Source organism: Allobosea sp. UNC402CLCol, assembly GCF_000745475.1.
Classification (GTDB): Bacteria; Pseudomonadota; Alphaproteobacteria; order Rhizobiales; family Beijerinckiaceae; genus Allobosea; species Allobosea spartocytisi.
In genome coordinates this window covers 1-112,584 of sequence record NZ_JQJJ01000010.1, presented here as the reverse complement: position 1 = coordinate 112,584, position 112,584 = coordinate 1, and the positions used below count along the sequence as shown (strand labels likewise).

General features: G+C 66.8%; 105 protein-coding genes, 1 tRNA gene and 2 pseudogenes (1 of these 108 only partly in view). 57 read left to right on the top strand and 51 right to left on the bottom strand.

Annotated elements, in window-relative coordinates; all coding sequences use genetic code 11:
- The 5 genes in view from GY40_RS12560 to GY40_RS12540 are tightly spaced (at most 55 nt apart) and all read left to right on the top strand, a layout consistent with a single transcriptional unit that may run on beyond the window.
- Window positions 1-531: the 3' portion of an alpha/beta hydrolase family protein gene (locus GY40_RS12560; protein ID WP_038364022.1), read on the top strand. Its footprint begins 345 nt before the window's first position; 531 of the gene's 876 nt are visible here — the last part of the coding sequence; its start codon lies beyond the left edge, outside the window; its stop codon occupies window positions 529-531.
- A gap of 55 nt (window positions 532-586) precedes the next feature.
- The gene (locus GY40_RS12555) at window positions 587-2,128 is read left to right on the top strand and encodes an ABC transporter substrate-binding protein (RefSeq protein ID WP_038364020.1); all 1,542 of its coding nucleotides are present in this window, start codon (window positions 587-589) and stop codon (window positions 2,126-2,128) included.
- Between the two features lie 35 nt (window positions 2,129-2,163).
- Window positions 2,164-3,108 (top strand): ABC transporter permease, encoded by a 945-nt coding sequence (locus GY40_RS12550; RefSeq protein WP_038362793.1) that lies wholly within the window; start codon window positions 2,164-2,166, stop codon window positions 3,106-3,108.
- 50 nt (window positions 3,109-3,158) lie between these two features.
- Window positions 3,159-3,977, top strand: a complete 819-nt coding sequence (locus GY40_RS12545) for an ABC transporter permease (RefSeq protein ID WP_038364018.1) — start codon at window positions 3,159-3,161, stop codon at window positions 3,975-3,977.
- Entirely contained in the window at window positions 3,974-5,695 is a 1,722-nt protein-coding gene (locus tag GY40_RS12540) for an ABC transporter ATP-binding protein (protein WP_081925355.1), read from the top strand. Before GY40_RS12545 ends, GY40_RS12540 begins: the two co-directional genes overlap by 4 nt.
- A 126-nt stretch (window positions 5,696-5,821) precedes the next feature.
- Here the strand turns inward: GY40_RS12540 and GY40_RS12535 are convergent, their stop codons facing one another.
- The 3 genes from GY40_RS12535 to GY40_RS12525 are packed head-to-tail and all read right to left on the bottom strand — an operon-like array spanning window position 5,822 to window position 8,834.
- Window positions 5,822-7,018 (bottom strand): extracellular solute-binding protein, encoded by a 1,197-nt coding sequence (locus GY40_RS12535; protein WP_038362791.1) that lies wholly within the window; start codon window positions 7,016-7,018, stop codon window positions 5,822-5,824.
- Window positions 7,019-7,049: 31 nt separating this feature from the next.
- Window positions 7,050-8,084 carry an N-acetylglucosamine-6-phosphate deacetylase gene (locus tag GY40_RS12530; protein ID WP_038362789.1) on the bottom strand — a complete coding sequence of 345 codons (1,035 nt, stop codon included), beginning with the start codon at window positions 8,082-8,084 and terminating at the stop codon, window positions 7,050-7,052.
- 3 nt (window positions 8,085-8,087) lie between these two features.
- Window positions 8,088-8,834 (bottom strand): glucosamine-6-phosphate deaminase, encoded by a 747-nt coding sequence (locus tag GY40_RS12525; RefSeq protein WP_038362788.1) that lies wholly within the window; start codon window positions 8,832-8,834, stop codon window positions 8,088-8,090.
- 132 nt (window positions 8,835-8,966) lie between these two features.
- On the opposite strand from GY40_RS12525, the gene GY40_RS12520 reads away from it, so the two are divergent.
- The 13 genes from GY40_RS12520 to GY40_RS12460 all read left to right on the top strand — a co-directional run bounded on the left by GY40_RS12520 (window position 8,967) and on the right by GY40_RS12460 (window position 21,818).
- Entirely contained in the window at window positions 8,967-10,151 is a 1,185-nt protein-coding gene (locus GY40_RS12520) for an ROK family protein (RefSeq protein WP_038362787.1), read from the top strand.
- Window positions 10,152-10,298: 147 nt separating this feature from the next.
- The gene (locus GY40_RS12515; protein WP_038362785.1) at window positions 10,299-11,480 is read left to right on the top strand and encodes an extracellular solute-binding protein; all 1,182 of its coding nucleotides are present in this window, start codon (window positions 10,299-10,301) and stop codon (window positions 11,478-11,480) included.
- A 12-nt stretch (window positions 11,481-11,492) separates the two neighbouring features.
- Entirely contained in the window at window positions 11,493-12,515 is a 1,023-nt protein-coding gene (locus GY40_RS12510) for a Gfo/Idh/MocA family protein (protein WP_038362783.1), read from the top strand.
- 9 nt (window positions 12,516-12,524) lie between these two features.
- The gene (locus GY40_RS12505; protein ID WP_038362781.1) at window positions 12,525-13,535 is read left to right on the top strand and encodes a Gfo/Idh/MocA family protein; all 1,011 of its coding nucleotides are present in this window, start codon (window positions 12,525-12,527) and stop codon (window positions 13,533-13,535) included.
- A gap of 50 nt (window positions 13,536-13,585) precedes the next feature.
- The gene (locus tag GY40_RS12500) at window positions 13,586-14,305 is read left to right on the top strand and encodes a GntR family transcriptional regulator (protein ID WP_038362779.1); all 720 of its coding nucleotides are present in this window, start codon (window positions 13,586-13,588) and stop codon (window positions 14,303-14,305) included.
- Window positions 14,302-15,831, top strand: a complete 1,530-nt coding sequence (locus GY40_RS12495; protein ID WP_051987911.1) for a xylulokinase — start codon at window positions 14,302-14,304, stop codon at window positions 15,829-15,831. Before GY40_RS12500 ends, GY40_RS12495 begins: the two co-directional genes overlap by 4 nt.
- A gap of 12 nt (window positions 15,832-15,843) precedes the next feature.
- Window positions 15,844-16,656, top strand: coding sequence for a BtpA/SgcQ family protein (locus GY40_RS12490; RefSeq protein ID WP_038362777.1), 813 nt, complete (start codon window positions 15,844-15,846; stop codon window positions 16,654-16,656).
- Window position 16,657: 1 nt separating this feature from the next.
- Window positions 16,658-17,452 (top strand): SDR family NAD(P)-dependent oxidoreductase, encoded by a 795-nt coding sequence (locus GY40_RS12485; RefSeq protein ID WP_051987909.1) that lies wholly within the window; start codon window positions 16,658-16,660, stop codon window positions 17,450-17,452.
- A gap of 5 nt (window positions 17,453-17,457) precedes the next feature.
- Complete coding sequence (locus tag GY40_RS12480; protein ID WP_197062743.1) at window positions 17,458-18,414, top strand: ABC transporter permease; 957 nt, start codon at window positions 17,458-17,460, stop codon at window positions 18,412-18,414.
- Window positions 18,415-18,457: 43 nt separating this feature from the next.
- Entirely contained in the window at window positions 18,458-19,402 is a 945-nt protein-coding gene (locus tag GY40_RS12475; RefSeq protein WP_038362776.1) for a sugar ABC transporter substrate-binding protein, read from the top strand.
- A gap of 184 nt (window positions 19,403-19,586) precedes the next feature.
- On the top strand, window positions 19,587-20,351 hold the full coding sequence (locus tag GY40_RS12470) for an ATP-binding cassette domain-containing protein (RefSeq protein ID WP_038362775.1): 765 nt from the start codon (window positions 19,587-19,589) through the stop codon (window positions 20,349-20,351).
- A 4-nt stretch (window positions 20,352-20,355) separates the two neighbouring features.
- Complete coding sequence (locus GY40_RS12465) at window positions 20,356-21,285, top strand: nucleoside hydrolase (protein WP_038362774.1); 930 nt, start codon at window positions 20,356-20,358, stop codon at window positions 21,283-21,285.
- 11 nt (window positions 21,286-21,296) lie between these two features.
- Complete coding sequence (locus GY40_RS12460; RefSeq protein WP_038362773.1) at window positions 21,297-21,818, top strand: hypothetical protein; 522 nt, start codon at window positions 21,297-21,299, stop codon at window positions 21,816-21,818.
- A 157-nt stretch (window positions 21,819-21,975) separates the two neighbouring features.
- Here the strand turns inward: GY40_RS12460 and GY40_RS12455 are convergent, their stop codons facing one another.
- Window positions 21,976-23,796: an ABC transporter ATP-binding protein gene (locus tag GY40_RS12455; protein WP_038362772.1), complete on the bottom strand. Its 1,821-nt coding sequence runs from the start codon at window positions 23,794-23,796 to the stop codon at window positions 21,976-21,978.
- Between the two features lie 126 nt (window positions 23,797-23,922).
- On the opposite strand from GY40_RS12455, the gene GY40_RS12450 reads away from it, so the two are divergent.
- On the top strand, window positions 23,923-25,059 hold the full coding sequence (locus tag GY40_RS12450) for a DSD1 family PLP-dependent enzyme (protein ID WP_038362771.1): 1,137 nt from the start codon (window positions 23,923-23,925) through the stop codon (window positions 25,057-25,059).
- 289 nt (window positions 25,060-25,348) lie between these two features.
- Here GY40_RS12450 and obgE read toward each other — a convergent pair whose 3' ends face one another.
- Both obgE and GY40_RS12440 read right to left on the bottom strand, forming a co-directional pair.
- A complete protein-coding gene (gene obgE, locus GY40_RS12445) occupies window positions 25,349-26,392 on the bottom strand; it encodes a GTPase ObgE (protein WP_038362769.1) in 1,044 nt (347 codons plus the stop codon).
- A gap of 44 nt (window positions 26,393-26,436) precedes the next feature.
- Complete coding sequence (locus tag GY40_RS12440; protein WP_051988146.1) at window positions 26,437-27,303, bottom strand: LysR family transcriptional regulator; 867 nt, start codon at window positions 27,301-27,303, stop codon at window positions 26,437-26,439.
- A gap of 175 nt (window positions 27,304-27,478) precedes the next feature.
- On the opposite strand from GY40_RS12440, the gene GY40_RS12435 reads away from it, so the two are divergent.
- Entirely contained in the window at window positions 27,479-28,384 is a 906-nt protein-coding gene (locus tag GY40_RS12435) for a DMT family transporter (RefSeq protein WP_197062742.1), read from the top strand.
- A gap of 9 nt (window positions 28,385-28,393) precedes the next feature.
- On the opposite strand, the gene GY40_RS12430 is transcribed toward GY40_RS12435, so the two are convergent.
- Window positions 28,394-28,954 carry a dihydrofolate reductase family protein gene (locus GY40_RS12430; protein ID WP_038362765.1) on the bottom strand — a complete coding sequence of 187 codons (561 nt, stop codon included), beginning with the start codon at window positions 28,952-28,954 and terminating at the stop codon, window positions 28,394-28,396.
- Between the two features lie 100 nt (window positions 28,955-29,054).
- Here GY40_RS12430 and GY40_RS12425 point away from each other — a divergent pair, with 100 nt between their 5' ends.
- The 3 genes from GY40_RS12425 (at window position 29,055) to GY40_RS12415 (ending at window position 31,440) form a co-directional block, all read left to right on the top strand.
- Window positions 29,055-29,558 (top strand): winged helix-turn-helix transcriptional regulator, encoded by a 504-nt coding sequence (locus GY40_RS12425; RefSeq protein ID WP_038362763.1) that lies wholly within the window; start codon window positions 29,055-29,057, stop codon window positions 29,556-29,558.
- Between the two features lie 77 nt (window positions 29,559-29,635).
- Window positions 29,636-30,772 (top strand): hypothetical protein, encoded by a 1,137-nt coding sequence (locus GY40_RS12420; RefSeq protein WP_156115936.1) that lies wholly within the window; start codon window positions 29,636-29,638, stop codon window positions 30,770-30,772.
- Complete coding sequence (locus GY40_RS12415; RefSeq protein WP_038362759.1) at window positions 30,769-31,440, top strand: hypothetical protein; 672 nt, start codon at window positions 30,769-30,771, stop codon at window positions 31,438-31,440. The genes GY40_RS12420 and GY40_RS12415 overlap by 4 nt, the downstream gene beginning before the upstream one ends.
- Window positions 31,441-31,449: 9 nt before the next feature.
- Here the strand turns inward: GY40_RS12415 and GY40_RS12410 are convergent, their stop codons facing one another.
- From GY40_RS12410 to GY40_RS12400, 3 genes are all read right to left on the bottom strand, one after another.
- Window positions 31,450-34,674, bottom strand: a complete 3,225-nt coding sequence (locus GY40_RS12410; protein WP_038362757.1) for an efflux RND transporter permease subunit — start codon at window positions 34,672-34,674, stop codon at window positions 31,450-31,452.
- A gap of 11 nt (window positions 34,675-34,685) precedes the next feature.
- Window positions 34,686-35,894, bottom strand: coding sequence for an efflux RND transporter periplasmic adaptor subunit (locus tag GY40_RS12405; RefSeq protein WP_038364006.1), 1,209 nt, complete (start codon window positions 35,892-35,894; stop codon window positions 34,686-34,688).
- A gap of 68 nt (window positions 35,895-35,962) precedes the next feature.
- A complete protein-coding gene (locus GY40_RS12400; protein ID WP_051987905.1) occupies window positions 35,963-36,601 on the bottom strand; it encodes a TetR/AcrR family transcriptional regulator in 639 nt (212 codons plus the stop codon).
- A 195-nt stretch (window positions 36,602-36,796) separates the two neighbouring features.
- Between GY40_RS12400 and GY40_RS12395 the strand changes: the two genes are divergently transcribed.
- Complete coding sequence (locus tag GY40_RS12395; protein ID WP_248311155.1) at window positions 36,797-37,657, top strand: glutamine amidotransferase; 861 nt, start codon at window positions 36,797-36,799, stop codon at window positions 37,655-37,657.
- A complete protein-coding gene (locus tag GY40_RS12390; RefSeq protein WP_038362755.1) occupies window positions 37,654-38,895 on the top strand; it encodes an NAD(P)/FAD-dependent oxidoreductase in 1,242 nt (413 codons plus the stop codon). Before GY40_RS12395 ends, GY40_RS12390 begins: the two co-directional genes overlap by 4 nt.
- A gap of 180 nt (window positions 38,896-39,075) precedes the next feature.
- Here GY40_RS12390 and GY40_RS12385 read toward each other — a convergent pair whose 3' ends face one another.
- The 6 genes from GY40_RS12385 to GY40_RS27965 form a co-directional block, all read right to left on the bottom strand.
- Window positions 39,076-39,873 carry a succinate dehydrogenase iron-sulfur subunit gene (locus GY40_RS12385; protein ID WP_038362753.1) on the bottom strand — a complete coding sequence of 266 codons (798 nt, stop codon included), beginning with the start codon at window positions 39,871-39,873 and terminating at the stop codon, window positions 39,076-39,078.
- A gap of 10 nt (window positions 39,874-39,883) precedes the next feature.
- Window positions 39,884-41,716 carry a succinate dehydrogenase flavoprotein subunit gene (gene sdhA, locus GY40_RS12380; protein WP_038362751.1) on the bottom strand — a complete coding sequence of 611 codons (1,833 nt, stop codon included), beginning with the start codon at window positions 41,714-41,716 and terminating at the stop codon, window positions 39,884-39,886.
- Between the two features lie 4 nt (window positions 41,717-41,720).
- Complete coding sequence (gene sdhD, locus GY40_RS12375) at window positions 41,721-42,113, bottom strand: succinate dehydrogenase, hydrophobic membrane anchor protein (RefSeq protein ID WP_038362749.1); 393 nt, start codon at window positions 42,111-42,113, stop codon at window positions 41,721-41,723.
- A gap of 11 nt (window positions 42,114-42,124) precedes the next feature.
- Complete coding sequence (gene sdhC, locus GY40_RS12370) at window positions 42,125-42,526, bottom strand: succinate dehydrogenase, cytochrome b556 subunit (RefSeq protein WP_038362747.1); 402 nt, start codon at window positions 42,524-42,526, stop codon at window positions 42,125-42,127.
- Window positions 42,527-42,677: 151 nt separating this feature from the next.
- On the bottom strand, window positions 42,678-43,724 hold the full coding sequence (locus tag GY40_RS12365) for a MaoC family dehydratase (RefSeq protein WP_038364000.1): 1,047 nt from the start codon (window positions 43,722-43,724) through the stop codon (window positions 42,678-42,680).
- A gap of 193 nt (window positions 43,725-43,917) precedes the next feature.
- Entirely contained in the window at window positions 43,918-44,871 is a 954-nt protein-coding gene (locus tag GY40_RS27965) for a threonine/serine dehydratase (RefSeq protein WP_038362745.1), read from the bottom strand.
- A 60-nt stretch (window positions 44,872-44,931) separates the two neighbouring features.
- Here GY40_RS27965 and GY40_RS28480 point away from each other — a divergent pair, with 60 nt between their 5' ends.
- Entirely contained in the window at window positions 44,932-45,054 is a 123-nt protein-coding gene (locus GY40_RS28480; protein ID WP_282568289.1) for a hypothetical protein, read from the top strand.
- On the opposite strand, the pseudogene GY40_RS27960 reads toward GY40_RS28480, so the two are convergent.
- Window positions 45,007-45,654 (bottom strand): annotated as a pseudogene (locus GY40_RS27960) (DUF429 domain-containing protein); the annotation flags it as partial. The gene GY40_RS28480 and the pseudogene GY40_RS27960 overlap by 48 nt on opposite strands.
- 91 nt (window positions 45,655-45,745) lie before the next feature.
- On the opposite strand from GY40_RS27960, the gene GY40_RS12355 reads away from it, so the two are divergent.
- Window positions 45,746-46,621 carry an HpcH/HpaI aldolase/citrate lyase family protein gene (locus GY40_RS12355; protein WP_038362744.1) on the top strand — a complete coding sequence of 292 codons (876 nt, stop codon included), beginning with the start codon at window positions 45,746-45,748 and terminating at the stop codon, window positions 46,619-46,621.
- A gap of 54 nt (window positions 46,622-46,675) precedes the next feature.
- Here GY40_RS12355 and ppa read toward each other — a convergent pair whose 3' ends face one another.
- Entirely contained in the window at window positions 46,676-47,212 is a 537-nt protein-coding gene (gene ppa / locus GY40_RS12350) for an inorganic diphosphatase (RefSeq protein ID WP_038362742.1), read from the bottom strand.
- 152 nt (window positions 47,213-47,364) lie between these two features.
- Between ppa and GY40_RS12345 the strand changes: the two genes are divergently transcribed.
- A complete protein-coding gene (locus tag GY40_RS12345) occupies window positions 47,365-48,087 on the top strand; it encodes a fused DSP-PTPase phosphatase/NAD kinase-like protein (RefSeq protein ID WP_038362740.1) in 723 nt (240 codons plus the stop codon).
- A gap of 90 nt (window positions 48,088-48,177) precedes the next feature.
- Here GY40_RS12345 and GY40_RS12340 read toward each other — a convergent pair whose 3' ends face one another.
- From GY40_RS12340 to GY40_RS12330, 3 genes are all read right to left on the bottom strand, one after another.
- Complete coding sequence (locus GY40_RS12340) at window positions 48,178-49,629, bottom strand: hypothetical protein (RefSeq protein ID WP_038362738.1); 1,452 nt, start codon at window positions 49,627-49,629, stop codon at window positions 48,178-48,180.
- Between the two features lie 141 nt (window positions 49,630-49,770).
- Window positions 49,771-50,292: a heme utilization cystosolic carrier protein HutX gene (gene hutX / locus GY40_RS12335; protein WP_038362736.1), complete on the bottom strand. Its 522-nt coding sequence runs from the start codon at window positions 50,290-50,292 to the stop codon at window positions 49,771-49,773.
- Between the two features lie 10 nt (window positions 50,293-50,302).
- Window positions 50,303-50,650 carry an antibiotic biosynthesis monooxygenase family protein gene (locus tag GY40_RS12330; RefSeq protein ID WP_038362734.1) on the bottom strand — a complete coding sequence of 116 codons (348 nt, stop codon included), beginning with the start codon at window positions 50,648-50,650 and terminating at the stop codon, window positions 50,303-50,305.
- A gap of 305 nt (window positions 50,651-50,955) precedes the next feature.
- On the opposite strand from GY40_RS12330, the gene GY40_RS12325 reads away from it, so the two are divergent.
- The 4 genes from GY40_RS12325 (at window position 50,956) to GY40_RS12310 (ending at window position 54,482) form a co-directional block, all read left to right on the top strand.
- Window positions 50,956-51,906 (top strand): heme/hemin ABC transporter substrate-binding protein, encoded by a 951-nt coding sequence (locus GY40_RS12325; protein WP_081925349.1) that lies wholly within the window; start codon window positions 50,956-50,958, stop codon window positions 51,904-51,906.
- Window positions 51,907-51,929: 23 nt separating this feature from the next.
- On the top strand, window positions 51,930-53,009 hold the full coding sequence (locus tag GY40_RS12320; protein WP_038363995.1) for a FecCD family ABC transporter permease: 1,080 nt from the start codon (window positions 51,930-51,932) through the stop codon (window positions 53,007-53,009).
- Window positions 53,002-53,826 carry a heme ABC transporter ATP-binding protein gene (locus GY40_RS12315; RefSeq protein WP_038362732.1) on the top strand — a complete coding sequence of 275 codons (825 nt, stop codon included), beginning with the start codon at window positions 53,002-53,004 and terminating at the stop codon, window positions 53,824-53,826. The genes GY40_RS12320 and GY40_RS12315 overlap by 8 nt, the downstream gene beginning before the upstream one ends.
- Before the next feature lie 131 nt (window positions 53,827-53,957).
- Complete coding sequence (locus GY40_RS12310) at window positions 53,958-54,482, top strand: L,D-transpeptidase (RefSeq protein WP_038362730.1); 525 nt, start codon at window positions 53,958-53,960, stop codon at window positions 54,480-54,482.
- A gap of 45 nt (window positions 54,483-54,527) precedes the next feature.
- On the opposite strand, the gene GY40_RS12305 is transcribed toward GY40_RS12310, so the two are convergent.
- Entirely contained in the window at window positions 54,528-55,475 is a 948-nt protein-coding gene (locus GY40_RS12305; RefSeq protein WP_038362728.1) for a 2-hydroxyacid dehydrogenase, read from the bottom strand.
- A 231-nt stretch (window positions 55,476-55,706) separates the two neighbouring features.
- Here GY40_RS12305 and GY40_RS12300 point away from each other — a divergent pair, with 231 nt between their 5' ends.
- On the top strand, window positions 55,707-56,024 hold the full coding sequence (locus GY40_RS12300; RefSeq protein ID WP_038362726.1) for a DUF2853 family protein: 318 nt from the start codon (window positions 55,707-55,709) through the stop codon (window positions 56,022-56,024).
- A 151-nt stretch (window positions 56,025-56,175) separates the two neighbouring features.
- Here GY40_RS12300 and GY40_RS12295 read toward each other — a convergent pair whose 3' ends face one another.
- Window positions 56,176-57,534, bottom strand: a complete 1,359-nt coding sequence (locus GY40_RS12295) for a class I SAM-dependent methyltransferase (RefSeq protein ID WP_051987903.1) — start codon at window positions 57,532-57,534, stop codon at window positions 56,176-56,178.
- A gap of 154 nt (window positions 57,535-57,688) precedes the next feature.
- Here GY40_RS12295 and GY40_RS12290 point away from each other — a divergent pair, with 154 nt between their 5' ends.
- Window positions 57,689-58,066, top strand: coding sequence for a hypothetical protein (locus GY40_RS12290; RefSeq protein WP_038362724.1), 378 nt, complete (start codon window positions 57,689-57,691; stop codon window positions 58,064-58,066).
- A 31-nt stretch (window positions 58,067-58,097) separates the two neighbouring features.
- On the opposite strand, the gene GY40_RS12285 is transcribed toward GY40_RS12290, so the two are convergent.
- Window positions 58,098-58,319 (bottom strand): DUF1674 domain-containing protein, encoded by a 222-nt coding sequence (locus tag GY40_RS12285; protein ID WP_051988142.1) that lies wholly within the window; start codon window positions 58,317-58,319, stop codon window positions 58,098-58,100.
- A gap of 183 nt (window positions 58,320-58,502) precedes the next feature.
- On the opposite strand from GY40_RS12285, the gene htpX reads away from it, so the two are divergent.
- The 7 genes from htpX to GY40_RS12250 all read left to right on the top strand — a co-directional run bounded on the left by htpX (window position 58,503) and on the right by GY40_RS12250 (window position 66,493).
- Window positions 58,503-59,432, top strand: a complete 930-nt coding sequence (gene htpX / locus GY40_RS12280; RefSeq protein WP_038362723.1) for a zinc metalloprotease HtpX — start codon at window positions 58,503-58,505, stop codon at window positions 59,430-59,432.
- 3 nt (window positions 59,433-59,435) lie between these two features.
- Window positions 59,436-60,800 (top strand): RsmB/NOP family class I SAM-dependent RNA methyltransferase, encoded by a 1,365-nt coding sequence (locus tag GY40_RS12275; protein ID WP_038362721.1) that lies wholly within the window; start codon window positions 59,436-59,438, stop codon window positions 60,798-60,800.
- Window positions 60,801-60,893: 93 nt separating this feature from the next.
- A complete protein-coding gene (locus GY40_RS12270) occupies window positions 60,894-62,642 on the top strand; it encodes a heparinase II/III family protein (RefSeq protein WP_081925347.1) in 1,749 nt (582 codons plus the stop codon).
- A gap of 108 nt (window positions 62,643-62,750) precedes the next feature.
- A complete protein-coding gene (gene purH, locus GY40_RS12265) occupies window positions 62,751-64,343 on the top strand; it encodes a bifunctional phosphoribosylaminoimidazolecarboxamide formyltransferase/IMP cyclohydrolase (protein ID WP_038362719.1) in 1,593 nt (530 codons plus the stop codon).
- 207 nt (window positions 64,344-64,550) lie between these two features.
- A complete protein-coding gene (locus GY40_RS12260; protein WP_038363986.1) occupies window positions 64,551-65,729 on the top strand; it encodes a low temperature requirement protein A in 1,179 nt (392 codons plus the stop codon).
- Window positions 65,730-65,732: 3 nt separating this feature from the next.
- Complete coding sequence (locus GY40_RS12255) at window positions 65,733-66,011, top strand: hypothetical protein (protein ID WP_038362717.1); 279 nt, start codon at window positions 65,733-65,735, stop codon at window positions 66,009-66,011.
- Complete coding sequence (locus GY40_RS12250; RefSeq protein ID WP_038362715.1) at window positions 66,008-66,493, top strand: YbaK/EbsC family protein; 486 nt, start codon at window positions 66,008-66,010, stop codon at window positions 66,491-66,493. The genes GY40_RS12255 and GY40_RS12250 overlap by 4 nt, the downstream gene beginning before the upstream one ends.
- A gap of 3 nt (window positions 66,494-66,496) precedes the next feature.
- On the opposite strand, the gene GY40_RS12245 is transcribed toward GY40_RS12250, so the two are convergent.
- Both GY40_RS12245 and GY40_RS12240 read right to left on the bottom strand, forming a co-directional pair.
- Window positions 66,497-67,300, bottom strand: coding sequence for a DUF72 domain-containing protein (locus GY40_RS12245; protein WP_038362713.1), 804 nt, complete (start codon window positions 67,298-67,300; stop codon window positions 66,497-66,499).
- A gap of 255 nt (window positions 67,301-67,555) precedes the next feature.
- A complete protein-coding gene (locus GY40_RS12240) occupies window positions 67,556-68,383 on the bottom strand; it encodes a helix-turn-helix domain-containing protein (protein WP_038362711.1) in 828 nt (275 codons plus the stop codon).
- A 121-nt stretch (window positions 68,384-68,504) separates the two neighbouring features.
- Between GY40_RS12240 and GY40_RS12235 the strand changes: the two genes are divergently transcribed.
- The gene (locus GY40_RS12235) at window positions 68,505-69,632 is read left to right on the top strand and encodes an aminotransferase class I/II-fold pyridoxal phosphate-dependent enzyme (RefSeq protein ID WP_038362709.1); all 1,128 of its coding nucleotides are present in this window, start codon (window positions 68,505-68,507) and stop codon (window positions 69,630-69,632) included.
- 20 nt (window positions 69,633-69,652) lie between these two features.
- Here the strand turns inward: GY40_RS12235 and GY40_RS12230 are convergent, their stop codons facing one another.
- The 17 genes from GY40_RS12230 to GY40_RS12150 form a co-directional block, all read right to left on the bottom strand.
- Window positions 69,653-70,447, bottom strand: a complete 795-nt coding sequence (locus GY40_RS12230) for an inositol monophosphatase family protein (RefSeq protein ID WP_038362707.1) — start codon at window positions 70,445-70,447, stop codon at window positions 69,653-69,655.
- Window positions 70,448-70,473: 26 nt separating this feature from the next.
- Complete coding sequence (locus GY40_RS12225) at window positions 70,474-71,157, bottom strand: ABC transporter permease (protein ID WP_038362705.1); 684 nt, start codon at window positions 71,155-71,157, stop codon at window positions 70,474-70,476.
- A complete protein-coding gene (locus tag GY40_RS12220) occupies window positions 71,154-71,852 on the bottom strand; it encodes an ABC transporter permease (protein WP_038362703.1) in 699 nt (232 codons plus the stop codon). Before GY40_RS12220 ends, GY40_RS12225 begins: the two co-directional genes overlap by 4 nt.
- 103 nt (window positions 71,853-71,955) lie before the next feature.
- Window positions 71,956-72,774: a transporter substrate-binding domain-containing protein gene (locus GY40_RS12215; protein WP_038362701.1), complete on the bottom strand. Its 819-nt coding sequence runs from the start codon at window positions 72,772-72,774 to the stop codon at window positions 71,956-71,958.
- Window positions 72,775-73,281: 507 nt separating this feature from the next.
- The gene (locus GY40_RS12210) at window positions 73,282-74,487 is read right to left on the bottom strand and encodes a pyridoxal phosphate-dependent aminotransferase (protein ID WP_038362699.1); all 1,206 of its coding nucleotides are present in this window, start codon (window positions 74,485-74,487) and stop codon (window positions 73,282-73,284) included.
- 21 nt (window positions 74,488-74,508) lie between these two features.
- Window positions 74,509-76,434 (bottom strand): methyl-accepting chemotaxis protein, encoded by a 1,926-nt coding sequence (locus GY40_RS12205; RefSeq protein ID WP_051987902.1) that lies wholly within the window; start codon window positions 76,432-76,434, stop codon window positions 74,509-74,511.
- A 68-nt stretch (window positions 76,435-76,502) separates the two neighbouring features.
- Window positions 76,503-77,204: a ribonuclease activity regulator RraA gene (locus GY40_RS12200; protein ID WP_038362697.1), complete on the bottom strand. Its 702-nt coding sequence runs from the start codon at window positions 77,202-77,204 to the stop codon at window positions 76,503-76,505.
- A 50-nt stretch (window positions 77,205-77,254) separates the two neighbouring features.
- Window positions 77,255-78,040 carry an SDR family oxidoreductase gene (locus tag GY40_RS12195; protein WP_038362695.1) on the bottom strand — a complete coding sequence of 262 codons (786 nt, stop codon included), beginning with the start codon at window positions 78,038-78,040 and terminating at the stop codon, window positions 77,255-77,257.
- 28 nt (window positions 78,041-78,068) lie between these two features.
- Entirely contained in the window at window positions 78,069-79,094 is a 1,026-nt protein-coding gene (locus GY40_RS12190) for a 5-oxoprolinase subunit C family protein (RefSeq protein ID WP_038362693.1), read from the bottom strand.
- A complete protein-coding gene (locus GY40_RS12185; protein ID WP_038362691.1) occupies window positions 79,091-79,822 on the bottom strand; it encodes a 5-oxoprolinase subunit B family protein in 732 nt (243 codons plus the stop codon). The genes GY40_RS12190 and GY40_RS12185 overlap by 4 nt, the downstream gene beginning before the upstream one ends.
- Window positions 79,819-80,577 (bottom strand): LamB/YcsF family protein, encoded by a 759-nt coding sequence (locus GY40_RS12180; protein ID WP_038362689.1) that lies wholly within the window; start codon window positions 80,575-80,577, stop codon window positions 79,819-79,821. Before GY40_RS12180 ends, GY40_RS12185 begins: the two co-directional genes overlap by 4 nt.
- A 67-nt stretch (window positions 80,578-80,644) precedes the next feature.
- Window positions 80,645-81,349: an ABC transporter ATP-binding protein gene (locus GY40_RS12175; protein ID WP_038363980.1), complete on the bottom strand. Its 705-nt coding sequence runs from the start codon at window positions 81,347-81,349 to the stop codon at window positions 80,645-80,647.
- On the bottom strand, window positions 81,342-82,076 hold the full coding sequence (locus GY40_RS12170) for an ABC transporter ATP-binding protein (RefSeq protein ID WP_038362687.1): 735 nt from the start codon (window positions 82,074-82,076) through the stop codon (window positions 81,342-81,344). The genes GY40_RS12175 and GY40_RS12170 overlap by 8 nt, the downstream gene beginning before the upstream one ends.
- On the bottom strand, window positions 82,073-83,086 hold the full coding sequence (locus GY40_RS12165; RefSeq protein WP_038362685.1) for a branched-chain amino acid ABC transporter permease: 1,014 nt from the start codon (window positions 83,084-83,086) through the stop codon (window positions 82,073-82,075). Before GY40_RS12165 ends, GY40_RS12170 begins: the two co-directional genes overlap by 4 nt.
- A 2-nt stretch (window positions 83,087-83,088) precedes the next feature.
- Window positions 83,089-83,967, bottom strand: a complete 879-nt coding sequence (locus tag GY40_RS12160; RefSeq protein WP_038362683.1) for a branched-chain amino acid ABC transporter permease — start codon at window positions 83,965-83,967, stop codon at window positions 83,089-83,091.
- 25 nt (window positions 83,968-83,992) lie between these two features.
- Window positions 83,993-85,249, bottom strand: coding sequence for an ABC transporter substrate-binding protein (locus GY40_RS12155; protein WP_038362681.1), 1,257 nt, complete (start codon window positions 85,247-85,249; stop codon window positions 83,993-83,995).
- A gap of 71 nt (window positions 85,250-85,320) precedes the next feature.
- Complete coding sequence (locus tag GY40_RS12150; RefSeq protein WP_248311186.1) at window positions 85,321-86,136, bottom strand: putative hydro-lyase; 816 nt, start codon at window positions 86,134-86,136, stop codon at window positions 85,321-85,323.
- A 276-nt stretch (window positions 86,137-86,412) separates the two neighbouring features.
- Between GY40_RS12150 and GY40_RS12145 the strand changes: the two genes are divergently transcribed.
- Window positions 86,413-87,294 carry a LysR family transcriptional regulator gene (locus GY40_RS12145; RefSeq protein ID WP_051987900.1) on the top strand — a complete coding sequence of 294 codons (882 nt, stop codon included), beginning with the start codon at window positions 86,413-86,415 and terminating at the stop codon, window positions 87,292-87,294.
- Window positions 87,295-87,321: 27 nt separating this feature from the next.
- On the opposite strand, the gene GY40_RS12140 is transcribed toward GY40_RS12145, so the two are convergent.
- From GY40_RS12140 to GY40_RS12130, 3 genes are all read right to left on the bottom strand, one after another.
- The gene (locus GY40_RS12140; protein ID WP_038362680.1) at window positions 87,322-88,224 is read right to left on the bottom strand and encodes a LysR family transcriptional regulator; all 903 of its coding nucleotides are present in this window, start codon (window positions 88,222-88,224) and stop codon (window positions 87,322-87,324) included.
- Between the two features lie 147 nt (window positions 88,225-88,371).
- The gene (locus tag GY40_RS12135) at window positions 88,372-89,439 is read right to left on the bottom strand and encodes a glutamate cyclase domain-containing protein (RefSeq protein WP_156115934.1); all 1,068 of its coding nucleotides are present in this window, start codon (window positions 89,437-89,439) and stop codon (window positions 88,372-88,374) included.
- 196 nt (window positions 89,440-89,635) lie between these two features.
- Window positions 89,636-90,649: a threonine ammonia-lyase gene (locus GY40_RS12130; protein ID WP_051987897.1), complete on the bottom strand. Its 1,014-nt coding sequence runs from the start codon at window positions 90,647-90,649 to the stop codon at window positions 89,636-89,638.
- A gap of 477 nt (window positions 90,650-91,126) precedes the next feature.
- Here GY40_RS12130 and GY40_RS12125 point away from each other — a divergent pair, with 477 nt between their 5' ends.
- Both GY40_RS12125 and GY40_RS12120 read left to right on the top strand, forming a co-directional pair.
- Window positions 91,127-92,500, top strand: a complete 1,374-nt coding sequence (locus GY40_RS12125) for an MmgE/PrpD family protein (protein ID WP_038362678.1) — start codon at window positions 91,127-91,129, stop codon at window positions 92,498-92,500.
- 177 nt (window positions 92,501-92,677) lie between these two features.
- Window positions 92,678-93,397, top strand: a complete 720-nt coding sequence (locus tag GY40_RS12120; RefSeq protein WP_197062741.1) for a GntR family transcriptional regulator — start codon at window positions 92,678-92,680, stop codon at window positions 93,395-93,397.
- A gap of 20 nt (window positions 93,398-93,417) precedes the next feature.
- Here the strand turns inward: GY40_RS12120 and GY40_RS12115 are convergent, their stop codons facing one another.
- Window positions 93,418-94,503 (bottom strand): 4-oxalomesaconate tautomerase, encoded by a 1,086-nt coding sequence (locus GY40_RS12115; RefSeq protein ID WP_081925345.1) that lies wholly within the window; start codon window positions 94,501-94,503, stop codon window positions 93,418-93,420.
- A gap of 107 nt (window positions 94,504-94,610) precedes the next feature.
- On the opposite strand from GY40_RS12115, the gene GY40_RS12110 reads away from it, so the two are divergent.
- The 5 genes from GY40_RS12110 (at window position 94,611) to GY40_RS12090 (ending at window position 100,389) form a co-directional block, all read left to right on the top strand.
- Window positions 94,611-95,528 (top strand): LysR family transcriptional regulator, encoded by a 918-nt coding sequence (locus tag GY40_RS12110; protein ID WP_038362676.1) that lies wholly within the window; start codon window positions 94,611-94,613, stop codon window positions 95,526-95,528.
- A gap of 115 nt (window positions 95,529-95,643) precedes the next feature.
- Window positions 95,644-96,630 carry a Bug family tripartite tricarboxylate transporter substrate binding protein gene (locus GY40_RS12105; protein WP_038362674.1) on the top strand — a complete coding sequence of 329 codons (987 nt, stop codon included), beginning with the start codon at window positions 95,644-95,646 and terminating at the stop codon, window positions 96,628-96,630.
- Window positions 96,631-97,033: 403 nt separating this feature from the next.
- Window positions 97,034-98,386: an MmgE/PrpD family protein gene (locus GY40_RS12100; protein ID WP_038362672.1), complete on the top strand. Its 1,353-nt coding sequence runs from the start codon at window positions 97,034-97,036 to the stop codon at window positions 98,384-98,386.
- Between the two features lie 36 nt (window positions 98,387-98,422).
- A complete protein-coding gene (locus GY40_RS12095; RefSeq protein WP_038362670.1) occupies window positions 98,423-99,778 on the top strand; it encodes an MmgE/PrpD family protein in 1,356 nt (451 codons plus the stop codon).
- Window positions 99,775-100,389: a glutathione S-transferase family protein gene (locus GY40_RS12090; RefSeq protein WP_197062740.1), complete on the top strand. Its 615-nt coding sequence runs from the start codon at window positions 99,775-99,777 to the stop codon at window positions 100,387-100,389. Before GY40_RS12095 ends, GY40_RS12090 begins: the two co-directional genes overlap by 4 nt.
- Before the next feature lie 33 nt (window positions 100,390-100,422).
- On the opposite strand, the gene GY40_RS12085 is transcribed toward GY40_RS12090, so the two are convergent.
- On the bottom strand, window positions 100,423-101,109 hold the full coding sequence (locus GY40_RS12085) for a GntR family transcriptional regulator (protein ID WP_038362668.1): 687 nt from the start codon (window positions 101,107-101,109) through the stop codon (window positions 100,423-100,425).
- A 229-nt stretch (window positions 101,110-101,338) separates the two neighbouring features.
- Here GY40_RS12085 and metC point away from each other — a divergent pair, with 229 nt between their 5' ends.
- The 5 genes from metC (at window position 101,339) to GY40_RS12060 (ending at window position 106,822) form a co-directional block, all read left to right on the top strand.
- Window positions 101,339-102,565: a cystathionine beta-lyase gene (gene metC, locus GY40_RS12080; RefSeq protein WP_081925344.1), complete on the top strand. Its 1,227-nt coding sequence runs from the start codon at window positions 101,339-101,341 to the stop codon at window positions 102,563-102,565.
- Window positions 102,566-102,664: 99 nt separating this feature from the next.
- On the top strand, window positions 102,665-103,696 hold the full coding sequence (locus tag GY40_RS12075; RefSeq protein WP_038362666.1) for an amino acid ABC transporter substrate-binding protein: 1,032 nt from the start codon (window positions 102,665-102,667) through the stop codon (window positions 103,694-103,696).
- A gap of 27 nt (window positions 103,697-103,723) precedes the next feature.
- Complete coding sequence (locus tag GY40_RS12070; protein WP_081925343.1) at window positions 103,724-104,956, top strand: amino acid ABC transporter permease; 1,233 nt, start codon at window positions 103,724-103,726, stop codon at window positions 104,954-104,956.
- Between the two features lies 1 nt (window position 104,957).
- Window positions 104,958-106,046, top strand: a complete 1,089-nt coding sequence (locus GY40_RS12065) for an amino acid ABC transporter permease (RefSeq protein WP_051987893.1) — start codon at window positions 104,958-104,960, stop codon at window positions 106,044-106,046.
- Complete coding sequence (locus tag GY40_RS12060) at window positions 106,043-106,822, top strand: amino acid ABC transporter ATP-binding protein (RefSeq protein WP_081925342.1); 780 nt, start codon at window positions 106,043-106,045, stop codon at window positions 106,820-106,822. The genes GY40_RS12065 and GY40_RS12060 overlap by 4 nt, the downstream gene beginning before the upstream one ends.
- Before the next feature lie 155 nt (window positions 106,823-106,977).
- On the opposite strand, the gene GY40_RS12055 is transcribed toward GY40_RS12060, so the two are convergent.
- A complete protein-coding gene (locus tag GY40_RS12055) occupies window positions 106,978-107,949 on the bottom strand; it encodes an alpha/beta hydrolase (RefSeq protein ID WP_133561071.1) in 972 nt (323 codons plus the stop codon).
- Window positions 107,950-108,569: 620 nt separating this feature from the next.
- Here GY40_RS12055 and GY40_RS12050 point away from each other — a divergent pair.
- Both GY40_RS12050 and GY40_RS12045 read left to right on the top strand, forming a co-directional pair.
- Window positions 108,570-109,883 (top strand): MFS transporter, encoded by a 1,314-nt coding sequence (locus GY40_RS12050; protein WP_038362664.1) that lies wholly within the window; start codon window positions 108,570-108,572, stop codon window positions 109,881-109,883.
- A gap of 6 nt (window positions 109,884-109,889) precedes the next feature.
- Window positions 109,890-111,122, top strand: coding sequence for an anion transporter (locus tag GY40_RS12045; RefSeq protein ID WP_051987890.1), 1,233 nt, complete (start codon window positions 109,890-109,892; stop codon window positions 111,120-111,122).
- A gap of 496 nt (window positions 111,123-111,618) precedes the next feature.
- Here GY40_RS12045 and GY40_RS27045 read toward each other — a convergent pair.
- Window positions 111,619-111,888 (bottom strand): annotated as a pseudogene (locus GY40_RS27045) (FCD domain-containing protein); the annotation flags it as partial.
- Window positions 111,889-112,358: 470 nt separating this feature from the next.
- Window positions 112,359-112,435, bottom strand: a tRNA-Met gene (locus GY40_RS12040).
- Window positions 112,436-112,584: the final 149 nt, after the last annotated feature.

Below are 112,584 nucleotides of genomic sequence, written 5' to 3'. Positions count from 1 at the left end.
CTGCTCGCCATCGTCGACGAGGTCTGCGAGCGCTATCGTCTCGCCTTCGAGCGCTTCGGCCTGTTCGGCTATTCCGGCGGCGGCCATTTCGCCCATCGCTTCCTGATGCTGCAGCCGCACAGGCTCTGGGGCGTCTCGATCGGCGCGCCCGGCTCGGTGACCCTGCTCGATCCGACGCGCGACTGGTGGGTCGGCACCCGCAACTTCGCCGAACTCTTCGGCCAGGAGCTCGACATCCCCGCCATGCGGAAGGTCGCGGTTCAGATGATCGTCGGCGCTGCCGATCTCGAGACCTGGGAGATCACCCACAAGCCCGGCGGCCGCAACTGGATGCCGGACGCCAACCATGCCGGCGCGACGCGGCCGGAGCGGCTGGCAAGCTTGCGCGACAACTTCGCCGAACACGGCATCGCCGCCCGCTTCGACCTCGTGCCGAACACGCCGCATGACGGCCAGAAGGTCGTGCCGACCGTCGAGGACTTCTTCGCCGGCGAGCTCAAGAAGCTCCGCAGCGCCCGCAAGGCCGCCTGACGGCTAAACCGATAAGCATGTCGATCACGACAGCAACGACAACAGGGGAATGACCATGAACCGTCTGTTCGCTTCCGCCTTTGCGCTCGCCCTGTCGGCGGGCGCGGTCAACGCGCAAACGCTCACCGCCGTGCTCAATGCCGACATCCGCTCGACCAATCCCGGCGTGAACCGGGACGGCAACACCGACGCCGTCGAGATGCACATGGTCGAGGGCCTCGTCGGCTATGCCGAGGACGGCTCGGTCGGCCCGCTGCTGGCGGAAAAGGTCGAGATCTCGCCCGACGGCAAGACCTATACCTTCCGCCTGCGCAAGGGCGTGAAGTTCCATAACGGCGCGACCATGACCTCGGCCGACGTGCTGTGGAGCTGGAACCGCTACATGGACCCGAAGACCGACTGGCGCTGCCTCTCCGATCTCGACGGGCGCAGCGGCCTCAAGGTCGTCTCCGCCACGGCCCCGGATGCCGATACCTTCGTCATGGAGATCGACAAGCCGAACGGGCTCTTCCTCGACACGCTCGCCCGCGCCGATTGCGGCGGCACGGCCGTGATCCACAAGGATTCCGTCAAGGCCGACGGGAGCTGGGACAAGCCGGTCGGCACCGGCCCCTTCATGCTCGGCGAATGGAAGCGCGGCCAGTCGGTCCAGCTCCTCGCCTTCGACCAGTACGTCTCGCCGAAGGGCGACAAGCGCGATGGCTATATCGGCTCCAAGCGCCCGCTGGTGAAGGAAGCGCGCTTCCTGGTCATCCCCGATGCGGCGACGGTGAAGGCCGGCCTGCTCGCAGGCTCGCTCGACATGGCGCTGATGCCGGAATCGGACGTGCCCGACCTGAAGAACGCCCCCAATGTCACGCTGGCGATCGCCCCCAACCCGGTCCGCCACAGCCTGATCATCCAGACGCGAGACCCGCTGATGAAGAACCAGGCCCTGCGCCAGGCGATCGCCGCCGCGATCGACTTCCCCGAGCTTGTCGCCAATGTCAGCAACGGCCTCGGCAAGCCCAACAACTCGCCGGTCTACATGACCTCGAAATACTATGGCGAGGCCGAGAAGCAGGGCTTCAAATACGATCCCGCCGCGGCCAAGGCCCTGCTCCAGAAGGCCGGCTACAAGGGCGAGAAGATCACCATCCTCGCCAACAAGCGCTCCTCGGTGCCGAGCTTCAACACCGCGGTCATCGCCCAGGCGATGATGCAGGCGGTCGGCATCAACGCCGAGATCGAGGTCCTTGAGTGGGCGACGCAGCTCGACCGCTACAACAAGGGCAACTACCAGATGCAGGCCTTCTCCTATTCGAGCCGCTTCGACCCCGCGCTCGGCTTCGAGCAGATCTCCGGCCCGAAGGACAAGCAGCCGCGCAAAGTCTGGGAGGATCCCGAAGCGCTCGCCCTGATCGACAAGTCGATGGTGGTGACCGATCCGGCCGAGCGCCAGAAGCTCTTCGACGAATTGCACAAGCGCTTCATCGAGCAGGTGCCGACGATCTTCACCCATAACGATCTCGACATCATCGCCCATTCCAAGCGCGTGACCGGCGTGACGCCCTGGGCGTCGCAGCTGCGGCTCTGGGAAGTCAGCGTCGCCAAGTAGGCGGCTTCCGGGATCGTCGAGCTTGGGAGGCTTGCATGTTTCGCTTTGCGCTGACGCGGATAGGGATGGCGTTGCCGACGCTGCTGATCGTGGCGGTGTCGGTCTTCGTCCTGATCCGGCTGATACCGGGTGATCCGGCGCAGTTGATGCTGGGCGATCTGGCGACGCCGGCGAGCCTCGCCGATCTGCGCGGCCGGCTCGGCCTCGACCAGAGCCTGCCGGTCCAGTTCGGCATCTGGTTCGGCCATGTCCTGCACGGCGATTTCGGCCAGTCGATCTCGTCGCAGCAGGCGGTGCTGCCGCTGATCCTGCAGCGTTTTGCGGTCAGCGCGCAGATCGTGCTCGTTGCCGTGCTGCTGGCGAGCCTGTTTGCCGTTCCAGCCGGCGTGATCGCCGCCTGGAAGCAGGATTCGTCCCTCGATATCGGCCTCGTCAGCGCCGCCACGCTGCTGCTCTCGATCCCGACCTTCTGGCTCGGCCTGCTGCTCTTGCTCTTCTTCGGCCTCAAGCTCGGCTGGCTGCCGGTCGTCGGCTATGTCTCGATCGCCGAGAACGCCAAGGCCGGCCTGCTCTACCTGATCATGCCGATCCTGACGCTGTTCCTGCACGAGATGGGCGTCATCCTGCGCATGGCACGCGCCTCGACGCTGGAGGTGCTCCGGCTCGACTACATCACCCATGCCCGCGCCAAGGGCCTCAGCGAGAGCGCCGTGCTCTGGCGCCACGCCTTCAAGAACGCCTTCGGCCCGACCTGGACGCTGATCGGCCTCGTGCTCGGCAACCTGCTCGGCGGCATTGCGGTCGTCGAGACCGTCTTCACCATCCCTGGATTGGGCCGCCTGCTCGTCGATGCGATCTTCGCGCGCGACTACCCGGTCATCCAGGGCTGCATGCTCTTCGTCGCCTTCACCTATGTGCTGGTGAACCTCGTCATCGACCTCTGCTACCCGGTCTTCGATCCAAGGGTGACTGCGCAATGAGCGGCGACGGCACAATGACCCGCAGCAGCACGATGAGCGGCGAGCGCCGCCTGAAGCTCCCCGCCCCCAATGCGCTCGTCGGCGGCACGCTGATCGCGATCCTGCTCGCCGCCGCCGGCACCGGCGCGCTCTGGACGCCCTACGACCCGCTCAAGCTCTCCTTCCGCGAGAAGCTCGTGGCGCCCAATGCGCTGCACTGGCTCGGCACCGACGAGTTCGGCCGCGACGTGCTCTCGCGCCTGATGGCGGGTGCTGCGACGAGCGTGTGGATCAGCATCCTGACCGTGACGCTCGCCGTCGTGATGGGCACCACGATCGGCCTGTTCTCCGGCTATATGCGCGGCTGGACCGACCGCGTCATCATGGCCTTCAACGACGCACTGCTCGCCTTCCCCGGCATCCTGCTGGCGCTCGGCCTGCTTGCCGTGCTCGGCGCCAACAAATACGGCATCATCGTCGCGCTGGGCATCGCCTATACGCCCTCGGTGGCGCGCGTCGTACGCGGCACGGTGCTCTCGCTGCGCGAGCGCGAATTCATCGCAGCCTCCCGCGTCATGGGCAATGGCGAGGGCTTCACCATGCTCCGCCACATCCTGCCGAACTGCATCGCGCCGCTGACCGTGCTGGCGACCTCGATGTTCGGCTATGTGCTGCTGGCCGAGAGCGCGCTCTCCTTCCTCGGTCTCGGCGTGCCGCCGCCGGCCCCGACCTGGGGCAACATGCTCGCCGGTTCTCGGCCCTATATCGACCAGGCCGCCTGGCTCGGCATCTTCCCGGGCCTGTGCATCTCGCTGACCCTGCTCGGCATCAACCTGCTCGGCGACGCGCTGCGCGACAAGCTCGACCCACGGATGAGGGGCTCGCGATGACCACCAAAGCGTTTTCAAGCGAAGTGGGCACCGGTTCGCGTGAAGAAAACGCGTCGAACAAGGCCGCTGCACCTCTTCTCGACGTTGCCCATCTCACGCTGAAGATCGGCGCCAGCGGCCGCAGCGTCGTCAACGACGTCTCCTTCCAGGTCTTCCCGGGCGAGATCGTCGGCATCGTCGGCGAATCCGGCTCGGGCAAGACGCTGGCCGCGCGGGCCGTGATGGGCTTCATCCCGCCGGCCGTGCGCCTGACCGGCGGCGCCATCCGCTTCGAGGGCCAGGATGTGATGGCCATGTCCGGCAAGGATCTGCGCGCCATGCGCGGCTCCCGCGTCGGCATGGTCTTCCAGGAGCCGATGACCTCGCTCAACCCCTCCATGCTGATCGGCCGCCAGCTCGACGAGGGGCTTGAGCTGCATCGCAAGCTCGATGCCTCCGGGCGCAAGGCGCTGATCCTCGACATGCTCCGGCGCGTCGGCCTGCGCGATCCGGAAGGGGCGCTCGACTCCTACCCGCACCAGTTCTCCGGCGGCATGCGCCAGCGCATCATGCTGGCCTCCGTGATGCTGCTGAAACCCGCTCTGCTCCTCGCCGACGAGCCGACCACCGCGCTCGACGCCGTGGTCCAGCGCGACGTGATGGAGCTGATGGTCGACCTGACCCAGGCCAACGACACCGCCGTGCTGCTGATCTCGCATGATCTCGGCATGGTCGCGCGCTATTGCAGCCGCATCGTCGTGATGTGCCAGGGCGACGTCGTCGAGCAGGGCTCGGCCGAGGACATCCTCGCCCGGCCGCAGCACCCCTATACCCGCAAGCTGCTGGCCGCGATGCCGCAGCGCCTGCCGGCCCGCTTCCTCCCGCAGGACCAGACCCCCATCGTCGCCGTGCGCGACCTTATCGTCGACTATCCCGGCCGCCAGGGCTTCTTCCGCAAGAGCGCGCCCAAGCGCGCCCTGCACGGCATCAGCATCGACGTGCAGCCGGGCGAGGTCGTCGCGGTGGTCGGCGGCTCCGGCTCGGGCAAGACGACGCTCGGCCAGTCGATCGCCGGGTTGGTCAAGCCCTCGGGCGGCGAGATCCTGTTCAACGGCAAGCCGATCGCGAAGAGCGACACCGCCTATTGGGACTACCGGCTCAACTGTCAGATGGTCTTCCAGGACCCCTATTCGTCGCTCGACCCGCGCATGACCATCGGCCAGCTCGTTGGCGAACCGCTACGGCTGGTCGAGGCGATGAGCGGCGCTCAGAAGAAGGCCCGCGTCGCCGAGGTGCTGGCCGAGGTCGGGCTGAAGGACGGCTTCGCCGATCGCTATCCGCACGAGCTTTCCGGCGGCCAGCGCCAGCGCGTCGCCATCGCCCGCGCCATCGTGCGGCGGCCGAGCTTCGTCATCGCCGACGAGCCGGTCTCGGCGCTCGACGTGACCGTGCGCGCGCAGGTGCTGGAACTCTTCGACGACCTGCAGAAGAAGCACGGCTTCTCCTGCCTGTTCATCAGCCACGATCTCGGCGTGGTCGAGCAGGTTGCCGACCGTGTCATCGTCATGCATGAGGGCCGCATCGTCGAGGAAGGTCCCCGCGACGACATCTTCGACAACCCGCAGCACGACTATACCAAGAAGCTGCTCTCGGCCGTGCCCGGCCTCGAAAGCACCGGCGACGGCGGCGTCAGGCTGTTCTGGCGATTGGGCGAGGGCGAGGCTCCCGCCTCGGCTTGAAAGCAGGCCGTCATGCTCGGGCTTGCCCCGAGCGTCTCGTGCCGGAGGAGGCTCCCCCACCTTCTTGTCCGGAGATTCTCGGGTCGGCGCTGACGCGACGCCCGAGAATGACGTGCAGGGAAGAACTCAGCCCTTGCGCTGCTTGGCGCCGACGAGCTCGTCCCATTTGCGGAAGGCGACGACCATCTTGTCGGGCTTCAGCGGCAGCTCGATCGGGTTCTTGGCGATGAGCTCGGCATATTCCGGCCGGCCGAATTCCGCGATGACCTCCTGGCTGCGCTTCGGCGCCAGCGAGAGCGGCACGTTCTTCACCGCCGGACCCGGATAGAGATAGCCCTCGTCATAGGAATAGGCCTGCATCTTCGGCTGCAGCACATGCGCCATGATGTCGAGCACCACGGCGAGGCGGTCGTTCGGCACCCCCTTCGGCACGCACATGAAGAAGGCGTCCGAGACCCAGTGGAAGCCCTTCAGCGTCTGGATCTTCGCTTCCTTCGGCACGATGCCGAGCGCACGCGGGTTGATGTCCCAGCCCGTCGTCGAGATGATGATGTCACGCGAGCCGTCGCCGAACTCCTTCATCGTCGCGCCGGTGCCGGCCGGGTAATACTCGATGTGCTGGCCGAGTTCCTGCAGATAGGCCCAGCTCTTGTCCCAGCCGCCGACCGGATCCTGCGGGTCCTTGTCCCCCAGCAGATAGGGCAGGCCCATCATGAAGGTGCGGCCGGGTCCCGAATTGGTCGGGCGCGCATACATGAACTTGTTGGGATGGGCCTTGGCCCAGGCGAGCAGCTCCTCCGCCGTGGTCGGCACCTGTTTGACGCGGTCGGGCATGTATTCGAGCAGCGGGCCGGACGGATAGTAGTTCATCACCACGCCGAAGCCCGCACCCTGCGCCTTGTGCAGGTTGAGCGCCGCCGGCTCGTAGTTCTCCTCGAGACCGGGGAACTTGTCGGCGAAATCCGGGAAGATCTTGAGCCAGAGATTCTGCTCGAGCCCGGCCGCGAGGCCGTCCGAACCGGTCAGCACGAGGTCGAGATCGGAGCGGCCGGCATCCTGCTGCGCCTTGATCTTGCTCGCGAGCTCCGGCGCCGGCGCCTTCACATAGGTGATGCGCGAGACCAGCTTGGGGTTGGCGCTGCGATAATCGTCGAAAGCCTGCTGCATCAGCGCCAGCGCCCCGCCGACATCGATGATGTTGATCGCGACCGGCGCGGAAGGCAGCGGCGGCGAAGCGGCGAAGGCGCCGCTCGCTCCGGTCGCCAGCGCCCCGAGCCCTCCGAGGACGGCGCGGCGATCAATACCCTTCGAGAATTCCGTCATGGTTCTCCCCTTTTGTTTGATGGTGACGTCTTCAGGCCGCTGCGGGCGCAGCAAATTCGCGCGTGATGTCGCCGACCCGGACGCTGCGCACCCGCAATTCCGGCGACCATGCGATCTCGCTCTCCGGCAAGGCGATGCCGGCCTTAGCCAAGGCGCCCGCAATCGCGGCCAGCGCATGGGTCGAGGCCATCGCCACCGCCTCCTCCGGCGTCGCGATGCCCCAGGCGACGACGTTGCGCACGGCGTCGTCGAGCTTGAGCGCCGAACCTGCGAGCGAAACGCCGCCGGGCTGGCGCACCGAGCCGTCAGCCGCCAGATCGACCGGCATGCCGGCGAAGCTGTAGCGCCCCGGCTCAGCGCCGGCCGCCACGACCGCGTCGGTGACCAGGATCGAGCGTTCGAGCCCCTTGGCTCGGATCAGGCTCTTCAGCGCCTTCGGATGGATATGGATGCCGTCGGCGATGAAGCCCGCCATCAGCCGGTCCTCCGCGAGCTGCGCGAAGAGCGGGTTGACCAGCTTGTGCATCTGCTGCGGTAGGCCGTTGCCGAGATGGGTCGAGAGCGTCGCGCCGGCATCGGCCGCCGCCGCCACGATCTCGAAATCGACCGCCGCATGGCCGATGGCGACGACCTTGCCTAGACGTGCCAGCGCAGCCGCGAGCGCAATCCCGCCCGCGACCTCGGGAGCCAGCGTCACCATCAGGATCGGCCGTGCGAGGTCTTGCTCCAGCTTCGCGATCAGGCCGGCATCCGCCGCCGTCATCGCCTCGGGCGGATGGCAGCCGGCATAGCCGCCGGCCGGATTGAGGAACGGCCCTTCGAGATGATAGCCGGGGCACATCAGCGGCCCGAGGCGGCTCTCAGCGACCGCCTTGTCGAGCGCCGCGAAGCGCGCTTCCAGCTCGTGGGGATGCGCCGTGATGATCGTCGGCAGGCAAGTGGTGACGCCGGTCGCCAGCATCGCCTCCAGCGCCCGGTCGAGCTCGGCGGCCGTGATCGTCCCGGAATTGAAGTCGACCCCGGCGAAGCCGTTGATCTGGAGATCGACGAGTCCGGGCGTGCGCATCCCTCAGCCCTTCCGAGTCAGCAGCGCGGCGGCGGCCGGATCGATGAAGAGCACGGTGCGCGGATGCGTCTGCAGGATCGAGGCGGGGCTGAGATTGCTGACCGGCCCTTCCAGTGCCGCCTTCGCGGCCTCGGCCTTGCGGGTGTCGGAGACCGAGAGCACGATCAATTCGCTCTTCATGATCTGGCGGATGCTCATCGAGATCGCCTGCTGCGGCACCGCCTCGAAGCTCGGGAACCAGCCCTCGCCGAATTGCTGGCGCCGGCAGGCCTCGTCCAGCTCCACGACGATATAGGGCTCTTCCGTCTCGAAATCGGCCGGCGGATCGTTGAAGGCGAGGTGGCAGTTCTCGCCGATGCCGGCGAAGCAGACGCAGATGCGCCGGCCGGCGATCAGGCCGCTCAGCGCCTTCGCATTCGCCTGCGGATCGCCCTCGCCATCGACGGGAACGAAGCGCGGCGCATCATTCAGGGGCGCCATGAAGCGCAGGCGCAGATAGCGCCGGAAGCTCGCCGGATGCGTCTCGGGCAGGCCGACATATTCGTCGAGATGGAAGGCGGTGACCTTCGACCAGTCGATGCCCTCGGCCTTGACCAGATGCGACAGCATCTCGAACTGGCTCGCGCCGGTCGCGACGACGATCGAGGCTTCCCCGTCACGTGCGATCGCCTCGCGGATCGCTTGCGCGCCCAGCGCCGCCGCCTGCCGGCCGAGAAGATCCTTGTCGGAGGCGACATGCATCTCGATCATCGATTTTTGAACCTTTTGCGAGCTAAAATTTCCGATATTCTGGCACTGAGCTTCACCAAGGCCGCTCCGGAACGCAATGATTAATTTTGAACGCAACCGTTCTGAAATGCGGCGCTCGTTCCCGAAGCTGCCATGAGTCTGATCGCGCTCGACGAAACACGCTTCGGACTGGCGCATCAGCGCGACTGCGCTCGTGCCTATGGCTTGATCCTCGCCGGCCAGGCCCATTCGCGCGGCGACCTCAGCCGCCTGCTCGACCTGCGCTCGACCAGCACCTCGCGCGTGGTCGGGGATCTGGTGGCGCGCCGCCTCGTCATCGAAACGACCGGCGAAGCCACGGGCCGAGGCCGCCCCTCCGCCATCCTGCTGGCCCATAATCGACGGATCGGCGCCTCCGTCATCCATGTCTCCAGCCAATCCCTGTTCGGCGCGCTGGTCGATCTCAGCGGGCATCTGGTCACCGAGCGCCGCATGCCGATCGAGGCGGAGGCCAGCAACGAGACCATCGCCGAAGCCATGGCCGCGCTGGCGCGGACCCTGCTGGAGGCGATGCCGCCCGGCATGAGCCATGCCGGCACGGCGGTCTCGCTCTCCGGCCTGATCGACCTGCGCCGCGGCCAATGGCTCTTGGCCTCGCGCTGGCCGCGGATGCGCGGACTCGATGTCGAAGCGGTCCTTGCGCCTATTGCCGGGCCGGTCGAGATCTGCCGCAATCTCGATGCCGAACTGCGCGCCCGTGCCGCCCGCGATCCCGAGCAGTTCAGCGGCGGCACGCTCCTGCTGCATTGGGGCTGGGGCATCGGCCTCGCCTATGCCGAAGACGGCAGGCCCTTCGCCCCGGCCGGCTCTTTCGGCGAGCTCGGCCATTGGCGGCTGGCCGCGCTGGGGGACCGGCCCTGCGGCTGCGGCAATACCGGCTGCCTCGAAACCGGCGCCGCGCTCTGGGCGCTGCTCCCGGCCTTGCGCCGGCACTGGCCGGCGCTCGACGAGGACGAGAAGCGCCTGTCCCGCCAGTTCGCCGGGCTCGACCTCCTCGCCTTGCCGGAGATCGACACGGCCTGCCGGACCTTGGCGCGGGCGCTGGCCAATGCCTGCCGATTATTGTTTCCGGCCCGCATTGCGGTCAGCGGTCCCTTCGCCAGCAATCCGCAACTTTGGGCGCATTTCAATGCGCTGTTCCGGGCCGAGGGGACCATGGATGGCTTCGCCGTGCCGGACCTCGTCAGCGTCGATGCCAGCCAGCTCTATGAGATCCACGGCGCCGCAGCCCCGCTCCTGAGCCGGGCCGCCGAGGCGCTGCTGTTGAATTCGGCCTGAAGCACGTTCCGGCTTCGACAAATGGATGCCGGCCATGCGCAGGAATGCGCTTGTTGGCACTGAAAGTAGTGCACTAGTATCCCAGCGTAAGGGCTCCACGGCGTCGCTCATGACGTCAGAAGAGAGCCGTGAACCCAGGGAGAGAACATGACACATCCGACACGACGCACCGTCATGGCCGGCGCGGCCGGCCTCGCCGCGCTCAAGGCTGGAGGCGCCTTCGCGCAAGCCGCATCCGGGCCTGTTGCGCTCAACATCATCGACGTCGCCGGCAATCTGCAGCTCACCCAGGCGGCTATCGAACGCTTCGGCAAGGACAATCCGAAACTCATCTCGCGGCTGAACTTCTCGCGCGCGCCCTCGCCGGAGCTGCCGGGCAAGCTCAAGGCGCAGCAGGCGGCCAACCGCGTCGATATCGACCTCGTGCTCACCGGCCCCGGCGCCATGTCGGACGGCATCCAGCAGGGGCTCTGGGTCGATGTCTGGAAATCGCATGCCGCGAGCCTGCCCAAGGCCGAGGAGATCTATCACGAGCAGGCGCTGATGATGCAGCGCAACTTCGGCCAGAACGAAGGCGTCGCCGTGGTCTACTCGCCCTCCGGCCCGCTCTTCGAATATGCGCCGGACCGGCTCAAGACCGTGCCGAAGACGGCCGAGGATCTGCTTGCCTATGTGAAGCAGAACCCGAAGCGCTTCACCTATGCCCGCCCCGTCAATTCCGGCCCCGGCTGGACCTGGCTGCAGGGCCTGCCCTACATCCTCGGCGATTCCGACCCGAGCGACCCGATGAAGGGCTGGGACAAGAGCTGGGCCTATCTCAAGGAGCTCGGCACCGGCATCGACTATTACCCCGGCGGCACCGCCGCGACAATGAAGGAGCTCGGCGAAGGCACCCGCGACGTCATCGTCTCGACGCTGGGCTGGGACATCAACCCGCGCGCGCTCGGCATCGTGCCGAAGGAGGCCAAAGTCTTCGTTCTCGACAAGACCCATTGGATTCCCGACACGCAGTTCATGTGCATCCCGAAGGGCACGGCGGCCGAGAAGATGCCGGCCCTGCTCGCGCTGATGTCCTACATGCTGAAGCCGGAGGCGCAGGCCTTCACCTTCGACAAGGGCTATTTCTATCCCGGCCCGGCAGTGAAGGGCGTCACCCTGGCGCAGGCGCCGCAGGAGAGCCGCGACGTGCTCGCCGAATTCGGCCGCCCCGAATACGACAAGCTGATCGAGACCCTGCCGACCCGGCCGCCGCTGACGCCGGAGCGCCTCGTCGCCGCCTTCCGCCGCTGGGACCAGGAGGTCGGCGTCGGCCACGGGGCGCCGCAATAGGAGCTATCCGGCATGCGCTTCGCCGCCATCGGCCTCGACCACCGCCATATCTACCATATGGTCGGTGGTCTCCTCGCAGCCGGCGCGACCTGCGTCGGCTTCGATCCCGCGACCAGTGACGAGCGGGTGCTCGACGGTTTCCGCGAGCGCTTTCCGACCCTGCCGGAGGTGAGCGCGGGCCGGCTGATCGACGATCCCGCGATCGATCTCATCCTCTGCGCCGCCATCCCTGCTGAGCGCGCCGCCATCGCCATCCGCGCGATGCGGGCGGGCAAGGATGTGATGGTCGACAAGCCCGGCGTCACCGATTTCGACCAGCTCGCCGCGGTCGAGCAGGCGGCAGCGGAGACCGGGCGCATCTTCTCGGTCTGCTTCTCCGAGCGCTTCATCGTTCCCGCGACGATTATAGCCGGCAAATTGATTGCCGACGGCGCGATCGGCCGCGTCGTCCAGACGCTCGGCCTCGGGCCGCATCGCTTCAACCGGGCGATCCGGCCGGGCTGGTTCTTCGACAAGCGCCATTATGGCGGCATCCTGACCGATATCGCCTCCCATCAGATCGACCAGTTCCTGCACTTCACCGGCTCGAACGATGCGGCAATCGTCGCCTCCGGCGTCGGCCATTTCGGTGGGCCGGACGTCCCCGATTTCGAGGATTTCGGCGAGATCCTGCTGCGCAGCGACCGGGCCGGCGGCTATATTCGCGTCGACTGGTTCACCGCTGACGGCCTGCCGACCTGGGGCGACGGGCGCCTCACCATCCTCGGCACCGAGGGTACCATCGAATTGCGCAAATATGTCGATATCGCCGGCCGGCCGGGCACCGACCATGTCTTCCTCGTCGACAAGTCCGGCACCCGCCATATCGACGCCTCGCACGAGCCTCTGACCTATTTTCGCGACCTGATCGTGGATATCGGCGCCCGCAGTGAGACGGCCGTGAGCCAGCGCCACACCTTCACCGTCTGCCGCCTCGCCCTGGAGGCGCAGGCGAAGGCGGCCTGGCTGCCGGTGCGGCCTGAAGCGCGATCCTGAGGAAACGCCATGACACGCAAGCTCGGCATCGCCGTGATCGGGCTCGGGCCCGCCTCCCTGCCGCACTCGAAGAGCCTCGTCGATCTGGCCGGCCGTGCCGAAGTGCGCTGGGCGGTCAGCCGCACGCCGGACCGCGCCAAGGCCTATGCGCAGCAATTCCCCTTCCCGACTACGACCGATCTCGATGCCGTGCTGGCGGACCCCACCGTCGATGCCGCCATCGTGCTCACGCCGCCCTCGAGCCATCTCGACGTCTCCGCCCTCTGCCTTGAAGCCGGCAAACATGTTCTGGTCGAAAAGCCTCTGGAGCTGACCAGCGAGCGCGGCCAGCGCCTCGTCGACACCGCCCGCCGCACCGGGAAAACCTTCGGCGTCACGCTGCAGCATCGCTTCCGGCCGGCGAGCCTGCGCCTCAAGGCTGCGCTCGATTCCGGCGAACTCGGCAGCGTCGAGGCGGCGTTTCTGACCGTGCCGTGGTGGCGTCCGCAGAGCTATTACGACGAGCCGGGCCGCGGCACGCTGGCCCGCGACGGCGGCGGCGTGCTGTTGACCCAGGCGATCCATTCGCTCGACCTGTTTCGCTCGCTGGTCGGCGTCTCGAAGGTCGTGGCCGCGCAGAGCCGGACCACCGCGATCCACCGCATGGAGACGGAGGATTACGTCTCTGCCCTGCTGGAGACCGCGAGCGGCGCCCCCGCCACGCTGATGACGACGACGGCCGCGTATCCGGGCTATCCCGAGCGCATCGAGATCACCGGCACGAAGGGCTTCGCCTCGCTGATCGGCGGACGGCTTCGCCTCGCCTTCCTCGACGGGCGCGAGGAGGTGGTCGAGGCCGAGGGCTCGACCGGCAGCGGCGCCAACATCATGGATTTCCCGCACGACGCCCACCGCGCCGTCATCGCCGATTTCCTCGACGCGATCGAACAAGGCCGCGATCCCGCCGTCTCCGGCGAGGAGGCCCTGGCCTCGCAGCGGCTCGTCGACGAAATCTTGCAGGCGGCGCGCCGCACCGCTTGACTTGTATCGGATTTGTATCTTCCTATACGGCATCCCGCCGGGAATGCCGCATGATCCGTTATCAGGAGATCGCCCATAGTCTCGAACTCGGCCTTGCGGCCGGGGGCGACGATTCTCGGGCGATCCCCTCCGAGCATGAGCTTTGCGAACGCTACGGCGCGAGCCGCACCACGATCCGTGCCGCACTGAAGCAGTTGCAGGACCAGGGCCTGATCGAGCGCCGGCAGGGCAAGGGCACCTTCTACCGGCCGCGCCACATCACCAAGCATCTCGGCAGCATCGTCGACTTCCACAGCGAAGCCCGCATGGCCGGCCGCGTGCCGAAGACGCGGGTGCTCGCCCTCGCCACCCGCGAAGCGACTCCGGCCGAGTTCACCTTGTTCGGCGCCGACATCGCCCGCGACGGCATCGTCGACCTCCTGCGCCTGCGCAGCCTCGACGACCAGCCGGCCGTGCTGCAACGCTCGCGCCTCGGCGCCGGCGTGCTCGGCTCGGTGAAACCGGATGAATTGATGGATGCCTCGCTCTACCGCTACCTCGCCAAGTGCCGCGGTATCCATGTCGCGACCGTCGAGGAGACGCTGGAACCGCTCGCGGCCGAGTCCGAAGACGCCGGCCATCTCGGCATCCCCTCGGGCACCGCGATCTTCCGCTCGCAGCGCATCGCCCGCGACGCGGTCGGCGGCGTGATCGAGCTCAGCGACAACCTGATCCGCGGCGACATCTACCGCTTCACCATCCGCCGGCAGGTCGGGAGCGTCACTCCATGAGCGTGGTCCTCGCCTGCGATCTCGGCGGCACCAGCTTCCGCGCCGCGCTCATCGACCGACAAGGCCGGACGCTGGCCGAAAGCGTCATCATCGGCCCGACGCTGATCGACCGCATGGGCTGGTCGGAGGTCGATGCCGAAGCCTGGTGGACGATTCTTTGCGAAGCGGCCGCCAAGCTCGCGGAGGCCGAGCCCGAACTGTTCGGCACAGTCGAAGGCATCGCCATCTGCGGCGTCACCCGCACGCAGGTCTTTCTCGGCCGTGACGGCCGCCAGCTCCGGCCGGCGATCACCTGGAAGGACACCCGTTCGGAAGCGGCGGCCACCCGCCTGCACGAACGGCTCGCGGATCATCCCGAAGCCGAACGCATCAATGCCTTCCATCCGCTGGCGCGCCTCGCCTGGCTGGCCGAGGAGGAGGAAGCGAGCTTCCGGGCGCTGGCCAGCGTGCTGGAGCCGAAGGACTGGCTGAATTTCCGCCTCACCGGCCGGCAGGCGGGCGATCCCGTCTCGATGGCGCGGCTGATGGCCTGCACCGAAGTGGCGGGAGATGGCGATGCGCTCTCTGCTATCGGGCTGAACGCCGCGATCATCCCGCAGGTGCTGGAGCCTTGCGCGGTGCTTGGGCCGGTCCAGCCGGGTCTGCCCGGCGCGCTCGGGCGATTGGCGGGTGTGCCGGTCTTCTGCTCGTCCAGCGATACCTGGGTCGCCGTGACCGGGCTGGGCGCGATGCGGCCCGGCTTCGCCTACAACATCTCCGGCACCACCGAAGTCCTCGGCGTCGTCGGCGAGCAGGCCGCTGCCACTGAGGGCCTGCTGACGGTCGACTGGCGCGGACTCTGGCAGCTCGGCGGCCCCAGCCAGAATGGCGCCGACACCGCCGCCTGGCTGGTGTCCCTGCTCGGCGGCACGGAGCGCGGCTTCGCGGATGTCGGCGACGGCATCGGCAAGCTGCTCGCCGGGCGGCGCCATCCGCAGCCATTGGTCTTCCTGCCCTATCTCCAGGGCGAGCGCGTGCCTTATTGGAACCCGGCCTTGCGTGGCGCCTTCCTCGGACTTGGCCGCCAGCATGGCGCGACAGATCTCGCTTTTGCCGTTCTGGAAGGTGTCGCCTGCCTCAACCGCATCGTGCTGGAACGGGCCGAGGCCGCGCTCGGCGCCCCGGTCGGCGAGATCCGATTCGGCGGCGGTGCCGCTTCCAACCCGGTCTGGGCGCAGATCAAGGCCGATCTCTGCAATCGCCCGGTCGTGGTCGGTGCCGCGAAGGAACCCGGCCTGCTCGGCGCCGCCATCATCGCCTGGACGGGGCTCGGCCGCTTCCCCTCGCTCGCGGCGGCGCAGGAGGCGCTCGTCACCCCCGCCCGGCGCTACGAACCTGATCCGGCTCGTCGCGAAGCCTATGACGCCCTGTTTGCCGTCTTCCGCCGGGCCGAGGTCGCGCTCGCGCCGATCTCGGCCGATCTCGCCGGGCTCTCGCGCAGCGCCGGCAGCCTGCCCGGCATCCATGCCACGCCATCGTCTCCGTAAGGACCCGACGCCATGAAGACCCTCGTCCAGACCGAATATGGCCGCGACCATCTGCTGGTCGGCTGCGTCCATACGCTCGCCCTGCCCGGCACGCCGCTCTACGACCGCAGCGGCGGCATGCGGAAGATCGTCAAGCAGGCGAAGGAAGAGGCCCGGATCCTGGAGGAGGCCGGCTTCCACGCTTTGCTCTACACCAATGAATCCGACATGCCCTATGAGGCCAACATGCCGGTCGAGGTCGTCGCGGCGATGACCGAGGTGATCGCCGAATGCCAGGCGCAGACGAAGCTGCCGCACGGCGTCAACATGCTGATCGACCCGCCCGCCTCCATCGCCGTCGCCCATGCCACGGGCGGGCGCTTCGTGCGCGCCTTCCTGACCGGGCTGCTCGCCGGCGATATCGGCATGATGACGCCGGACGGCGCCCGCGCCTTGCGCCTGCGCGCCAATCTCGGCGCGGAGAACATCCGCATCATCTGCAACGTCACGCCGGGCTTCTCGATCAATCTCGACACGCGCCCCGTCGAGCAGCATGCCTCGGGCGCGGTCTTCATCGGGCTCGCGGATGTCGTCTGCGTCGGCGGCCCGGCCGCCGGCAAGGAGGCGGACATCTCGGTGATCGAGCGGGTTGCGAAGCAGGTCCCGGATACCCCCGTCGCGGTCGGTACCGGCGTCGCCGAGGAGAATATCGCCCGGCTCTCGGAGGTCGCCGACATCTTCATCATCGGCACCTCGATCAAGAAAGACCGCCAGACTCTGAATCCGGTCGACCCGAAGCGCGCCCACGCCCTGGTGCGCGCCTATGAAGCCCGCAAGGCGGCCTGAGATGACCAGGCCCGCCACGACCAAGCCCGTCACGCTCATCACCGGCGCCTCCGGCGGCATCGGCTCGGTCCTCGCCACGACGCTCGCAGCTGCCGGCCACCGCCTCCTGCTCTGCGGGCTCGATCAGGCCGGGCTCGATGCGCTCTCCGCCGACATCACGGCCGCAGGCGGCGAAGCGCAAACGCTGGCCGGCGATGTCCGCGAGCGCGACTTCGCGCAGGCGGCGATCGATCTCGCCGCCACGCGCTTCGGCCGGCTCGACCATCTCGTGACCGGCGCCGGCGCTTCGCGCCCCGTGCCGCTGGTCGAGATGGAGGATGACGAGTGGGACAGGCTCGTCGACATCAACCTTTCGGCCGTCTTCCGCATCTCGAAAGCCGCCGCCCGCCAGATGATCGACCAAAGCGAGGGCGGCTCGATCGTCCACATCTCCTCGATCGCCCACAGCAATGGCGGCGCCAATCTCGCCTATGGCTCGGCCAAGGGCGGCGTCGCGACCCTCACCTACGGCATGGCCCAGCAGCTCGGGCCGCATGGAATCCGCGTGAATGCGGTTGCGCCGGGCATCATCGATACGCCAATGGTGCGCAACGGATTCGCTCAGCAGTTCAACGCGCTGGTCGAGGGCGCGGCGCAGCGGACGCCGCTGGGAAGACTGGGACGGCCCGAGGATGTCGCCAACGTGATCGCTTTCCTGCTTTCGGACGGCGCCGCCTTCGTCACCGGCGCGCTGATCCCGATCACCGGCGGCATCGAGATCCTGTCGCCGATCTCGACCATCGCGAAGGGAGCCTGAACCGGATGGGCGGCGTCCACCTGCGCGAATTGATCGGCCGCTACGGCACGGCGCTCGCCGGGCTGGCGCTGATCCTGTTCTTCCTGATCTTCGCGCCGAATTTCGCCACGGCGACGAACATCATCAACGTGCTGAAGGATACGAGCTTCCTCGCCATCCTGGCGCTGGGTTTCACGCTTGCCTTCATCGTGGCTGAGCTCGATCTCTCCGTCGCCGAGGTCGCGAGCCTCGCGGCCGTGGTCTGCGGCTGGCTGATCAAGCTCCAGTATCCACCGGCGGCGGCGGTCGCGGCGGCGCTGGCCGTCGGCGTGGTCTTCGGGACGCTCAACGGCTTCGGGGTGACGCGGCTGCGCATCCCCTCCCTGATCATGACGCTGAGCACCGGCGCCATCGCGCGCGGCTGCGCCTTCATGATCACGCAGGGCGTCGCCTTCACCGGCCGCTGGCCGACCCAGTTCACCGGGCTGGCGCGCGGCTCCAGCTTCGGTATTCCCAATCTCGTGCTCTGGCTGGCCGGCGCCACGCTCTTCGCCTGGGGGCTGGTCAAATGGACCCGCACCGGCGCCCATATGGTCGCGACCGGCGAGGCGGATGAGGCGGCCCGTCTCGCCGGCATCGCCACCGCGCGGATGAAGCGCATCGGCCTGCTGCTCGCAGGCGTCTTCGCCGGCATCATGGCGGTGCTGCTCGCCGCCAACCTGTCCTCGGCCGCGCCGAACATGGCGGGCGACTACCTGCTCTATGCCATCGCCGCCGTGCTGCTCGGCATGACCATGTTCGAGCCCGGCAAGCCCAACGTGCCCGGCACGGTCTTCGCGGCGCTGGTGCTCAAGGTGCTCGGCAATGGCTTGGTGCTGCTCGGCGCCGCCTATTACGTTCAGGACATCATGCTCGGCGCGATCATGATCGGCTCCGTCGCCTTCTCGGCCAGCGCGATCCGGAAGGTGGCGTTCAAGGTCTGAGATCCAGAGTCTGCGCTCAAAGAAACAGAAGAGGGGAGTTCACATGTTCGGTTTGCGCAAAATGCTGGTCGCGGCGGCCGCGCTCCTGGCGCTCGGCCAATCCGCCGGCGCCTTCGAGCTCGGCGTCATCGGCTTCCAGTTCTCGTCGGAGACGCATGCCCGCGTCGCCAATGCGGCGGCGGCCGCCGCCAAGGCCAAGGGCTGGAACGTCACGCTGCTGAACTCGGAAGGCGCGCTGCCCAAGCACGCCGAGCAGTTCGACGCGCTGATCGCCAAAAAGGTCGACGCGATCATCATCGCCATGGGCAAGCCGGTCGAGGCCGACGCCCAGTTCAAGGCGGCGAAGGATGCCAAGATCCCGGTCATCACCGTGCAGTCGGGCTCGAGCCCGCATGCGCTCTTCGACATCCAGTCGAACGAATACAAGATCGGCGCCGATGCCGCGCTCTACCTGCTCGGCCAGCTCGGTTATCAGGGCAACATCCTGACCTCGCGCTTCGACCTCAACGTCGCCTCGCGCATCCGCGGCAAGATCCTCGACGCCGTGCTCTCCGAGAACCAGGCGGTGAAGGAGCTCGGCAAGTTCTCGATGGGCCGCACCCAGAGCTGGCGCGACGATGTCCGCTCCGGCATGCAGGCGCTGCTCCTGCAGAACCAGGGCAAGGTCAACGGCATCTGGGCCTCCTTCGACGGGCAGGCCTACATCATCGACGACCTGCTGCAGGCCCAGGGGATCAAGAAGGGCCAGATCCCGCTCGTCTCGGTCGATGGCGGCCAGGAGAGCTATGAGCGCATCGCCGACCCCAGCTCGACCTTCATGGCGACCGTCGCCGTGCCCTTCGAGGAGATGGGCAAGAAGGCGGTCGATGCCGTCCAGACCATCGTCGTCGAGAAGAAGCCGAAGGAGACCGTCGCCAGCGGCCCCTATCTCTTCATGGACGCCGTGCTGGTCGACAAGAACAACGTCCAGCAGTTCCTGAAGAAGTGATGCTCTATTCCTTCTCCCCCTGCGGGAGAAGGTGGCTCGGCGAAGCCGAGACGGATGAGGGGGCGCACTGCATCAAGTCGCTAGCGAGCAGCGTCGCGCGACCCCTCACCCCAACCCTCTCCCGCAAGGGGAGAGGGGGCAGGCCGCACCCGGCCGCTGGTGCATAGCAAGCTGGTTAAACGCCATGACCGAACCCACCCCCCTCCTCTCCCTGCGCGGCATCGGCAAGAGCTACGGCGCCGTCGTCGCCGTGCGCGAGGTCGATCTCGACATCTTCCCGGGCGAGGTCGTGGCGCTGTGCGGCGACAATGGCGCCGGCAAGTCGAGCCTGATCAAGGTGATCTCCGGCGCCGAGGAGGCGACCAGCGGCACCGTCAGCATGCGGGGAAAGCCGGTCGTCTTCGGCTCGCCCCATGACGCGCTTAGCCATGGCGTGGCGACGATCTACCAGGACCTCGCGCTGGCCCCGCGCCTCTCCATCGCCCAGAACGTCTTCATGGGCTCGGAACTGACCAAGCCGGTGCTGCTGCCCTTCCTGCGCGTGCTCGACAAGAAGAAGATGATCGCGGAATCGCGCCGCTATCTGTCGCAGCTCTCGGCCGCCGTCACCGACATGACGAGGCCCGTGGAGCGGCTCTCGGGCGGCCAGCGCCAGGCGGTGGCGATCTCGCGCGCGCTGCGCTGGAACGCCGAGATCATCATCATGGACGAGCCAACGGCGGCGCTCGGCGTCAAGGAAAGCGCCCTCGTCCTCGACCTCATCCGCAAGCTCAAGGCCGACGGGCGCACCGTCATCCTGATCAGCCACAACATGCGTGACGTCGTGGCGCTGGCCGATCGCGTCGTCATCATGGGCGCAGGCCGCAAATATGTGGACCGGCCGCTCGGCGACCTCACCGCCGACGACATCGCCCATATGATCATGTCCGGCAACGCCAAGGCGGCCTGACAAAATGCCCGAAGCGATCATCATCGACACCGATCCGGGGCAGGACGACGCTGTTGCCCTGCTGCTCGCTTTCGCCAGCCGCGACCGGATCGACCTCAAGGCGATCACCACCGTCGCCGGCAATGTCCCGGTGGCGCAGACCACCACGAACGCGCTGCGCATCCGCGACCTTGGCCAGCGCGGCGACATCCCGGTCTATCGCGGCGCCGAGGGACCGCTCGTCTTCCCGCTCGAAACCGCCGAATTCGTCTGCGGCCCGGACGGCTTGGCGGGAGCAGACCTTCCCGCCCCTGCCAGCGAGGCCGCGCCGGGCCATGCCGTCCAGGCGATCATCGATCTCTGCCGCACGGCTCCCGAAGATGGCGTCACGCTTTGCCCGCTCGGGCCGCTGACCAATCTGGCGCTGGCCTTTCGGCTCGCGCCCGACATCCTGCCGAAGGTGAAGCGCATCGTGCTGATGGGCGGCGCCATCGGGCTCGGCAACATCACGCCTGCCGCCGAATTCAACGTTCATGTCGATCCGCATGCGGCGGCAATCGTCTTCGGCTGCGGCCGGCCGATCGTGATGTTCGGCCTCGGCGTCACCTTGCAGGCCATCGCCAGCCACGACCAGATCGCCCGCATCGGCGCGTGCGGCAACGCCGCCGGCAAAGCCGTCTCGGGCATGCTGACCCGCCCGCGCCCCGGCGGACTCGGCAGCGACGGCCACCCGATGCACGACCCCTGCGTCATCGCCTATCTGCTCTGGCCGGAACTCTTCGAAGGTCGCGACTGTTTCGTCGCGGTCGAGACCGGCGACGGCCCCTTGCGCGGCCGCACCACCATCGACTGGAACGGCCGGCTCAAGCGCGCGCCCAACGCCCATGTCGTCTCAGCCGTGAAGGCCCATGAGCTGTTCGAACGGATGATCGAACGCCTCGCCACCCTGCCCTGAAGGATCGCCCCATGCCGCATTTCGTCGAAGCGTTGCAGCAGGAGGCGGCGGACGCCATCGCGCGGATGCAGGAAACCGCGCTCCGGGCACGCCATGCCCATGCCCGCGCCGAACTGATGCGCCACATGCTGACCACCGCCCGCAAGGTGAAGCACAAACCGAAAGCGGAAGCCGTCGAAACCGTGGTGCGCGAGTGGATGGACGCCTGGAACCTTGCCCGCAGCGACTGGCCGCACATCGCCCGCGAGATGGAAGCCTTCACCGAGGCCTTCCACGATTACGCCAACGACCCGAGCGACGCCCATGACGAGCGTTTGCGCGAGGCCTGCGCCGCGCTCGACATCGTGCTGGAGAAGGAGGGCACCTCGATCTCCGACCAGATGGCCTTCCGCTCGCAATGCGCCCATGGCTGGTGGGAGCTGGTGAAGCCGGTCCCTGACGACCTGCCCGGCCGCAAGCCGCGGCCTTCGGTGCCCGAGCTTGAATCCGGCAAAGCATTCTGGGAAGCCGGCTGCGCCGATTTCTGCCGGTAGGGCAGCACTGTCACGGACAAAACGGCGTCATCCCGGACGCAGCGAAGCGGAGATCCGGGATCCATGCCTGAACCTCTGTCGGATGTGCTCAGGCATGGATCCCGGGTCAAGCCCGGGATGACCCCGTGGTTCCGCGTATCATCAACAGGTTTTAGCCTTAGCCCTCGACGAACTGCATCCGGTGCAGCCGCGCATAGGCGCCGTCGCGCGCCAGCAAAGCGTCATGGCTGCCGGTCTCGACGATCCTGCCCTCGTCCATCACCACGATCAGGTCGGCCTCGCGGATGGTCGAGAGCCGATGCGCGATGACCAGGGTCGTGCGCCCCTTCATCAGCCGCGCCAGCGCCTGCTGGACGAGGCGCTCCGATTCGGTGTCGAGCGCGCTCGTCGCCTCGTCGAGCAGGAGGATCGGCGCGTCCTTCAGGATCGCGCGGGCAATCGCGATGCGCTGGCGCTCGCCACCGGAGAGCTTGTGGCCGCGCTCGCCGACGGAGGCGTCATAGCCGCCCGGCATCGCCGTGATGAAGTCATGCGCCGCCGCGGCCTGCGCCGCCGCGACGATCTCGGCCTCGCTCGCGCCCGGCCGTCCGAAGGCGATATTGGCCCGCACCGTATCGTCGAAGAGCACGACATCCTGGCTGACGACGCCGATCTGGTGGCGCAGGCTCTTCAAGCTCACATCGCGCAGATCCTGCCCGTCGATCTCGATACGCCCCCCGGTCGGGTCGTAGAGGCGCGGCACCAGCGCGAGCAGCGTCGACTTGCCGGAGCCCGAACGCCCGACCAGCGCCGTGGTCTTGCCGCCTTGCGCCACGAGGTCGATTCCTTCCAGCGCGCGCTGATCCTCGCGATAGCGGAAGCGCAGATGCCGGAAGGCGATGCCGCCGGAGGAGACCGCCAGCGGCTTCGCGCCCGGCCGGTCGAGGATCTGGGGCTTCTCGTCGAGCAGCGCGTAATAGCGCTTCAGCGAGGCGCCAGCCTCCTGCACGATGGCGTTGAGATTGCCGAGCGAGCGCATCGGCTGGGCCGCGAGCAACAGGGCCGAAACATAGCCGGTGAAATCGCCAACGGTGGACGAGCCCGAGGTGATGCGCACGCCGATCGCGGCGAGCACGCCCGCGACCGCCATGCCGCCCCCGACCTCCAGCAGCGGATCGAGCCGGCCCCGCGCATTGGCTGCCTTCATCTTGAGCGCCCGGATCGTCTCGAAGGCGCTGGCCGCCCGCTGCTTCAGATAGGGCTCGAGCGAATCGGTCTTGGCGACGCGCGCGCCCTGCAGGCTTTCGGTGACGAGGCTCGCCATGATGCCCGTCTGCTCCTGCTGGGAATTGGCCATGCGCCGGAGTTTCTTGCCGATCCGGCCGATCGGATGGGCGATCACGGGCGCGATCAGCAGCACGACCAGCGTCATCTGCCAGTCGATCCAGAACAGCGCGCCGATCAGCGCGATCGCCGTCACCACATCGCGGATGGCGATGTTGACGATGCGCGTCAGCGCTTCCTTGACGAAGGTGAAATCGGTGGTGAAGCGCTGCGTCAGTGAGGCCGGGTTCTCCTTCTGAAGCTGCGCGAGATCGGCATCGATCAGATGGCCGTAGAGCTCCGTCTGCATGTCCGCCTCGATCCGGCTGACGACGGTATTGGTCATCACCGTCTGAGCGAGCAGCGAGAAGCCCTTGATCGCGGTCACGATGACCACCACGGTCGCGACGGCGTTGATCACGCCGATATCGTAGTTGATCGACTTGGAGACCAACCGCTCCATGCGCCGCACGAACCCGGTCGATTCGGCGGCCAGCGGATCGGCGAAGGCATCGAAGGCCGCCTTGATCAGCAGCGGATAGAAGCTCGTCGTCGCCGCGATGACCACGACCAGCGCCAGGATCATCGCCATCTGCGGCAGGTAGCGGCTGATCTGCTCGCGCCAGACGCGGGCGAAGAGCGCGAGGGTGTCGTCGGTGACGCGGCCGATCTTCATGGGCCGCGCCCTACCATGCCGGGCCGGCAAGCGCCACTGGCGTGGATGGGACGGGCAATGTGGCAATCGGGTCTTGCTCCGGACACGAAGCTGTCATCCCATGGCCCGAACGATTCAGGAGACTCCATGCCTTCGACCCCGCCGGCGCAGCCGGGCCAGAGCTTCGCCGAGATCGATACGCCTGCGCTGCTGCTCGACCTCGATGCCTTCGAGCGCAATCTCGTCGCCATGGCCGCCTTCAGCGAGGCTCACGGCATTCGTCTGCGGCCTCACGCCAAGACCCATAAGAGCCCGGAGATCGCGCTGCGCCAGATCGCCCATGGCGCCGTCGGGCAATGCTGCCAGAAGGTTTCGGAGGCGGAAATCCTCGTCGCCGGCGGCGTCGGTGACGTGCTGGTGACCAACGAGATCGCCAGCCCCGCCAAGCTCGACCGCCTCGCCATCCTCGCGCGCAGCGCCAAGATCGGCCTTTGCGTCGATCACGCCGACGGTGTGCGCGAGGCGGCTGCGGCTGCCGCGCGCCATGACGTGGTGCTCGACGTCATGGTCGAGATCGATGTCGGCGGGCGCCGCTGCGGCGTCGCGCCGGGAGAAGGCGCCGTCCGGCTGGCCGAGGCCATCGCGCGCTCGAACACGCTGCGCTTCGCCGGCCTGCAGGCCTATCACGGCTCGGCCCAGCACATGCGCTCCATCGACGAGCGCAGCGAGGCCATCGAGCGCGCCGGGCTCGCCGCGCGCAACACCGCCGAGCGCCTCGCCCAGGCCGGTTTGGAGTGCCCGGTCATCAGCGGCGCCGGCACCGGCACCTATGAGCTCGAGGCGCAATCGGGCATCTGGAACGAATTGCAATGCGGCTCCTACATCTTCATGGACGCCGATTATGCCCGCAACCGCCAGGCCGACGGCTCGCCCTTCCGCAGTTTCGAGCACGCGCTCTTCATCCTCGCCGGCGTGATGAGCAAGCCGGTTCCGGACCGCGCCATCGTCGATGCCGGGCACAAGACCGCTTCGGTCGATTCCGGCATGCCGGTGCCGTTCCAGCGCGAGGGCGCGATCTACACCAAGCCTTCCGACGAGCATGGCGTCCTGACCGGGGATCCCGTCGCGCTTCCGCATCGCGGCGACCGCGTCCTGCTGATTCCCGGCCATTGCGACCCGACCGTGAACCTGCACGACTGGTATGTCTGCGTGCGCGGCCTGCACGGGCCCGATGCCCATGTCGAGGCGGTCTGGCCGGTCGCCGCGCGCGGCGCCGTGACCTGATCTTCCGGGACTGCTGGCTGAGCGCGGCCGCGCGGGTCACATCCTCAGCCGGTTCGAGCTGATGCGAGGCTGTGCCGCCGCCCGATGAAAGCTGGGATGGGCCGGTCGGGCCCTTCGGCGAGGCCGCGCGCGACCATCAAGCGTTCGGGAGACGGCCTCGGAAACGCACCGTCGTCCCGGGCTTGCCCCGGGATCCATCATCAAGCGCAGCGCCTTTCGATGGATCCCGGATCGGCGTCGCTGGCGCGGCTTGTCCGGGATGACCGGTTCCGAACGGAAACTGGCAGCGTCAGGGCCGCCAGCCGGTCTCTTCCACCGGAGCGCTCTCGCGCTCTTCCTCGCGGCGCGCCTCCTCGACCACCGCGAAAAGCGCCCGCAGGGCCGCGTCGACACCTTCGCCCGAGGCCGAGGACAGGATGATCGGCATGCGCTTGGCTGCCCGCTTCAAGCGCGCCACCTGTTCCTTCAGCAGCTCCGGCGACAGCGCGTCGACCTTGGAGAGCGCGACGATCTCGGGCTTGTCCGCCAGCCCCTCGCCATAGGCTTCCAGCTCCTCGCGCACGACCTTGTAGGCCTTGCCGGCGTGCTCGCTCGTGCCCTCGACCAGATGCAGCAGCACGCGGCAGCGCTCGATATGGCCGAGGAAGCGGTCGCCGAGGCCATGGCCCTCATGCGCGCCCTCGATCAGGCCGGGAATATCGGCCAGCACCATCTCCTGGTCATGGACGCGCACGACGCCGAGGCCGGGATGCAGCGTGGTGAAGGGATAATCCGCGATCTTGGGCTTGGCCGCCGTCACCGCGGCGAGGAAGGTCGATTTGCCGGCATTCGGCAGGCCGACCAGGCCCGCATCGGCGATCAGCTTCAGCCTCAACCAGATCCAGCGCTCCTCGCCCGGCAGGCCGGGATTGGCATGGCGTGGCGCCTGGTTGCTCGAGGTCTTGAAATAGGCGTTGCCGAAGCCGCCATTGCCGCCCTTGCACAGCACGAAGCGCTGGCCCGGCTCGGTCAGATCGGCGATCGGCGTCTCGCCATCCTCCTCGAGGATTTCCGTGCCCGGCGGCACCTTCAGCACGATCGCCGGCGAATTGGCGCCGTGGCGGTCCTTGCCCATGCCGTGCTCGCCGGTCCTGGCCTTGAAATGCTGCCGGTAGCGGTAGTCGATCAGCGTGTTCAGCCCCTGCACGCATTCGACGACGATGTCGCCGCCACGCCCGCCATCGCCGCCATTGGGCCCGCCGAACTCGATGAATTTTTCGCGACGGAAGGAGACGCAGCCGGCGCCGCCGTCACCCGCCTTCACATAGATCTTGGCCTGGTCGAGGAATTTCATGGCTTCTCAGTAGTGATCCGGGGGCGCTAGGGCAATGCGTCGCATCACGCCGCGAGCCTGAAAGCGCTCATTTCCTCGCGCAGCGCATCGGCGAAGCGCTGGGCCGCCAGCCCGGGATGCGGCGCCATGATCAGCCCGACAGTGAGCTCGAACAGCGGCGGCAGGTCCTCGGCAGGCCCCAGACGGCGCAGCGAGGGCGGCACCGCGCTTTCCGTCATCGCCGTGACGCAGAAACCGCCTTCGACCGCCGACAGCACGCCCGAGGTATGCGAGCAGGAGAAGACCAGCCGATACGCCCGCCCCGCGCTGTTCAGGGCCGCGAGGATGCGCGGTCGCGCCCGGCAGCCTTCCGAGAACAGGGCGAGCGGCAGCGTCTCCTGCAATTCGGGCCGATGGCCGCGCGCCGCGACCCAGATCAACGGCTCGCGCCTGAGCATCTCGCCGAGCGGCCGCTGCGGATCCTGCGTCACCACGGCGAGATCGAGTTCGCCGGCCTTGAGCGCCGGCTCGATCCGCTTCGAGATATCGCAGCGGACCTCGAGCTCGACCTTGGGATGCTCCACCGCGAAGCGCGCGATCAGCGGCCTCAGATAGGCGTCCATGTAGTCGTCGGGAACGCCGATGCGCAGCCGCCCTGTCGGCGTCTCCCCGCCCAGATCGGCCAGCGCCTCGCGCTCGACCGCCAGCAGGCGCCTTGCATGGGCGATCAGCCGCTCGCCCGCATCGGTCGGCGTGACGCCGCGGCGCGAGCGCTCCAGCAGCTTGTGGCCGAGCTGGCTCTCCAGATCCTGGATGCGCACCGAGATCGCCGATTGCGTGCGCCCGAGCCGCGCGCTGGCAGCGGTGAAGCCGCCGGTTTCCGCAACGGCGACCAGCATGCCGAGCGCGGCAAGGTCGAAATGGCCGTTCATCATGTGCCTCCGTGAGACGCCGATCATCCATCGATTTTAAGAATGGTTAAATCAGTATAATCCGTTTTTCCGATGCGAAAAAGCATCCTATAGCAGCGCAGAACCGGTGGACCGGCCGATGCGGGAAGGCGAAGGAAGCCTTCCGGGCCAGGCCGCCGGCACAGAAGCAGTTTCGATGTCCGCCCCCGCGATTTCCGTCCGCCCCGCCTCCCCCGCGCTCGCCATGTTCGCCGCCCTGCTCGCGGGCGCGACCTTCATCGGCTTTTCCGGCATTTTCGTCCGCCTCAGCGATGTCGGCCCGGCCGCTGCCGGCTTCTGGCGGATGATCTTCGCCATGCCCGTGCTGATGGCCTGGACCGCCTTCGAGCGGCGCCGGCCTGCGGGCGGATCCTCGCTCGGTCGCGGCGCGCTCGTGCCGATCGCGCTGGCCGGCCTGACCTTCGGCGTCGATGTCGTGCTCTACAATGCCTCGCTCGGCTTCACGACCATCGCCAACGCCTCGCTGCTCGGCAATCTCGCGCCGGTCGGCGTCGTGCTCGGCGGTTGGCTGATCCTCGGCGACAAGCCGTCGCGCCGCATCCTCGGCGCGCTGATGCTGGCGATCGCCGGCGCGCTGCTGCTCGTGCTGCCGAAATTCACCGGCAACCCCGCCGCCACCGGCAATCTCCTCGGCGATTCGCTGGCCGTCGGTGCGGCGATGTCCTACGCCGCCTATATCCTCGCCATCGGCCGTGCGCGCGGCCGCGCCGATGCCGGGCTGGTCAGCCTGATCTCCAGCCTCGTCTGCGCCGCCTTCTGCTTCGTCGCGGCGCTGGTCTTGCACGAGCAGATCATCCCGATGAGCCTGCAGGGCTGGCTCGCGGTGATCGGGCTCGGCCTCGTCTCGCATGCGCTCGGCCAGGGGCTGATCACGCTCTCGCTCGGCAGCTATGGCGCCAGCGCGGCCTCGCTCGTCATGGTCTGGCCGGCGCTGGTCGCGGTGCTCGCCGCCTGGGCGATCTTCGGCGAGCAGCCGACCCCGGTGCAGGCCTTCGGCGGCGTCGCCATTCTCGCCGCCGTGCTGATGGTGCGGCGCGGCTGAACTCCGCGCTCAGACCGCCGGCTTGACGCCGTAGTGCAGGATCACGGTGCCGTTCTTGAGCGGACGGACCGCGATCAGCGCATAATGGCGCTTTTCCGCATTCGGCTTGAACAGGGGCGTGCCCTGCCCGATCGTGACCGGCGCGACCGCGATCATGATCTCGTCGACGAGCCCGGCGGCCAACAGCGATTCCGTCAGTACGGCGCTGCCGAAGACATAGATGTCCTTGCCGGCTTCCGCTTTTCGGCGCGTGATTTCCGCGACGATATCGGCCGTGACCGTGGTGTTGTTCCAGTCGGAGCCGGTCAGGCTGCGTGAGGCGACGAGCTTCGGCAGGGCGTTCATGAAACCCTTGGTCTCGCCCTCCTCCTCGGCCGAAGTCCAATAGGCCTTCATGCCCTCATAGGTGACGCGGCCGAAGACGAGCAGCCCCGCCTTGCGCCCGAATTCGCTGCTGAGCGCGGAGAGCTCCTCGCCCCAGGCGTCACCATGGAAGCCGAGATCCCACTTCTCCTTGCTTTCGAAGAACCCCTCAAGCGTCACCAGATTCCAGACGATCACCTTGGCCATGGCATCCTCCCGATAGGTTCGGTCAAAACCAGTTTCAATTTGCAATCAGTTGCTGTGTAGCGAAACCGCTCCTATATTGCAACTGGTTTTGGAGACGAGCATGCGCGAGACCGGCCGTTCGGGCTGTCCGATCAATCTGACGCTGGAAATCCTGGGCGATCGCTGGAGCCTGATCGTCCTGCGCGACATCATGTTCGGCAACCGCCGGCATTTTCGCGAGATGCTGGCGAAATCGGACGAAGGCATCGCCTCGAACATCCTCGCCGACCGGCTGAAGCGATTGGTCGAGCGCGGGCTGCTCTCGCGCCGCGACGACGCCACGCACAAGCAGAAGGCGATCTACAGCCTGACCGAGATGGGCATCGCCCTCGTCCCGGTCTTCGCCGCGATGGGCGAATGGGGCCGGCGCTTCCTGCCGGTCACCGAGGAATTGTCGATCCGTGCGGAGCTGCTCAGCGAAGGCGGCCCGGCGCTGTGGGAGCGCTTCATGCAGGAGCTCCGGCACCTGCATCTCGACGCGCCGGCGCCGGAGGTGTCGGTGCTGAACGAGCTGACGGCAGCTTATCGCGCGGCCTTGGCGCGGCGTCAGAGCGCGACCGCCTGAGGCGGGCAGAGACCCCGCCTCCACTTATCCCCGGCGGCTGAAACGGCCGGAGACTGGGCTCCTTTCAGGAGCCCGCCATGCCACCCCACCGCCATCTCTCCCCATCGCGTCGCGAGCTTCGCGCCTTGCGCCTGCGCCTCCTGCGTCTGCGCGACGAGCTCGGCCTGATCCGGCGCGATCATTGGCACCGCAAATACAACCCGAACCAGCCTCGCGTGCCATCCGGCAACGCGGGAGGTGGGCAATGGACCAGCGGTGGGGGTGGAAGCGGCGGATCTGGCAGCGAGAACCCGGCCTTTCCCGACGGCGTAGCGGTCGAAGGCGAGGCCGGCTGGTCATCGCTCGGCGAGGGGTGGAACGAGGACGGCTCCGTCTTCGAGCAGGCTGTCACGGACGGCCAGGGCACGACGATCCAGTCGGAATATGCCGCCTCGCGCGCCGCCGGCTTCGATGAACGCCAGACCGTTATCCGCCCCGATGGCAACACGATCAGCTTCGAGACGACGGACAAGGTCCAGTCGATCCGCTTCGGCGGGCCGGACGGCGAGCTCGTCGCCCGCACGATCTGGACACCGTCCGGCCCCGAGCCCGACGCGACGGTCCAGCCCGCGTTCTCACGACGCGACGCCTTCTCGACCATCATTGGCGGCGGCGCGGCTCTCTTCAACTGGCAGTCGCCGCTCAACGGTAGTGACGGCCAGCAAGCCGTCATGGGTTTCAATGCCCACGACTATCGGCCCGGAAACAGCATGAGCGGCAAGCTCGAACTGAGCTATTCCGGACGTGTGAGCAACGAAGAGGCCGAACTGGCCTGCCGGCGCTTGCCGGACGTTCGGGAACTGGCTGATCGCGCCGCCAGTGCCACAGGCTCTCCAGACCTTTATCCTTCGTCTGCCGCTTATGGAACGGCAGTCCATGCGCGCTTCAAGAACTACGTGGACGATCGCTATGATCCTAACTTCAAGGCGGAACAATCGTTCTTAAAGGAGACTAGTGAAGGAGCGAGGGAGAGTGCGGTACGCTATGGATATCCTGGATCAATTCGCGTGGACGCCTACGAATACCGTCAAGATGGCACCCTTTGTGTCTATGATCTGAAAACTGGTAAGGCCGGCTTATCTGATCGGCGGGCCGAGTTCCTCGCCAACGCAGCTAAATTGGGTTTTGGCCCGGTTCGACGCATTCTTGTCATCGAGGTGAGGCCAAAGCAGTGACAACGAAGAAGCAAATCAAGCAGCTTCTGGAGGCCGTCGCGTCGCGCCATGACGATCTGATCGTCAGAGGCCCCTTCATCGTTCTGGCGCCGCTACAGCATGTGCTTCGCTCGATATCCATCGACCGAAGCTGGAATGCCGACTATCCGCGCTTCTATTGGCATATCGGCCACGCCTTCAATCCGACCGGATCGCTTCAGGGCCTATGCCCCGATATTTTCTGGCTTCCCAAGGAAGGCCCGCGATTCTGGTCTGACTCCGGCTTCACTGAGGCCGTCGTCGAGACATTAGAACGGCGTATCCTCCCGATGCTGCGCCGGGTGCGGTCGATCGAGGACATGTTCCGCGTGGAAGGCGAACCGCGCTCTTATGAATATGATAACTGGCTGAACCACTACGAACCCTATCAAATCCATATGCATGCCGCGTTTGGACGCTTCGATGAGGCCGCCGTCGTCTATGAAAAGATCAAGGACTGGCACCTCATGATGAAGAATGGGCGGCAGCCAGAGTTCAAATATGCGAGCCAGCTCGGCGCCCTTGTTGCCGCGCAGGATCGCGAAGCCGTCGTGAGTTTGCTCCATGACTGGGAGGAAGACTTCGCCCGAAGGAAAGACCTCCTCCCGATCTACGAACGCACGCCCTTCCCGCTCGAGCTTCAGCCTTAGCTCCAAGCCTCACTCCGCCGCCAGCCGCGGCGGCATCTTGCGGCCCATCGCTTCCGCCGTCGCCTCGCCCGGCGTCGCATGCTCGTCATGGATCGGCTCCCAGGCGCTTTCGTCCTCCGCCTTGCTGAAGAAGCGGCCGAACAGGCGCCCGGTCAGATGCGAGAGATCGTCCATCACCGCGTAGAAGGACGGCACGAAGATCAGCGAGAGCACGGTCGAGACGATCAGGCCGCCGATCACCGCGATCGCCATCGGCGCGCGGAACTCGCCGCCATCGCCGACGCCATAGGCCGAGGGCAGCATGCCCGCCGCCATGGCGATGGTGGTCATCAGGATCGGGCGGGCCCGCTTGCGGCCGGCTTCGAGCAGCGCCGTCATCCGGTCCTTGCCCCGGCCAACCTCCTCCACCGCGAAATCGACCAGCATGATCGCGTTCTTGGTGACGATGCCCATCAGCATGAGCAGGCCGATATAGACCGGCATCGAGACGGCATTGCCCGTCGCCAGCAGCGCGATCACCACGCCGCCGAAGGAGAGCGGCAGCGAGAGCAGGATGGTGATCGGCTGGAAGACCGAGCCGAAGAGCAGGATCAGCACGGCGAGCACCAGCATCAGGCCGGTCGTCATCGCGGTGATGAAGCCCTGGACGACCTCGCCCTGGATCTCGGCATCGCCGGTCGCGGCGATCCAGACGCCCGACGGCAGGCCGACCTCCTCGACGATGTCGTGGAACCGGTCCTGCGCGGTGCCGAGCTCGAAGCCGCGCTTGAGGTCGGCGCCGATCTGGGCCCGGCGCACGCGGTCATAGCGGTCGATCGAGCTCGGCCCCTCGCCAAAGCCGACATCGGCGACGGCCGTGAGCGGGATGGAGACGCCGTTGGTATTGGTCACGCGCAGAGCCGCGATGTTGCGGATGTCGGTGCGCGCGGCTTCGTCGAGCTGGACGCGGATCGGGATCTGCCGGTCGCCTGCATTGAACTTGGCGAGATTGGCGCCGACATCGCCGATGGTCGCAACGCGCACGGCCTCCGAGATCGCTTCCGCCGTGACACCGAGATTGGCGGCCTCCTCTAGCTTCGGCGTGACGCGCAGCTCCGGCCGGCTCAGCGAGCCCGCAGTCGCGACGTTGAGATAGCCCGGCACCTGGCGCATCCGCGCCTCGATCTTGGCCACCGCCGTGTCGAGCGCATCGCCATCCTTCGACAGGATCGAGAAGGCCATCTCGCGCTCGCCGCGCTCGTTGACATACCAGGCGCGCACATCCGGCACGCTGGCGAGCTTCTCGGCGATGGTGACCTTGAGCTCCTTCTGCTTGATGTCGCGCTCGGCCTTCGGCTTGAGCAGGACGAAGACGGCCGCACGGCGCACCTCGCGCTGGCCGGTCGGCGACGCCCCGCCGAGCACGAAGACGTCACGCACCTCGGGAATGGTCTTCAGCGCATCGACGAGCTTGTCGGTGGTGACGCGGGTGTCCTCCAGCGTCGCGCCGGGCGGCAATTCGACGCTAGCCACGACGCGCGAGGTGTCCTCGTCCGGGATAAAGCCGGTCGGCAGGAGCTGCGTCGCCTGGATCGAGCCGAACAGGAAGAGGAAGCCGACCAGCAGCGTCGCATAGGCGGTGTTGAACGGCAGGGTCCGCCACGTGCCGGAGCCGTCGAGGCGCGGGAAGAACGGGATGCGCCGCTTCTTCAGCGTGGTTTTCAGCAGCCCGACATAGCCGCCCATGATCCAGCCATCCTTGGGATCGGCATGTTTCACCGGCCGCATCAGATAGGCCGCCATCATCGGCGTGATCAGGCGCGCGACCAGAAGCGAAAACAGCACCGCGACGGCGACGGTGAGGCCGAACTGCCTGAAATACTGCCCGGCGACGCCCCCCATGAAGGAGACCGGCGCGAAGATCGCGACGATGGTCAGCGTGATCGCGATGACGGCGAGCCCGATCTCGTCGGCCGCCTCCATCGCGGCGCGATAGGGCGATTTGCCCATCTTCATGTGCCGGACGATGTTCTCGATCTCGACGATGGCGTCGTCGACCAGGATGCCGGTCACCAGCGTGATGCCGAGCAGGCTCACGAGGTTGAGCGAGAAGCCCATCATCTCCATCGCCCAGAAGGTGGGGATGGCCGAGAGCGGAAGAGCGATGGCCGTGATCAGCGTCGCCCGCCAGTTGCGCAGGAACAGGAAGACGACGATGACGGCGAGCGCCGCGCCCTCCAGCAGCGTCTCCATCGCCGCCTTGTAGTTGCCGTGGGTATAGGCGACAGCGTCGTCGATCGGCGAGATCTGGATGTTCGGATAGCGCTTGTTGAGGGCCTCGATGCGCTGCTGCACGACCTCCTTCACCGACAATTCGCTCGAGCCCTTCGAGCGGAACACCGCGAAGGTGACGACGGGGTTCTTGTTGAGCCGGCCGAAGGCGCGCGGCTCCGAGTTCGAATCCTCGACGCGGCCGAGATCCTTCAGCCGGACCTCGCGGCCCCCGGTCAGCATGATCTTGGTCTCAGCCAGATCGGAGACGGTTCTAGCGCCGGCGAGCGTACGGATCGCCTGCTCCTGACCGCCGACCTCGCCGCGCCCGCCGGCCAGGTCGACATTGGTGGCGCGCACCTGCCGGTTGACCTCGCCGGCGGTGATGCCGAGCGCCAGCAAACGGTCGGGATCGAGCGAGATGCGGATCTCGCGGTCGACGCCGCCATAGCGCTCGACCCGGCCGACGCCTTTCAACCCCTGCAATTCGCGCGCGACGACATCGTCGACATGCCAGGAGAGCTGCTCCAGCGTCATGCCGGCCGAGGCCGCGCCATAGGTCAGGATCGACTGGCCCTCGACATCGATGCGCTGGATGATCGGCTCGTCGATGGTGCGCGGCAGGTCGGCCCGGATCTTGGCGATGGCATCCTTGACGTCGTTGACGGCGCGGTCAGTGTTGGTCTCGAGCCGGAATTCGATCAGCGTCAGCGACTGGCCGTCGGTCAGCGTCGAGGTGACGTGCTTGACCCCGGTGATGTTGGCGACGGAATCCTCGACGCGCTTGCTGACCTGGCTTTCGAGCTCGGCCGGCGCGGCGCCCGACTGCGTCACGGTCACCGAGACGAGCGGCACGTCGATGTTCGGGAAGCGCGTCACCGGCAGCTTCGAGAAGGAGAGCAGCCCGAGCACGCAGAGCACGACGAAGAGCAGGATCGCCGGGACGGGCTTGCGGATCGACCAGGCGGAGAAATTGACGTTCATCGCCCGCCCCGTCAGTTGGTCGCGACGGGCGTGATGAGATCGCCGTCCCGCACGAAGGTGCCGGCGCGCGCCACCACGGTCTCGCCCGCGGCGAGCCCGGTCGCGATCTCGGCGCGCCCGTCCCCGGAGAGGCCGAGCGTCACCTTCCTGGTCACGATCTTGCCCTCCTTCACCGTCTGCACCGTCGGGCCGCTGCGCGTATAGGTGATCGCCGAAAGCGGCAGCGTGACCGCCTGCTTGCGGCCGGTCTCGATGACCCCACGCGCAAAGGAGCCGATCGCGACCGGCGGGTTGCCGTCGAGCGCGACGCGCACGCGGCCGAGCCGCGAGGTCTTGTCGACCTCCGGGGAGATCAGGCGGATCGTGCCCTTGAGCGCTTCCTTGGCGCCGGCCGGCGTGACCGCGACCGGCTGGCCCAGCGTCAGCGCCGGGATATCGACCTCGGCGACCTGCGCCTCCAGCTCGACGGCGCCGTTCGCGATGATCCGGAACAGCGGCTCCGAGCTCGGCAGCATGCTCGCCGTTGCGCCGAGCTTGGCGGTGCGGCGGCTGATCATGCCGGCCTGCGGCGCCTTGATCTCGGTCCGCGCCAGCCGGACGGCGATGTCGTTGCCCTGCGCCCGCGCCAAAGCGCGATCGGCGGTGGCGATGGCGAGCGCCTCGCGGGCGGAACTGGCCCGGGCCTGAGCCGAGCGCGCCGCGGCGGAGCGCTGGTCGAAGGTCTCGGCGCTGGCATTGCCGCTGTCGCGCAACGCCTTGGTGCGATCGAAGGCGTTGTTGGCCTGCACCAGATTGGCGTCGGCCTCGGCGATCTGGGCGTTGGCCTGGGCTATGGCGGCCTCGGCGCGGGCGATCTGCGCGTCGTTCTGCGTCTTCTGCACATCGAGCATCGTGCGGTCCAGCCGCGCCAGCACCTGCCCCTTGACGACCTTGTCGCCTTCCTCGGCGAGAATGGCGATAATCGACAGCCCGTCGACCTCAGGCGAGACCAGAACCTCGTCGCGCGCGATCATCGACCCCGAGACGAGGACGCTCTGGACGATCTCGGTCGTCTTGGCATGGGTGACGGTGACGGATGGACCGGTTGCCGGTGCCTGAGGATGGGCCGCCGGCGCCTGGGAGCTGGCCGCGGGCGCCTGCGCGCGTGCCGGCACGGCGGCAGTCGCCGCAAGCAGCATCGCCGGAAGCATCAGGCGCAGTGCGGGGGAGAGAAGGCTCATCGGGAACGACCCTGTTGCGGCGGCGCGGCGGAGGCGCGGCAAGTGCGGATGGGAGAGCGCGCGTCGCATCACGGCTGCGTCTCGATTTCGGGGAGGAGCATGGTGCGGGCGAGCGTGCGCATGCTTCTGAACAGAACGTCGGCGCCGGCCTCGGCGTCGAAATGGGGCTCGATACCGCGGCGGCAGAAAAAGCCGTCTGCCATCATCGAGATCGCCAGCAGGAAGCTCTGCTCGTCGAGGGTCGCCGGCAATTCGCCGTTGCGCTTCGCCTCGGAGATCGCGGCGATGAGCCCCTCCATCAGGGATCCCTCGATGTCAGCGCACATGCTGGCCATCTGCTCGTTACGCGCGGCCTCGGCCCAGATCTGCAGCGCGATCACCGCCTTTTCGCGCGGCTGGCGGACGAGATGCTTGCGCCCGATCTCCTCGAGCTGGTCGAGCAGCGACCCCTTGCTCGGGCAAAGCCCGGCGAAATCCGCGGCGATCGTGCTCCGATCGCGCTCGGCCATGCCGGCGATGATCGCGTCCTTGGAATTGAAGTAGCGGTAGAGATTGCCCGGGCTCATGCCGGCTTCCGCCGCCACGTCCTGCATCGTGGCCACATGGAATCCGCTGCGCGCGAAGACCCCTTCAGCGGCGTCGAGGATGCGGATATGGCGCTCCGAAAGCGGGCTTTCGGGCAAGGCTGGGGCGAGATGCTGCGACATGGACCGCGCGATAATGAGAATGAACGTTCATTCCCATCGCAATCAATTGTGGCCGCGTCAAGGAGAGCCTTCCCGCCACAGGCGAGCCGGATCTCCCTGCAAAGCGTGGTGTGCGTCCGGAGTCGGCACGCAACATGGCGGCTCAAAATTTGCTTGCTTCGTTCCGTCTGGAACTTCATCCTGCGGTGATCCGTCATGGTTTCACGCGTCCCTCTCAATCCCGGCCGCGCGCCAGCGAGCCTGAAGTCGGTGATGAACGACCACGCCTTTCCTCCTCGTCTGGCCGGACGCACCCGCCCGCCTGCCGCGACCCGGCGCCCGCCCTCGGCTCCCAGGCCGGTGCTGATCGTGCTGCATCAGGAGCATTCCACGCCCGGCCGCGTCGGCCGGCTGCTGCAGGCGCGTGGCCATGCGCTCGACATCCGCAAGCCGCGCTTCGGCGATTCGCTGCCCGCGACCATGCGCGACCATGCCGGGGCAGTGATCTTCGGCGGCCCGATGGGGGCCAATGATCCCGAGGATTTCGTCAAGGCCGAGATCGACTGGATCGGCACCTGCCTGAAGGAGGACGCGCCTTTCCTCGGCATCTGCCTCGGCGCGCAGATGCTGGCGAAGCAGATGGGCGCGCAGGTCTACACCCATGGCGAAGGTCGCGCCGAGGTCGGCTATTATCCGCTCTCCATCACCGAAGCCGGGAAGGCCCATGCCGAGGCGGCCGGCTTCGTCTGGCCCGGCACCGTCTATCAATGGCACCGCGACGGCTTCGATTGCCCGCGCGGCGCCGAATGCCTCGCTACCGGCGGCGATTTCCCGACCCAGGCGATCCGCGCCGCCTCGCGCGTCTACGGCATCCAGTTCCACCCCGAGGTCACGCCCGCGATGATGTATCGCTGGTCGGTGCGCGGCTATGAGCGCACCCTGATGCCGGGCGCGCAGCTCGGCCACACCCATGTGCCTGGCTGGTTCCAGCACGACCCGGCGATCCGCCTCTGGCTCGACGCCTTCCTCGACCATTGGCTGAAGGAGCCGGCGGAAGCCGGAACGGCAACCGCGTGACTCGTACAGCTCTCGTCCTCGGCGCCGGCATGGTCGGCGTCTCCTGCGCGCTCGCCTTGCAGAAGCGCGGCTTCACCGTGACGCTCATCGATCGCAAGGAGCCGGGACGCGAAACCTCCTATGGCAACGCCGGGGTGCTCGCCCGCTCCTCGATCGCACCACTCAACAACCCCTCGCTCTACGGCAAGCTGGCCAGCTATCTCGGTAACGGCCACCCGGCGCTCAATCTGAGCTGGCGCCGCGCCCTGACGCGGCCGGGCTGGCTGCTGCGCTTCCTCTGGGAAGGCCGCCCCTCCCAGGCGGCCGCCCGCATCGCCGCGCTCGATTCCATCACCGCCAGCACGGTCGAGCGCCACCGCGCCCTGATGGCCGAGGCCGGCGTGGCACATCGCCTGCGCGAGAACGGCACGCTCAAGCTCTGGCGCAGCGAAGCCGGCCATGCCGCCGCGCAGGCCGAGCATCATTTCCTCAAGCGCCACGGCATCGCCTCGCGGCTCCTCGACCGGCAGGGCATCTCCGCCGTCGAGCCGCATCTGAACCCGATCTTTCGAGCCGGCCTGCTCATCCCCTCCAACGCCTCGGTCGATTCCCCCGGCGCCGTCACCGCCGCCTATGCCGCACTCTTCGCCGGCCGCGGCGGGCAGATCGTGCAGGCCGAGGTGAAGGCGCTCACCCGTCAAGACGCCGGCTGGCGCGCCGCAACCGACAAGGGCACCTTCGAGGCCGGGATCGCCGTGGTGGCGCTCGGCCCCTGGAGCGGCGATCTGCTGAAGCCGCTCGGCCTCGACCCCAGGCTCGATGTCGAGCGCGGCTATCACCGCCACCTGAAACCGGAGGCCCGCGCGACCTTGTCGCGGCCGATCTACGATGTCGACGCCGCTTATTTCATGGCGCCGATGGAGCAGGGCTATCGCGTGACCAGCGGCGTCGATCTGTCCTTCCGCGACGCGCCCGACGCGCACCGCCAGATCGACAGCGTGACGGAGGCTGCGCGCGAGGCCTTTCCGCTCGGCGCCGTTGCCGGCGAAACCTGGCGCGGGGCGCGGCCGACCCTGCCGGATTCACTGCCGATGATTGGCGAGGCGCCTGGTAATCCCGGCCTCTGGCTCGCCTTCGGCAACCAGCATATCGGCTTCTCGACTGGCCCGATCACCGGCGAGATGATCGCGGCGATGGTCTGCGGCGAGACGCCGCCGGCCGATCCGAAGCCGTTCCGGCCGGGACGGTATATCGGCTGAGGTCAGCTTCAGAGACCCATCGAAATGGGCGCTGGGAATCCCTCTCCCGGATGAGAGAAGGGTACCCCGCGCTTTCCATTGGCGACACGCGGACAACACCAACGAAAAACGCCAGCCCAGAGGCTGGCGTTGATCGAAGCACCGGAAGCGCAGCCGATCGCGCCAGACGGTCGCGCCGGCTCAGACCTGGCGCGCCACCATCATCTTCTTGACCTCGGCGATCGCCTTGGCCGGGTTCAGGCCCTTCGGGCAGGCATTCGCGCAGTTCATGATGGTGTGGCAGCGATAGAGCCGGAAGGGATCTTCCAGATTGTCGAGCCGTTCGCCGGTCGCCTCGTCGCGCGAGTCGATCAGCCAGCGATAGGCCTGCAACAGCGCGGCCGGGCCGAGATAGCGGTCGCCGTTCCACCAATAGCTCGGGCAGGAGGTCGAGCAGCAGGCGCACAGGATGCACTCATAGAGCCCGTCGAGCTTCTCGCGGTCGTCCTTGGCCTGGCGCCACTCCTTCTCGGGAGCCGGCGTCGTCGTCTTCAGCCAGGGCTCGATCGAGGCGTGCTGAGCGTAGAAGCGCGTCAGGTCGGGCACGAGGTCCTTGACCACCGGCATATGCGGCAGCGGGTAGATCGCGACCCGGCCCGCATTCTTGCCGGTGCCGCCGCACTCGTCGATGCCGGTGGTGCAGGCCAAGCCGTTCTTGCCGTCCATGTTCATGGCGCAGGAACCGCAGATGCCCTCGCGGCAGGAGCGGCGGAAGGTCAGGGTCGGGTCGACCTTGTTCTTGATCCAGATCAGCGCGTCCAGCACCATCGGCCCGCAATCGTCGCGGTCGACATAATAGGTATCGGTGCGCGGATTGGCGGTATCGTCCGGGTTCCAGCGATAAATCTTGAACTCGGTGACGTTCTTGGCGCCGGCCGGCTTCGGCCAGGCCTTGCCTTCGGTCAGGCGGGAGTTCTTCGGAAGATTGAATTCAGCCATCAGATCGTCCTCAGTACACCCGTGCCTTGGGCTTGATGTACTCGATGTCGTTGGACATCGTGTAGGTGTGCACCGGGCGGTCGTCGAGCGTGACGGTCCGCTTCTCGTCGTCGATCCAGGACAGGGTGTGCTTCATCCAGTCCTTGTCGTCGCGGTTCGGATAGTCCTCGCGGGCATGGGCGCCGCGGCTTTCCGGCCGGTTCAGCGCCGAGTCCATGGTCACGACCGCCTGGGTGATCAGGTTGTCGAATTCCAGCGTCTCGATCAGGTCCGAGTTCCAGATCAGCGAGCGGTCCTTCGTGCCGACATCGGCGATGCCGCCCCAGACCTCGTGGATGAGCTTGTGGCCCTCTTCCAGCGTCTCGCCGGTGCGGTAGACGGCGCAGTTGTCCTGCATCGTCCGCTGCATCTTGTCGCGCAGCACCGCGGTCGGCGTGCCGCCGGCAGCATTGCGGTACTTGTCGAGGCGGGTGAGAGCGAGGTCGGAGGAGCCCTTCGGCAATTCCGGCTGCTTCTCGCCGGCCGTGACCGTCTCGGCGCAGCGCAGGCCCGCCGCGCGGCCGAAGACGACGAGGTCGATCAGCGAGTTCGAGCCCAGGCGGTTAGCGCCATGCACCGAGACGCAGGCCGCCTCGCCGAGCGCCATCAGGCCGGGAACGACGGTATCCGGATCGCCCCCGACCTTGGTCAGCACCTCGCCGTGGAAGTTCGTCGGGATGCCGCCCATGTTGTAGTGCACCGTCGGCAGAACCGGGATCGGCTCGCGCGTCACGTCGACGCCGGCGAAGATCTTGGCGCTCTCGGAGATGCCCGGCAGGCGCTCGTGCAGGATCTTCGGGTCGAGATGGTCGAGATGCAGGTAGATGTGGTCCTTGGTCTTGCCGACGCCGCGCCCGGCCCGGATCTCCATCGTCATCGAGCGCGAGACGACGTCGCGCGAAGCGAGGTCCTTGGCCGAGGGGGCATAGCGCTCCATGAAGCGCTCGCCCTCCGAGTTGGTGAGATAACCGCCCTCGCCGCGCGCGCCCTCGGTGATCAGGCAGCCCGAGCCGTAGATGCCGGTCGGGTGGAACTGCACGAACTCCATGTCCTGCAGCGGCAGGCCGGCGCGCAGCACCATGCCGCCGCCGTCGCCGGTGCAGGTATGGGCCGAGGTCGCCGAGAAATAGGCGCGGCCATAGCCGCCGGTCGCCAGGATGGTCTGCTGGGCGCGGAAGCGGTGCAGCGTGCCGTCATCGAGCTTGAGCGCGATCACGCCGCGGCAATGGCCATCCTCGTCCATGATCAGGTCGATGGCGAAATACTCGATGAAGAACTCGGTGTTGTAGCGCAGCGCCTGGCCATAGAGCGTGTGCAGCATGGCATGGCCGGTGCGATCGGCCGCGGCGCAGGTGCGCTGGGCCGGCGGGCCCTCGCCGAATTCGGTGGTCATGCCGCCGAAGGGGCGCTGGTAGATGCGGCCATCCTCGGTGCGCGAGAAGGGCACGCCCCAATGCTCGAGCTCGTAGACGGCGGCCGGCGCGTTGCGCACGAGATATTCGATGGCGTCCTGGTCGCCGAGCCAGTCAGACCCCTTGACGGTGTCGTACATGTGCCACTGCCAGGTATCCTTGCCCATATTGCCGAGCGAGGCGGCGACGCCGCCCTGGGCCGCAACGGTGTGCGAGCGGGTCGGGAAGACCTTGGTGATGCAGGCGGTGCGCAGGCCGGCCTGCGAGCAGCCGACGGTGGCGCGCAGACCCGCGCCGCCGGCGCCGACGACGACGACGTCGAAGGTGTGGTCCGTGATCGGATAGGCGGTGCCGGTATAGGCCGGGACCGGACGGGATTTTGTGATCGCCATCGGATCAGCCTCCAAAAGACAGCTTCAGCACCGCGTAGACGCTGGCGGCGCCGATCGCGATGGCGAAGAAGGTGTTGGCCATGACGGCGAGGATCTTGGTCCCCTCGTTATGGACGTAATCCTCGATGATGACCTGCATGCCGAGCCGCATATGGATGCAGGCCGAGAGGGTGAAGAGCAGCATCAGGATCGCGACGAGAGGGTTCGACAGCAGCGCGACCGCCGCCGGATAGGGCCGGCCGACCAGCGCGATGACGATGCCGATGAAGATGATCGTCAGGATCAGGTTCGAAACGGCGGTGACACGCTGCAGCCAGAAATGGCCGGTGCCGGACTTGGCGGAACCGAGGCCGCGAACACGGCCGAGCGGGGTGCGCATCGAGGAATTGGACAGCATGAGCGGGCTCCTCAGCGCAGGACCAGAGCGACGATCCAGACCAGGACCGTCAAGCTCACCGAGGCGACGAGCGAGAACTTCGCCATGTTCATCCGGGTTTCGGGCTCATAGCCCTTGCCCATGTCCCAGACGAAATGTCTCAAGCCCCCGACCATGTGGTGGATCAGCGAGAAGCTGTAGAGGAAGAGGACGAGCCGGCCGAGGAAGGAGCCGGCGATCGCCTGGGCCGTATCGAAGGCGGCGGGCCCCGACGCAGCGGCGACCAGCCAGGCGGCGATCAGCACCGTGCCGAGATAGAGCCCCGTGCCGGTGACGCGATGGGCGACGGACATCGCCATCGTCCAGGACCAGCGATAGATCTGCAGGTGGGGCGAAAGCGGACGAGCCGCGGGCTTGACCTCGGCCAATATCATTCTCCGATCAAGCGGCCCGTCGGAAGGAACGGACCCATTTGGGATCATTCTAGAGTGACCCGCTCTGTAACGAAACCGGAACCACGCTGCAATGCGGCAGGCGCGAAGCGAAGTTACAGATTCTGAAATTCGTCATTTTCTTATCGAAAGCTTACCGCGGCAGCAGTGCCCAATAGTCGAAATCGAGGATCACGCCGGGCGCATATTGCTCGCCTTCCTTGAGCGGATGGGCCGCGCACGGCAGATTCTTGGTGGCGACGAGCCGGAGCCTGAGCGCGCCGACATCGCTGCGCCCCGGCAGCTCCGCGCATGCCAGAACCTCGCTCCAGGCATAGACGGTATCCCCCGCGAACAGCGGCGCGACATGGCGCCCGCCATTGATCGCGGCGATGTGAAAGGCGTTGCCGAGCCCGTTGAACGAGAGGGCGCGGGCGAGGCTGATGACATGGCCGCCATAGATCAGCCTCTTGCCGAAGCGGCTGCCCTGCGCGGCATGGGCGTCGAAATGCACCCGCGCCGTGTTCTGGTAGAGCCGCGTGGCGAGCTGATGCTCGGCCTCCTCGACGGTCATGCCGTCGACATGGTCGATCTTCTCGCCCACCGCATAATCGCCCCAGCGGAAGCGCGAACCGGCCAGCGCATCGTCATGGCCGGCGAGATCGAGCGGCGGGCAGCCCTCGCCCAACACGTCCGGCAGGACGGCCTTGGCCAGCTCCGGCACCTGCTCGGCATGGGCGGGCGTGCCCGGCTGGCGCTTGCGCACCAGCACCCAGCGCGCATAGCTCAGCACGATGTCGCCATGCTGGTTGCGGCCGATGGAGCGGACATAGACGATGCCGGCATCGCCGGCCGAGGCCTGTTTCAGCCCGATGACCTCGGAGGTCGTCGAAAGCGTGTCGCCGACGAAGACGGGCTTGAGGAAGCGCCCGTCGGCATAGCCGAGATTGGCGACGGCATTCAAAGAGATATCCGGCACCGTCTTGCCGAAGACGATGTGGAAGACGAGCAGATCGTCGACCGGCGCCGCCGGATAGCCGATGGCGCGGGCGAAGGCCTCGGAGGATTGCACAGCGAAGCGCGGGCCGTAGAGCGCCGTGTAAAGCGCAACGTCGCCCGCCGTGACCGTGCGCGGCGTCGCATGGACGATGACGTCCCCGAGGTGGAAATCCTCGAAAAAGCGGCCGGAACTGGTCTTGATCGTCGCGCCGGTCATGCGTTGCCTCCTGATGGGAGGCGAGTTTGCGTTGCAACGAAGCTCTGCGTCCAGCCCTGAAGACAGGTCGAGCGTCATGCTCGGGCTTGACCCGGGCATCTCGCGAGGGAGAAGCCCCCCACGCGTCGCGAGATTCTCGGGTCGCCGCTGCGCGGCACCCGAGAATGACACCCTTCGATCACCCCGCGATCGTCGCGAGCTTCGCCAGATCGACATTCGCGCCGCAGACGAGCACGCCGAGCCGCTCGCCCTTGGCGGGCTTGTAGGCGCCGCTGATCAGCGCGCCGAAGGCCGCCGCGCCGCCAGGCTCCACCGCGAGACGGAAATCCCGCCACAGCGCCGCCTGCGCCGCCGTGATGGCTGCGTCAGCCACCAGCGCGACATGGTCGACCGTGTCCTTGCAGACATCGTAGACGAGCTGGCCGACATTGCGCGCGCCGAGCGAATCGGCGGCGACGGAGGCGACCTTGACCTCGGCCGGCCCCTTCGCCTCCAGCGCCGCCTGCAAGGCGCGCGAGCCTTCCGGTTCGACGCCGACGACCCTGACCTTGCTGCCGGCAAACCAGCTCGCAATGCCCGAGATCAGTCCGCCACCGCCGACCGCGACGAGAACGGTGTCGAGATCGAGTTCCTGCAGATCCCATTCACGGCCGAGCGTGCCCTGGCCGGTGACGGTCTCCTTCGCCGCGAAGGGATGGATCTTCAGCGCGCCGGTTTCCGCGACGAAGCGGTCGCAGGCCGCCTGGGCATCGTCATATTGCGCGCCGCCGACCACAACCTCGGCACCGAAGCGCTTGATCGCCTCGATCTTGGCCGCGGGCGAGATCTCGGGCACGAAGATCGTCGCCTTCACCCCGCGCTTCATCGCGGCATAGGCCACCGCCGCGCCGTGATTGCCGCCCGAGGCCGCCGAGACGCCCGCAGCCGGCACCGCCAGCGAGAGCAGGTTGTTGAAGGCGCCGCGCGTCTTGAACGAGCCGGCATGCTGCAGGCATTCGAGCTTGAGCGAGAGATCCGCGGCCGAGCCGAGAGCGCCGCTGCCCAGCCGCATGACAGGCGTGATCCGGGCATGGCCGGCGATGCGGGCGGCCGCTTCCTCGATCATCGGACGGGTGACGGGGCGTTCGCTCATGGCTCGATCCTGTGATGACGGCGCCCGGGACGAGAATGTCCAGATCGCGATGGGAAGCCCGTGGCTATCGCGCCCCGGCGGATCGGGAAAGGGCTTTCCGCGCCCGGCGGCAATGTGCCGGGCGACGACCAGCGCCGCCAGCGCATCGAGGAGGTCGTCTCGCTTCGCTCCTCTGGGAACTGAACCGCCGACGGTGGTCGCACAGATCCCTTGGGAGATGAGGAGCCGGGCACGCTCAGCTAGCCCCTCGGCAGTTTTCTTGGGCGAACCGAGCGCCGTTTCTTCATTCATTGACCAGAAGGCCAGCTCCGGATGAATCTCTTTAGTTCGCTCCTTCATTGAAATATCCTTCCGCAGGAGCTCATCGATTTCCCGGATTTTTGGAAAGATCATGAACGCCTGACGGCTGAAGCCCGATGCAGGCATCGAAGTTTGCCGAGCGACATCACACGCATATGCGTGGGAGCGAGTGATATCTTCCATTCCGATAATTGGGCGGTCGACGGCGTAGACTGCGGCTCGCGACGGGATGCTAAAAACAGAGGTGCTACGCGGACCTAGAACGGCTCTCGCTGCTTCCTCCGGTCCACGTCCTCGCCCTTGGACACCATCAGGCAGTCCGATCGGCATATCCACGGCAACGATGCCGGGTCTCGTTTCGTGCTCGAGAACGCTTTGAAAGTCGCGAAACACGCCGATGATCGGAGGTTCTTTCAATCCCACATCGCAAAAGACCGCGATCCAACCCGCCTTGCAGCCATCCACACCGGCCAGCCATGCCATGCCCGTTCCCTCCACCTTTCGCAGCGCTGGCATCGCATCCGCGTTCGTCTACTGTGCGGCGCAGCACAAGCCGGCCGTGTCAGGAGAGACGATGACCGCGATCCGCCCCCGCCGCAGCGCCCTTTATATGCCGGGCTCGAACGCCCGCGCGCTGGAAAAGGCGCGTGAGATCGCGGCCGACGTCCTGATCCTCGACCTGGAGGACGCCGTCGCCCCCGATGCCAAGGCAACGGCGCGCGAGCAAGTCTGCGCCGCTGTGAAGGCGGGCGGCTATGGCCGGCGCGAGCTGGTGATCCGCGTCAACGGCGCCGGCACGCCCTGGTTCGCGGACGACCTGGCTGCCGCGACGGAGGCCGGGCCGCAGGCGATTCTGGTCCCGAAGGTCTCGGCGCCGGATGAACTGCACGAGATCGCCAGCCGGCTCGATGGTCTTCGGGCCGATTCCGCCATCGCGGTCTGGGCGATGATCGAGACCCCGCTCGCGATCCTCGACGTCGAGCGCATCGCACGGGCCGCGCGCGCCCCCGCCACCCGGCTCGCCTGCTTCGTCATGGGCACGAACGATCTCGCCAAGGAGACCCGCGCCCGCTTCGTGCCGGGCCGGGCGACGATGCTGCCCTGGCTGACGAGCGCGCTGCTGGCCGCCCGCGCCCATGGCATCGACATCCTCGACGGCGTCTACAACGACATCAAGGAGGAGGCCGGCTTCCGCGCCGAATGCGAGCAGGCGCGCGATCTCGGCTTCGACGGCAAGACCCTGATCCACCCCTCGCAGGTCGGGCCGGCGAATACGGTCTTCGCGCCGGACGAGGCGGAGCTCGCCCGTGCACGGGCCATCATCGCCGCCTTCGATCTGCCGGAGAACGCCGGCAAGGGCGCGATCCAGCTCGACGGCCGCATGGTCGAGTTGCTCCATGCAGAGATGGCAAAGCGCACGGTCGCGCTAGCGGAAGCGATCGCTGCTTGAACAAAAAAGGGCCGCGCACAGCGCGGCCCTTCATAAACGGCTTGCGGAAGCTCCTCAGCCCTTCGCCGCCTTGGCCCGCTCGATCGCCTCGACAATCAGCTTCTTGGCCATGGCGGCGTCGCCCCAGCCCTTGAGCTTCACCCATTTCCCGGGCTCCAGATCCTTGTAGTGCTCGAAGAAGTGCTGGATCTGGTCGAGGGTGATCTTCGGCAAATCGGTGTAGTCGTGGACGTTCTCGTAGCGCTTGGTCAGCTTCGGCACGGGAACGGCGATGATCTTCTCGTCGCCGCCGCCCTCGTCTTCCATCAGCATCACGCCGATCGGCCTGACCGCGATGTAGGAGCCCGGCACCAGGGGGCGGGTATTGGCGACCAGCACGTCGCAAGGGTCGCCATCCTCCGACAGCGTGTGCGGGATGAAGCCGTAATTGCCGGGATAGCGCATCGGCGTATAGAGGAAGCGGTCGACGAAGAGCGTGCCGGCCTCCTTGTCCATCTCGTACTTGATCGGCTCGCCCCCGATCGCCACCTCGATCAGGACATTCACTTCGTCAGGCGGGTTCTTGCCGATGGAGATGGCGTCGATGCGCATGAGGGAACCTGTCGCTTGGATATTTCGCCGGGCCTTATGCAAGTTCGCGGCAAAAAGTCCAACCCCTTCCGGCAGAACAAGCCATCAGACGATTTGCGCATGGTTGCCGTCACTGCTATCCGGCCCGTCATGAACAGCCCCGAGACCAGGCCGTGCTGAGCCGCCTGCGCCCCGACGAAGAGCGCTATGCCCGCCGCATGGCCCGCATCGCCCGCTGGGACCGGCCGATCGAAGGCCGGGCCGCGCGCCTGCGCGCCTGGGCCAACATGCTGCTGGTCGACCACGGCGTCTTCCGCCTCGCCTATCTCAACGCCCATCGCGTGACGCCGCGTCTCTGGCGCTCGGCCCAGCCTGCGCCCGGCCAGATCGCGGCCTTCGCCCGCAAGGGCGTGAAGACCATCGTCAACCTGCGCGGCGGGCGCGAGCACGGCTCCTGGCCGCTCCAGAAGGAAGCCTGCGAGCGTCACGGCATCGCGCTCGTCGATTTCGTGCTGCGCTCACGCGGCGCGCCCGACCGGGAGACGATCCTCGGCGCCGAGGCCTTCTTCGCGAGCCTCGAAGAGCCGGCGCTGGTCCACTGCAAATCCGGCGCCGACCGGGCGGGGTTCTTCTCGGCGCTCTATCTGCTGATCCATGAAGGCCGCCCGCTCGACGAGGCGATGCGCCAGCTCTCGCTGCGCTACGGCCATTTCCGTTTCGCCAAGACCGGTATCCTCGATGCCTTCTTCGAGGCCTATCGCCGCGAGGGCGAGGCCAGAGGCATCGCCTTCCTCGACTGGGCCGCGACGATCTACGACCCCGAGCGCCTCGAACGGGACTTCAAGCCCGGTCTTCTGTCCTCGCTGATCGCGGACCGGCTGATCCGCCGGGAATAGGTCATCGACCCGAAAAGTGGAGTGCGGTCTTCGGGTCGATGCCAAAAAGCCTAGGGCATCGGCCGAAACGCCGCTGCGAGGATCACATCCTCACGACTTCGCGCCCGAAACTGCGAAATCCCAGCGCGCACTGTCCTCGGCTTCGCCAAGATGCCGCCAGATGAAGACGACATAGGCCAGCGTCCGAGCGATCGAGACCGCGCCGACGGCATAGAGCAGTGCCGGCGTCAGAGCGCCGTACCAGCGCATCACGCCGATCAGGGCCAGGAGCGAGACGGCGTTGATCAGGACTTGCCAGGCGAGTTGGCGTGACAGGGTCGCGACCTCCTGCAAAGGCCCGACCAGCGTGATCCCGCCGTAGAACAGGCTCATGATGGCGATCACCGCGCCGACACCGGCCCATTTCGTTCCCTCGATGAAGCCGTCGGCGACATGGGCGCCAAGGCCGACGGCGGCGAACAGAGCGCCCGCCGCAGCGATCAGGCCGAGCGTCATCAGCCTGATCCAGAAGCGCCTGCGCTTGCCGACATAGCTGCGCAGCCCGTTGAGCACGAGCGGCGTGGAGACGGTGCCGAACATCTGGCTCGGCATCTCGAGCAGCCGCATCGCGAGCGCGACATGGGCCGCCAGCAGCGCATTGGAGGCGTAGGGCAGCGCCAGGATCGGCGCGATGCTGAAGCCATAGGCCAGCAAGGCGGAGGGCAGCAGCGCCCGCGGCGCGTCGCGCCAGCGCCAGGCCGCCGCGATCAGGCTGCCGCTGTTCCACAATCGCGGCTGGACCAGCGGCCGCAGCGCCGCATGGCGGCGGCGCAGCAGATAGAGGGTCGCCAGGACATGACCGCCGGCATCCGCCATGAAAAGCGCCAGCGCCTTCGGCCCGAAGAGGCCGATTAGCACCAGCATGATCACCGGCTGGACAACCGCCTGCACCACATTGCTGTTGCCGATGGCACGGAAATCCCCTTCCGCGGTCGCCTCCGCCCAGATCAGGCGCAGGACCGAGCGCGCGGCCAGCGAGACGAAGAAGAAAAAGGCGACGGCCGGCGCCACCCAGCCCGTCAGCGCGAGACCGATCAGCACGAGCACCGTCAGACCAAGGAATGCGGTGCCGACCGCGGCGGCAAGGCGAAAGGCCAGACCCAGCCGGGCCGCATCGTTGCTCCGGAAGAACACGGCCTCGAGCCGCAGCAGCGAGGCGGTCGAGACAAAATTCGCGGCAGCGGAAAAGACGGCGAAAGCCGCGAAGACGCTCGGCGGGCACAGCGCCGCCGCGACGATCAGCCCCCAGACCGAGATCAGTCGGGCCTGGACGAAGCGCAGGCCGAGCAGGATGGCCGAACCGAAGCTGGAGCGCAGGATCGGCGCGCGCTCCGCCACGAAGCGGCGTCCGGCGGCCAGGGCCAGCGAAGGCCGGCTCGGGGGAAAGGTCGCCCGTTCCATGACGACATGCGCGGCCATATCGACATCCAGGGTTGGAACATCGGGCAAGCCGTCCTCGCTGTCGTCGGTGCGCCCGTCCTGATGGACCCGGTCCGCCGGCATTAGGAGATCACGGCTTTCAGGCGGCAACGCTGCGCCAGTATGGTTAACAACTTGTAAACAGCTTTCATCGCTGAGCGTCGGTGCAGGCCGCTCGCCCGCGCGGGGCATGATGCAGGAAACGCATCCTGCCCCTGCCGCAGCTCAGACGAAGCTCGCCTTCAGGGCCTCGAACCGGTTTAGCTGATCCGGCAGCAAAGCGCGACTGGCATCTCGTCGCACGAAGATCTTGAACATCACCTCGCCCGCCGCATTGAAGAACTGGACCGAGCAGGCCCGCCGGCCCTGCGCGGTCGCGCGGTCGACGAGATAGATCGCGCGGCAATTCTCGACCTTGATATGTCCGCCGATCGGGCTGTCGCCATGGATATTGTAGTAGCCATGGCCGAAGCTGCCGACCGGCAGCGCGCCCTCGACCTCCAGCACGATGTCGGGCGTGTGCATCAGGAACAGCACCGTTCCCCAGCTCGCCAGCTCCTGCCACAGCGCCTCGAAGCGCTCGGGCGCCACGAACAGCCGCTGCCCGGCCGGCAGCAGCTCCAGCGCCGTGCGGGTCGAGACACCCGCCTCGCGCGCGATCGCCTCGATCAGCCCGTCGGGCTTTGCCGCGAGCAAAGCGCGGGCATGTTCGATCGGGTCGCGGCTCGCGACCTCCGCCGTCGTCATCGCGCGAACCTCACTCGGCCGCCTGGCGGGGCTGATGCGGATTGATCTCGCTCAGCACGGTCTCGAACCCTTCGAACTCGGGATGCCCGAGGAAGACCGGCTTCTCGCGGGGCTGACCGGCGTTGCGATGCGACTCGCGGAATTGCTCCGACTTCGTCCAGGCGACGAAATCCTCCTTCGCGGCCCATGTCGTATGCGAGGAATAGAGGGTGTGGTCCTCTTTCTCCGGCCCCTTCAGCAGATGGAAGGCGAGGAAGCCCGGCATTTCGTCGAGCCGGCTCTTGCGCGAGGACCAGACCGTCTCGAAGGCGGCCTCCTCGCCCTTGACGACCTTGAAGCGATTCATGGCGATGAACATCGGATGATCCTGCACTGAAAGGGCCGTGACCGGCCGAACACGGGGCGCCGGCGCGAATGTCCTCGCGATGTCGTGATCCAGCCGCGCAGCACGATGCCGCGGGCGAAACCGACACCGCTTGGCGCGTTGCCCTTGACCGCTTCTAGTAAAGCCGAATATCTGCGTCAATAACAGTCGAGAGCAATGCTTGTTTTGAATCACTAAAAACTAGCGCTTACTTGGCTGGAACGATTTTAAACTGCGGCATCGACAGTTGATCGACGGCGGCAGCGAAGAGCCTGGGCATTCCAGGAGGAGTCGCATCCATGTCCGGCACACAGGTCCCAACGGTTTCCGCACGCTCCCGGCAGCCGAGCCGCCGCCTCGCGGCCGCCATCGGCCTCGCACTCCTGGCGAGCGGCCTCTGGCCGGCGGGCTGGACGATGCCGGCCCTGGCGCAAAACCCCGACAAGATCGCCGTCGCCGGCGGCGTGATCACCGAGGTGCTCTATGCGCTCGGCCTGCAGGAGCGCATCGTCGGCGTCGATTCGACCAGCCAGTTCCCGCCGGAGGCGCTGACGAACAAGCCGAACATCGGCTATGTCCGTGCCCTCTCGGCCGAGGGCGTGCTCTCGCTGAAGCCGTCGCTGGTCATGCTGATCGATGGAGCGGGCCCGCCCGACGCCGTCTCGCTGCTGACCGAGTCCGGCGTGAGGATCGCCCGCATCGCCGACGGCCTGACGCCGGAAGGCGTCGCCACCAAGATCGACGCGATCGGCGCGGCGGTCGGCGCCGGCGAGCCGGCCCGGCGCCTCGCCGCGCAGACGACGGCGCGCTTTGAGGAGCTGGCCGGGCTGCGCGCCAAGCTCACGACGAAAAAGCGCGTGCTCTTCGTGCTTTCACTGCAGAACGGGCGCGCGCTTGTCGGCGGACGCAACAGCTCGGCCGACGCGATCATCGCGCTGGCCGGCGGCCTCAACGTCGCGAGCGCCATCGAAGGCTACAAGCCGATGACCGAGGAGGCCATCGCCGCCGCGGCGCCCGACATGGTCCTGATGATGCGCAACAGCAGCGCCCACAACACCACGCCCGAAGAGCTCTTCGCCATGCCGGCCTTCGCGCAGACGCCGGCCGCCGCGACGAAGCGCCTGGTCCATATGGACGGCCTCTATCTGCTCGGCTTCGGCCCGCGCACGCCAATGGCGGCGCGCGATCTCATGGCGGCGATCTATCCGGAAGCCGCCATCCCGCCGCTGAAGACGGCCGCCGCCCCGTGACCCTCGCCGCGCCCGCCCCGGCCATGGCCGCCAATGCTTTGGCAACGCTCGCCGCCGGCCGGCGGCGCGTCGGGCTCGTCGCCGTCGTCGGGCTTGCGCTGGCCTGCCTGCTGCTCGCCATCGTCGCGATCGGCCAGGGCGCCATCGCGATCCCGCCGGGCCGGGTCGCCGAGATCCTCATGGCGAAACTGACCGGCGATGCCTCGCTCCTAGACGGGCGCGACGTCCTCGTGGTCCTCAACATCCGCCTGCCGCGCGTGCTGCTCGGCCTGCTCGTCGGCGCGGGCCTCGCGGTTTCCGGTGCCTTGATGCAGGGGCTGTTCCGCAATCCCCTGGCCGATCCCGGCCTCGTCGGCGTCTCGAGCGGCGCGGCGCTCGCCGCGGCGGCGACCATCGTCCTCGGCGACCGTTTCATGGCCGGCACGATGATGAAGCTGCCCTTCGCGGCCCTGCCTTTGGGCGCCTTCTGCGGCGGGCTTGGCGCGACGCTCGCGCTCTATCTCATCGCCACGCGCGGCGGGCGCACCTCGGTCGCCACCATGCTGCTCGCCGGCGTCGCGCTCGGCGCCCTCTCCGGCGCGCTGACCGGCCTTCTCGCCTTCATCTCGGACGACCGGCAATTGCGCGACCTGACCTTCTGGTCGCTCGGCAGCCTCGGCGGCGCGAGCTGGACGAAGCTCTCGGCGGTGGCACCGATCGTGCTGCCGCTGCTGTTGCTGATGCCGCTGCTGGCGCGCGGGCTGAACGGCCTGATGCTCGGCGAGGCCGAGGCCTATCACCTCGGCATCCCCGTCCAGCGCATCAAGGCGCTGGCGATCCTGCTCGTCGCGCTCGCAGTGGGCGCCAGCGTCGCCTCGGCCGGGCTGATCGGCTTCGTCGGCATCGTCGTGCCGCATCTGATCCGGCTCTCGGTCGGCCCGGATCATCGCCTGCTTCTGCCGCTTTCGGCGCTGGGCGGCGCGATGCTGCTGGTCGGCGCCGACATCGTCGCGCGCCTGATCGTGGCGCCGGCCGAATTGCCGATCGGCATCGTCACCGCCACGATCGGCGCGCCCTTCTTTCTCTGGCTGCTGCTGCGCCGCACGAGCCTCATCGATGTCTGAGTCGGGACCGATCCTCTCCGGTCGTGAGATCGGCTTCCTCGCGGGCGGCCGTCGGCTCGTCGCCGAGGCCTCCCTGGAGCTCACCGGCGGCACGACCACGATCCTGATCGGCCCGAACGGCGCCGGAAAATCGACCCTGCTCAAGCTCCTGACCGGCGAGATCAAGCCGGCCGGTGGACGGATCGAGATCGCCGGCGAGCCGCTCGAGACGGTTCCGGCCTGGCGCCTGGCCTGCCAGCGCTCGGTCATGGCGCAGCATGCCCGCCTCGCCTTCCCCTTCAGCGTCTACGAGGTCGCGCAGCTCGGCGTCGACGGCATCGGCCGGGCGCTGACGCGCCAGCGGCGCGAGGCGGTCGTCGCGGAAGCCCTCGCCGCCGCCGGCGTGCTCGACCTCGCGGGCCGGCGCTACCAGACCCTCTCCGGCGGCGAGCAGCAGCGCGTGCAGTTCGCCCGCGTGCTCTGCCAGCTCGAAGCCGGGCGCAGCGTCGCCGAGCGGCAGGTGCTCTTCCTCGACGAGCCGATCGCGAGCCTCGACCTCTGCCACCAGCTCGCACTGCTCGACATGGCCCGCAGCATCGCCGCACGCGGCGTCGCCGTGCTGATCGTGCTGCACGACCTCAACCTCGCCGTGACCTATGCCGATCATCTCGTCGTGATGGATCGCGGCCGGATCATCGCGCAGGGCCCCCCGGCCCAGACCCTCGACGACGCCCTGCTGCATCAGGTCTTCCGCGTCGATCTCTCGCTGAGCCGCGCCCCCGCGCCGGGCCTGCCCTTCCTGCTGCCGCAGCAGCATCGCGGCCGGCCGACGGCGTGAGCTGGCATTTCCGCCGATTCACCCCGGATTCATGGTGAATCGCGCGGGGATCCGCCTTCACCATATTGCTCAACCGCCGGTTCACGGCTGCGGCGCGATGGCTTCCGATCTGTTCAACCGGAGATCGGACCATGTCGAGACAGGTTGCGGCCGCGGGCTTCGCCGTCGCGGGGCTCGCCCTTTCGGCCTTGTGGCTGCCATCGCCCGCCGCGGCCCGCGAGGTCGTCGAGATGCGCGAAGCCCGCTATCAGCCCGGCACCATCGTGATCCGCACCGGCGAGCGCCGGCTCTACTACGTCGTCGCTCCGGGCGAGGCCATCCGCTACACCATCGCGGTCGGCAAGGCCGGCAAGCAATGGCGCGGCGTCAAATATGTCGAGGAGCTGCAGGTCGACCCGGCCTGGAGCCCGCCCGCCGAGGTGAAGCGCGACAATCCCCGCCTGCCGGACGTCATCCCCGGCGGCTCGCCGCGCAACCCGATGGGCGCGCGCGTCATCGGCCTCGGCCCCGGCGGCCAATACGCCATCCACGGCACCAACATGCCGACGACGATCGGCAGCGCCGCCTCCTATGGCTGCTTTCGCATGCATAATGGCGATGTGATCGACCTCTATGCCCGCGTGCAGATGGGCACGCCGGTCGTCGTCCTGCCCTGAGGAGTTATGCCGAAGGCGCCAGGCCCCTCGGGCCCGGTTTCTGGATCAGAGCGCGACGGGCGAAACCAGCGGCTTGCCGGCGAAGAAGGCCCGCAGATTGCCGAGCATGGTTTCCTGCTGCGCCGCCTGCGCCGATTCCGAGGCGGCCGCGATATGCGGCGTCAGCACGACATTGTCGAGCGCCTTCAGCCTGTCGGAGACATGCGGCTCGTTCTCGAAGACATCGAGCCCCGCGCCTGCGATCACGCCCGTCTCCAGCGCCGCGCACAAGGCGTCCTCGTCGACCGCGATGCCGCGCGAGATGTTGACCAGATGTCCGCGCGGCCCCAGCGCCTTCAGCACCGCCGCGTTCACGGCATGCCGGTTCTCGGCGCCGGCGCGGGCCGACACGACGAGGACATCCGCCCATTCGGCGAGGCCGAGCAGACTGTCATGGTAGTGATAGGGCATGTCGGCGCGCCGGCTGCGGTTGTGATAGCCGATCTCCATCTCGAAGCCCTCGGCGCGGCGCGCGATGCGGCTGCCGATCGCGCCCAGCCCGTAGATGCCGAGCTTGCGCCCGGCCAGCCCCGGCACCGGAGCCATGCGCTCGACCGCATTGCCCTGCCAGCGCCCGGCCCGGACGTAACGGTCGCCCTGCGGAATCTGCCGTGCCGTGGCGAGCAGCAGCCCCATGGCGAATTCCGCCACGCCGGCGGCATTGGCGTCTCCGGCATTGCCGAGCGCGATCCCGCGCGCCTTGGCATGCGCCCGGTCGACACCCTCGATGCCGGTGCCGTAGCAACAGACCAGCCTGAGCTTCGGCAGGGCGGCCATGAGAGCGGCGTCGGTGCGCAGGGTCCCGATAGTGAGCAGCGCCTCGACCTGCTCCGCCCCCTCCGGGAGCGCCTCCGGCGTCGAATGCTCCATCGGACCCAGCAGCGTATAGCTTTCACGGAGTCGGTCGATGAACGCCGCCGGCAGTCGCGGCACCATGAGGAGAGTGGGTTTCATCGATCGACTCCAGACAATACCGCATCGCAACATTTCCGCGGCATCCGCTCAAGCCCGCCACCGGCAGGACTGCCATATGCCGGATGCACGCCTTTGCCGCAGTGAACTGGCCGAAAGGCGAAAGATCGGCCGACGCCATTTCCCTCGCCTGCGGCAAAAAAGCACGTTAGCTTCGTCCTGCGACACGAAGCTCGCTCGAGCAAGAGCCGGGCCAGATAAGGGGCTACCCGTATGGATCACCTCGCTGACGTGAAGAAGTTTGCCAAGAAGCCGCTGAACGAGGCCGCCTTCGCCGGGATGGCCAAATCCTATGCGCTGGTCATGGGCAAGCCCGACACGCGCTATGTCGCCTGTTCCGACCCGGCCGAGCTCGACCGCGTTCGCGAGAACTTCCTGAAGAAGAAGCTCGGGCTGAAATCCGGCGATCTCGACGGCTCGATCAAGGCCGTCTGCGAGCAGATGAAGGAAGACCGGACCAAATCCCGCCTGACCTTCTACTACCTGCTGGCCGAGCACCACGGAAAGCTCGACCTCTTCATCAAGAAATAGGCCGGCGCCGTCCCCGGCATCGCCGGGGATCTTCCTCCAGGGCAAGCGATGCGGCCGGCGGGATGTGCCGGCCTTGCGCAGGCTTGCCCGTTCTCCGTCCGATCCATCGCGAAAGATCGCGGCGCGCCCAGCCGGACGCAGTGGCGGGGATCTATGCGCTTGTCACCGCATCGGATCGTTCCGGGGAGCGGGCTCCGCTTTCCGGGCCGGCGCCATAGAGGTCCGCGCGCGTCAGCGGCAGGCCGGACGGTCCCTTGCGCCGCTTCGAGACCAGCGTCTGGTTGACCAGCGCACCGCCGCGCTCGAAGGCGAGCGAGCAGCCGGCGAGATAGAGCAGCCACATCCGCGTCCGCTCCGGGCCGATCTCGGCCTCCGCCCTCTCCTTGTTGGCGTCGAGCCGCTCCCACCACAGCCGGGTCGTGCGCTGATAGTGTTCGCGCCAGCCCTCGACATCATGGACCTCGAAGCCATGGCGCTCGAGATTGGCGATCGACATACCGAGATGGTCGAGCTCGCCGCCGGGGAAGATGTAGCGCACCAGCGCGCGATACTCCGCCGGCATCTTGTTGAAGGCCTTCTCGGTCTTCTTGGCCCGGCGCGAGATGCAGTGATGCAGATAGAGCCCGCGCGGCCGCAGCAGCCGGTTCACCGCCCGGAAATAGGACGGGTGATTGCGGATGCCGACATGCTCGAACATGCCGATCGAGGAGATCTTGTCGAATTCCCCCTCCATCTGGGTGAAGTCCTTGAGATGAAGCGTGACCTTGCCCTGAAGCCCGAGCTTCTCGACCTTCTCGCGCGCCAAGGCGAGCTGCTCCTCGGCCAGCGTCACGCCATGGGCCTCGACGCCGTAGTAGCGGGCGGCATGACAGACCAACGCACCCCAGCCGCAGCCGATGTCGAGGAAGCGGTCACCGGGCTTCAGGCGCAGCTTCCGGCAGATCATGTCGAGCTTGTCGCGCTGGGCCCGCGCGAGGTTGCCATGGTCCTCGGTGAAATAGGCGCAGGTGTAGACCATCTCCTCGTCGAGGAAGAGCCGGTAGAAATCATTCGAGACGTCGTAGTGATAGGCGATGTTGGCCTTGTTGGTCGCCGGGGCCCCGTCGCGCGCGATCTCGTCGCCCTTGCGATGATCGACGGCCTCGGCCGCCTTGCCGGGCGCGAAGATGAAGCGGCGCACCACGTCGAAGATCGCGCTCTTCGGGATGTTGCGCGCGAGCCTGCCCACCTTGCCGTCAGGCCGGGCCGCCGCGAGATCGAAGATCGAGCCGTTCCGGATCGAGATGCGGTCGGTGACATGCAGGTTGAGGAGCGTGTCGAGCTTGGGCTTGCGGATCAAGGCGGCCGGAACGCCGGCATCGGCGATGGCGATGGCGAGCCCGTCGGCAGGCCAGGAGGCGGGCACCGAACTGCCGTCCCAAAGCCGGAAGCCGAGCTTCAGCCCGAGCTTGTCATGCGCCTCCGCCAGAAGGCGGCGCAGGGCGGCGAGCCGCTTGTCATCGTTCGTCATGATCGGCTCCTATTGGCTGCCTCCCTCTGGCAGCCGAAAGCAGTTGGCAATCGCCGCCACCTGCAAACGGACCCGACATAAACCATAACGCCGTGAAGTCATGAGGTTTTCGTATCGGCGCTGCTAGAAGAGATGCGTTCGAGAGGAAGGTGCCATGAAGCCGAAACTGTTTCTCACGCTCATCATAGCGGCCTCATGCTATCTCGTGCAGAATCTCGACGTTTGGGCGCAAGCGCCGAACCCCAGCTCACCCCTTGCCGCTCAGTCGGTCGGACGCGGGCAGCCCACACGAATCAACGTCAACTTTCGCATTGAGATCGATGGCGAAACCGGAGACCTGGCGGCCACCGAAAAGGCAAGAAAAACACTTTACAGCCAGGCGGCGCGGGAATGCTCGGTGCTCACCGCGAGCTTCTCTGGCACGAGTTGCCTCATGGAAAACCTGAGCGTCATGTTTCAGAGGGACGGCTCGGTGAACCGGGGTTCGGCATTCCTGAACGGCAACGCCGTCTATCAGCTTCGCGCCGATTGAGACGACAGACATTCCCTTTCACGGTTTCGTCTCAGAAATCGCTGGCGATGCCCTTCACCTCCCAGTCGTCGTAGCGCACCGGTTCAAGCCCGCCGCGCCCGTTGACCTCGCGCTGGCCGGCGACTTCGGCGGCATGGGCATCGATGGCCGCGCGGCGTGCCTCGGCCTCGGCCAGAGCGCGCTTGGCCGCCGGCGAGAGCACCTTCTCCGTCACGACAGGTGCGGGCGTGGCATCGCTGGCTTTTTCCGGCATGCGGACCATCTCCACGTTTTTGCCTTTCGCATTTTTTTTCACGCGAACCGGCGTCCACTTCGCTCGAAAATGCTCTTGGCCCGGACTTGCAGGATCGGGCCGATGCCCACCACATAGGGCAGGAAACCGGCAATCGCGAGGGTAATCCGCCCTTTTTTCGTACCGGCAAGCGAAGGGAATACGATGAACTACGTCAGGACCGGCATGCTGATGGCGGGTTTGACCGCGCTGTTTCTCAGCGTCGGCTACCTGCTGGGCGGGAGCAGCGGCATGCTGATCGCGCTGATCTTCGCCGCCGGCACCAATCTCTTCAGTTACTGGAATTCCGACCGGCTGGCGCTTGCCGCCCATCATGCCCAGGAGGTCGATGAGCGCAGCGCGCCCGAACTCTATGGCATGGTCCGCGACCTCGCCGCCCGCGCCAACATGCCGATGCCGCGGGTCTATCTGATCCAGGAGGACCAGCCCAACGCCTTCGCCACCGGCCGCAACCCCGAGAATGCGGCCGTCGCGGCGACGACCGGCATCCTGCGCACGCTGACCTATGAGGAACTGGCCGGCGTGATGGCGCATGAGCTCGCGCATATCAAGAACCACGACACGCTGACCATGACGATCACCGCGACCTTCGCCGGTGCGATCTCCTCGCTCGTCACCTTCGGCATGTTCTTCGGCTCGCGCGACAACCGCCCGAATGTCATCGTCCAGATCCTGCTCTCGATCCTCGCCCCGATGGCGGCGGCGCTGATCCAGATGGCGATCTCGCGCTCGCGCGAATACGAAGCGGACCGCCTCGGCGGCGAAATCGCCGGCAATCCCATCTGGCTCGCCGACGCGCTCGCCAAGATCGCGGCCGGCGTCCAGCACATTCCCAGCGAGACAGCCGAGGCCAGGCCTGCTACGGCGCACATGTTCATCATCAATCCCTTGACCGGCGGCGGCATGGATAATCTCTTCTCGACCCATCCCGACACCGGCAATCGCATCGCCGCGCTGATGGAGCAGGCCCGCGCCATGGGCCTCGGCCGCGCCCCGGCGGCGCCGAGCTTCACCGGCCAGGCCTCCGGCAGCCCTTGGGGTTCCGCGCCGCGCCAGCCCGGCCCCTGGGGCTGAGACATGGCCGATCGCATCCCACCCCGCCGCGGACCGCAGCCGCCTGCGGCCGTTCCGGAATCCGACGCGCCGGGCCTGCCGGCACGCCGGCTCGCCGCGACCGTGATCGACGAGGTGCTGCGCGCCCGCGTCGCGCTCGACGAGACGTTGGATCGCCTCGTCCCGGAGTCCGGGCTCGACGCCGCCGATGCCGGGCTTGCCCGCGCCATCGCGGTCACCGCCTTCCGCCGGCTCGGCACCATCCAGCACGCCATCAACGAGCGGCTGGAACGCGGCAGCCCACGTCATTCCGGCCTGTTCGAGCCGATCCTGGCCGCGGCCGCGGCCCAGATCCTCTTCCTCGACGTGCCCGACCATGCCGCCGTCGACCTCGCCATCCGCCATCTGCACGAGGATCCGCGCTCGGCCCGCTACACCGCGCTCGGCAACGCCCTGCTGCGCCGTGTCGTGCGCGAGCGCGACGCGATCCTCGCGGATGCCGAGGCCAACCCCTTCCGCGACACGCCGGATTGGCTCGCCGCGAGCTGGCGCGCCGCCTATGGCGAGGAGGCCGCCACCGCGATCGCCTTGAGCCATCGCGAGGAGCCGCCGCTCGACGTCACCACCAAGGCCGATCCGGCTGTTTGGGCCGAGAAGCTCGGCGGCATCCTGCTGCCGACAGGCTCGATCCGCCTGCGCGAGCGGCAGGCCATCGCGACCTTGCCGGGATATCAGGAAGGCGCCTGGTGGGTGCAGGATGCCGCTGCCGCCCTGCCGGTGAAGCTGATCTCGCCGGCACCGGGCGAGCGCATCGCCGATCTCTGCGCCGCGCCGGGCGGGAAGACGGCCCAGATCGCGGCAGCCGGCGCCGAGGTCACGGCGCTCGACCGCTCCGGGCCGCGCCTGCGCCGGCTCAAGGCCAATCTCGAGCGCCTCGGCCTCACGGCCGAGGTCGTGACGGCCGATGCCACGAGCTGGCAGGCGGAACCCTTCGATGCCGTCCTGCTCGACGCGCCCTGCAGCGCCACCGGCACGATCCGCCGCCATCCCGACGTCGCCTGGACCAAGTCGGAGGAGGATCGCGACCGGCTCGTCGCCCTGCAGGCCAAGCTCCTCGATGCCGCCGCCGCCCTGACCAAACCGGGCGGCCAGCTCGTCTACTGCACCTGCTCGCTGGAGCCGGAGGAGGGCGAGGCGCAGATTTCGGCCTTCCTTACGCGTCATCCCCAGTTTCGTCGCGCCGCCGCGAGCCCTGCCGAAATCGGCGGTTTGGGCGCCGTCATCGACACGAACGGCGATATCCGCACCTTGCCGCAGCATTTGCCCGGGGAAACGCCGCGCCTATCGGGATGGGCGGGATTTTACGCAAGTCGCCTGATCAGGCTATGACGGAAGCGGGATTCGCGCGGTGGGGACGCCGCGCCTCTTCCAGCATGGTCTGCGCGGCCTCGAGCTGCGCCGGAAACGGAGCTTTCGGGGGATTTGAGCGCCTGGTCTGAGCGTCGGGGATTGGCCCAGGCCGCGATCGGACGGGCGGCGCGGCGCACCCGTGGCCAGCTCGTCGGCGCGACGCGCAGGCTCTGGCCCTTCGGTCGCAAGCCCTCCTCCCGCCTGCTCTTCGCCCCGCACGACCTGCGCACGGCCGACCCGACCACGGCCGGCGATTTCTACGCGGGCTACTACGCCTTCGCCGGCCGCACCGTCCGCACACACGGCGAATCGCCCTTCGACATCGCGCCGCCGACCGAGGCCTGGGCCGAGGCGCTTTACGGCTTCGGCTGGCTGCGCCATATGCGTGCCGCCGACACCGCCATCGCCCGCGCCAATGCCCGCAGCCTGGTCGAGGATTTCATTGCCCGGCGCCGCGACCGCAACGATATCGCGCGCCGGCCCGCCGTGGCCGCGCGCCGGCTGATTTCCCTGCTCTCCCACTCGCCGCTCCTGCTGGAAGGCGCCGATCACGCCTTCTACGAGCGCTTCCTGCGCCATGTCTCGCGGCTGACCGACCGGGTCAGCCTCGCGCTCGCCGGCGCGGTCGAGGGGGCCGACCGGATCAACGGGCTGATCGCCATCACCCTCGCCGCCATCTGCCTGGACGGTCAGGATGCCCGCCGCAAGCGGGCGGAGACCTTGCTCTCCGACGAGCTCGACGACCAGATCCTGCCCGATGGCGGCCATCTCTCGCGCAATCCGCGCCTGCTGATCGACTTCCTGCTCGACCTCCTGCCGCTGCGGGAAACCTTCGCCGCCCGTGGGCTGGAGCCGCCGCGCGGCCTGCTGACCGCGATCGAGCGGATGATGCCGCATCTGCGCCTGTTCCGGCACGGCGACGGCGCGCTGGCCCTGTTCAACGGTATGGGCACGACCCCGCCGGACCTGATGGCGACGCTTGCCGCCTATGACGACGCGCGCGGGCGCCCGACCGAGCATGCCGCCTATTCCGGCTACAGCCGGCTCTCCGCCGAGCGCAGCGTCGTGATCGTCGATGCCGGGGCGCCGCCGCGCGGTGGCTATTCCACCGAGGCCCATGCCGGCTGCCTCGCCTTCGAATTCTCCAGCGGCGCGCAACGCATCATCGTCAATTGCGGCGCGAGCCGCTTCGGCCCGCTCGAGCTTCGGCTGGCGGCGCGCAGCACCGCCGCCCATTCGACCCTGGTGCTAGACGATCGCTCCAGCGCGAATTTCGGCATGGTGCTCGGCGAGATGCGGGTCGTCTCCGGTCCGGCCGATGTCCGCGTCGCCCGGCAGGACGGCGCGGATGGGCCGGAATGGGTCGCCAGCCATGACGGCTATCGCCGCATCGGCGCGACCCATACCCGCCGCCTGCTGCTCGCCCGCGACGGTGCCTCGCTGGGCGGCGAGGATGAGGTGGCCCTGACCGGCACGCAGACGGCCCTGCCCGCCGCGGCCCGCTTCCATCTGCATCCGCATGTCCGCGCCAGCCTCGTCCGCGAGGGCACCGGCGCCCTGCTCGCGCTGGCTTCCGGCGAGGTCTGGAGCTTCGAGGCCGGCGGCCTGACCATCGCGATCGAGGAAAGCCTCTTCCTCGCCGCCGCCGATGGCCGCCGCAAGACCGAGCAGCTCGTCGTCCTCTTCGATGCTGTCGCGACGCCACGGATCGCTTGGCGGCTCAGCCGCATCAGCGCCGCCAATCCCCGCGCCGGCCAGACGCTCGCCGCGGCCCTGGCGGAGCGGCAGGGAACCCTGATCGATCCCGATCCCGAAGCGTGATGTTCCGGACGGCATTTTTTGCCTTTCGCGGCGCAGCATGATAGCTCGCGCGCGTCTGTCCAAACAGTCGACTGCCTGCTCCTGTCATTACAGCCGGACCTGATCCCGATGCCGAATGAGCTTCGCCGCGTCGAACGCGCGCTCCTTTCCGTTTCCGACAAGACGGGCCTGATCGATTTCGCGCGCGCCCTCCACAAGCTCGGCATCGCGCTGGTCTCGACCGGCGGCACTGCCAAGGCCATCGCCGAGGCCGGGCTGCCCGTCAGCGACGTCTCCGATCTCACCGGCTTCCCCGAGATGATGGACGGTCGCGTCAAGACGCTACATCCCAAGGTGCATGGCGGCCTGCTCGCCATCCGCTCGCATCCCGAGCATCAGGCTTCAATGATCGGCCACGGCATCCAGCCGATCGACCTGCTCGTCGTGAACCTCTACCCGTTCGAGGCGACGGTCGCTGCGGCCAAGCCCTATGACGACTGCATCGAGAACATCGATATCGGCGGCCCCGCGATGATCCGCGCCGCCGCCAAGAACCATCACGACGTCGCCGTCGTGGTCGAGGCGGCCGATTACCCCTCCGTCCTCGCCGATCTCGAGGCGCAGAAGGGCGCGACCACGCTGACCTTGCGCCGCAAGCTCGCCCAGAAAGCCTATGCCCGCACCGCGGCTTACGACGCCGCGATCTCGAACTGGTTCGCCAATGAGCTCGGCGACACCGGCCCGGCCTTCCGCGCGCTCGGCGGCGCGCTCGCCGAGACCATGCGCTATGGCGAGAACCCGCATCAATGGGCGGCCTTCTACCGCACGCCGGAGAACCGCCCGGGCGTCTCGACCGCACGCCAGGTCCAGGGCAAGCAGCTCTCCTACAACAACATCAACGACACCGACGCCGCCTTCGAATGCGTCGCCGAGTTCGATCCCGCGGCTTCGGCCGCCTGCGTCATCGTCAAGCACGCCAATCCCTGCGGCGTCGCGGCCGGCGGCTCGCTGCTCGAGGCCTATGAACTTGCCTTGCGCTGCGATCCCGTCTCCGCCTTCGGCGGCATCGTCGCGCTGAACCGCAGGCTCGACGCCGAGGCTGCGAAGAAGATCGTCGAGGTCTTCACCGAGGTCATCATCGCGCCCGATGCCGACGAGGAGGCGATCGCCCTGATCGCCGCCAAGAAGAACCTGCGCCTGCTGCTGACCGGCGGCCTGCCGGATGTCCGCGCGCCGGGCCTGTCGCTGCGCACCGTCGCTGGCGGCTTCCTCGCCCAGTCGCGCGACAATGCCGTCGTCGATGACATGGAGCTCAAGGTCGTGACCAAGCGCCAGCCGAGCGAGCGCGAGCTCGCCGATCTGCGCTTCGCCTTCCGCGTCGCCAAGCACGTCAAGTCGAACGCGATCGTCTATGCGAAGGATCTCGCCACGGTCGGCATCGGCGCCGGCCAGATGAGCCGCGTCGATTCCTCGCGCATCGCCGCCTGGAAGGCCGCGGAAGCCGCCAAGGCTGCGGGCGTCGCGGAGAGCCTGGCCAAGGGCTCGGTCGTCGCCTCCGACGCTTTCTTCCCCTTTGCCGACGGCCTGCTGGCCGCCGCGGAAGCCGGTGCCACGGCGGTGATCCAGCCAGGTGGCTCGATGCGTGACGACCTCGTCATCCAGGCTGCGGACGAAGCCGGCCTCGCCATGGTCTTCACTGGGCACCGCCACTTCCGCCATTGACGGCGGGGCGGGCCGCAGGACAGGCTACCCCGGTCGGAGCCTTCCAGAATCCAGCGCTGTCATCCCGGGCGAAGCGAAGCGCAGACTCGGGATCCAGGCCTGAACCTCTCTCGGAAGCGCTCCGGCATGGATCCCGGATCGGCGCCGCTCGCGCGGCTTGTCCGGGATGACGGCGCGCTTGGGATCGACGGTTGGGCGAGGCATGAGATGACGCGAAATCCCAAGCCCGGCGCGCTGCTCAGGGAGCGCGTCGAACACCAGCATGCGCGTGTCTCCTACGTCGAGCTCTTCTTCGACCTCGTCTTCGTCTTCGCGATCACGCAGATCTCGCACACGCTGCTCGAGCATTTCAGTGTGCTCGGGCTGGCCCAGGCCGCCTTCCTGCTCGGTGCCGTCTGGTGGATCTGGATCTATACGAGCTGGGTGACGAACTGGCTCGACCCCGAACGGTCGCCAGTCCGGATCCTGCTCTTCGTCCTGATGTTCCTCGGGCTGGTGATGTCCTGCGCGCTGCCCGAGGCCTTCGGCGCGACCGGCCTCGCCTTCGCCGGCGCCTATGTCACGGCCCAGCTCGTCCGCTCGGTCTTCACGACGGTGAGCCTCAGGGACGCCTCGCCCGCGAACTACCGCAACTTCCAGCGCATCACGATCTGGCTGGTCTGCTCGGGCATCTTCTGGATCGCCGGCGGCCTGAGCGAGGGCCCCTTGCGCTTCGGGCTCTGGCTGATCGCGCTCGGCATCGAATATGTCGGGCCTGCCGTCGGCTTCCGGGTGCTTGGCCTCGGCCGCTCGCTGACCAGCGACTGGAATGTCGAAGGCGGGCATCTCGCCGAGCGCTGCGCCCTCTTCATCATCATCGCACTCGGTGAATCCGTGATCATGACCGGCGCGACCGCCGCGAAGCTGCCGCCGACAGCGGTCAATCTGACGGCCTTCCTCAACGCCTTCCTGAGCACGGTCGCGATGTGGTGGGTCTATTTCCATATCGGCGCCGAGCGGGCGAGCCAGCATATCGCCCATTCGGAAGACCCCGGCCGGATCGCGCGGATTGCCTATACCTATCTCCACGTCCTGCTGGTCGCCGGTATCATCCTCGTTGCCGTCGGCGACGAGCTGGTGATCGCGCATCCCACCGGCCATACCGACGGCAGGACGGCGATCGCGGTCCTGGCCGGGCCGGCCTTCTACCTGCTCGGCAACCTGCTGTTCAAACGCATCACGGCCGGCTGGTACCCGCTTTCCCATCTCGTCGGCCTCGGCCTGCTCGCGGTGCTCACCCCGGCCTGGACCGTGCTGCCGCCGCTCGGATTCAGCCTGGCCGCGACCGCGATCCTGATCCTCGTCGCAGCCTGGGAAGCGATCTCGCTGCGGGCCAGGGAAGCCTGACCTATGCATACCATCAAGGTCATCGGCATTGGCTTCGCGCTGCTCGGCATCCTGCTCGTCCTGGCGCCGCGCCTTTCGATCTCGGCGGGAAGGCCGATTCCCTTCGCGGTGAAGCTGTTCCTGCCGCTCTGGTTCGCAGGCGCCCTGATCAATCTCTGGATCGGCGTTGCTCGGGCAGGCTATACTGTGATGGAGGAAGCGCCGATCTTCCTCATCGTCTTCGGCGTGCCGGCCATCGCCAGCTTGCTGATCCTGTGGCTGACCTCGCGAATTGCCCGATGAGCCTCGAATCCGTCCGCGCCTTCTTCGCCGAGCACGCTCCCGACATCGCCGTCATCGTGACGGCTGAGAGCAGCGCCACCGTCCCGCTCGCCGCTGCCGCTCATGGCGTCGAGCCCGGCCAGATCGCAAAGACGCTCTCGCTGCGCATCGGCGACGAAGTGGTGCTGGTCGTCACCCGCGGGGACGCCAGGCTCGACAACAGGAAGGCCAAGGCCGCGCTCGGCGGCAAGCCGCGCATGCTCGGACAGGACGAGGTCGAGGCGCTGACCGGCCATCCTGTCGGCGGCGTCTGCCCCTTCGGGCTCGCCACGCCGCTCAAGGTCTATTGCGACATCTCGCTCAAGGCCTTCGACATCGTCGTGCCGGCAGCAGGCTCGACCCATAGCGCGCTGCGCATCACGCCTGAGCGCATGGCCGAGCTGACGCAGGCCGAATGGGTCGATGTCTGCCAGGAAGCGGCGCAGGCGGCAGCGGCAGAGTAAAACTCAGCCCTTGGTCCGCACGATCAGCTCCATCGCGGCGGCCGGATTGCGCACCTTGTCGCCGCTGATGACATAGAGAAACACGTCGCGCTTCTCGACCTTGGCCGGTGGGCCAATGGATTCCAGCCCCTCCGGCACGCCGCCTTCCGCCCAGACCCGCGCGGCCTTGGTCCAGCGCGCGAGCCCGGCCTCGGAATAGCCTTTCGGCTCGGCTTCCTTCGTTCCCATGATCCGAGCGTAGACGAAAGGCGCGGTCACGTCGGCGATCTGAGTGTAGTCGGCATCGGCGGAGGTGATCGCAGCGACGCCGTATTCGCGCAGCAGCGCGATGAAGTCAGGCGTCCGGAAGCTGTCATGCCGGACCTCGACCGCATGACGCAGCCTGATACCGTCCAGTTCCTTGGGCAGCAGCTTGAGGAAGGCTTCGAAATCTTCGCGATCGAATTTCTTCGTCGGCATGAACTGCCAGTTGATCGGGCCGAGCTTGTGCCTGAGCTCGGTCAGCCCGCTGGTCAGGAATTTCTCGACCGAAGGGCCGGCCTCGGCCAGGACGCGCCGGTTCGTGCAGAAGCGCGAGCCCTTGAGCGCGAAGACGAAATCGTCAGGCGTCTCCTCGCGCCATTTGGCGAAGCTCTCCGGCTTCTGCGAGCCGTAATAGGTGCCGTTGATCTCGATGGAAGTCAGCTTGCTCGCGGCATATTCGAGTTCGCGCTTCTGCGGCAGGCCGTCCGGGTAGAAAGCCCCGCGCCAGGGCTCGAAGACCCAGCCGCCAATGCCGATATGGATCGCTCCCGCCGCGTTCGCCATGGTGTTCCTCCGAAGATGAGCGATTTTGCCTGCGACAGCGGGAGCGCGCCACCCGCTTTCGGACCAGAGCGGATGCTAAGGCGCCAGGCGCGCCAAAGCTGTCAGGATCGGGCACGTCTGTGGACACCGTCGAGGGACGAGCCATGATCGCTTCATCGCGGATTGGAGCCTTCCGGATGCCAAATGAGGCGGATCGCATCAACCGACATGTCGGCACTCGACTCGGCCGCTGCGGCGCGACGGGCGACACAGGTGTCAACGTGACGGTGTCAGTTCCATCGAATAGTTGGCGTCCAAATGCTTGAGGTAGAGGCTGAACAGCTGCGCCTGGGTAGAGATGTTCAGCTTTTCATAAGCATTCTTGCGGTGCGTCTTCACTGTCGCCAGCGAAATACCGAGTTGGGCGGCTATCGATTCCGACGAGTATCCGCGAAGGACGAACTCCAGCACTTGGCGCTCACGCACGCTGATCTTGCCTTCTCCGAACGCGGCCGGTCCGGCCGAGCTCGTCCGCTGTTCCGATAGATCATCGCTGGCTCGATTGCGGCGCCAATAGCTGCCAAAGCAAGCGGTCAAGAAGGCCAGCTCGTCCTCGATCGCAATGAGGTCCGCGTCGCTGAAGTCGCCGTTGCTGCGGTAGCGGTATAGCGCGAACTCGACCGTCTCGTCTGGCCCGAGCTGGATGGCGACGTCGATCTCAGCCAGACCTTCCGGCCAATCGCGTGTCACATAGCCGATTTCTTCGTTGCTCGTGACCTTGATCCGGTAGTCATTATAGAACTCGCTTTGGAAGAATATATCGGGCGCGAGATCGCGAATGCGATAGACGCCCGAGGCCAGTCCGTTCCGTTGCGCCTGGAAGAATGGGTTCAGCGCATAGGTCTTCTGCAGATATTCGCGGATGCCCTGCTTGGCCTTGCCGCCCACGAAGTTATCGAAGACGTAGATCGGCGCGAGCTCGCGCCGGTGCACGAAGATCGTCGCGGCGTCGAATGCGACACGCTCGCCGAGGTGGCTGACCAGCGCTTCTGGAAAATCGCTTCGGTCGATCGCCGTTACGAGCCGGGCCGCACGGTCGTTCATATCCCGCATACGTCTCCATCCGCTCTGCCGACGCTATCCCTCTCTGGGAGGATAGGCGAGATCGAGCCGCTGTCACTAAGAAGCAAGCACGAACGCAAGCCAACCACAGCGGATGACGCACATGAAATATGCACGCATGGTCATCGAGAAGGAAGCGCCGGAGGAGTACGGCTACGACCGGATCCGCTTCAACCTTTCGGAAAGCTCGATCCGCGACCAGAGCCTGCACGAGCTCGGCGCCACCTTCCCGGACCTGACGCTGTTCTACGGAGAACATCGCGGCGAGGCGAGGCTGCGCGAGCTGGTCGCGGGACAGGGCGCGGGGCTGACGCCTGACGATATTCTCATCACGGCCGGCGCGGCCGGCGCGCTTTTCATCATCGCCACGACGCTTCTGTCGCGCGAGGACCATCTCGTCGTTGTGCGCCCGAACTATGCGACGAACATCGAGACCCCCAAGGCAATCGGCTGCGAGATCAGCTATATCGACCTGTCCTTCGAGGACGGCTTCGCACTCGACATCGCGCGCGTCGCGGCCGCGATCCGGCCCAATACACGCTATGTCAGCGTCACCTGCCCGCATAATCCGACCGGCACCCTGATGCCGGAAGCCGATCTTCGTCGCCTGATCGCGCTCGTCGAGGAGAAGGGTTGCCGCCTCCTCGTCGATGAGACCTATCGCGACCTGTCCTATGGCGAGCAGCTGCCGATCGCAGCCAGCCTGAGCAAGAGCGTGATCAGCGTTTCGTCCCTGTCCAAGGCGTACGGCATCCCGGGCATCCGCATCGGCTGGATCGTCACGCGCGATCCGGCGCTCTACGAGACCTTCCTCGCCGCCAAGGAGCAGATCGGCATCTGCGGCAGCGTCGTCGACGAGTGGCTCGCGCGCACGATGCTGGAAAAGCGCGACGCCTTCCTGGACGCGCTTTCGCCGGTCATGCACCGCCGGCTCGACATCATGCGGGACTGGGCGAAGAACGATCCGCTCATCGAGTGGGTCGAGCCCAAGGGCGGCGTCGTCTGCTTCCCGCGCATGAATGTCGGCGCCGATTTCGACTTCGACGCCTTCTACAAGACTCTGCTGGAGAAGCACGGCACCTATGTCGGGCCCGGTCATTGGTTCGAGATGCCGCGCAGCCATTTCCGGATCGGCTTCCTGTGGCCGCTGGAAGAGGAACTGCGCGGCGGCCTGGCGGCCATCTCGGCCGCCATCCGGGAGACGGCGCCCGGCCTCGTCGCCGCGGCCTGAGAGCCCGACGGCTCGGCTGTTCAGGCCACCATCGCCCGCGCCATGGTGGCCAGGACCTCCTCGTGCAGCGTCGGGGTCGCGCAGGCGACGAAACGCGTGCCGGAGGTCAGCCCAAGCGGTCTGCCCTCCCAGTCGCTGATCGCGCCGCCCGCCGCACGGATGATCGGGACGAGCGCGCAATAGTCGAACGGATCATGCCCGCCCTCGATGCCGATGTGGAGCGCACCGCTGGCGAGCCGGGCATAGCCATAGCAGCCCGCGCCATAGACGCACCAGGCGACACCCGATCGCACGGCCGCCACCCCGCGACACTCCCTGTCGTCATAGGGCTCGGGGCTGGAGGTGAACAGCAGGCTCCCTGACAGGGTGCTGCGCTTGGCGGTCGTCACAACCACGCCGTTGCGCAGCGCGGGACTGCCGTCGGCGGCACTCCAGCGCTCGCCGGTCATGGGATGGTCGATGATGCCGAGCACGGGCATGCCGTTTCGCGTGAGCGCGATCAGCGTCCCGTAGAGCGGAATTCCGGCGATGAATTGCTTGGTTCCGTCGATCGGATCCAGAACCCAGACCCACTCGCTGTCGAGATTCGTGGGCGCGAATTCCTCGCCGAGAACGCCGTGTTCGGGATACTCGGCTGCGATCGCCGCGCGCAGGGCCGTCTCGATCTCGCGATCGATCGCCGTCACCGGACTGGCGTCGCCCTTGGTGTCGAAAGCGCGGTTCTCGCCCGCGACACGTCGCAGGATCGCGCCGCTGCAATCGGCGAGGCGGTGGGCGAAGGGCAGGAAGTCGGCAGGGTGGGCTTGGGCTGACATGGACGATCTCGCTGGGCGAAAGGCGGTCACCGCTGCGCATAACGACCCAGCCGCGCCTCCAGGCGCGAGACCAGCGTCTGCATCAGGAAGGTCAGGGCCAGATAGATCAGCGCGGCCGCGATGAAGATCTCGTAGGGGGCGAAGGTCTCGGCGACGATAGAGCGGGCGACACCCGTGACATCGAGCAGCGTGACCGTGCTGGCGAGCGCGGTCGATTTCATCAGGCTGACGACCTCGTTGCCATAGGTCGGAAGACAAAGACGGGTGACGATCGGCACCGTGACCAGGCGCAGATGGTGGAAGCGGCTCAGGCCCAGCGCCCATGACGCCTCCTTCAGCCCCTTGCCGATGCCCAGCATGCCGCCGCGGATGATCTCGGCGACATAGGCGCCGTTGTTCAGGGACAGCGCCAGGCACATGCACCAGAACGGCTCGCGCAGGAACGGCCACCACGGCCCGCTGCGCACGAACTCTGCCTGCGGCAAGCCGAAATAGATCACGAAGAGCTGCACCAGCAGCGGCGTGCCGCGGAAGAAATAGACATAAGTCTCGGCCGGCCAGCGCAGAAAGCGCGTGGTTCGCGCCCAGCTCGTGACGATGGCGATCGCGAGGCCGGAGACCAGCGAGATGCCGAGCAGCTGAAGGGTCATTCCGAGCCCCGCCAGCAGCTGCGGGAAACTCGTCAGCATGAGCGCGATGTCGAAGCTCATCGCGAGACCGTCATGAAATGGTTGGCCCGGCGCTCAAGATGGCCGGTACCCAGGGTGATGATCGTCGTGAAGCCGAGATAGATCAGCGCGACCGCGAAATACATGGCGAAGGGCATGGAGTTGGTCGAGGCGGCCATGTCGGCGGTGAACATGATTTCCTGCAGACCGATCACCGAGATCAGGGCCGTGTCCTTGACCAGCGAGTTCATGTGATTGCCGAAGCTCGGCAAGGCGAGGCGCCACATCTGCGGCAGGCGGATCAGGAAGAAGACCTGCAAGCGTCTGAGACCCAGCGCCTGCGCGGCCTCGACTTGCCCGCGATCCACGCCGAGAAAGGCGCCGCGGAAGGTCTCGGTGGCGGCCGCTCCGACGATCAGGCTGATGGCGAAGGCACCGGCCCAGAAGGGCGAGAGATCGACAAAGCGGGTCTGCGGCCAGACGAGCTTTACCAGCGCCGTCAGGGTCACAGCCGAGCCGAAATAGATCAGCAACAGCAAGAGGAATTCCGGCGTGCCGCGGAAAACCACCGTGTAGGCATCGGCGGCGGCCTTCGCGGCGCGATTGCCCGACAGCTTGGCGCTTGCCCCCAGCAGCCCCCAGATCACGGTCAGGACGAGCGAGACCAGGAAGACGAGGAGGATGACCAGTGTGCCTTGCATGAAGGCCCCGCTCCAGCGCCAGAGCTCCTCGAACATGGTGATCCTCTCGGGTGGCGGGGGCTTGGGATGCTCGGCAGGCGAGCGGCCGCCACAGCAGGCCGGGAGCCGAAAGGCCCAGCTTGCCGTGGCGAGGATCGTCTCAATTGGTCGAGGCGGGCTTCCAGTCGCGCGGATAGATCGGGAACGGGAAGTACTTCTTGCTGAACGTATCCAGCGTGCCGTCCTCGGTCATCGCGGCGATCGCCTTGTCGACCTTGGCGAGCAGCGCTTCGTTGCCTTTGCGCAGGCCGACGCCGGCACCGGCGCCGAACAGCTTGTCGTCGGAGACTTCAGGCCCGACGAAGCCGAAGCCCGCGCCGTCCGGCTTGCTGAGGAAGGCGTCATGCGCCTTCATCGGGTTCGTCATGATGGTGTCGACGCGCCCGGCCTTGATGTCGAGGAACAGCGCTTCGACGGTGTCGTAGCGCATGACGTTGGCACTCGGCATCTTGGCCTTCAGCCAGTCGTCATAGGTGGTCGAACGTTGCAGGCCGACCTTGATCGACTTGAAGCCTTCCGGATTGAGCGACCCGTCCGGGTTGAACAAGGCGAGCTTGGCGCCCGTGGGAGCGACGAAGCGACCGACCGAGATGCGATACGGGCGCGAAAAATCGAGCTTCTTCTGGCGCTCCTCGGTGATGCCCATCGAGGCCACGATGAGATCGAATTTGTTGGCGAGGATCGCCGGGATCATACCGTCCCATTTCTGGCAGACGAACTCGATCTTGTCGCCGAGGCGCTTGCCGATCTCGTTGGCGACGTCGACGTCGTAACCGGCATAAGCCCCGGTCGAATCGCGATAATTGAACGGGAATGACGTGCACTCGATGCCGACCTTGAGTTCGTCAGCCTGGGCCGCCGTTATCCCTGCCGACAGCCCCATCATCGCTGCGAATAACCATTTGACGCTGATCTTCATGATTGTCCCCTTTTTCTTAGGCGGCAGTCACGGTGCGAAAGTTCGTTTCGAGCTGCAGCCGATACCCGAGACTAATCACCAGATCGGCAATGAACCTATCATCCCAGAGGTTGATGCACTGCAGCAGCCGGGGCACGTCCCGCCACGAGCTCTAGCTTAAGAGGTGTTCGACCCAGTCCGCGAAGACGTGGAAGCGACGCGACAGGCGCCTGCACCTCCGGCGTCGCCCCGGCGACCCTGTACAACGCGATGACAGATTTAGCTTCATCGATCCGTTCGGCACCCGCGTCGCGCCCTGGCCGACGGGTCAATGGCTTGCTCTACGGCATCCTTGCCTGGATCCTCTCGATGATCCCCGTGATCGAGGGAGCCTTCTCCGCAACAACGCTTAGCAGTCAAAGCGAACGTTAAGCGTCGCCGTCAGGCCACATCCCTGAGAGCAGGCTGAGCCGGATATCCACGCCGGTGCGCATGTCGCCGGCAGCTGCGGCCGGCGCGTTCATGCCGCTAAGCCTTCAGAGCAGCGCAGGCCGCCGCGATGCGCGCGCAGGCCGCGTGCAGCCGGTCCGTCCCGGTCGCGAAGGAAATCCTGAAATAGGGCTCCAGCCCGAAGGCGACGCCGGGCACGGCCGCGACATTGGCGTCTGAGAGCAGATAGTCCACGAAGTCGGCGTCGTTGGCGATCACCCGCCCATCGGGACGCTTGCGGCCAATCAGCCCGGCGCAGGACGGGTAGAGGTAGAACGCGCCTTCCGGCGTCGCGCAACTCAGCCCCTCGATACGTGAGAAGGCCTCCAGGCAGAGATCGCGGCGTGTCTGAAAGACGGCGTTGCGTTCGGCCAGGAAATCGAGCGGTCCGGTGAGCGCCGCCACGGCCGCCGCCTGCGAGACCGAGCTCGGATTGGTCGTGCTCTGCGATTGCAGCGTCGCCATCGCCTTGATGAGTTCTGACGGTCCTCCGGCGAAGCCGATGCGCCAGCCGGTCATGGCATAGGATTTGGAGACGCCATTGACCGTGAGCGTGCGCGAAAACAGGCGGGGCTCGACAGCGGCGATGGTGGCGAACTGCCAGCCATCGTAGCGTAGGTGCTCATACATGTCGTCGGTCAGGACATGCACGGCGGGAAAGTCGAGGAGAACCTCCGCCAGTCCCTTCAGCTCGGCGGCAGAATAGCCCGCCCCGGTCGGGTTGCTTGGCGAGTTCAGGATCAGCCATTTCGTCCGCTGGCTCAATGCTGCGCGCAGGATGGCGGGGGTGAGCTTGAAGCCGCTGGCCTCGGGGCACAGCGGGATGACCGGCGTCCCGCCTGCCAGCCGCACCATATCCGGATAGGACACCCAATAGGGCGCGGGAACGACCACCTCGTCGCCGGCATCGAGCGTCGCGCACAACGCATTGTAGATCACCTGCTTGCCGCCCGTGCCGACGCTGACCATCGACGCGTCGTAGTTCAGCCCGTTCTCGCGCCTGAACTTGGCGGCAACGGCCGCCTTGAGCTCGGGCGTGCCGTCGACATCGGTGTACTTCGTCGCGCCCTTGTCGATCGCGGCCTTGGCGGCGGCCTTGATATGGTCCGGCGTGTCGAAATCGGGCTCGCCCTGCGACAGGCCGATGATGTCCTTGCCCTGGCGGCGCAGCTCCGCCGCAGTGCGGGTGATGGCGATGGTCGGCGAAGGCTTTACGGCCTTCAGCTTGGAGGAAAGCAGGCTCATCGAAGGCAGTCCTTTGTTGTTTTAAGCGCCGGGCGTCGCGGAACGGACCAGGGCGAGGCGCGGCGGCATGACCGCCGCAGAGCCGCTGCCGATCGTGAACGTCGCGATCAGCGTGTCGAGGCGACGCGTCTCGTCCGCCAGGACGGCGGCGGCGGCCGCGTTCTTCTCGGAGAGCGCGACGTTCTGCTGGGTGATGCCGTCCAGATGGGTGACCGCCTGATTCATCTCCTCGATGCCGTGCGCCTGCTCGTGCGACGCGGTCGAGATTTCGGAGACGGTGTCGGCAACCTGCTTCGAGGCCGCGACGATCTGCTCGAAGGTCGTCCCGGCCGAGCGCACCAGCTGCGCCCCCTGCCCGACCTCCTGCGTCGCCGTCGCGATCAGGCGCCCGATATCCTGGGAGGCCGTGCCGGAGCGCTGGGCCAGGGTGCGCACCTCCGAGGCGACGACGGCAAAACCCTTGCCGGCATCGCCGGCGCGGGCCGCCTCCACGGCGGCGTTGAGCGCCAAGAGATTGGTCTGGAAGGCGATGTCGTCGATCACCCGGCTGATCTTGGCGATCTCCGCGCTGGCCTGCTCGATGCGCTCCATCGCCTGGACCGCATCGCGCACGATCGTGCCGCCCTGGGCCGCGACATTAGCGGCATCGCCGGCGGCGAGCGCGACCGTCGCGGCGAAATTCGCGCTGATCTTCACGGAGGCCGCCAGCTCCTCGGTGGTCGCTGCGGTCTCTTCGAGCGAAGCGGCCTGCTCCTCGGCGCGCCGCGAGAGCTCATCGGCTCCCGCATGGATGTCGCGCGCGGCCGAGGAGACCTGCGCGGTCGAGGACTGGATGCCGGAGAGCACCTGCGACAGGCGTGCGACCATGTCGTCGACCGAGCGGTCGAGCTCGGCGAAACGGCCCTGATGGCGGGTCGCGACAGAGCGCGTCAGGTCGCCCTTGGCGATGGCGGCCAGCGCCTCGGAGAATTCGGACACCACGCGGTCGACGACGGCGTTGATCTCGTTGATGCCGCTCACGAGCTTCTGCATCTCGGCATCGGCATGCTCGATCCTGAGCCGGGCGCTGAAATCGCCGGCCGCGGCGGCGGCGACGACGGCGCCGACATCGTTGACGATGGCGATCATCGATTCCGCGCGGGCCGATCTCTCGGCGGCGGCGGCGCGCTCCTGGGTTTCGAGAGCGCGGACGCGCACGAGATTGTCGCGGAACACCGACAGCGCCGCCGCCATCTCGCCGATCTCGTCCTTGCGCTGCTGCGCCGGGATCGCCGCGTCGAGGTGGCCCTCGGAGATCTCGCCCATCGCCTGGGTGATCTGGCGCACCGGCCGCGCGATCGAGCGGCCGATGCCGAACGAAACCGCGCAGCCGATGAGGATCACGATGGAGACGAGGATCAGTGCGCGGCTGGCCGCGCCAGCCATGGTGCTTTCCATCTCCGGCCCGACGATGGCAGCGCGCTGCTCCAACGCCGCGGCCGAGTGCTTGATCGCGGCGGAGCTGTCTTCGCCAATCTTGAGCAGCGCCTGGGCCGCTTCGGATTGGAGGCCGGCGCCCTTCAGGATCGCGATCTGCGCGATATAGCTGCCGAGCCCCTCATCCAGCGTGCCGACCAGGGCCGCGACGCCGCCGATGTCGGCCGCAGCCTTCGCCACCGCGATGCTGGCGAGGCTGGCCTTCGCCGCCGTTTCGGCTTCGTCCAGCTTGCTCGGGTCGAGCGAGAGGCCGAACGCCTCGCCGGCAAGGCGCGCATCGCCGAAGCTGGCCTGCGCTGCGGCAAGCCCCGCCGCAGCGGTGGTAACCGAGCGGTAGCGCTGGAACAGCGCCAGCGAATCGCGGGCCGAGGCGATGGCAAACCAGCCCAGCACGGCGGACATCGCCAGAACGAACAGGAATCCGGCAGCGATCCTCGCCTGAAGTGTCACGCGCCCCTGCAATGCCGCCATCTCTACCCCCCGCCCTCATGTCGCCGATGGCGGCGTGACCGCCGCCATCGCAGCCCCCAATGCCGGGCTCAGCCCTTCTTGGTCGCCTCGTAGCGCGCCTTGTTCTCGGCATTGGGCGGATAGAGGCCGGGCAGGACTGCGCCCTTCTCGACCTCGCTCATGATCCAGCCCTCGAGCCGCTCCTGCTCCGGGGCGAGCTCGACCACCGCGTCGACCAGCGCGGCCGGAATCAGCACGGCGCCGTCATCGTCGACCACGATCAGATCATCCGGATAGACGGCGACGCCGCCGCAGGCGATCGGCTCCTGCCAGTTCACGAAGGTCAGCCCGGCCACGGAAGGCGGCGCCGCGGCCCCCTGGCACCAGACCGGCAGCCCGGTGCCGAGCACGCCGGCAACGTCGCGCACCACGCCGTCCGTGATCAGCGCGGCGACGCCCTTCTTGGCCATGCGCGCGCAGAGGATGTCGCCGAAGATGCCGGCATCGGTCACGCCCATCGCATCGACGACGGCGATGCAGCCTTCCGGCATCGCCTCGATGGCGGCGCGGGTCGATCTCGGCGAGGACCAGGATTCCGGCGTGGCGAGGTCCTCGCGCGCCGGTACGAAGCGCAAGGTGAAGGCGCGGCCAACGAGGCGCTTCTGGCCCGGCTTCAGCGGCTTGGTGCCGCGCAGCCAGACATTGCGCAGGCCCTTCTTGAGCAGGATCGTGGTCAGGGTCGCGGTGGTGACCTGCGACAGGATTTCGATGATCTTGGCGTCGTTGGACATGGGGTCGTACTCGCTCGTTGCTTTGCGATGGGATGAAGGGTGAAGGGTGATCAGATGCTGGCGATCAGGCCGCCATCGACGCGGATCACGCTGCCGGTGAGGTAGGAGGCCCGCTCTGACGCCAGGAAGGCGACGGTATCGGCATATTCCTCGGGCCGGCCGTAGCGGCCGAGCGGGATCGAGCCGGTGCTCTCCGCCGAGACCTCCTCGACGCTGCGGTTCTCGCGCTTGGCCTTGGCCTCGTCGAGGAAACGGATGCGGTCCGTGGCGATCCGGCCGGGCAGGATGATGTTGCTGGTGATGCCGTCGCGGCCGACCTCGCGCGCCAGCGTCTTCGACCAGCCGACCAGCGAGAGCCTGAGCGCGTTGGAGACGCCGAGATTGGGGATCGGCGCGACCACGCCGGACGAGGTCGAGGTGACGATGCGGCCCCATTGACGTGCGCGCATGCCGGGCAGGACCCGATCGGTCAGCGCGATCACCGACAGCACCATGGACTGGAAATGCTTCGCCCAGAGCTCGCTCGGCTGGCCGGAGGCCGGGGTCGGCGGCGGTCCGCCCGTATTGTTGACCAGGATGTCGACCGGGCCGAGCGCCTGCTCGATGCGCGAGACATTGGCGTCGATGACGGAAAGATCCCCGAGATCCCAGAGCAGGGCCTCGGCGGTGCCGCCCACGGCTTCGATCGCATCCGCCGCCCGCTCCAGCGCCGCGGCGTCGATGTCGGCGAGCGCGACCTTCACGCCCTCGCGGGCCAGCGCAAGGCTGATCGCGCCGCCCAGTCCGCCGCCGGCGCCGAGCACCAACGCCGTCTTTCCCGATATGCCGAAATCCATCCGAAACTCCCGATGATGCCGCGTCAGGTCATGCCTGCGCATGGGCGTCGACATAGCCGTCGACGAGATTGAGTCCGAGCAGGAACTCGGAAGTGAAACGGGTGCGGATCAGCGGCTCGACCGGAATCGCGCCCGCCAGGAACGCCTGCTCCTCCGCCCGCGCGGCGACGGCCTCGGCATGCGACACGCTGCGGAAGCACAGGGTGCTGCCCGGCCGGGCCTGCGCCAGGCGACCGAGATCGGGGCCGATGATGGTCGCGATCTTGGGGTAGCCGCCGGTCGACTGCCGGTCCGCCATCAGGATGATGGGCTGTCCTTCGCCGGGCACCTGAATCGCGCCCATGGCGATGCCGTCCGAGGTGATGTTGTAGCCGCGCAGATGGGTCAGCTTCGGCCCCTCGAGGAAGCAGGCCATGCGGTCGCCGCGCGCCGAAACCGTCCAGGGCCCCGCCAGGAAGGAGGCGATCTGGTCGGGGGCGAAGAAATCGTCCTGCGGCCCGAGGATGACGCGGATCGTCTCGGCCGGGCGCTCCAGCAGCGGCGCCTGGATCGCCCCCGCCGCGACCGACACCCTGGCCGGCGTGCCGGTCGCGAGCCTGTCGCCGGCCGCAAGCGCGCGCCCTTCGAGGCCGCCGATGCCTGTGCGCGTATGGGTCGAGGCCGAGCCCAGCACGAGCGGCAGGTCGAGCCCGCCGGCAACCGCGAGATAGCACCAGCACCCGGCCGCCCCGGCCCTGAGCCTCAGCTGGACTCCAGGCTCGAGACGCACAACCACGGCCGGCGGCAGGGCCTGCCCGTCCAGCGTCGCGGAAAAGGCGCCGCCCGCGACCGCGACGGTCAGCGGCGCCTCCTCGGCCGTGATCTCGATGCCACCCAGCGAGACTTCGATGGCGGCCGCGCCGGCCGGATTGCCCAGCGCCCGGTTCGCGACCGCATGGGCGAGCGGATCCATCGGCCCCGCCCCGGTCACGCCATAGCGCAGATAGCCGTGCCGGCCGCCATCCTGCACGGTGGAGCCCGGGCCTGCCGAGAGGATGCTGAGCGTCCCGGTCATTGCCCCTGCCTCCGGGCCACCACCTCGCCGGCCTCGACGCGCCGGTCGAGCGCGGCGAAGGTGGCGGCATCGATGGGCTCGAAGCGGATGTCGTCGCCGGGCTCCATCAGGAAGGCGCTGGCGCGCTCGGGCGCATAGAGGCGTTCCGGCGTACGCCCGACCACGTACCAGCCGGTCGGCATCGAGAAGGTGGCAATGGCGCTAAGCCCGCCGCCGACGAGCACGACCTTGCTGTCATGCGGCGGGCGCGGCTTCGTCCGCCGCGAGATCGCGATCTCGTCGGGCAGACCGCCCAGATAGGTGAAGCCCGGCGCGAAGCCGTACATATAGGCGCGATAGGTGGCGCCCGCATGGATCTGCGCCGCTTTCTCGGCCGGCATGCCCATGATCTCCGCCATTTCGGCGAGATCCTCGCCATGCGGCGCCTCGTAGCAGCAGGGCACCGTCCACAGCACGGCCTTGCGCGCGCGTGTCTTGGGAGCCGACAGCCGCTCCTCGACCATCCCGACCAGCGCGTCGCGGGTGATCTGCAACGGGTCGTAATGGATCATCAGCGAGCGATAGGTCGGCACCAGCTCGCGCAGGCCCGTGGGCGCCGCCTCCGCGAGCGCGGCGTCGAGCGCGAGCACGCGGTCGCTGACTGCCGGGTCGACGCCGCTGCCGAACTCGACGACCAGCGCGGCTTCCCCCGCATCGAGAAAGCGCGGCATGGCGTCCGAAGCGCTCATGCGAAGGCCGCGAGCGTGATGCCGGCCCGTTCCAGCGCCTTGCGCACATGGCGGGCCATCGTGACTGCATGGCTGGAATCGCCATGCACGCAGATCGACCTGACCGGCGTCGGCAGGCGCTTGCCCGTCGCCGTGACGATGACGCCTTCGGTGACCATCTCGATGACGCGGGCAGCGGCCTCCTCATGATCGGTGATCATCGCGCCGGGCTTGCTCCGCGCGATCAGCAACCCTTCATCGGTATAGCCGCGATCGGCGAAGATCTCCTGATAGGTCGTCAGCCCTGCCGCCTCGCCGGCCGCGACCTGCGCGGTCAGCGCCGTCGCCAGCAGGGCGAGGCTGGGATCGACCGCCTTCACCGCTCGCGCGATCGCATCGGCGACCGGGCGCTCCTCGCAGGCGATGTTGCCGAGCGCCCCATGCGGCTTCACATAGCTGATGCGGTGGCCAGCATAGGCCGCCAGCGCCTGCGCCGCGCCGAGTTGATAGGCGACGAGGCGCTCGATCTCGCCGGTCGAGAACGGGATGCGCCGGCGCCCAAAACCCCAGAGATCGGGAAAGCCGGGATGCGCGCCGATCGCCACGCCGCGCTCGCGCGCCACCGTGAACGCCTTCGCCATGATCTCCGGATCGCCCGCATGCAGGCCGCAGGCGACATTCGCCGAGGTGACGATGCCCAGCATGGCCTCGTCGTCGCCGCAGCTATAGGCCCCGAAGCCCTCGCCCAGATCGGAATTGAGATCGACGGACAGCATGGCGCACCCCGCTTGGTTGAATTGCCGAAACCGAGGAGGGCGCCGCCTTGCGGCGCCCTCCTTTGCGTCACATGCCGAGATAGGCGCGCCGGATATCCGGGTTGTCGCGCACCTCGGCGGCCGTGCCGGAGAGGATCACCCTGCCGGTCTGCAGCACATAGGCACGATCGGCGATCTCCAGGCTCTCGGCCAGGCGCTGCTCGACCAGGAGCACGGTCACGCCGGCCTTGCGGATGGTCTCGACCGCCGCGAAGATCTCGTCGACCAGCTTGGGCATGATGCCCTGCGACGGCTCGTCGAGCATCAGGATGCGCGGGCGCGTCATCAGCGCCCGGCCGATGGCGAGCATCTGCTGCTCGCCGCCCGACAGGGTCGCGGCGCGTTGCGGCAGGCGCTCCTTCAGCCGCGGGAACAGGGCGAAGACCTGCTCCAGCGGCTGCTCGCGATCGGCCTTGGCCCGGTGCAGGTAGCTGCCGAGCCGGAGATTGTCGGAGACCGAGAGTCGCGGGAACAGTCGCTTGTTCTCGGGAACATAGGCGACGCCGCGCTTGGTGATCTCGTGGCCGGGCAGCCCGCTGATCGTTTCGCCGGCGAAGGAGACCGTGCCGGAGCGGGCCTTCTCCATGCCGGAGATGGTCTTCAGCAGGGTCGATTTGCCGGCCCCGTTGGCGCCCGCCACGACGACGATCTCGCCTTCAGCCACCGTCACCGAGATGTCGGAGATCGCGATCAGCCCGTCATAGGCCGTGGTCAGGGAGGAGACTTCAAGCAGCACGATGTCTCTCCCCCAGATAGGCGGTGATGACGGCGTCGTCGCGCACCACATCCCGCGGCTTGCCTTCGGCCAGCACCTTGCCGAGGTTGAGCACAACGGCGCGGTCGACCAGCGGCATCACGATTTCCATGACGTGCTCGACCATGACGACGGTGACGCCCTGGTCGCGCACCTTGCGCACCAGCTCGACCCCGAGCCGGGCCTCGCTCGGCGTGAGGCCGGTCATCACCTCGTCGAGCAGCAGGAGCTTGGGCTTGGTGGCGAGCGCGCGCGCCACCTCCAGCCTGCGCTTCTCAGGCGGCGTCAGCTCGCCGGCCGGCGCCGGGGCGCGCTGCTGCAGTCCGCAGAAAGCGAGCGTCTCATAGGCGACCCGGCGTGCCGCCGCGCTGCCCGGCTCCTTCGCGAAGGCGCCGACCATGACGTTGTCGAGCACGCTCATCGAGTCGAAGGAGCGCGGCACCTGGAAAGTCCGGGCGATGCCGAGCCGGCAACGCGCCGGCCCCGACAGCCTGGCGATGTCCTGCCCTTCGAAGCGGATGCTGCCCTCGTTCGGCGGGAATGCTCCGGCGATGAGGTTGAACAGGGTCGACTTGCCGGCGCCGTTGGGCCCGATCAGGCCGAGGATCTCGCCGCGGCGCACCTCGACCGAGACGTCGGAATTGGCGACCAGACCGCCGAAGCGCCGCGTCACATTCTGGACGTCGAGGAGGATGTCCGTGCTCATGAGCGCCCCTCCGCCTTCTGCCTCTTGCCCTGGAAGAGGCTGAGGATGCCTTCGGGCTTGGCGAGCGCGACGAGCATGATCAGGCCGCCATAGATGATCAGGTCGATGCCGGAGCCGGAGCCGCCGAGATAGGAGCGGGTGATCTCGGTGAGCGGGATCAGGATCGCGGCGCCGACGACGGGTCCCCAGAGCGTGCCGATGCCGCCCAGCACGGCCGGCAGGGCAAAGAGCAGCGAGAAACGGAAGCTCATCACGCTCTCCGGGTCGATATAGGCCAGGAAACTCGCATAGAAGGCGCCGCCGATTGCGGTGAAGAAGGCCGAGACCGCTGCCGCCGCCATCTTCGAGTGGAAGATCTCGACGCCGAGGCTCTCGGCGGCTTCCGGATTATCCTTGACCGCGCGCCACCAATAGCCCCAGCGCGAGCCTTCGATCAGGAAGGTGACGAACCAGGTGATCGCCAGCAAGGCGAGCGCGAGATGGATATAGGGCACCTTGTCGCGCGCGAACTGGAGTGTCGCCCAGCTGTCGGAGCCGAACGGCCACTGGATGCCGAGCGCGCCGCCGACGAAGTCCCAGTTATGGACCAGCAGCAGGCCGATCTCCGCGATGACGATGGTCGCGATCGAAAAGTAATGCCCCTTCAGGCGGAAGCAGGGATAGCCGAGCAGCAGCGCGATGGCGGCCGACAGGATGCCGCCGACCAGCATGCCGCCCCAGGGCACGATGCCATAGGTGACGAAGAGCACCGAGGTGGCATAGGCCCCGATGCCGAAATAGAGCGCGTGGCCGAGCGAGATCTGGCCGCAATAGCCGCCGAGGATGTTCCAGCTCTGCGAGACGGCAGCGTAGAGCAGCGTCAGCACGAGCACGTTCTGGAGATAGACGTCCTTGATCGCGAAGGGAGAGACCGCGATCGCCGCGAACACCGCGGCCGCGACGAGGAGCTGGTTGCGGCGCCGCGGCAGCATGCCGAAGGCCGGAGGAAGGTTCAGGGCTTCGTCCGTCATCGTCACAGCTTTCCGAACAGGCCGCTTGGCCGGATGAAGACGACGCCGAGATAGAGCGCGAAGATGCCGAGGGATTTCATGGCGGGAGGCAGGAACGCCGCGGTGAGCGCCTCGACCAGGCCGACGATGACGCCAGCGACCAGCGCGCCGAAGACGCTGCCGAAGCCGCCGAGCGCCACGGTGACATAGGCGATCAGGCCGAAGGTCGCGCCGACCTGCGGGTGGATGTAATAGAAGATCGCGAGCACCGCGCCGGCAAGGCCGACGAGCGCGGCCCCCAGCCCCCAGCCCAGCGCAAAGACGCGGTTGCGGTCGATGCCGACCAGCGCGACGGCGCCCTGGTCCTCGCGCGTCGCCTCCAGCGCCTTGCCGAAATCGGTTCGCGACATCAGCAGGTAGAGCCCGCCGAAGGCCGCGATCGAGACCAGCCCGCCGAACATCTGCGGCCAGGGCAGGAAGACGCCGCCGAGGTCGAGCGTCTTGCCGCCGAGCCAGGAGTTGCCGATGCTGCGATAGTCGGGCGTCAGGAAATACTGGGCTGCGCCCTGCAGCAGCGTCGCCAGGCCGAAGGTCGCGAAGATCTGCACCATGCCCTGATTGGCCTTCGCCCGCATCGCGAAGCGGACGATGCCGAGATAGGCCAGCGCGCCGACGCAGAAGAGCACCGCGGCGGCGACAGGGGCGAACAGCACGGGATCGAGCGCGGTGAACAGGAAGAGCCCGAAGACGACATACATCGCCGTCATCAGGAACTCGCCATGGGCGAAGTTCACCACATCCATCAAGCCGAAGATGAGCGAGAGGCCGACTGCGATCAGGGCGTAGATCAGCCCCATGAGCAGGCCGCTCGCAAGCACCTGGAGAAGTGCTTGCGTCGTCATGCCGGATTCCTTCCTGAAGTGAGGGTCAGCCGTTCATCGGCCAGATCGCATCCGCGATCGCGACCTCGCTCGGGAAGATGGTGACGAATTTGTCGCCGAGATATTGCAGCAGAACCGGGCTGGCCTCCGGGTTCTGGCCGTCCGGCCCGTATTTCACGCGCGCCCAGGGCATGATCGTGCTCGTGCCGGGAATGTCGGTGGCGGCGAGCGCGTCGCGGACCTTCGGGCCTTCGAGCGAGCCGGCGCGGTTGATCGCCTCGGCCAGCAGCAGCAGCCCCATGAACTGGCGCGAGGTGTTGTCGTTCAGGTCGCGGGTCGAGCGCGCCTTGAACATGTCGTTGACGGTCTTGATGAACGGGCGCTTCGCCGCGAGATCGAGCGAGAAGCTGGCCCGGGTGATGGCGCCCTTCAGCTTGTCGCCGACGGCATCGTAGGTGACCTGCTCGGAGAAGCCGCTGGCCTGCGCGACGAGGTTCTTCGGCTTGAAGCCGAGCTCCGCCATCGTCTTGACCAGCAGCATCGCGTCGGTGGTGTAGGTCGAGGGCATCAGAACGTCGGGGTCGGCGCTCTTCAGCTGCTGCACCTCGGCCGTCAGGGACGGCGAGTTGGTGCGGTATTTGACGTCGGCGGCGATCTTGTAGCCGCGGTCATTGGCGAGCTTGCGCTGCGTGTTCGAGGAATCGACGCCGAAGATCGTATCCTCGAAGAACAGCCCGACGCTGTCGATCTTCTTGCCCTTCTTCTTCTGCGCGTCGAAGAAGTCGAACATCGCGGCCGAGAACATCTCGTCCTGGGCGGCCGGACGGAAGAAGAACTTCATATTGCGGCGCTGCAGGCTCGGCGAGGAGGAGTCGGCGCACAGGAAGGGGACGCCGTAGCGCTCGGTGACGGCGCTGACCGTGGCGGAGACGGAGGACTGGTAGCAGCCGATGATGGCCGAGACCTTCTCCTGCGTGATCAGGCGCTCGGCCTCGGCCCTGCCCTTCTGCGGATCGGCCTGGTGATCGGCGAAGACGAGGCGGATCTTGGCCCCGCCCAACGCGGCAAGGCCAGCACCCTTGGCGGCGACGAGATCGAGCTGGTGGTCGTTGTTGATGATGTCGAGCGCGGTTTCGAAGGCGTTGCGCGCGTCGATGCCAACCTGCGCGCTCGCCCCGGACATCGGGTAGATCACGCCGATGGTGACTTCCTTGGGCGCCTGCGCCCGGGACGTGCCGGGATAGGCCAGCGAGCCGGCGGCGGCAGCGGACACGCCCGCCAGGAGCAATTCTCTACGATTCATGGCTTAAACCCCTCTTTTTTGATGACTGCGCGGCTCTTTTTCGGCCGGCAGGGTGGTGGTGGTGGTGGAGATCAGATGACGGCGAACTCCGTGTTGCGCCGGTCGGTCACCAGCATGCAGCCGGGCGCATGGGTGATCGCGAAGGGCGGCTTCACTTTGGCGATGACGGATTGCGGGGTGACGCCGCAGGCCCAGAACACCGGCAGCTCGCCGGGCAGCACCTCGACGGCGTCGCCATAATCGGGCTGCGAGACGTCCCTGATGCCGATCAGGGCCGGGTCGCCGATATGCACCGGCGCGCCGTGCACGGCAGGGAAGCGCGAGGTGACCTGGATCGCCCGGATCGCATGGGCCGCCTTGAGCGGGCGCATGGAAACGACCATCGGGCCACTGAAGGGGCCGGCCGGAACGCAGTCGATGCTGGTCCGGAACATCGGCACGCGCAGGCCGCGCTCGACATGGCGCAGCGGGATGCCTTCGTCGAGCAGGGCTTCCTCGAAGGAGAGCGAGCAGCCGATGACGAAGGAGACGAGGTCGTCGCGCCAATACTGGCCGACATCGCCGGTCTCGGCGACGAGCTCGCCATTCTCCCAGACGCGATAGCCCGGAAAATCGGTGCGGATGTCGAGATCCCGGCCGAGGACCGGCACCAGCGGGCTACCGACATCGGACACGCCGATGATGGGGCAAGGACGCGGATTGGCCTGGCAGAAGCGCAGGAAATCGCCGGCGAGATCGGCCGGCAGGATGGCGAGATTGCCCTGGACGAAGCCGGGAGCCAGGCCCGAGGTCGTTCCCTTCAGAGCTCCGCTGCGACAGGCGAGCCGAACCGACAGGGCCGAGCCGATGTCGAACGCGCCGGCCGCATGCTGCGATGCGGGCATCATCGTCGGCCTGCTCATCGTCTCCGCCATCCCCTCATCCCCGTTCGTTGCATCATGGGCGCACCGTCCGACGCACACGTCCAATCGTGAATCCGTATCGATCGCCATAACGGGCCGTTATGCCGGAAGGCCGGCCGGCTGCCGTCCTTCCGGGCAGACGGGTCCGTGATCGGACAGCCGCGCGGAGGCTCCGCGTCTTGTGCAGCGCATTAAATTTGACGCACCGCGAACAAAATGAAAAATGCGTTTCTCTGCTTTCAGTTTTAAGAAAAACTACAAATGGATACGCGCTTCCTGCAGACCCTGCTGACTGTCGCTGAGACGGGATCGCTCACGCGGACCGCACGGGCGCTGAACCTGACGCCCTCCGCCGTGATGCAGCGGATCAAGGTGCTGGAGGGCGAGATCGGCGCGCCTTTGATCCATCGCTCGGGCAATGCGATGTGCGTGACGGCCGCCTGCGCCGCGATCCTGGAGGATGCCCGCTTCGTCGTCGGCACGGTGTCCCATATCAAGGCAGCAGCGGCGGGGCGCCAGGATGTCGGGCTGCTGCGGGTCGGCGTGATCCACACGGTGCTGAGCGGCCTCATGCCGGATGTGATGCTGGCGCTGCAGCGCAACCGACCGGGCATCGAGCTTTACATCCTGCCGGGTACGTCGACGGATCTCTATGCCAAGCTGGCCGCCGGCGAGCTCGACACGGCCATCATCGTCCAGCCGGCCTTCGCGATGCCGAAGACCCTGGAATGGACGCAGCTGCGGCAGGAGCCGCTGCTCCTGATCACGCCGCGGGAGACCGCGGAAAGCGACCCCGGGCTGCTGCTCAAGACCGAGCCCTTCATCCGCTACGACCGCAACCATTGGGGCGGCCGCGTCGTCGAGCAATATCTGCGCTCGAAGCGCATCGTGCCGCGCGAATTCCACGAGCTTGATTCGATCGAGGCGATCACCATCCTGGTTCATAGAGGGCTCGGTGTCGCGCTCATCCCGGACTGGCTGCCGCCCTGGCCGCAGGGCGTCGATGTCCGGAAGTTGCCGATCGTGGATGCGCCGAAGCGCTCGATCGGGCTGATCTGGCCGAAGGTTTCGCGGCGTCAGCCCCTGGTCCGGGCCTTTGCCGACGAGGTCCTGTGGGTGGCCGCGCGGCTCGGGATCGACTGAGCTTGAGGGGGGCTGCGAGCTCCGCCTTCAGAAGGCGCGGCTCGCCTCGTAGCTGCGCGCGATGTCCTGGGCGAGCTCGGCCATCGGGCGTGCGAGGCTGCCGCTCAGCGTCAGCGGAAAGGCAGCGGTGAAGACCAGATCCGGCAGGTCCAGCACCGTCTTGACGATACGCAGCCGGCCTTCCTTCAATTCGCGCTGCACCACGACCGGCGGGATCACGCTGACGCCGATCCTGTCGAGCGTCATCTGGACGATGGTCGTCAGAGACGAGTTGCCGAAGATGCGCGGCGGCGGCAGGGACGGATCGTTCAGCGCCTCGCGTAGGCGCGGATAGGGCGCCGTCGCCTTGGGGTAGGTGATCATCGGGAAATTGCGAAGCTCGGCGATGCTGAGCGGCTCCTCGCCGAGCACCATATCCGGGGAGGCGATCACGGCCAGCGAATAGGCGCATAGGTCGCAGCTCGCCATGGTCAGGTCGTCGATCGGGCCGAGCATGAAGGCGAGGTCGAGGTCGCCGCGGGCGAGCAGGTCGCGCATTGCCGGCGACACGTCCACCGTCAGATCGATGACGATGTTGGGATAGACAGCATGCGCGCGCTCCATGAACCGGCTGAGCCAGGTCTGCGCGATGGTCTCCGACACGCCCAGCCTGACGACGCCCTTCATGGCGACAGCCGAGCCGACCTCGGCCAGCATCTCCGTGCGCAGCAGCAGAAAGCGCTCCGCATATTGGACGAGCTTGCGGCCCTGATGGGTCAGGCTGATCGAACGGGCGTTGCGCTCGAACAATTTGACGCCGAGCTCCGCCTCCAGCGCCGCGATCCGCTGCGAGACCGAGGGCTGCGTGGTGTTGGCGCGCTCGGCCGCGCGGCTGAAGCTGTTCAGCTCCGCGACCCAGTAGAACAGCTCGAGGCTGCGGAAATCGGTCATCTCAGGCGGTGCCCCGCTCGCTTGCCGGCCGGCCGATCGCCGCCGGCCGCTCCGGGCAGGCTAGCATGATTGGCCCCTCGCCTGGGACTGCGGCGGCGCTTCACACATCCGGTTCCAAGCATCCGAGGCGATGCCGGACAGCCCCGGTCACTTCACCTGCCGCCAGTCGCCGCGATCGCCCTTCCAGTTGACCGAATGCCCCAGCGCGCGCAGCACCGAGCCCCGCAGGCTGCGCACGAGCCCTTCCCATTCGCGGGCGGAGATGCCGTCAACCGCCGGCTCCGGCGCCATGAACATGCCGTCGACGCCACCCCCAGCGACGCATTGCTCGATGCAGCGCGTTTCGAGCTCCGGCTCATGGAACACGACCTCGTTCTCCAGCAACCCCGCAAGCGCCGCGATGATGCCGGTCGCGCCCCAGTTCGAGACATTGGAGATCACGAGATGGCTCGCCGCCGTCGCTGCCGCGACGCCGCCCCGGCCGGGAATGCCGCAATCAGCGGCCTTGGGCGAGAAGCCCGGCAGATCCTCGGCAAGCACGCCCATGCCCAGCTCATTGCCGCCGTCGCCGATGCCGATGAAGGGCAGGCCAAGCTCCTTTCCGGTGCGGAACAGATAGTCGAGATCGCCGACCATGCCGTCGAGCGGGCGTCCGCCGAGGCCGTGATAGAGCCCGTTCGCATTGGCGCCGGGGCGCTCGATCGCGATCATCAGGCTGGGGCGTGTCCGTTCCAGCAGATCGTCGCTCACCGCCCGGCAGCCCTCGGCGTCCTTCGGTACCGTGCGGATATAGACCGGGCGCAGGAAGGCGATCGGCTCGATCACGCCCGAGATGGGGAACGGCATCGGGACGAGGCCGGCGCCGAGGCAGGTCTGGCGCATCATCGCCTCCCAATCCTCGTCGACGACGATGACGCTTTCGACGCCGAGCCCGAGGAACAGCGCTCGCGCCAGCAGCGCCGCGCCGACCGGGCCATCGGTCTCCGGCACGCCGCCGCCCTCCGGGAAACCGGTCGCGATCAGGACGGGGCCGCCCTTCTCCCTGACCCTGTTCACGATGATCTCGGCCGCGCCCATGCAGATCGGCCCCTGCTGACGCCGTTCGAGCGCGCCGCGGAGATGGTCGATCAGGCCGACGCCAGTCAGGTCGATCGTCATGAAGCGGTCGATCGTGGCGGCGAGGCGACCGTAGAGCGGCGTTTCTTTCGACAGCATGGCGGTTCGGTATCTTTCAGGAACGGAAGGTTTCAGAGCCTCTCTGGACATTCCCTCAACCCTCATCCCGAGCAGCCATTCCGTCAGAAAGGGCGTTCAAAGGAGGCTTGAGGAGGCTCCGGAATCATTTGGAATCATCCTTCGAGAGGCTGCTTTGCAGCTTCTCGGGATGAAAAGTGAGTTTCCAAACAGGAGCTCAGACGGCGATGCACCGGGCGAATGTGTCGTGGTCGACATTCCCGCCGCTCAGCACCAGAGCAACGGTCTTGCCGGCGACGTCGAGCTTGCCGGCGAGCGCCGCGGCCAGGGGGGCGACGCCGCCGGGCTCGACCACCAGCTTCAGCAAATCATGGGCGAGCCGCATGGCGCGGCGGACCTCGTCATCGGTGACGGCGACGGCGCCGGCCAGCAGCGCCTGGTTGACCGGGAAGGTCAGCTCTCCGGGGGTCGCGACCTGCAGCGCGTCGCACAGGCTCCGGGCGCCGGGCGCATTGCTCTCGCGCCGGCCGGACGCGAGCGAGCGGGCGGTGTCGTCGAAACCGGCGGGCTCCACGCAGAACACGCGCGTATCGGGGGAGGCGCCGTTCATCGCGATGGCGCAGCCCGCCGCCAGCCCGCCACCGCTGCAGCTCACCGCGAGCATCTCGAGCGAAACGCCGCGCTCGCGAGCCTGCTCGGCGAGTTCCAGCGCGACCGTACCCTGCCCCGCCATGATGTCGGGATCGTCATAGGGTGGGATGATCACGGCGCCGGTGGCGGCCGCGATCTCGGCCCCGATCGTCTCGCGCACTTCCGTCGCGCGATCATAGAGGCGTACCGTACCGCCGAACCGCTCGGCGCCCTCGATCTTGGTGCGCGGCGCGTCCGAGGGCATCAGGATCGTCGCCTTGATGCCGTTGCGGGCGGCGACGGCGGAGATCGCCAGCGCATGGTTGCCCGAGGACCAGGCGACGATGCCGCCCTTCCGCTCGGCCGGGGTCATGCGCAAGACGCGGTTGAGCGCGCCGCGGAACTTGAACGAACCCGTGGTCTGCAGCGTCTCGGCCTTCAACAGGACTTTTGCGGAGAGGATGCGATCAAGCTCGTCATTCGCGATGAGCGGCGTTTTGACGACATGGCCGGAGATCCGAAGAGCCGCCGCTGCGACGTCACGAAACTCGACGCAAAGCCGAAGATCTTCACTGATCTTTACTTGAGGTCTTCCGCTCATTTATTTTATCCCGGCAGTAATTCTCCAAACAAGCTATTTAAATCCGCAAGGCGGTCAAATTCTCAATCGCGATGGGAGTGGATAAGGTCGGCTTATCGATTGGGCGGCGCCGAATTGGACGCTTAGCGCGGAACGTTCAGCTGCACCGCTGGTCGCAGGGCGTTGTCAGGTTAACTGCCGCGAGCGCCAAGAGATGGGGCCGCCGCCACCAAAGCGAACCCATGCGCCGCCCAGCTTGGCCGCGCAGGGCGCGGTGTAGCCCGATCAAGCGTCGAGGGGTCTACCGGCCAGTCCGTCTTCAGCCCGGCTCTCGAACGATTGTCCGGCATGATCGTAGCTGAAGAGACCACCAAACGGGCCCCGAAACAAATCAACATGCAGCTGCATACATTTGTACTTGACGTGCGATGTCAGCACGATATGCCCCGGTGAGGCTACGGCGCTGCCTGAGGTCGGTCGAGCCGCTGGAGGTGATCAATGAGCGAGCAGTCTTTCGAACAGAACCGCTCTGAAAAGCTGGCGAGTTTCGTCGCCGGCGCACGCGGACGAGTCTTGCCGGAAGCGGTGCGGGATGCCGGCAGGCAAGCTCTCGCCGACTTCATCGCCGTCTCGGTGGCCGGCCATCAGGACGGCGCCGTCGAAGCCCTCCGCGCGGTCGCCGCCAACTGGAACGCGCCGGGCGGGGCGCGCATCTTTCTAGGGTCGAAAACCCAGCCGGCGATCGCGGCATTGCTCAACGGAACCATGACCCACGCCATGGACCTCGACGACGTGCACTACGCCGGCGGTGGACATCCCAGCGGCCCCTGCTGGTCGGCCGCGCTCAGCCTGGCGGAACATCACGAGGTCGACGACGAGACCGCCCTCCGCGCTTTCGTCACCGGATATGAAGTCATGGCGCGGCTCGGCGGCGGGGGGCAGCAGGGTGTGGGCCGCACGCTCCAACACCATGGCTTCCACCCGACATCGATATTCGGCCGAGCCGGTGCCGCGGCCAGTGCGAGCGTTCTCCTGGATCTCGACCAGGATCAGGTGGCGAACGCGCTCGGCGTCGCCGCCACAACCGCAGGCGGGCTCGTCGGCTCGTTCGGCACACATTCCAAGCCGTTCCATGCGGGCAAGGCGGCCATGGACGGCGTTATGGCCGCAGAAATGGCGCGTTCGGGCTTCGTGTCCGGGCAGAACCTCTTCGAGCGCGACAAGGGGCTGCTGCCGAGCTTCCTGAAGGGAGCGGAGTTTGTGCTGCCGGAGCTGGACTTCGACGAACAGTGGTACGTCCTGCGCAATGGCTACAAGCGCTTCGCGAGCTGCCGCGCGACGCATGCCGCGGCTGAAGCCGCCCTGAGCGTCAAGGATCAGGTCGGGAACAGGACGGTCACCAGGATCCAGGCCTTCGTCAATCCGATTGCGCTGGTGGCCGCAGGCAACCCCGCGCCCAGAACGGGCCTGGAAGCCCGTTTCAGCACCTATTGCTGCATTGCCATGGGGCTCGCCGGGTACCGCCTCTCCGCTTTCGATTTTACCGATGAGATGGTTGCGGACCCGGCGGTTTCGGAACTTCTGCCCAAAATCGAGTGCATTCCCGTCAAGGGGCAGTCGGAGGTGGCCGCGAAGCTGCTGATCGATCTCTCGGACGGGCAGCAGATGGAGGCCTCGGTCGATATCGTCCTCGGTCACCCCGACCGGCCGCTGAACTGGGTCCAGATTCAAGACAAGTTCGAAGGGCTTGTCGCGCCGGTTCTGGGAGACGAGAAGGCAGACGAGCTGTTCAAGGCGGTCACGGGCTTCGCCACGAACGACAGGCTGTCTATTCCAAGAATTTCCGCCTTGCTTGAGGCCCGGCAGCACTGAAGCCCATCGCCTGGGCCGCCTCTCAGAGCGGCTCAGGCCCGTGGCATCTTGGCCGGTTTCGGGCATCCGTGCTAACCGCACTGCTCAGGCTCGGCGGTTGCGCCGAGCCTCTGTCCGGCAGTGGCCGGCGTCTCGGCCCGGCCGATGCGCGCCGTCAGGCGATGAAAGGTTTGCAGGTTGGCGAAGCCAGTCAAAGTCCGGACCAGCGGCAAACGGCGACCAACTTCGGCCGACACGACCGATCATCAGATCAGCGGCAGCGGCGATCTGGCCTCCGATATCCAGATCAAGGTGCGCGATGCCATCCGCAAAGGCACGCTTCCCATCGGCGAGCGCGTCACGGAGGTCGATCTCGCGGCCCGTTTCGGCGTGTCGCGGACGCCCGTGCGCGATGCCATCCTTCGTCTCGAAGCCGACGGCTTGCTGACGAACGAGCCCCGGCGCGGGTTGATCGTCTCCAACCTCAACCATCAGCAGGTGGTCGAACTTTATTTTATGAGGGAGGTGCTCGAGGGCGCAGCAGCGCGCCTGGCGGCCCAGAGCGCCAGCGACATCGAGCTGGAGACGATCTCCGCCCTGAGCGCGCTCGAATCCGAGCCGGGCGTAACCCTCGACGCTCTCAGCGATATAAACGTCAAAATCCACAACATGATCGCGCTTGCCGCGCATAACCGCTATCTGCTCCGCAGCCTGACGCAACTCGGCATCACGATGTCCCTCTTGCCGAGTCTCCTCGCAATGGGCGATCGCGCGCGATCTGCGGCGTCGGAGCATCGCGCCATCGTCGCGGCATTGTTGGAGCGCGACAGCGAGCGAGCCGAATCCGCCGCCCGCGCCCATGTACGGTCATCCTTGCAGCACCGTCTGCTGCAGACGATCGGCAGGCTACAGAACTAGACGAAACTCCCCAGAGAGCATCAGGCCGCGAGGGGCGCCGGCCGGTCCGGAATTTGGGCGAAGGCGATGCCCTCCAGGATAGGCTTTGTCGTTCTGAGCACCGCGGCGGTGGCTGCGCCTTCCCGTCGGTCGATGACGACCTCGATGCGCCCCGACGGATGCTCGATCGTCACGCTGCGGGGCAGGCTGACCTCTCCGACGAGACGATGCGCCAGCGTGCCCGGCGTGCCGCAGGCCGTGCCGAGACCGACGGCGCCGGTCACGGCGAAAGCCTTGTGGCAGGAGTGCGGCATGAAGTAGCGCGCCGTGAGCGTACCGCCTTTCTGCGGCGGCCCGATCAACACGGGTTTTGGAATGACGAGGCCGGACACGTCTCCCAGCCCCATTCGCCTGCCGGCTTCCAGTCGGATCCTCTCCAGACGATTCATGAGCGACCGGTCGCCATCCAAGTCCGCCGGCAACTCGCCGCCGGTCTTCCCCAGCGCGGTGGCTTCGATCACGACCAGAGGCATCGCAGCGTCGATACAGGAGACTTCGACGCCGTCGATTCTGTCGACGGCCGATCCCGTCGGCAACAGCATTCCGGTCTTGGCGCCAGCGACGCCTAGAAATTCCAGTTCGACCGGCGCGCCGCTGCCGGGAACGCCGTCGATGACCGTGTCGCCATCGTAAGTGGGCCGCCCGTCAGGGGTCAGCACCGTGGCGGCGATGAGTTGGCCGGTGTTGACGTTGTGAATGACGACGCGTGTGCGGCCGATTTGGCCCTGAACGAGTCCCTTCTCTATGGCAAAGGGCGCAACCGTCGACAGCATGTTCCCGCAGTTCGGGGAGGTGTCGACGATCCTTTCGATGACCTTCACCTGGGCGAAGAGATAGTCGACATCGGCGCGGGGGTGAGTCGATGGCCCCACGATGGCGACCTTGCTTGTCAGAGGGTTGCCGCCACCGAGCCCGTTGATCTGAAGCTCATTGCCCGACCCCAAGACCGACAGCAAAATCTCGCCACGCAGAGTGGGTTCGGCCGGCAGGTCGGAAGCGAGGAAAACAGGACCGCGCGACGTGCCGCCGCGCATGAGTGTGCATGGAATGCGAAGTTGGGTCGCCATCGCGGCTCCTTCCAGCAGCTTCCGCCGAGATCGACGGCAACTGGAAAAGCGATATCTGCCACCCCCATCATGTTGTGAAATGCAAAAATTTCGATCATTGATCGGCAATGCGCATCAATTTTGAACTGCTCGATATCCGCGCCTTTCTCGCCGTGCTCGAGCTGGGCGGCTTTCACAAAGCGGCTGAGATGCTCAACATCTCGCAGCCCGCCCTGTCCCGTCGCGTGCAGGCGCTGGAAGCCGCGGTCGGCGCGCCGCTGCTGGAAAGAACGACGCGCAGAGTCGGACCCACGAGCGTCGGCCGGTCCTTCGCGCCGCTGGCCCGTCGCCTGCTCGACGAATTTGAGGAATCTCTGCTCGGCATCACGGGTGTCGCCGGGCGGCAGTACGGTCAGGTCACCATCGCCTGCGTGCCGACGGCCGCCTTCTACTTCCTGCCACGCGCCATCGAGTCGTTCAGCGCGATCTATCCGCTGATCCGGTTTCGTATCCTCGATCTGTCCGCAAATGACGGCCTGGAGAGCGTGGCACGGGGCGAAGCCGAATTCGGCATCAATCTTCTCGGCAGTTCGGACCCTGACCTGGCTTTCACACCGCTCGTCGAGGACCCATTCGTCCTCGCATGCAGGCGTGATCATCCGCTCGCCGCTCGGCAGGAGCTGGCCTGGAAGGATCTTGCCGACCAGACGCTCATCGGGGTCAGCCGCGCCAGCGGCAACCGCATGATCCTGGAAAGCGCTCTCGCCAAGGAGGGCGTGGGGCTGACGTTCAAGTTCGAAGTCAACCACCTGACGACGTCGCTCGGACTGGTCGAGCGCGGTCTTGGCGTCTCGGTGCTGCCCCGGCTCGCGACGCCACCGCAGGATCACCCCGTCATTGCGACGAAGGCAATCGGCGCACCGCCGGTATCGCGAACGATCGGCCTGGTCGAGCGGCGGAAAGCGCGCCTTGCACCTGCGGCCCAACGCTTCAGGGACATGCTGATCCACACCTGGAATGCGAACCCGCGATCGAACTTTCTATAATTGATAGGGATACCGCATCAATCGGATCAATTATCGCATTTCTCAAATTCGCCCTTTGCGTTGAAAGAAGCTCCGATAACGGGGCCACCAGTCGCCCTGACTTTGGGAGGGACGAATGATGCATCTGACTCGCAGGAGCTTGGTTCTGGGCGCGGCTTCTCTGGCGGCAGGGAGCGCGCTCAGCACCGTCGCACGATCGCAGGCTGCCTTTCCCACGCGGCCGATGAAGTTGCTTGTCCCCTATGCGGCAGGCGGCGGAACCGATGCCATCGCGCGGCTCGTTGCGCAGGGCATCGGTGAAAAGCTCGGCCAGTCCCTGGTCGTCGAAAACAACGGCTCGGCCGGTGGCAATCTCATCACCGCACAGGCCGCCTCCTCGCCGCCGGACGGCTACACGGTCCTGCTGGCCAACCAGGGACCCATGGTCGTCAATCCCCACCTGTTCAAAAATGTCCGGGTTGACCCGCTGACAGCCTTCGATCCGGTCACTCTGATCTCCGATACGCCGCTCGCGTTGGTGGTGGCATCGAAATCATCGTTCCAGACCGCGCGGGACCTGATCGATCACGCGAAGAAGAACAACGGGAAGCTCACCTACGGTTCTGCCGGCAACGGTTCGGCGAGCCATCTCGCCACCGTCCTGCTCGCCAGGACTGCAGGATTCGATGCGGTCCACGTTCCCTATCGCGGGGCCGGGCCAGCTTTGACGGACCTCCTCGCCGGACAGACCGACTTCATGGTGACGACCGTTCCGTCGGTGCTTGGTCTGATTGAGGGCAAGTCCGTGCGGCTGCTGGCCGTCACAAGCCCGCAGCGCACCAAGCTCTTCCCCGAGACTCCGACCGTGGCCGAACTCGGCTGGCCGGATTACCGGGCAACGGCCTGGTACGGGCTCGTCGTGCCGAAGGGCACCCCGGAGTCCATCGTCAAGGCTCTTCGTGACGCCACGGTCAGCACGATCAACAACGACACGATCAAGGAGCGCCTGCGCAACGAAGGCGCGGAGCCGATCGGCAACGAGCCGGCAGCCTTCGCCGAGATGATGCGTGCCGAATCCAGGCGCTGGGCAGAGCTGGTCAAGAGCGCGAACATGTCGATCTGAAACGCCGCAAACGCCTGACGTTATCGGGCCTGGCAGGATCGCGCCTTGCGATCCTGCGCCTTTGCCGACGCCGCGCCGGCCGCACATCGGCTGCAAGGCGGCATGGCGTTGCGCATGTTCGACTGTCCGCATGCTTTCCGCGAGTGGTGTCACTGGCCAGCCGCTCCTGACGCGCCACGGGCCGCTTCTCGCGATCAACTCGGCGGCCCCGCCTCCCGAGGCCGAGCCCCCGCCCGACTGCGCCCTCCGACACATCGTTACCGAGCGCGGCAGCTGCCTGTTCGCGACAAATTGAGCTCTATTGAATTCATTTGCATGCAGAAGTAGACAGACGCGCCCTGCCGCGCATATCGGTACGGCACACACGGTTGTCGTCACCATCTGGTCTCTCGGAGAATTGCGGATGCTGGTCCAGCACATTGCGGAGCGTTCCGTTGCCCTCGATCCGCACAGCTTCGATCCGATGGCTCGCAAATGGGCCAAGGACGCCATCGCGGACATGATCGGCTGCGCCCTGCTGGGCGCACGGACAGCGACGACGGACATCGCGCTGGCCACCTCACCGAATGCCGGGGATTGCCTCGTGCTCGGCCGTAAGGCACGGATCGGCCGCCTCGAAGCAGCCTATGTCAACGCCACGTCCGGCCACGCGCTCGATTACGACGACACGAGCAAATCGCTCTCCGGCCACCCGACCGTCATCATCATCCCGGCACTGCTGGCCCTCGCCGAGCAGCGCGACGCGACAGGAGCCGAGCTGCTCGACGCCTATATCGTCGGTGTCGAGACCGCGACCCGCATCGCGCGAGGCGTCAATTTCCATCACTACGAGAAGGGGTGGCATCCGACGGCCACGCTCGGAATATTCGGCGCGGCTGCGGCCTGCGGGAGGCTGCTCGCCCTCCCCGCCGATAGGCTCGCCCATGCGCTGGCGACGGCCGCATCCTTCGCCAGCGGCGTCAAAGCGAATTTCGGCACGCAGACCAAGCCGCTGCATGCCGGCTTTGCCGCGCGCAACGGGCTGTTCGCCGCTCTTCTCGCCGCAGGAGGCGTGCCGGCTTCGCCAGAAGCCTTCGAGCATCCCCAGGGATTTCTCGAGGTCTTCAACGGCACGGGCCATTTCAACGCGGATCGCATGCTGGAAGCGTGGGGGCAGCCGCTCGATCTGCTGGCGCCGGGGATTTCCATCAAGAAATACCCGTGCGTCTACAGCGTGCATGGTGCGATCGATGCCGCCATCGAACTCCGGCGCCGCGAGAGTTTGACCGCCGACAGCATCGCCGCGGTGACAGTGCGGATGCACCGCAGGCGCCTGCTGCCGCATGTACGCAACCCCGCGACCAGCGCGCTCAACGCCAAGTTTTCGATGCCCTACGCGGTCGCGCGAGGGTTGGTGAACGGCGCCGTGACGCTTTCGCATTTCGAGGATGACGCGCTCTACGATCCGCAGGTCACGCGCGTGATGGAACTCATCGGCGTAGACGAGCATAGCGACGACGCCAACGACTATGGCGCTGAAATCGTCGTCGTCCTGAACGACGGCACCCGACTCGCTGCGTCGGTGTCTTCCCCTCTCGGCCGTGGGCCGGAAGCCCCGCTGCCGGACGGCATGTTGCGGGCGAAATACACCGATTGCGCCGGCCGCGCGCTGACGGCCGCAGGAATCGAAGCCAGCTTCGACATGCTCATGCGGCTCGAAGATCTCGACAGCGTCCGTGAACTGACCGCGCTGATCCAAGAATCCAGCTGCGTCTGACCGGCCCGGCCCAGCCTTTTGAGCGACGAGGACTCCATGAGCTTCGCATTCGAACTTGCAAGGCGCGCCAGCGCCATAACGCTCGATACGATGCCGCCGGAAGCGGGCCGCGTGGCGGCGCGCGCCTTCGCAGATACGATCGGGACCGCGCTGGCCGGATGCCGGGCAGGCTTTCTTGACGGCATCGAGCGAGCGCTGGAGATTGCCGCCGATGCCGGCCCCGCGACCAAGATCGGCCGCCCCGGGCGCTGCCACCCGCTGCAGGCCGCTGTCATCAACGGTACGGCAGCGCATGCCCTCGACTTCGACGATTGCAGCACCACCATGGGTGGTCACCCTTCGGCGCCGGTCGTGCCCGCGCTGCTTGCCCTCGCGCAGGATCGCGGCTCTTCCGGACGAGCTGTCCTGTCGGCCTATCTCGCAGGCGTCGAGCTGGAATTGCGGCTCGCCAGGGCGGTGATGCCGCATCACTACGAGAAAGGCTGGCATCCGACCGCCACGCTCGGCGTATTCGGCGCCGCCACGGCGAGCGCCCATCTGCTGGGCCTCGATCCGGAGCGCATGGCCACGGCACTGGCGATCGCGGTATCGATGGCAAGCGGCCTCAAGTCCAATTTCGGGACGCCGATCAAGCCCCTCCATGTCGGTCAGGCCGCCTATAACGGGCTGCTCGCTGCAACACTCTCCGAGCAGGGCGTCACGGCCAGCCATTCAGCCTTCGAACACGAATACGGCTTCTTCAACGTGTTGAACGGCGCCGGAACCTTCGATCCGCAGAGGGCGCTTGGCGACTGGCTGACTTCGCCGGACGTTCTCTCGCCCGGCATTGCGATCAAGCAGCACCCCTGCTGCGGCAGCGCACATTCCGCCATCGATGCGGCATTGACCCTGCACCGCCGGCACGGCCCCTTCAGGTCCGGTGAGATCACGGCGATCGAGACCTGGACCCACCGGCGCCGGCTCGCCCACACCGATCGTCCTCGGCCGAAGACCGGGCTCGAAGCGAAGTTCAGCGTCCAATTTTTGACCGCCAAGGCGCTGACGGCCGGCATCGTCCGCCTCGGCGACTTCGACGACAGCACCTTCCTCGACGCCGATACGGCGTCCCTTGCCGCTCTGACTCGGTCCATCGCCCATGACGAGCCGAACGAATATCTCGGCCGCGTCAAGGTCACGCTCGGCGACGGACGCGTCGTCGAGGCCTCGGCCTCGACCGAGCTCGGCCGCGGGCCGCTCAATCCGATGTCGGACGACGAGCTGGAGGCCAAGTTCGTCGATTGCGCCGGCGCGAGCCTGGGCGAGGAGCGCGCTCGCAGCCTGTTCCGCGCCATTCTCGCGCTCGATCAGGCGCCCAGCATCGAAGGCATCATGACCGCGACCCAGCAAGGATGAAGACGATGCTCAAAATCTACGGACGCCGCGATTCATCGAATTGCGCGAAGGCCTTCTGGGCCCTCGACGAGCTCGGGGTGGGCTACGAGCTGATCGCATGCGGCGGGCGGTTCGGCGGCACGGATACGATCGATTACCGCGCGTTCAACCCGCATGGGAAGGTGCCGACCGTCGTCGATGATGGCGCCGTCGTCTGGGAATCGAATGCGGTTCTGCGCTACCTGGGCAATCGCTACGGCAAGGGGGCGATCTGGCCGCCGGACGCGGCAGGACGTGCGAGCGCCGACCAGTGGATGGATTGGGGGGCCACCGCCTTCGTGCCGGCGATGGGCAAGATCCGAACCGCCTTGAAGGCCGAGGACGCGGCGGCGGCGGAAGCGGCTCTCAAGGCGTTGACGGCCCACGCCGCGCTGCTCGACCGACATTTCCAAGCAAACGACTATCTCGCCGGCCCGTCCCTGACACTGGCGGACATCGCCCTGGCGCCCGCTGTCCACCGCTGGTTCCTCGTCCCGCTAGCCCGTCCCGATCTGCCGTCACTGGCGGCCTATCGCGAGCGTCTCGCTGGTCGTGACGGATACAGGCGGCATGTCGCGGAAGCGCTGAGCTGATGAAACCGCGGCATGCGCCGGCATGACCGCCGCTCAACCGCGCGTACCCGTGCTCGCATGGGCGCGCAGCATGATGCTCATGCGATGCTGCTGCGACGAGCGCACCTGAGCCTTGATCAGGCTTTCCGCAGCCAGCCCGTCCCGGCGCAGCAATGCTTCGGTTATCTCGCGGTGCTGCCGATGCAATACGGCCGCACGGCCGTTCTCGCCGATCAGCGTCGGCAGCAGCGACATCGTGACCGAGAGCTGGTTGAGGCTGCGCAGCAGGTAGCGATTATGCGATGACAGGGCCAGCAGATGGCGGAAATTGCGGTTGATCTCGGACATCCGCTGGACGTCATCCAGGGCGCCAGCCTCGGCCTCGACAAGCCCCGCGAACGTAGCAAGCTCGATCTCGCTGGCCGCCTGCGCAGTCAGCCGCGCCGCGGCGCCTTCGAGCACTTCGCGCATGAAGTAGAGCTCGACAATCTGTTGATGGTCGAGATCGGTGACGATCAGGCCGCGGCGCGGCTCGTTGGTCAGCAGGCCATCGGTCTCGAGCCTGGCGATGGCTTCATGCACCGGGGTCCGCGACATGCCCAGGATCGTTGCCAGGCCGATCTCCGTCACGCGCTCGCCGATGGCGAGTTCGCCCTTCTGAATGAGGGCGCGGATGCGCTCATACGCATCAAAGACGAGGTCGCGACCTCCGGTCGACGCCCTTTTCGGCAACTTGGTCATCGTCTGTCTTCGGCTCCGTTATGCCGCACCCCGACCGCAGCCCGATCAGCTTCTTCCTTCCTATGCAAAAGGACGCCGCCTGAACAGGCGACGCACAGCGACAGAAGGAAAGGCCGCGATAAATTTGATTGCACTCTGTAAAATGCAATTGTATGCATTTACATGCCGAATGTCGAGAAGCGCGCGCTTCTGTCCGTGCTCGCATCGGCTCGTCAGGAAAGAGTGACGCATGAGCCTTTCGCCCCCATCCGACATCGCCTCGAGCCAGCCCGCCGCCGCGACGGACGGCCACCGGAACCGCAGGCTCGGCCCGGATACCGTCATCTGCCATGCCGGGCGCGATCCCTCGGCGCATTTCGGCGTCGTCAATCCACCGGTGTTTCATGCCTCCACCATCCTGTTTCCGACGCTGGCGGCGCTCGACGCCAAGGCCGAAGCGAAGGTCCGCTACGGTCGGCGCGGAACGCCGACGACCTTCGCGCTGGAGGATGCGGTCTCGGCGCTGGAAGAGGCGGCCGGCACAGTGCTTACCCCGTCCGGCGCCAATGCCATTTCCACGACGCTGCTCGCCCATCTGGATCCCGGCGATCACGTCTTGATCGCCGACAATGTCTACGGGCCCTGTCGTCACTGCGGTAACGACGTCCTGCGCCGCTTCGGCGTCGAGGTCGAATTCTACGATCCGCTGGTCGGCTCCGGCATCGACAGGCTGATCAAGCCGAACACGCGGCTGATCTGGATGGAGGCGCCTGGATCACTGACGTTCGAGATGACGGACATCACCGCCATCGTGGCCGCGGCCAGGCCGCGAGGCATCGTAACCGTCGTCGACAACACCTGGTCCGGCGGCGTCTTCTTCAAGCCGCTGACGCTGGGCGTCGACATCTCCGTCCAGGCCGGCACGAAATATATTTCAGGTCATTCCGACCTGATGCTCGGCACGATCTCGTGCTCCGAGACGAGCTATGAGCGCGTGAAAGGGTTCGCGCAGCGGCTCGGCATCTGTGTCGGCCCGGACGATGCCTATCTCGCGCAACGAGGTCTGCGCACCATCTCGGTCAGGATGCGGCAGCACCACGCCAACGCGCTCGAACTGGCCAACTGGCTTGCAAATCGGCCCGAAGTGACGCGCGTCATGTATCCGGCCCTCCAGACCGACCCCGGCCACGAACTTTGGAGGACGCATTTCACCGGCGCGTCCGGGCTGTTCGGCTTCGTCATCCGCGAGACGGAACGCCGGCGGCTGGCGGCGATGGTCGACGGTCTGCGCCTGTTCGGCATGGGATCGAGCTGGGGCGGCTATGAAAGCCTGCTGCTTCCCACCGATCCGCGCATCCTGCGTTCAGCCACGACCTGGCGCGAACCCGGCCAGTGTATGCGCGTGCATGTCGGCCTCGAGGACGTTTCCGACCTGATCGACGATCTCGAACGGGGTTTCGAGCGGCTCGCTCGCTGAACGAGGAATCTCGCACGCCTATGCGCAGGGACATGCGGATGGCGGCGTCGCTGGTCGCCGCGCTCCGCAGGGCCGCTTCATAACAAGGGGAGTCAGAATATGCGTTTCGCATTCGGTTTCGCCGGCGCCATCGCCGCCCTTCTCTGCACCGCCATTCTTCCGGCCGAGGCTGGCCAGGGCGACACGCTCAAGGCCATTCGCGAGCGCGGCGAAGTCCTTTGCGGCGCCCATCCGGGCCGCTACGGCTTCGCCGCTCCCGACGACAAGGGGCGCTGGTCCGGCTTCGAGGTCGATCTTTGTCGGGCGCTCGGTGCGGCGATCTTCGGCAGCGGTGAAAAGGTCCGCTTCGTCGCGCTGTCGAGCCAGCAACGATTCCCCGCTATTCAGGCCGGCGAAGTCGACGTGCTGGCGCGCAATACGACGGCGACCTTGACGCGCGATACCGCGCTCGGACTCAACTTCTCGCCGCCGGTCTTCTATACCGGCCTCGGCTTCATGGTCCGCAAGGATGCCGGCGTGAAGACGGTCGAGGATCTGAACGGCGCCACCATCTGCATGGCGCCCGGCAGCACGACCGAACAGGCCGTCGCCAGGCTCTTCACCCAGCATGGGCTCAAATACACGCCGATCGTGATCGAGAACAACAAGGAGCTCGCCAGCGCCTATGTCGCCGGCCGCTGCGATGCACTCGCCAAGGATCGCGACGCGCTGCCGGGCGTACGGATGTACGACGCGCCGCAGCCTGAGGAGCATGTCATCCTCGAAGGGACCTTCTCCAAGGAGCCGCTCGCACTCGCCGTCCGTCACGGTGACGACCAATGGTACGACATCGTGAAATGGGTGATGTACGGCCTGATGGAGGCCGAAGAAAACAAGGTAAGCCAAGCCAATGTCGACGAGATGACGAAGTCCAAGGACCCCTATGTCCAGGACCTTCTCGGCGTCACCGGTGATTACGGCCCCAAGCTCGGGCTCGACAAGAAATGGCTCTACTGGGTCGTCAAGTCCGTAGGCAACTACGGGGACATCTACGAGCGCCACTTCGGCGACAAGACGAAACTGCCGCTGCCGCGCGGACACAACAAGCTCTGGACCGAGGGCGGACTGCTCTACGGGCTCCCGGTCAAGTGACGCGTCCGCGCCGCGGGGTAACAAGACATGACGAGCATTGACCGGAGCCTCGCGGCCAGCGGGCCGACACGGGCCGATATACGCGCCCGGCAGGCCGCAAAACCGCCGCGCCGCAGGCTGAGCTGGGGCGACCCTTTCACACGGGGCTTGATCTATCAGGCCGGCCTCGCAATCTTGCTCGCGCTCGGCATCCATGCGCTCTACAGCAACGTCTCCGAGAACCTCCAGCGGCAGAACATCGCCACCGGCTTCAGCTTCCTGGAGCAGCTGGCGCGGTTCAATATCGGCGAGTCGCCGATCCCCTATAGTGCCAGCGATACCTATGGCCGAGCCTTGCTGGTCGGCGTACTCAACACCCTCCGCGTCGCCGCGGTCGCCATCGTGTTCGCCACTGTGCTCGGCGTCGCCGCGGGCGTGGCCCGGGCCTCGCGCAATGTGGTGATTTCGACGCTCGCCGGCACCTATGTGGAGCTGGCCCGGAACGTGCCGATCATCCTGCATGTCCTGCTGTGGTCTTCGATCATCCGCAACCTGCCGCCGCCGCGGCAGGCGCATGATCTGCTCGGCATCGGCTTCATCAGCAACCGCGGGTTGACAGTACCCTTGCCCGGCTTCGGCACCTCCGGCGGGACGATCATGATCGCTCTCGGCGTCGCCGTGCTTTCCGCATTCGCCGCGGCGCGGTTGGCACGCCGCTATGGCGAGCGCACGGGGCGATATGTCGAACCGATCGTACCGGCGCTGGCCGTGCTTGTCGCGCTGCCGCTTCTGACCTGGCTCGTAACGGGCGCCCAGTTCACGCCCGATATCCCGCAGCGACGTGGTTTCGGCTTCACGGGTGGTTTGACGCTCTCGCCCGAGTTCTTCGCTTTGGCCATCGGCCTGACGATATACACCGGCGCCTTTATCGCCGAGATCGTTCGCGGAGGCATTCAGGCTGTGCCGAAAGGCCAGGTCGAGGCGGCACGCGCGCTCGGTTTGCACCCATTTTCGATCATGACCCGCATCGTCCTGCCGCAGGCGCTGCGCGTGATCGTGCCGCCGCTGTCGAGCCAGTTCCTCAGCCTGACCAAGAACAGCTCGCTGGGCGTCATCATCGGCTATCCCGAACTCGTGAACATCGGCAACACCGTCATGAACCAGACCGGACAGGCGATGGAAATGGTCACGATCATGATGCTGATCTACTTCACCCTGAGCCTGATCACCTCGCTGCTCATGAACTTCTACAACAGCCGCGTTGCGTTGAAGGGGCGCTGAGATGGCCAATACACTTCAGCCGCTGGTGAGCGGCCGCCGCAACGCTCTCGACTGGTGGCTCCGCGAGCGCGTATGGCCTTCGCCGTTCCACATCTTGTTGAGCTTTGCGACCCTGGCTCTGGTGGTACCGATCTGTGTCAAGATCGCGAATTGGGCGATCTTCGATGCCGTGTTCGTCTCCACCGGGCCTGAGAGTTGCCGCGATGCTGTCGGCGCCTGCTGGGCGGTGATCGCGGAAAAGCACCGGGTCATCCTGTTCGGGCTCTACCCATTCGACGAGCAATGGCGCCCGACCCTGGCCGTGGCCATCTACCTGATCACCGTCATCGTCACGCTGACGCCGCGGTTCTGGTCGCTGCGCCTGCTGGTCCCGCTCTGGACGATCGCCGTCTTCGTCATCGGCGCGCTGATGTATGGTGGAATCGGGCCGCTGCGCATCGTGCCGACCACCGAATGGGGCGGCCTCGCCCTGACGATGATCATGTTCTCCGGAACCGTGATCCTCGGCTTCCCGATCGCGGTGCTGCTCGCGCTCGGCCGGCGCTCGCATCTGGCGCTGCTGCGCTCCGTCAGCGTCGTGCTGATCGAAACGCTGCGCGGGGTGCCGCTGATCACGATCCTTTTCGTCGCGGTCAATGTCTTCCCGCTGTTCCTGCCGGCCGGCACGAACGTCGACAAGCTGTTGCGCGTGACCATCGGCATCGCGATCTTCTTCGCCTGCTACCAGGCCGAGACGATCCGCGGAGGCCTGCAGGCCGTGCCGGAGGGGCAATATGAAGCCGCCAAGGCCCTGGGCCTGCGCTATTGGCAGATGACCGGCCGCATCATCCTGCCTCAGGCTCTGCGCATCGCCTTTCCGGCCATCATGAACCATGTCATCGCCGCGATGAAGAATACGTCGTTCGTGATGATCATCGGCCTGTTCGACATCCTGACTGCAACAACGGCAGTCATGCAGGACCCGGTCTGGCGGAAATACTATGTCGAAGCCTACACCTTCGCCGGCTTCGTCTACTTCGCCTTCGGCTTCGCGCTTTCGATCTATGCGCGCCTGATGGAACGCCGGATGAACAAGGGGTATGTCTCGTGAGCGCTCTCGCAAATCATGTGGAAGAGGCACGCCAAGCGCCATCGCTTGCCGTCAGCATCCAGGGGTTGTGCAAATGGTATGGCTCCGTCCAGGTCCTGCATGATGTCGATCTCGAGGTCGCCACCGGCGAGAAGATCGTCATCTGCGGCCCCTCGGGCTCCGGAAAATCCACACTCATCCGCTGCATTAATGGCCTCGAGAGCCATCATGCAGGCCGCATCGTCGCCAATGGCGTCGAGCTTGACGGGCGCACCCGCGGCTTGGAGGCGATCCGCCGCGAAGTCGGCATGGTCTTCCAGAGCTTCAACCTGTTTCCGCATCTGACCATCCTGGAGAATCTGACGATCGCGCCGATGCTGGTGCGCGGCACGCGCCGGCGGGAAGCCGAGGCTCTGGCCATGAACTACCTCGAGCGCGTCCATATTCCCGAGCAGGCACGGAAATTCCCGCTTCAGCTCTCAGGCGGGCAGCAGCAGCGCGTCGCCATCGCGCGGGCGCTGTGCATGCAGCCGAAGATCATGCTGTTCGACGAGCCGACCTCGGCGCTCGATCCCGAGATGATCAAGGAGGTGCTCGACGTCATGCTGGAACTCGCCGACACCGGCATGACGATGCTGGTCGTAACCCACGAGATGGGCTTCGCGCGCACGGTGGCGGACCGCGTCGTTTTCATGGCCGACGGCCGGAAGGTCGAGGAAGGCGCGCCAAATCGCATCTTCGACCACCCGCAAACCGAACGGGCCCATGCATTCTTCAGACAGGTCCTGAAGCATTGAGATGTGTCGACCAGCGCACGCGCTGACGCGTCGCCGCTGGTCGATGCGGGCCGGAACCGGCCTATGGGTTCGGCGGCGCCGCTTTGCGCTTGTCCGGCCGCCCCGAAAGGCGCGGCCGGGAGGCGAAGCCCGGTCGCCGAGCTTACCTTGAGCCCCTATTTGGCAAGGCCCTTCCTGGCCAACCAGTCGTCGATCAGCTGAGCGACCTCCAGATTGTTCTTGTCCATCATCATCATGTGCGAATTGCCTTTGATGCCGACGGAAGGAAGATTCACGACATCGACCGAGCCGCCGGCCGCCTTGATGCGATCGCCGAAATCGGTCGCGGTCTTGCGGATCGTCGGCCAGCGCGAATCCTGCTCGATATAGTCGCCGAACAGCATCAGTACCGGGATGTCCTTCAGAACATCGGCCTTGGCCGGGTCGCCGATACCCGCAGGCTCGACCGCGACAAGCGCCTTGACCTTGTCGGGGCGGGCCTGCGCGACCTTAAAGCCGAACTGCCCCGCCTGGCTGTGGAAGGCGATCACGCAGGGGCAGACCTTGTCGACCTCGGCGATATAGGCATCGATGATCATCTGGTCGGTGCTGGTCCAGCGCGGCACGATCTGTTTGACGAAATTGTCGTAGCCCTCGGCCGGAAACTGGCTGCCCGGCAGGTATTTGCGCTTGGCGGGGTCGGGGTTGAAGCCGCCCGCCGGCTCCCCGATGCGGAAGCGCTCGAACGGGTTCGCGGTCGTGAGGAAGAGCGGCTCTCCGGGGATGACGTCCGGATACATCGCCCAACTCGAACGCCCACGCTCCACCGCGTCCGAGTTGTAGACCGACCACCCCTTGCGCAGGAAAAACTCGAGCCAGCCCTCCCGGCCATCGGGCGTCGTCTCGAAATTCACGCCGGTCATGCCCCCGCCATGCCAGAGTAGCAGAGGCACCTTGCCCCGCTCCTTCTGCGGCAGAAAATACTGAACATACATCTGGCCGGTCTGATAGGTGCCGTTCGGATCGACCTTGGCCGGTGTGCCACCAGGCGTGAAGACGACTTCCTTGACCTGGCGTCCTGAAATTTCGACGAGTTTTCCGCCGACATGGAACGAACCCATCGCCCGTAGGGCGAGCGGTTCCTGCATGGTTTGCGCGTGAGCCGCTCCCCCCAATCCCAAACCGAGCCCAAATGCAGCCGTCACGAACTTACGAAACATGAAACCTCCCTGCTCAAGCCTTTATGGCAGACATCGCCGATCGGTTTTCCCAATCGGACGACGAGCATGGGGGGTGTCGGTGTTGAGCAGAAATGCAAATACCGAAGCGATTGATCCTCGATACGGATCGCTCGCAAGAGTGCAACCGGATACAGCATCGATCGCACGGTCTGTGCCGGCGCCTCCGGCCGGCCGGAACATCGGCAAAAGCAGAGCTTGCTTTTTTGACACTGGTCGAGCTCGGTTTGCCGATCTTCAATCGAGCCGATCAAGCAGCTTGAAAACGCCCGCGGCTTTGGCGCAAAGCCTGTCTTCCACGCAAATCTCGAGGCTGCGCGGATCGCGCGTCCGATCCGCTCGCGCAGCGAGACCAGGAGTTCACGGAATCGAGCGACCTCGGTCAGATTGGTCGGTGGCCGATGGCCGGGGATGACCGTTTCCACATCGTGTGGGAGCGCCGTCGAAAGACTTCCTCGCCATGACCCCGTCCGGCGCATGCCGGACGGTCTCTTCGCCCCTATCCCCATCTCCTGCCGCGAGACGCTCCGATGCCCACGCAAAGCCAGTCCGGCACCTCAGCGAAATCGGGCGAACGCTCGCCGTCCCGGCAGGCCCTGCGCGGGCTCGACGCTCTGAACCTCTTCCTCGCCGACGTGCGCGACGGGTTGGGGCCCTATCTCGCGATCTATCTGATCGCCGTGCGCGGCCCGGAGCAGGGCTGGAACGAGGCGACCGTCGGTCTCGTCATGACCATCGCGGGCATCGTCGGCCTGCTCGCCCAGACCCCGGCCGGAGCGTTGATCGACAACGGTCGCCACAAGCCGGCGATCGTCATCGCCTCCGCGATCGCGGTCACGCTGTCGTGCCTGGCGCTTCCCTTCATCAGCAATTTCTACCTGGTCGTCGGCACGCAATCGGTCGCCGCGATCGCGGGCGCGATCTTCCCGCCGGCGCTGGCTGCGATCACGCTCGGCCTCGTCGGGCCGAAGCTGTTCTCCAAGCGCATCGGCCGCAACGAGGCCTTCAACCATCTCGGCAATGCGGCCTCGGCCGCGATCGCAGGCGCGACCGCCTATTTCTTCGGGCCGATCGTGGTGTTCTGGCTCATGGCCGTGCTCGCGGTCCTCAGCATCGGCGCCATGCTGATGGTGCCGGAGAAGGAGATCGACGACGATCTCGCCCGCGGTCTCGACGAAGCCGTCGACGACGAGAAGCCCTCTGGCCTCAAGGCCCTGCTGCAGAACCGCCATCTCATGCTGTTCGCGCTGCTCTGCGCCATCTTCCACCTCTCCAATGCCGCGATGCTCACCTCCGTCGGCCAATTGCTCACCCGCGTTGCCGGCAAGGAACAGGCGACCTCGCTGATCGCCATCTGCATCGTCGCGGCGCAATGCGTCATGGTGCCGATGGCGATCATGGTCGGCGCCAAGGTCGATGACTGGGGCCGCAAGCCGATCTTCCTCGTCGCCTTCGGCGTGCTGGCGCTGCGCGGCGCGCTCTATGTCGTCTCGGACAACCCGTTCTGGCTTGTCGCCGTGCAGGCGCTCGACGGCGTCGGCGCCGGCATCTTCGGCGCGCTGTTTCCCATCGTGGTGGCGGACCTGACGCGCGGCACCGGCCGCTTCAACGTCTCGCAAGGGGCTGTCGCGACGGTCCAGGGCGTCGGGGCCTCGCTCTCCGCTTCGCTGGCGGGGGTGATCATCGTCACCGCCGGCTATTCCACCGCCTTCGTCACGCTCGCGGCCATCGCGGCCTGCGGCCTCGTCCTCTATCTCGTTGCCATGCCGGAGACGCGCGGCTATGAGCCGCCGACCGACCACGGCGCCCGTCCGGTGCCGGCGGCGCGAGAGAGAATGGCCTGATCTCACATGACCGGCTGGGGCCTCAACGCGACACAGATCCTCGCGATCGCGATCTTCCTCGTGACCTATGTCGCCATTGCGATCGGCCGGATGCCCGGCTTGCGGGTCGACCGGGCGGGAGCGGCGCTGATCGGCGCCGCGCTCATGGTCGGCTGCGGCGTGCTCTCGCTCGAGGACGCCTATCGGGCGATCGACCTCGACACCATCACGCTGCTGCTCGGCATGATGATCGTCGTCGCCAATCTGCGGCTCTCGGGCTTCTTCCGCATGGTGACCGGCTGGGCCGCCGGCCGGGCGCGGCATCCGGTGCTGCTGCTTGCGGTCGTGGTGATGACGACCGGCGTGCTCTCCGCCTTCCTCGTCAACGATGCGATCTGCCTGGTGATGGCGCCGATCGTCATCACGCTGAGCCGCGCGCTCGACCGCAATCCGGTGCCCTATCTCATCGCGGTGGCGCTCGCCTCGAATGTCGGCTCGACGGCGACGATCACCGGCAACCCCCAGAACATGATCATCGGCAATCTCTCGGGCATCTCCTACGGCGCCTTCACCGGCGCGCTGCTGCCGGTCGCGGCGCTGGGGCTGCTGGTGACGATCCTGTTCGTGCTCCTGCTCAATCCGCGTGAGTACATGACGCGGCAGGCGCTGCGCAGCGTCACCGTTCCCGCTCACTATCACGGCTGGCTCGCGGCGAAGGCGGCGCTGGTGTCCGTGGCGATGATCGTTCTGTTCTTCCTCGGCCAGGCGGTGGCGAAAGTGGCGATCTGCGTCGCGGCGCTCTTGCTGCTCACCCGCAGGATCGAACCGCGCAAGGTCTATGCCGAGATCGACGGGCCGCTCCTGCTGATGTTCGCCGGGCTCTTCGTCGTGGTGCGGGGGCTCGAGCACGCCGTATTGACGCCCGACCTGCTGGCGCAGGCCGCCCGCCTCGACCTCGGCAACACCGCGATCCTGACCGGCGTGACGGCGATCCTGTCCAACCTCGTCAGCAACGTCCCGGCGGTTCTCGTGCTGAAGCCCTTCATCGAGCATCTGCACGATCCCCAGCGCGCCTGGCTCGTCGTGGCGATGGCCTCGACGCTCGCCGGCAATTTCACGCTGCTGGGCTCCGTCGCCAACCTGATCGTCGCCGAGCGTGCCGCCAAGGACGGCATCACCATCGATTTCTGGACCTATTTCAGGATCGGCGCGCCGCTCACCCTCGCGACACTGGCGATCGGCGTTTTCGTTCTCTCGTAGCCTCAATCAACGGTTTCATCTTACATGGGGCATCGAAAATTTCAGATTGAGCAACGGCGCAGTCACATCGGGGCGTCCAATCCAGTCTGCGAAATCGCGATAAGAGTCCTGCCACTGGACTACCCGTAGGGACGGACGAGACGTCAGCAGCACGGCAGATCCAGCAGGCGCGGACAAAACGAATTCTGCGGAGCTGTCCAGCATGCGGTCAATCGCATGAGGGCTCTCACGCGATGCGTGGCGTGGCTGATCGAGCAGGTTGCAGAAACCCTGCCTGAGGTGCTGCGATTCTGTATTGAGCTGATGAGGCGAGCAGCCGGAACCGAGTTACGGTTCCCACCATTCCGTTGCGATCTTTGAGACAGCGCCACGGACCCGAGCGCGATGCGTCAAGGGCCGACGTCGAAGCTTCTGCCCTGAGCCGGACATTCGTGATCGATTGGAATGAGCGCGCTTCTCGGCTGGCCGTGGACGCTGCGGCTTGCTCCACGCCACTTTAAGAGCGCGCCGAAAAGCGCTCCAGCTCCGCAGTCAGGTTATGGCTTTCGCCCTGAGCCTCATCGAGCACGAGCCGGCTCTCGAGATCGTCGAGATGCTCGCTCATCTGAGCGATCTCACCTGTCGTGTCCCCGCGAGCCACCGCTTCGATGATCTGACGATGATGATCGGCGCCGCACTGATCGCCGTTCTTTCGTCGGTATAGGGCATCGACCAGCGAAATGCGGGCGAGAACTTTCTCCAGCAGTTCAAGCAGCACGGGATTTCCGCTGAGCCTGGCCCGCTACGTCGGCGCCTATCGGCTCAGCACTGAGCGCGCACGGATGTTTCCGATGTGGCAGGCGGCGCTGGCCCATGCGCTGCTTCTCGACCATGACGGCCTCAACGATCGGCAGATGGCGGGGCTCGATCGATGGCGCGAACCTTCGCGCTGTTGCTCGCCGACGCCCCTATCGGCACCCGCCGACCTTCTGCGAAGCGCGGCGAGCCTCTACGCGAACAGGAGCGGCCCAGTCGGGAGCTCTAAACCATGCCCGCCGCGCGGCCTGAGGCGGGCGGGAGCGGTGTGGGTGCTGATCGCGGCGATCGTGCTGACGCCGGGGGCGGGAGCGGGGCGAGATGTTTGCGACGCTGCACGGGGAGCTCGGCACGATCCTCGCTTGGACCTGGCAGCAAGCGGTTGGCAGGCTGCTAGAACGACAAAACCCGCCGCTGGAGCGACGGGTTTGTCAGTATCGTTGGTTGCGGGGGCCAGATTTGAACTGACGACCTTCAGGTTATGAGCCTGACGAGCTACCGGGCTGCTCCACCCCGCGTCAATGATTTGGCCTTTGGCGTCCTGGATGGGCGATGCGGCCTGTCCTGGGACGGTTTGGGCTTTAAACGGTAACGCGGCGGCGACAAGTGTCGACCGCCGCGTTATGCGATTTATCGATTGTGATGAGGGATATCCTTGACAGGCCCG

Bases quoted from the DNA above. Each gene is read 5' to 3' on its own strand.
- GY40_RS12555 (WP_038364020.1), top strand. From the start codon at position 587: ATGAACCGTCTGTTCGCTTCCGCCTTTGCGCTCGCCCTGTCGGCGGGC.
- GY40_RS12550 (WP_038362793.1), top strand. From the start codon at position 2,164: ATGTTTCGCTTTGCGCTGACGCGGATAGGGATGGCGTTGCCGACGCTG.
- GY40_RS12540 (WP_081925355.1), top strand. From the start codon at position 3,974: ATGACCACCAAAGCGTTTTCAAGCGAAGTGGGCACCGGTTCGCGTGAA.
- GY40_RS12535 (WP_038362791.1), bottom strand. From the start codon at position 7,018: ATGACGGAATTCTCGAAGGGTATTGATCGCCGCGCCGTCCTCGGAGGG.
- GY40_RS12530 (WP_038362789.1), bottom strand. From the start codon at position 8,084: ATGCGCACGCCCGGACTCGTCGATCTCCAGATCAACGGCTTCGCCGGG.
- GY40_RS12525 (WP_038362788.1), bottom strand. From the start codon at position 8,834: ATGATCGAGATGCATGTCGCCTCCGACAAGGATCTTCTCGGCCGGCAG.
- GY40_RS12520 (WP_038362787.1), top strand. From the start codon at position 8,967: ATGAGTCTGATCGCGCTCGACGAAACACGCTTCGGACTGGCGCATCAG.
- GY40_RS12515 (WP_038362785.1), top strand. From the start codon at position 10,299: ATGACACATCCGACACGACGCACCGTCATGGCCGGCGCGGCCGGCCTC.
- GY40_RS12510 (WP_038362783.1), top strand. From the start codon at position 11,493: ATGCGCTTCGCCGCCATCGGCCTCGACCACCGCCATATCTACCATATG.
- GY40_RS12505 (WP_038362781.1), top strand. From the start codon at position 12,525: ATGACACGCAAGCTCGGCATCGCCGTGATCGGGCTCGGGCCCGCCTCC.
- GY40_RS12500 (WP_038362779.1), top strand. From the start codon at position 13,586: ATGATCCGTTATCAGGAGATCGCCCATAGTCTCGAACTCGGCCTTGCG.
- GY40_RS12495 (WP_051987911.1), top strand. From the start codon at position 14,302: ATGAGCGTGGTCCTCGCCTGCGATCTCGGCGGCACCAGCTTCCGCGCC.
- GY40_RS12490 (WP_038362777.1), top strand. From the start codon at position 15,844: ATGAAGACCCTCGTCCAGACCGAATATGGCCGCGACCATCTGCTGGTC.
- GY40_RS12485 (WP_051987909.1), top strand. From the start codon at position 16,658: ATGACCAGGCCCGCCACGACCAAGCCCGTCACGCTCATCACCGGCGCC.
- GY40_RS12480 (WP_197062743.1), top strand. From the start codon at position 17,458: ATGGGCGGCGTCCACCTGCGCGAATTGATCGGCCGCTACGGCACGGCG.
- GY40_RS12475 (WP_038362776.1), top strand. From the start codon at position 18,458: ATGTTCGGTTTGCGCAAAATGCTGGTCGCGGCGGCCGCGCTCCTGGCG.
- GY40_RS12470 (WP_038362775.1), top strand. From the start codon at position 19,587: ATGACCGAACCCACCCCCCTCCTCTCCCTGCGCGGCATCGGCAAGAGC.
- GY40_RS12465 (WP_038362774.1), top strand. From the start codon at position 20,356: ATGCCCGAAGCGATCATCATCGACACCGATCCGGGGCAGGACGACGCT.
- GY40_RS12460 (WP_038362773.1), top strand. From the start codon at position 21,297: ATGCCGCATTTCGTCGAAGCGTTGCAGCAGGAGGCGGCGGACGCCATC.
- GY40_RS12455 (WP_038362772.1), bottom strand. From the start codon at position 23,796: ATGAAGATCGGCCGCGTCACCGACGACACCCTCGCGCTCTTCGCCCGC.
- GY40_RS12450 (WP_038362771.1), top strand. From the start codon at position 23,923: ATGCCTTCGACCCCGCCGGCGCAGCCGGGCCAGAGCTTCGCCGAGATC.
- obgE (WP_038362769.1), bottom strand. From the start codon at position 26,392: ATGAAATTCCTCGACCAGGCCAAGATCTATGTGAAGGCGGGTGACGGC.
- GY40_RS12440 (WP_051988146.1), bottom strand. From the start codon at position 27,303: ATGAACGGCCATTTCGACCTTGCCGCGCTCGGCATGCTGGTCGCCGTT.
- GY40_RS12435 (WP_197062742.1), top strand. From the start codon at position 27,479: ATGTCCGCCCCCGCGATTTCCGTCCGCCCCGCCTCCCCCGCGCTCGCC.
- GY40_RS12430 (WP_038362765.1), bottom strand. From the start codon at position 28,954: ATGGCCAAGGTGATCGTCTGGAATCTGGTGACGCTTGAGGGGTTCTTC.
- GY40_RS12425 (WP_038362763.1), top strand. From the start codon at position 29,055: ATGCGCGAGACCGGCCGTTCGGGCTGTCCGATCAATCTGACGCTGGAA.
- GY40_RS12420 (WP_156115936.1), top strand. From the start codon at position 29,636: ATGCCACCCCACCGCCATCTCTCCCCATCGCGTCGCGAGCTTCGCGCC.
- GY40_RS12410 (WP_038362757.1), bottom strand. From the start codon at position 34,674: ATGAACGTCAATTTCTCCGCCTGGTCGATCCGCAAGCCCGTCCCGGCG.
- GY40_RS12405 (WP_038364006.1), bottom strand. From the start codon at position 35,894: ATGAGCCTTCTCTCCCCCGCACTGCGCCTGATGCTTCCGGCGATGCTG.
- GY40_RS12400 (WP_051987905.1), bottom strand. From the start codon at position 36,601: ATGTCGCAGCATCTCGCCCCAGCCTTGCCCGAAAGCCCGCTTTCGGAG.
- GY40_RS12395 (WP_248311155.1), top strand. From the start codon at position 36,797: ATGGTTTCACGCGTCCCTCTCAATCCCGGCCGCGCGCCAGCGAGCCTG.
- GY40_RS12385 (WP_038362753.1), bottom strand. From the start codon at position 39,873: ATGGCTGAATTCAATCTTCCGAAGAACTCCCGCCTGACCGAAGGCAAG.
- sdhA (WP_038362751.1), bottom strand. From the start codon at position 41,716: ATGGCGATCACAAAATCCCGTCCGGTCCCGGCCTATACCGGCACCGCC.
- sdhD (WP_038362749.1), bottom strand. From the start codon at position 42,113: ATGCTGTCCAATTCCTCGATGCGCACCCCGCTCGGCCGTGTTCGCGGC.
- sdhC (WP_038362747.1), bottom strand. From the start codon at position 42,526: ATGATATTGGCCGAGGTCAAGCCCGCGGCTCGTCCGCTTTCGCCCCAC.
- GY40_RS27965 (WP_038362745.1), bottom strand. From the start codon at position 44,871: ATGAGCGAACGCCCCGTCACCCGTCCGATGATCGAGGAAGCGGCCGCC.
- GY40_RS12355 (WP_038362744.1), top strand. From the start codon at position 45,746: ATGACCGCGATCCGCCCCCGCCGCAGCGCCCTTTATATGCCGGGCTCG.
- ppa (WP_038362742.1), bottom strand. From the start codon at position 47,212: ATGCGCATCGACGCCATCTCCATCGGCAAGAACCCGCCTGACGAAGTG.
- GY40_RS12340 (WP_038362738.1), bottom strand. From the start codon at position 49,629: ATGCCGGCGGACCGGGTCCATCAGGACGGGCGCACCGACGACAGCGAG.
- hutX (WP_038362736.1), bottom strand. From the start codon at position 50,292: ATGACGACGGCGGAGGTCGCGAGCCGCGACCCGATCGAACATGCCCGC.
- GY40_RS12330 (WP_038362734.1), bottom strand. From the start codon at position 50,650: ATGTTCATCGCCATGAATCGCTTCAAGGTCGTCAAGGGCGAGGAGGCC.
- GY40_RS12325 (WP_081925349.1), top strand. From the start codon at position 50,956: ATGTCCGGCACACAGGTCCCAACGGTTTCCGCACGCTCCCGGCAGCCG.
- GY40_RS12320 (WP_038363995.1), top strand. From the start codon at position 51,930: ATGGCCGCCAATGCTTTGGCAACGCTCGCCGCCGGCCGGCGGCGCGTC.
- GY40_RS12315 (WP_038362732.1), top strand. From the start codon at position 53,002: ATGTCTGAGTCGGGACCGATCCTCTCCGGTCGTGAGATCGGCTTCCTC.
- GY40_RS12310 (WP_038362730.1), top strand. From the start codon at position 53,958: ATGTCGAGACAGGTTGCGGCCGCGGGCTTCGCCGTCGCGGGGCTCGCC.
- GY40_RS12305 (WP_038362728.1), bottom strand. From the start codon at position 55,475: ATGAAACCCACTCTCCTCATGGTGCCGCGACTGCCGGCGGCGTTCATC.
- GY40_RS12300 (WP_038362726.1), top strand. From the start codon at position 55,707: ATGGATCACCTCGCTGACGTGAAGAAGTTTGCCAAGAAGCCGCTGAAC.
- GY40_RS12295 (WP_051987903.1), bottom strand. From the start codon at position 57,534: ATGACGAACGATGACAAGCGGCTCGCCGCCCTGCGCCGCCTTCTGGCG.
- GY40_RS12290 (WP_038362724.1), top strand. From the start codon at position 57,689: ATGAAGCCGAAACTGTTTCTCACGCTCATCATAGCGGCCTCATGCTAT.
- GY40_RS12285 (WP_051988142.1), bottom strand. From the start codon at position 58,319: ATGCCGGAAAAAGCCAGCGATGCCACGCCCGCACCTGTCGTGACGGAG.
- htpX (WP_038362723.1), top strand. From the start codon at position 58,503: ATGAACTACGTCAGGACCGGCATGCTGATGGCGGGTTTGACCGCGCTG.
- GY40_RS12275 (WP_038362721.1), top strand. From the start codon at position 59,436: ATGGCCGATCGCATCCCACCCCGCCGCGGACCGCAGCCGCCTGCGGCC.
- purH (WP_038362719.1), top strand. From the start codon at position 62,751: ATGCCGAATGAGCTTCGCCGCGTCGAACGCGCGCTCCTTTCCGTTTCC.
- GY40_RS12260 (WP_038363986.1), top strand. From the start codon at position 64,551: ATGACGCGAAATCCCAAGCCCGGCGCGCTGCTCAGGGAGCGCGTCGAA.
- GY40_RS12255 (WP_038362717.1), top strand. From the start codon at position 65,733: ATGCATACCATCAAGGTCATCGGCATTGGCTTCGCGCTGCTCGGCATC.
- GY40_RS12250 (WP_038362715.1), top strand. From the start codon at position 66,008: ATGAGCCTCGAATCCGTCCGCGCCTTCTTCGCCGAGCACGCTCCCGAC.
- GY40_RS12245 (WP_038362713.1), bottom strand. From the start codon at position 67,300: ATGGCGAACGCGGCGGGAGCGATCCATATCGGCATTGGCGGCTGGGTC.
- GY40_RS12240 (WP_038362711.1), bottom strand. From the start codon at position 68,383: ATGAACGACCGTGCGGCCCGGCTCGTAACGGCGATCGACCGAAGCGAT.
- GY40_RS12235 (WP_038362709.1), top strand. From the start codon at position 68,505: ATGAAATATGCACGCATGGTCATCGAGAAGGAAGCGCCGGAGGAGTAC.
- GY40_RS12230 (WP_038362707.1), bottom strand. From the start codon at position 70,447: ATGTCAGCCCAAGCCCACCCTGCCGACTTCCTGCCCTTCGCCCACCGC.
- GY40_RS12225 (WP_038362705.1), bottom strand. From the start codon at position 71,157: ATGAGCTTCGACATCGCGCTCATGCTGACGAGTTTCCCGCAGCTGCTG.
- GY40_RS12220 (WP_038362703.1), bottom strand. From the start codon at position 71,852: ATGTTCGAGGAGCTCTGGCGCTGGAGCGGGGCCTTCATGCAAGGCACA.
- GY40_RS12215 (WP_038362701.1), bottom strand. From the start codon at position 72,774: ATGAAGATCAGCGTCAAATGGTTATTCGCAGCGATGATGGGGCTGTCG.
- GY40_RS12210 (WP_038362699.1), bottom strand. From the start codon at position 74,487: ATGAGCCTGCTTTCCTCCAAGCTGAAGGCCGTAAAGCCTTCGCCGACC.
- GY40_RS12205 (WP_051987902.1), bottom strand. From the start codon at position 76,434: ATGGCGGCATTGCAGGGGCGCGTGACACTTCAGGCGAGGATCGCTGCC.
- GY40_RS12200 (WP_038362697.1), bottom strand. From the start codon at position 77,204: ATGTCCAACGACGCCAAGATCATCGAAATCCTGTCGCAGGTCACCACC.
- GY40_RS12195 (WP_038362695.1), bottom strand. From the start codon at position 78,040: ATGGATTTCGGCATATCGGGAAAGACGGCGTTGGTGCTCGGCGCCGGC.
- GY40_RS12190 (WP_038362693.1), bottom strand. From the start codon at position 79,094: ATGACCGGGACGCTCAGCATCCTCTCGGCAGGCCCGGGCTCCACCGTG.
- GY40_RS12185 (WP_038362691.1), bottom strand. From the start codon at position 79,822: ATGAGCGCTTCGGACGCCATGCCGCGCTTTCTCGATGCGGGGGAAGCC.
- GY40_RS12180 (WP_038362689.1), bottom strand. From the start codon at position 80,577: ATGCTGTCCGTCGATCTCAATTCCGATCTGGGCGAGGGCTTCGGGGCC.
- GY40_RS12170 (WP_038362687.1), bottom strand. From the start codon at position 82,076: ATGAGCACGGACATCCTCCTCGACGTCCAGAATGTGACGCGGCGCTTC.
- GY40_RS12165 (WP_038362685.1), bottom strand. From the start codon at position 83,086: ATGACGGACGAAGCCCTGAACCTTCCTCCGGCCTTCGGCATGCTGCCG.
- GY40_RS12160 (WP_038362683.1), bottom strand. From the start codon at position 83,967: ATGACGACGCAAGCACTTCTCCAGGTGCTTGCGAGCGGCCTGCTCATG.
- GY40_RS12155 (WP_038362681.1), bottom strand. From the start codon at position 85,249: ATGAATCGTAGAGAATTGCTCCTGGCGGGCGTGTCCGCTGCCGCCGCC.
- GY40_RS12150 (WP_248311186.1), bottom strand. From the start codon at position 86,136: ATGATGCCCGCATCGCAGCATGCGGCCGGCGCGTTCGACATCGGCTCG.
- GY40_RS12145 (WP_051987900.1), top strand. From the start codon at position 86,413: ATGGATACGCGCTTCCTGCAGACCCTGCTGACTGTCGCTGAGACGGGA.
- GY40_RS12140 (WP_038362680.1), bottom strand. From the start codon at position 88,224: ATGACCGATTTCCGCAGCCTCGAGCTGTTCTACTGGGTCGCGGAGCTG.
- GY40_RS12135 (WP_156115934.1), bottom strand. From the start codon at position 89,439: ATGCTGTCGAAAGAAACGCCGCTCTACGGTCGCCTCGCCGCCACGATC.
- GY40_RS12130 (WP_051987897.1), bottom strand. From the start codon at position 90,649: ATGAGCGGAAGACCTCAAGTAAAGATCAGTGAAGATCTTCGGCTTTGC.
- GY40_RS12125 (WP_038362678.1), top strand. From the start codon at position 91,127: ATGAGCGAGCAGTCTTTCGAACAGAACCGCTCTGAAAAGCTGGCGAGT.
- GY40_RS12115 (WP_081925345.1), bottom strand. From the start codon at position 94,503: ATGGCGACCCAACTTCGCATTCCATGCACACTCATGCGCGGCGGCACG.
- GY40_RS12110 (WP_038362676.1), top strand. From the start codon at position 94,611: ATGCGCATCAATTTTGAACTGCTCGATATCCGCGCCTTTCTCGCCGTG.
- GY40_RS12105 (WP_038362674.1), top strand. From the start codon at position 95,644: ATGATGCATCTGACTCGCAGGAGCTTGGTTCTGGGCGCGGCTTCTCTG.
- GY40_RS12100 (WP_038362672.1), top strand. From the start codon at position 97,034: ATGCTGGTCCAGCACATTGCGGAGCGTTCCGTTGCCCTCGATCCGCAC.
- GY40_RS12095 (WP_038362670.1), top strand. From the start codon at position 98,423: ATGAGCTTCGCATTCGAACTTGCAAGGCGCGCCAGCGCCATAACGCTC.
- GY40_RS12090 (WP_197062740.1), top strand. From the start codon at position 99,775: ATGAAGACGATGCTCAAAATCTACGGACGCCGCGATTCATCGAATTGC.
- GY40_RS12085 (WP_038362668.1), bottom strand. From the start codon at position 101,109: ATGACCAAGTTGCCGAAAAGGGCGTCGACCGGAGGTCGCGACCTCGTC.
- metC (WP_081925344.1), top strand. From the start codon at position 101,339: ATGAGCCTTTCGCCCCCATCCGACATCGCCTCGAGCCAGCCCGCCGCC.
- GY40_RS12075 (WP_038362666.1), top strand. From the start codon at position 102,665: ATGCGTTTCGCATTCGGTTTCGCCGGCGCCATCGCCGCCCTTCTCTGC.
- GY40_RS12070 (WP_081925343.1), top strand. From the start codon at position 103,724: ATGACGAGCATTGACCGGAGCCTCGCGGCCAGCGGGCCGACACGGGCC.
- GY40_RS12065 (WP_051987893.1), top strand. From the start codon at position 104,958: ATGGCCAATACACTTCAGCCGCTGGTGAGCGGCCGCCGCAACGCTCTC.
- GY40_RS12055 (WP_133561071.1), bottom strand. From the start codon at position 107,949: ATGCAGGAACCGCTCGCCCTACGGGCGATGGGTTCGTTCCATGTCGGC.
- GY40_RS12050 (WP_038362664.1), top strand. From the start codon at position 108,570: ATGCCCACGCAAAGCCAGTCCGGCACCTCAGCGAAATCGGGCGAACGC.
- GY40_RS12045 (WP_051987890.1), top strand. From the start codon at position 109,890: ATGACCGGCTGGGGCCTCAACGCGACACAGATCCTCGCGATCGCGATC.